This window comes from Natronoarchaeum philippinense, from assembly GCF_900215575.1.
GTDB lineage: Archaea > Halobacteriota > Halobacteria > Halobacteriales > Natronoarchaeaceae > Natronoarchaeum > Natronoarchaeum philippinense.
Genome location: NZ_OBEJ01000001.1, coordinates 609,912 through 721,006 on the forward strand (window position 1 = coordinate 609,912; position 111,095 = coordinate 721,006).

General features: G+C 66.8%; 110 protein-coding genes (1 of these 110 only partly in view). 59 read left to right on the forward strand and 51 right to left on the reverse strand.

The window, feature by feature from the left end; all coding sequences use genetic code 11:
- The first annotated feature begins 222 nt into the window (after positions 1–222).
- Positions 223–1,371, forward strand: a complete 1,149-nt coding sequence (gene sucC, locus CRO01_RS03120) for an ADP-forming succinate--CoA ligase subunit beta (RefSeq protein WP_097007645.1) — start codon at positions 223–225, stop codon at positions 1,369–1,371.
- Positions 1,368–2,237, forward strand: coding sequence for a succinate--CoA ligase subunit alpha (sucD, locus tag CRO01_RS03125; RefSeq protein WP_097007646.1), 870 nt, complete (start codon positions 1,368–1,370; stop codon positions 2,235–2,237). The genes sucC and sucD overlap by 4 nt, the downstream gene beginning before the upstream one ends.
- 21 nt (positions 2,238–2,258) lie before the next feature.
- Here the strand turns inward: sucD and CRO01_RS03130 are convergent, their stop codons facing one another.
- Positions 2,259–2,912, reverse strand: coding sequence for a dienelactone hydrolase family protein (locus CRO01_RS03130; RefSeq protein ID WP_097007647.1), 654 nt, complete (start codon positions 2,910–2,912; stop codon positions 2,259–2,261).
- A gap of 202 nt (positions 2,913–3,114) precedes the next feature.
- On the opposite strand from CRO01_RS03130, the gene CRO01_RS03135 reads away from it, so the two are divergent.
- Positions 3,115–3,333 (forward strand): hypothetical protein, encoded by a 219-nt coding sequence (locus CRO01_RS03135; protein WP_097007648.1) that lies wholly within the window; start codon positions 3,115–3,117, stop codon positions 3,331–3,333.
- A gap of 158 nt (positions 3,334–3,491) precedes the next feature.
- On the opposite strand, the gene CRO01_RS03140 is transcribed toward CRO01_RS03135, so the two are convergent.
- The 3 genes from CRO01_RS03140 to purD form a co-directional block, all read right to left on the reverse strand.
- The gene (locus CRO01_RS03140) at positions 3,492–4,058 is read right to left on the reverse strand and encodes an acyltransferase (protein WP_097007649.1); all 567 of its coding nucleotides are present in this window, start codon (positions 4,056–4,058) and stop codon (positions 3,492–3,494) included.
- Between the two features lie 64 nt (positions 4,059–4,122).
- Entirely contained in the window at positions 4,123–5,340 is a 1,218-nt protein-coding gene (locus CRO01_RS03145) for a GNAT family N-acetyltransferase (protein WP_179747381.1), read from the reverse strand.
- Between the two features lie 104 nt (positions 5,341–5,444).
- Positions 5,445–6,734: a phosphoribosylamine--glycine ligase gene (purD, locus tag CRO01_RS03150; RefSeq protein WP_097007651.1), complete on the reverse strand. Its 1,290-nt coding sequence runs from the start codon at positions 6,732–6,734 to the stop codon at positions 5,445–5,447.
- A 167-nt stretch (positions 6,735–6,901) separates the two neighbouring features.
- Between purD and thyA the strand changes: the two genes are divergently transcribed.
- From thyA to CRO01_RS03165, 3 genes are all read left to right on the forward strand, one after another.
- Positions 6,902–7,891, forward strand: a complete 990-nt coding sequence (thyA, locus tag CRO01_RS03155) for a thymidylate synthase (RefSeq protein WP_097007652.1) — start codon at positions 6,902–6,904, stop codon at positions 7,889–7,891.
- Positions 7,892–8,422, forward strand: a complete 531-nt coding sequence (locus CRO01_RS03160; RefSeq protein ID WP_097007653.1) for a dihydrofolate reductase — start codon at positions 7,892–7,894, stop codon at positions 8,420–8,422. It abuts the gene before it with no gap.
- A gap of 113 nt (positions 8,423–8,535) precedes the next feature.
- On the forward strand, positions 8,536–10,668 hold the full coding sequence (locus tag CRO01_RS03165; protein ID WP_097007654.1) for a thioredoxin domain-containing protein: 2,133 nt from the start codon (positions 8,536–8,538) through the stop codon (positions 10,666–10,668).
- Positions 10,669–10,689: 21 nt separating this feature from the next.
- Here the strand turns inward: CRO01_RS03165 and CRO01_RS03170 are convergent, their stop codons facing one another.
- Positions 10,690–11,856, reverse strand: a complete 1,167-nt coding sequence (locus tag CRO01_RS03170; protein WP_097007655.1) for an AI-2E family transporter — start codon at positions 11,854–11,856, stop codon at positions 10,690–10,692.
- A 112-nt stretch (positions 11,857–11,968) separates the two neighbouring features.
- On the opposite strand from CRO01_RS03170, the gene CRO01_RS03175 reads away from it, so the two are divergent.
- On the forward strand, positions 11,969–12,220 hold the full coding sequence (locus CRO01_RS03175) for an MTH865 family protein (protein ID WP_097007656.1): 252 nt from the start codon (positions 11,969–11,971) through the stop codon (positions 12,218–12,220).
- 75 nt (positions 12,221–12,295) lie between these two features.
- Positions 12,296–12,823 (forward strand): hypothetical protein, encoded by a 528-nt coding sequence (locus CRO01_RS03180; protein WP_097007657.1) that lies wholly within the window; start codon positions 12,296–12,298, stop codon positions 12,821–12,823.
- A gap of 27 nt (positions 12,824–12,850) precedes the next feature.
- Here the strand turns inward: CRO01_RS03180 and CRO01_RS03185 are convergent, their stop codons facing one another.
- Both CRO01_RS03185 and CRO01_RS03190 read right to left on the reverse strand, forming a co-directional pair.
- Positions 12,851–13,489, reverse strand: a complete 639-nt coding sequence (locus tag CRO01_RS03185) for a metalloprotease (RefSeq protein ID WP_097007658.1) — start codon at positions 13,487–13,489, stop codon at positions 12,851–12,853.
- Position 13,490: 1 nt separating this feature from the next.
- Complete coding sequence (locus CRO01_RS03190) at positions 13,491–15,260, reverse strand: TraB/GumN family protein (protein ID WP_097007659.1); 1,770 nt, start codon at positions 15,258–15,260, stop codon at positions 13,491–13,493.
- 143 nt (positions 15,261–15,403) lie between these two features.
- Here CRO01_RS03190 and CRO01_RS03195 point away from each other — a divergent pair, with 143 nt between their 5' ends.
- A complete protein-coding gene (locus tag CRO01_RS03195; RefSeq protein WP_097007660.1) occupies positions 15,404–15,850 on the forward strand; it encodes an acyl-CoA thioesterase in 447 nt (148 codons plus the stop codon).
- Positions 15,851–15,857: 7 nt separating this feature from the next.
- Here the strand turns inward: CRO01_RS03195 and CRO01_RS03200 are convergent, their stop codons facing one another.
- The 5 genes from CRO01_RS03200 to CRO01_RS03220 form a co-directional block, all read right to left on the reverse strand.
- Positions 15,858–16,082 carry a hypothetical protein gene (locus CRO01_RS03200; protein ID WP_097007661.1) on the reverse strand — a complete coding sequence of 75 codons (225 nt, stop codon included), beginning with the start codon at positions 16,080–16,082 and terminating at the stop codon, positions 15,858–15,860.
- A gap of 85 nt (positions 16,083–16,167) precedes the next feature.
- Positions 16,168–17,466 (reverse strand): WD40/YVTN/BNR-like repeat-containing protein, encoded by a 1,299-nt coding sequence (locus CRO01_RS03205; protein WP_097007662.1) that lies wholly within the window; start codon positions 17,464–17,466, stop codon positions 16,168–16,170.
- Positions 17,467–17,523: 57 nt separating this feature from the next.
- A complete protein-coding gene (locus CRO01_RS03210) occupies positions 17,524–18,531 on the reverse strand; it encodes a cytochrome d ubiquinol oxidase subunit II (RefSeq protein WP_097007663.1) in 1,008 nt (335 codons plus the stop codon).
- Entirely contained in the window at positions 18,524–19,936 is a 1,413-nt protein-coding gene (locus tag CRO01_RS03215) for a cytochrome ubiquinol oxidase subunit I (RefSeq protein ID WP_097008320.1), read from the reverse strand. Before CRO01_RS03215 ends, CRO01_RS03210 begins: the two co-directional genes overlap by 8 nt.
- 171 nt (positions 19,937–20,107) lie before the next feature.
- Positions 20,108–20,971, reverse strand: coding sequence for a 3-hydroxyacyl-CoA dehydrogenase family protein (locus tag CRO01_RS03220; RefSeq protein ID WP_097007664.1), 864 nt, complete (start codon positions 20,969–20,971; stop codon positions 20,108–20,110).
- Between the two features lie 142 nt (positions 20,972–21,113).
- On the opposite strand from CRO01_RS03220, the gene CRO01_RS16305 reads away from it, so the two are divergent.
- The 3 genes from CRO01_RS16305 (at position 21,114) to CRO01_RS03235 (ending at position 23,794) form a co-directional block, all read left to right on the forward strand.
- A complete protein-coding gene (locus CRO01_RS16305) occupies positions 21,114–21,968 on the forward strand; it encodes a DUF7409 domain-containing protein (protein WP_097007665.1) in 855 nt (284 codons plus the stop codon).
- A 162-nt stretch (positions 21,969–22,130) separates the two neighbouring features.
- A complete protein-coding gene (locus CRO01_RS03230) occupies positions 22,131–22,928 on the forward strand; it encodes a class I fructose-bisphosphate aldolase (RefSeq protein WP_097007666.1) in 798 nt (265 codons plus the stop codon).
- Positions 22,925–23,794, forward strand: a complete 870-nt coding sequence (locus CRO01_RS03235) for a class 1 fructose-bisphosphatase (RefSeq protein ID WP_245838493.1) — start codon at positions 22,925–22,927, stop codon at positions 23,792–23,794. The genes CRO01_RS03230 and CRO01_RS03235 overlap by 4 nt, the downstream gene beginning before the upstream one ends.
- Here the strand turns inward: CRO01_RS03235 and CRO01_RS03240 are convergent.
- The gene (locus tag CRO01_RS03240) at positions 23,791–24,636 is read right to left on the reverse strand and encodes an ABC transporter permease (RefSeq protein WP_143824893.1); all 846 of its coding nucleotides are present in this window, start codon (positions 24,634–24,636) and stop codon (positions 23,791–23,793) included. The two genes, CRO01_RS03235 and CRO01_RS03240, sit on opposite strands and share 4 nt — an antisense overlap.
- A 58-nt stretch (positions 24,637–24,694) precedes the next feature.
- Positions 24,695–25,645: an ABC transporter ATP-binding protein gene (locus CRO01_RS03245; protein ID WP_097007668.1), complete on the reverse strand. Its 951-nt coding sequence runs from the start codon at positions 25,643–25,645 to the stop codon at positions 24,695–24,697.
- A gap of 338 nt (positions 25,646–25,983) precedes the next feature.
- On the opposite strand from CRO01_RS03245, the gene CRO01_RS03250 reads away from it, so the two are divergent.
- The 5 genes from CRO01_RS03250 (at position 25,984) to CRO01_RS03270 (ending at position 31,435) form a co-directional block, all read left to right on the forward strand.
- Positions 25,984–26,220 carry an amphi-Trp domain-containing protein gene (locus tag CRO01_RS03250; RefSeq protein WP_097007669.1) on the forward strand — a complete coding sequence of 79 codons (237 nt, stop codon included), beginning with the start codon at positions 25,984–25,986 and terminating at the stop codon, positions 26,218–26,220.
- Between the two features lie 54 nt (positions 26,221–26,274).
- The gene (locus tag CRO01_RS03255) at positions 26,275–28,041 is read left to right on the forward strand and encodes an acyl-CoA carboxylase subunit beta (RefSeq protein WP_097007670.1); all 1,767 of its coding nucleotides are present in this window, start codon (positions 26,275–26,277) and stop codon (positions 28,039–28,041) included.
- A gap of 273 nt (positions 28,042–28,314) precedes the next feature.
- Complete coding sequence (locus CRO01_RS03260; protein ID WP_097007671.1) at positions 28,315–29,127, forward strand: SDR family NAD(P)-dependent oxidoreductase; 813 nt, start codon at positions 28,315–28,317, stop codon at positions 29,125–29,127.
- 296 nt (positions 29,128–29,423) lie between these two features.
- A complete protein-coding gene (locus tag CRO01_RS03265) occupies positions 29,424–29,891 on the forward strand; it encodes a PH domain-containing protein (RefSeq protein ID WP_097008322.1) in 468 nt (155 codons plus the stop codon).
- On the forward strand, positions 29,888–31,435 hold the full coding sequence (locus tag CRO01_RS03270) for a PH domain-containing protein (RefSeq protein ID WP_097007672.1): 1,548 nt from the start codon (positions 29,888–29,890) through the stop codon (positions 31,433–31,435). The genes CRO01_RS03265 and CRO01_RS03270 overlap by 4 nt, the downstream gene beginning before the upstream one ends.
- A 13-nt stretch (positions 31,436–31,448) precedes the next feature.
- On the opposite strand, the gene CRO01_RS16475 is transcribed toward CRO01_RS03270, so the two are convergent.
- The gene (locus tag CRO01_RS16475) at positions 31,449–31,604 is read right to left on the reverse strand and encodes a hypothetical protein (protein WP_179747383.1); all 156 of its coding nucleotides are present in this window, start codon (positions 31,602–31,604) and stop codon (positions 31,449–31,451) included.
- Between the two features lie 91 nt (positions 31,605–31,695).
- Between CRO01_RS16475 and CRO01_RS03275 the strand changes: the two genes are divergently transcribed.
- The 3 genes from CRO01_RS03275 to CRO01_RS03285 all read left to right on the forward strand — a co-directional run bounded on the left by CRO01_RS03275 (position 31,696) and on the right by CRO01_RS03285 (position 33,138).
- Positions 31,696–32,211: a DUF6789 family protein gene (locus CRO01_RS03275; RefSeq protein ID WP_097007673.1), complete on the forward strand. Its 516-nt coding sequence runs from the start codon at positions 31,696–31,698 to the stop codon at positions 32,209–32,211.
- 337 nt (positions 32,212–32,548) lie between these two features.
- Positions 32,549–32,788, forward strand: coding sequence for a hypothetical protein (locus CRO01_RS03280; protein WP_097007674.1), 240 nt, complete (start codon positions 32,549–32,551; stop codon positions 32,786–32,788).
- Positions 32,785–33,138: a type II toxin-antitoxin system PemK/MazF family toxin gene (locus tag CRO01_RS03285; RefSeq protein ID WP_097007675.1), complete on the forward strand. Its 354-nt coding sequence runs from the start codon at positions 32,785–32,787 to the stop codon at positions 33,136–33,138. Before CRO01_RS03280 ends, CRO01_RS03285 begins: the two co-directional genes overlap by 4 nt.
- A 154-nt stretch (positions 33,139–33,292) precedes the next feature.
- Here the strand turns inward: CRO01_RS03285 and CRO01_RS03290 are convergent, their stop codons facing one another.
- From CRO01_RS03290 to CRO01_RS03305, 4 genes are all read right to left on the reverse strand, one after another.
- Complete coding sequence (locus tag CRO01_RS03290) at positions 33,293–33,577, reverse strand: type II toxin-antitoxin system RelE family toxin (RefSeq protein ID WP_097007676.1); 285 nt, start codon at positions 33,575–33,577, stop codon at positions 33,293–33,295.
- Positions 33,570–33,854: a ribbon-helix-helix domain-containing protein gene (locus tag CRO01_RS03295; protein ID WP_097007677.1), complete on the reverse strand. Its 285-nt coding sequence runs from the start codon at positions 33,852–33,854 to the stop codon at positions 33,570–33,572. Before CRO01_RS03295 ends, CRO01_RS03290 begins: the two co-directional genes overlap by 8 nt.
- Positions 33,855–33,951: 97 nt before the next feature.
- Positions 33,952–34,257 (reverse strand): chorismate mutase, encoded by a 306-nt coding sequence (locus tag CRO01_RS03300; protein ID WP_097007678.1) that lies wholly within the window; start codon positions 34,255–34,257, stop codon positions 33,952–33,954.
- Entirely contained in the window at positions 34,215–35,069 is an 855-nt protein-coding gene (locus tag CRO01_RS03305) for a shikimate kinase (protein ID WP_097007679.1), read from the reverse strand. Before CRO01_RS03305 ends, CRO01_RS03300 begins: the two co-directional genes overlap by 43 nt.
- 150 nt (positions 35,070–35,219) lie before the next feature.
- Here CRO01_RS03305 and CRO01_RS03310 point away from each other — a divergent pair, with 150 nt between their 5' ends.
- Together CRO01_RS03310 and CRO01_RS03315 are read left to right on the forward strand one after the other, a co-directional pair.
- On the forward strand, positions 35,220–35,855 hold the full coding sequence (locus tag CRO01_RS03310; RefSeq protein ID WP_375097328.1) for a DUF5796 family protein: 636 nt from the start codon (positions 35,220–35,222) through the stop codon (positions 35,853–35,855).
- On the forward strand, positions 35,855–36,103 hold the full coding sequence (locus CRO01_RS03315) for a DUF7508 domain-containing protein (protein ID WP_097007680.1): 249 nt from the start codon (positions 35,855–35,857) through the stop codon (positions 36,101–36,103). The genes CRO01_RS03310 and CRO01_RS03315 overlap by 1 nt, the downstream gene beginning before the upstream one ends.
- A gap of 25 nt (positions 36,104–36,128) precedes the next feature.
- On the opposite strand, the gene CRO01_RS16985 is transcribed toward CRO01_RS03315, so the two are convergent.
- Positions 36,129–36,263: a DUF7128 family protein gene (locus CRO01_RS16985; protein WP_259370005.1), complete on the reverse strand. Its 135-nt coding sequence runs from the start codon at positions 36,261–36,263 to the stop codon at positions 36,129–36,131.
- 63 nt (positions 36,264–36,326) lie between these two features.
- A complete protein-coding gene (locus tag CRO01_RS03320) occupies positions 36,327–37,001 on the reverse strand; it encodes a helix-turn-helix domain-containing protein (RefSeq protein ID WP_099458949.1) in 675 nt (224 codons plus the stop codon).
- 104 nt (positions 37,002–37,105) lie between these two features.
- Between CRO01_RS03320 and CRO01_RS03325 the strand changes: the two genes are divergently transcribed.
- From CRO01_RS03325 to CRO01_RS03335, 3 genes are all read left to right on the forward strand, one after another.
- Entirely contained in the window at positions 37,106–38,779 is a 1,674-nt protein-coding gene (locus CRO01_RS03325) for an NADH-quinone oxidoreductase subunit D (protein WP_097007682.1), read from the forward strand.
- Positions 38,780–38,878: 99 nt separating this feature from the next.
- Complete coding sequence (locus CRO01_RS03330) at positions 38,879–39,373, forward strand: cupin domain-containing protein (RefSeq protein ID WP_097007683.1); 495 nt, start codon at positions 38,879–38,881, stop codon at positions 39,371–39,373.
- A gap of 79 nt (positions 39,374–39,452) precedes the next feature.
- A complete protein-coding gene (locus CRO01_RS03335; RefSeq protein WP_097007684.1) occupies positions 39,453–41,690 on the forward strand; it encodes an AAA family ATPase in 2,238 nt (745 codons plus the stop codon).
- Between the two features lie 6 nt (positions 41,691–41,696).
- Here CRO01_RS03335 and CRO01_RS03340 read toward each other — a convergent pair whose 3' ends face one another.
- Together CRO01_RS03340 and CRO01_RS03345 are read right to left on the reverse strand one after the other, a co-directional pair.
- A complete protein-coding gene (locus tag CRO01_RS03340) occupies positions 41,697–42,425 on the reverse strand; it encodes a protein sorting system archaetidylserine decarboxylase (protein ID WP_097007685.1) in 729 nt (242 codons plus the stop codon).
- Positions 42,426–42,465: 40 nt separating this feature from the next.
- Entirely contained in the window at positions 42,466–43,026 is a 561-nt protein-coding gene (locus CRO01_RS03345; protein ID WP_097007686.1) for a DUF2171 domain-containing protein, read from the reverse strand.
- A gap of 137 nt (positions 43,027–43,163) precedes the next feature.
- Between CRO01_RS03345 and CRO01_RS03350 the strand changes: the two genes are divergently transcribed.
- The 4 genes from CRO01_RS03350 to CRO01_RS03365 all read left to right on the forward strand — a co-directional run bounded on the left by CRO01_RS03350 (position 43,164) and on the right by CRO01_RS03365 (position 47,008).
- Positions 43,164–43,496 carry a DUF1450 domain-containing protein gene (locus tag CRO01_RS03350; protein WP_143824894.1) on the forward strand — a complete coding sequence of 111 codons (333 nt, stop codon included), beginning with the start codon at positions 43,164–43,166 and terminating at the stop codon, positions 43,494–43,496.
- Entirely contained in the window at positions 43,493–45,058 is a 1,566-nt protein-coding gene (locus tag CRO01_RS03355) for a sulfatase (protein WP_097007688.1), read from the forward strand. The genes CRO01_RS03350 and CRO01_RS03355 overlap by 4 nt, the downstream gene beginning before the upstream one ends.
- Before the next feature lie 163 nt (positions 45,059–45,221).
- Positions 45,222–46,676 (forward strand): sulfatase, encoded by a 1,455-nt coding sequence (locus CRO01_RS03360; protein WP_097007689.1) that lies wholly within the window; start codon positions 45,222–45,224, stop codon positions 46,674–46,676.
- 83 nt (positions 46,677–46,759) lie between these two features.
- Positions 46,760–47,008, forward strand: a complete 249-nt coding sequence (locus tag CRO01_RS03365) for a hypothetical protein (RefSeq protein WP_097007690.1) — start codon at positions 46,760–46,762, stop codon at positions 47,006–47,008.
- A gap of 140 nt (positions 47,009–47,148) precedes the next feature.
- Here the strand turns inward: CRO01_RS03365 and CRO01_RS03370 are convergent, their stop codons facing one another.
- Positions 47,149–50,130 (reverse strand): DEAD/DEAH box helicase, encoded by a 2,982-nt coding sequence (locus tag CRO01_RS03370; RefSeq protein WP_097007691.1) that lies wholly within the window; start codon positions 50,128–50,130, stop codon positions 47,149–47,151.
- A gap of 209 nt (positions 50,131–50,339) precedes the next feature.
- On the opposite strand from CRO01_RS03370, the gene CRO01_RS03375 reads away from it, so the two are divergent.
- Positions 50,340–51,056 (forward strand): CAP domain-containing protein, encoded by a 717-nt coding sequence (locus CRO01_RS03375; RefSeq protein ID WP_097007692.1) that lies wholly within the window; start codon positions 50,340–50,342, stop codon positions 51,054–51,056.
- A 3-nt stretch (positions 51,057–51,059) separates the two neighbouring features.
- On the opposite strand, the gene CRO01_RS16310 is transcribed toward CRO01_RS03375, so the two are convergent.
- From CRO01_RS16310 to CRO01_RS03400, 6 genes are all read right to left on the reverse strand, one after another.
- Positions 51,060–51,200: a rubrerythrin-like domain-containing protein gene (locus CRO01_RS16310; protein WP_143824896.1), complete on the reverse strand. Its 141-nt coding sequence runs from the start codon at positions 51,198–51,200 to the stop codon at positions 51,060–51,062.
- 99 nt (positions 51,201–51,299) lie between these two features.
- A complete protein-coding gene (locus CRO01_RS03380) occupies positions 51,300–52,049 on the reverse strand; it encodes a metallophosphoesterase (RefSeq protein ID WP_097007693.1) in 750 nt (249 codons plus the stop codon).
- A complete protein-coding gene (locus CRO01_RS03385) occupies positions 52,049–53,746 on the reverse strand; it encodes an RPA family protein (protein ID WP_097007694.1) in 1,698 nt (565 codons plus the stop codon). Before CRO01_RS03385 ends, CRO01_RS03380 begins: the two co-directional genes overlap by 1 nt.
- On the reverse strand, positions 53,743–55,017 hold the full coding sequence (locus tag CRO01_RS03390) for a Single-stranded DNA binding protein (RefSeq protein ID WP_097007695.1): 1,275 nt from the start codon (positions 55,015–55,017) through the stop codon (positions 53,743–53,745). The genes CRO01_RS03385 and CRO01_RS03390 overlap by 4 nt, the downstream gene beginning before the upstream one ends.
- 129 nt (positions 55,018–55,146) lie before the next feature.
- On the reverse strand, positions 55,147–56,700 hold the full coding sequence (locus CRO01_RS03395; RefSeq protein ID WP_143824897.1) for an alpha-amylase domain-containing protein: 1,554 nt from the start codon (positions 56,698–56,700) through the stop codon (positions 55,147–55,149).
- A 365-nt stretch (positions 56,701–57,065) separates the two neighbouring features.
- Positions 57,066–57,626, reverse strand: coding sequence for a thioredoxin family protein (locus CRO01_RS03400; protein ID WP_097007697.1), 561 nt, complete (start codon positions 57,624–57,626; stop codon positions 57,066–57,068).
- Positions 57,627–57,778: 152 nt separating this feature from the next.
- On the opposite strand from CRO01_RS03400, the gene CRO01_RS03405 reads away from it, so the two are divergent.
- The 8 genes from CRO01_RS03405 (at position 57,779) to CRO01_RS03440 (ending at position 66,280) form a co-directional block, all read left to right on the forward strand.
- Positions 57,779–58,927 carry an acyl-CoA dehydrogenase family protein gene (locus tag CRO01_RS03405; RefSeq protein WP_097007698.1) on the forward strand — a complete coding sequence of 383 codons (1,149 nt, stop codon included), beginning with the start codon at positions 57,779–57,781 and terminating at the stop codon, positions 58,925–58,927.
- A 124-nt stretch (positions 58,928–59,051) separates the two neighbouring features.
- Positions 59,052–59,486 (forward strand): ester cyclase, encoded by a 435-nt coding sequence (locus CRO01_RS03410; RefSeq protein WP_097007699.1) that lies wholly within the window; start codon positions 59,052–59,054, stop codon positions 59,484–59,486.
- Positions 59,487–59,711: 225 nt separating this feature from the next.
- On the forward strand, positions 59,712–60,485 hold the full coding sequence (locus CRO01_RS03415) for an ABC transporter ATP-binding protein (protein WP_097007700.1): 774 nt from the start codon (positions 59,712–59,714) through the stop codon (positions 60,483–60,485).
- Positions 60,475–61,737, forward strand: coding sequence for an ABC transporter permease (locus CRO01_RS03420; protein WP_097007701.1), 1,263 nt, complete (start codon positions 60,475–60,477; stop codon positions 61,735–61,737). The genes CRO01_RS03415 and CRO01_RS03420 overlap by 11 nt, the downstream gene beginning before the upstream one ends.
- Complete coding sequence (locus CRO01_RS03425) at positions 61,734–62,960, forward strand: ABC transporter permease (protein ID WP_097007702.1); 1,227 nt, start codon at positions 61,734–61,736, stop codon at positions 62,958–62,960. Before CRO01_RS03420 ends, CRO01_RS03425 begins: the two co-directional genes overlap by 4 nt.
- A gap of 64 nt (positions 62,961–63,024) precedes the next feature.
- Positions 63,025–64,071, forward strand: coding sequence for a diphthamide biosynthesis enzyme Dph2 (gene dph2, locus CRO01_RS03430; RefSeq protein ID WP_097007703.1), 1,047 nt, complete (start codon positions 63,025–63,027; stop codon positions 64,069–64,071).
- Positions 64,072–64,223: 152 nt separating this feature from the next.
- The gene (locus CRO01_RS03435) at positions 64,224–65,153 is read left to right on the forward strand and encodes a DUF7139 domain-containing protein (RefSeq protein WP_097007704.1); all 930 of its coding nucleotides are present in this window, start codon (positions 64,224–64,226) and stop codon (positions 65,151–65,153) included.
- A gap of 98 nt (positions 65,154–65,251) precedes the next feature.
- Positions 65,252–66,280 carry a cell division protein FtsA gene (locus tag CRO01_RS03440; RefSeq protein WP_097007705.1) on the forward strand — a complete coding sequence of 343 codons (1,029 nt, stop codon included), beginning with the start codon at positions 65,252–65,254 and terminating at the stop codon, positions 66,278–66,280.
- Between the two features lie 21 nt (positions 66,281–66,301).
- Here the strand turns inward: CRO01_RS03440 and CRO01_RS16480 are convergent, their stop codons facing one another.
- Entirely contained in the window at positions 66,302–66,469 is a 168-nt protein-coding gene (locus CRO01_RS16480) for a zf-TFIIB domain-containing protein (RefSeq protein WP_179747384.1), read from the reverse strand.
- 289 nt (positions 66,470–66,758) lie between these two features.
- Between CRO01_RS16480 and CRO01_RS03445 the strand changes: the two genes are divergently transcribed.
- Entirely contained in the window at positions 66,759–67,379 is a 621-nt protein-coding gene (locus CRO01_RS03445; RefSeq protein WP_097007706.1) for an METTL5 family protein, read from the forward strand.
- Positions 67,380–67,383: 4 nt separating this feature from the next.
- On the opposite strand, the gene CRO01_RS03450 is transcribed toward CRO01_RS03445, so the two are convergent.
- Both CRO01_RS03450 and CRO01_RS03455 read right to left on the reverse strand, forming a co-directional pair.
- Entirely contained in the window at positions 67,384–69,234 is a 1,851-nt protein-coding gene (locus CRO01_RS03450; RefSeq protein WP_179747385.1) for a rhomboid family intramembrane serine protease, read from the reverse strand.
- A 304-nt stretch (positions 69,235–69,538) separates the two neighbouring features.
- A complete protein-coding gene (locus CRO01_RS03455; protein WP_097007708.1) occupies positions 69,539–71,911 on the reverse strand; it encodes a DEAD/DEAH box helicase in 2,373 nt (790 codons plus the stop codon).
- Positions 71,912–72,030: 119 nt separating this feature from the next.
- On the opposite strand from CRO01_RS03455, the gene CRO01_RS03460 reads away from it, so the two are divergent.
- Positions 72,031–72,465 (forward strand): hypothetical protein, encoded by a 435-nt coding sequence (locus tag CRO01_RS03460; RefSeq protein WP_097007709.1) that lies wholly within the window; start codon positions 72,031–72,033, stop codon positions 72,463–72,465.
- A gap of 7 nt (positions 72,466–72,472) precedes the next feature.
- On the opposite strand, the gene CRO01_RS03465 is transcribed toward CRO01_RS03460, so the two are convergent.
- The gene (locus CRO01_RS03465) at positions 72,473–72,955 is read right to left on the reverse strand and encodes a GNAT family N-acetyltransferase (RefSeq protein WP_097007710.1); all 483 of its coding nucleotides are present in this window, start codon (positions 72,953–72,955) and stop codon (positions 72,473–72,475) included.
- Positions 72,956–73,246: 291 nt separating this feature from the next.
- Here CRO01_RS03465 and CRO01_RS03470 point away from each other — a divergent pair, with 291 nt between their 5' ends.
- From CRO01_RS03470 to CRO01_RS03480, 3 genes are all read left to right on the forward strand, one after another.
- A complete protein-coding gene (locus tag CRO01_RS03470; protein WP_097007711.1) occupies positions 73,247–73,657 on the forward strand; it encodes an archease in 411 nt (136 codons plus the stop codon).
- A gap of 121 nt (positions 73,658–73,778) precedes the next feature.
- Positions 73,779–74,873 (forward strand): DoxX family membrane protein, encoded by a 1,095-nt coding sequence (locus CRO01_RS03475; protein WP_097007712.1) that lies wholly within the window; start codon positions 73,779–73,781, stop codon positions 74,871–74,873.
- Positions 74,874–74,942: 69 nt separating this feature from the next.
- Positions 74,943–76,403 (forward strand): RtcB family protein, encoded by a 1,461-nt coding sequence (locus tag CRO01_RS03480; RefSeq protein WP_097007713.1) that lies wholly within the window; start codon positions 74,943–74,945, stop codon positions 76,401–76,403.
- Between the two features lie 292 nt (positions 76,404–76,695).
- On the opposite strand, the gene mce is transcribed toward CRO01_RS03480, so the two are convergent.
- Together mce and CRO01_RS03490 are read right to left on the reverse strand one after the other, a co-directional pair.
- Complete coding sequence (gene mce, locus CRO01_RS03485; RefSeq protein WP_097007714.1) at positions 76,696–77,079, reverse strand: methylmalonyl-CoA epimerase; 384 nt, start codon at positions 77,077–77,079, stop codon at positions 76,696–76,698.
- A 100-nt stretch (positions 77,080–77,179) separates the two neighbouring features.
- A complete protein-coding gene (locus tag CRO01_RS03490; protein WP_097007715.1) occupies positions 77,180–78,865 on the reverse strand; it encodes an acyl-CoA mutase large subunit family protein in 1,686 nt (561 codons plus the stop codon).
- Positions 78,866–78,981: 116 nt separating this feature from the next.
- Between CRO01_RS03490 and CRO01_RS03495 the strand changes: the two genes are divergently transcribed.
- On the forward strand, positions 78,982–79,221 hold the full coding sequence (locus tag CRO01_RS03495; protein WP_097007716.1) for a hypothetical protein: 240 nt from the start codon (positions 78,982–78,984) through the stop codon (positions 79,219–79,221).
- Positions 79,222–79,230: 9 nt separating this feature from the next.
- On the opposite strand, the gene CRO01_RS03500 is transcribed toward CRO01_RS03495, so the two are convergent.
- Entirely contained in the window at positions 79,231–79,812 is a 582-nt protein-coding gene (locus tag CRO01_RS03500; protein ID WP_097007717.1) for a GNAT family N-acetyltransferase, read from the reverse strand.
- 137 nt (positions 79,813–79,949) lie between these two features.
- On the opposite strand from CRO01_RS03500, the gene CRO01_RS03505 reads away from it, so the two are divergent.
- Complete coding sequence (locus tag CRO01_RS03505) at positions 79,950–81,956, forward strand: AMP-binding protein (protein ID WP_097007718.1); 2,007 nt, start codon at positions 79,950–79,952, stop codon at positions 81,954–81,956.
- Positions 81,957–82,005: 49 nt separating this feature from the next.
- Here CRO01_RS03505 and CRO01_RS03510 read toward each other — a convergent pair whose 3' ends face one another.
- The 4 genes from CRO01_RS03510 to CRO01_RS03525 all read right to left on the reverse strand — a co-directional run bounded on the left by CRO01_RS03510 (position 82,006) and on the right by CRO01_RS03525 (position 85,546).
- Positions 82,006–82,764, reverse strand: coding sequence for an AMP-binding protein (locus CRO01_RS03510; protein WP_097007719.1), 759 nt, complete (start codon positions 82,762–82,764; stop codon positions 82,006–82,008).
- Between the two features lie 92 nt (positions 82,765–82,856).
- Entirely contained in the window at positions 82,857–83,351 is a 495-nt protein-coding gene (locus CRO01_RS03515; RefSeq protein WP_143824898.1) for a DUF7504 family protein, read from the reverse strand.
- Positions 83,352–83,471: 120 nt separating this feature from the next.
- The gene (gene dnaJ, locus CRO01_RS03520; RefSeq protein ID WP_097007721.1) at positions 83,472–84,674 is read right to left on the reverse strand and encodes a molecular chaperone DnaJ; all 1,203 of its coding nucleotides are present in this window, start codon (positions 84,672–84,674) and stop codon (positions 83,472–83,474) included.
- A gap of 128 nt (positions 84,675–84,802) precedes the next feature.
- The gene (locus CRO01_RS03525) at positions 84,803–85,546 is read right to left on the reverse strand and encodes an NRDE family protein (protein WP_097007722.1); all 744 of its coding nucleotides are present in this window, start codon (positions 85,544–85,546) and stop codon (positions 84,803–84,805) included.
- A gap of 205 nt (positions 85,547–85,751) precedes the next feature.
- On the opposite strand from CRO01_RS03525, the gene CRO01_RS03530 reads away from it, so the two are divergent.
- Positions 85,752–86,228 carry an Lrp/AsnC family transcriptional regulator gene (locus CRO01_RS03530; protein WP_097007723.1) on the forward strand — a complete coding sequence of 159 codons (477 nt, stop codon included), beginning with the start codon at positions 85,752–85,754 and terminating at the stop codon, positions 86,226–86,228.
- Positions 86,221–86,502, forward strand: coding sequence for a HalOD1 output domain-containing protein (locus CRO01_RS03535; protein WP_097007724.1), 282 nt, complete (start codon positions 86,221–86,223; stop codon positions 86,500–86,502). Before CRO01_RS03530 ends, CRO01_RS03535 begins: the two co-directional genes overlap by 8 nt.
- A gap of 37 nt (positions 86,503–86,539) precedes the next feature.
- Here CRO01_RS03535 and CRO01_RS03540 read toward each other — a convergent pair whose 3' ends face one another.
- The 6 genes from CRO01_RS03540 to CRO01_RS03565 all read right to left on the reverse strand — a co-directional run bounded on the left by CRO01_RS03540 (position 86,540) and on the right by CRO01_RS03565 (position 92,623).
- Positions 86,540–88,117 carry a class I adenylate-forming enzyme family protein gene (locus CRO01_RS03540; protein ID WP_097007725.1) on the reverse strand — a complete coding sequence of 526 codons (1,578 nt, stop codon included), beginning with the start codon at positions 88,115–88,117 and terminating at the stop codon, positions 86,540–86,542.
- Positions 88,114–89,181: an o-succinylbenzoate synthase gene (gene menC, locus CRO01_RS03545; RefSeq protein WP_097007726.1), complete on the reverse strand. Its 1,068-nt coding sequence runs from the start codon at positions 89,179–89,181 to the stop codon at positions 88,114–88,116. The genes CRO01_RS03540 and menC overlap by 4 nt, the downstream gene beginning before the upstream one ends.
- Positions 89,181–90,116 carry a 1,4-dihydroxy-2-naphthoate polyprenyltransferase gene (locus CRO01_RS03550; RefSeq protein ID WP_097007727.1) on the reverse strand — a complete coding sequence of 312 codons (936 nt, stop codon included), beginning with the start codon at positions 90,114–90,116 and terminating at the stop codon, positions 89,181–89,183. The genes menC and CRO01_RS03550 overlap by 1 nt, the downstream gene beginning before the upstream one ends.
- A gap of 518 nt (positions 90,117–90,634) precedes the next feature.
- Positions 90,635–91,522 carry a 1,4-dihydroxy-2-naphthoyl-CoA synthase gene (locus CRO01_RS03555; protein WP_097007728.1) on the reverse strand — a complete coding sequence of 296 codons (888 nt, stop codon included), beginning with the start codon at positions 91,520–91,522 and terminating at the stop codon, positions 90,635–90,637.
- Between the two features lie 79 nt (positions 91,523–91,601).
- Positions 91,602–91,928 carry a DUF7344 domain-containing protein gene (locus CRO01_RS03560; protein WP_218839117.1) on the reverse strand — a complete coding sequence of 109 codons (327 nt, stop codon included), beginning with the start codon at positions 91,926–91,928 and terminating at the stop codon, positions 91,602–91,604.
- 194 nt (positions 91,929–92,122) lie between these two features.
- Positions 92,123–92,623, reverse strand: a complete 501-nt coding sequence (locus CRO01_RS03565; RefSeq protein WP_097007730.1) for an Lrp/AsnC family transcriptional regulator — start codon at positions 92,621–92,623, stop codon at positions 92,123–92,125.
- 182 nt (positions 92,624–92,805) lie between these two features.
- Here CRO01_RS03565 and CRO01_RS03570 point away from each other — a divergent pair, with 182 nt between their 5' ends.
- Positions 92,806–93,747, forward strand: coding sequence for a dihydrodipicolinate synthase family protein (locus CRO01_RS03570; protein WP_097007731.1), 942 nt, complete (start codon positions 92,806–92,808; stop codon positions 93,745–93,747).
- A 99-nt stretch (positions 93,748–93,846) separates the two neighbouring features.
- Positions 93,847–94,776, forward strand: a complete 930-nt coding sequence (locus CRO01_RS03575; protein WP_097007732.1) for a J domain-containing protein — start codon at positions 93,847–93,849, stop codon at positions 94,774–94,776.
- A gap of 33 nt (positions 94,777–94,809) precedes the next feature.
- Here the strand turns inward: CRO01_RS03575 and menD are convergent, their stop codons facing one another.
- Positions 94,810–96,660 (reverse strand): 2-succinyl-5-enolpyruvyl-6-hydroxy-3-cyclohexene-1-carboxylic-acid synthase, encoded by a 1,851-nt coding sequence (gene menD / locus CRO01_RS03580; protein WP_097007733.1) that lies wholly within the window; start codon positions 96,658–96,660, stop codon positions 94,810–94,812.
- A gap of 4 nt (positions 96,661–96,664) precedes the next feature.
- Positions 96,665–98,005 (reverse strand): isochorismate synthase, encoded by a 1,341-nt coding sequence (locus CRO01_RS03585; protein WP_097007734.1) that lies wholly within the window; start codon positions 98,003–98,005, stop codon positions 96,665–96,667.
- Positions 98,006–98,176: 171 nt separating this feature from the next.
- On the opposite strand from CRO01_RS03585, the gene CRO01_RS03590 reads away from it, so the two are divergent.
- From CRO01_RS03590 to CRO01_RS03635, 10 genes are all read left to right on the forward strand, one after another.
- A complete protein-coding gene (locus CRO01_RS03590) occupies positions 98,177–99,070 on the forward strand; it encodes a DUF4129 domain-containing protein (RefSeq protein WP_097007735.1) in 894 nt (297 codons plus the stop codon).
- On the forward strand, positions 99,067–99,624 hold the full coding sequence (locus tag CRO01_RS03595) for a DUF7269 family protein (RefSeq protein WP_097007736.1): 558 nt from the start codon (positions 99,067–99,069) through the stop codon (positions 99,622–99,624). The genes CRO01_RS03590 and CRO01_RS03595 overlap by 4 nt, the downstream gene beginning before the upstream one ends.
- Entirely contained in the window at positions 99,621–101,045 is a 1,425-nt protein-coding gene (locus CRO01_RS03600) for a DUF58 domain-containing protein (protein WP_245838495.1), read from the forward strand. The genes CRO01_RS03595 and CRO01_RS03600 overlap by 4 nt, the downstream gene beginning before the upstream one ends.
- Positions 101,042–101,566: a DUF7519 family protein gene (locus CRO01_RS03605; protein ID WP_143824899.1), complete on the forward strand. Its 525-nt coding sequence runs from the start codon at positions 101,042–101,044 to the stop codon at positions 101,564–101,566. Before CRO01_RS03600 ends, CRO01_RS03605 begins: the two co-directional genes overlap by 4 nt.
- A 446-nt stretch (positions 101,567–102,012) precedes the next feature.
- A complete protein-coding gene (locus CRO01_RS03610) occupies positions 102,013–104,085 on the forward strand; it encodes a PrkA family serine protein kinase (RefSeq protein WP_097007738.1) in 2,073 nt (690 codons plus the stop codon).
- On the forward strand, positions 104,085–106,364 hold the full coding sequence (locus CRO01_RS03615; RefSeq protein WP_097007739.1) for a PrkA family serine protein kinase: 2,280 nt from the start codon (positions 104,085–104,087) through the stop codon (positions 106,362–106,364). The genes CRO01_RS03610 and CRO01_RS03615 overlap by 1 nt, the downstream gene beginning before the upstream one ends.
- A gap of 1 nt (position 106,365) precedes the next feature.
- A complete protein-coding gene (locus tag CRO01_RS03620; protein WP_097007740.1) occupies positions 106,366–107,679 on the forward strand; it encodes a YeaH/YhbH family protein in 1,314 nt (437 codons plus the stop codon).
- 16 nt (positions 107,680–107,695) lie between these two features.
- On the forward strand, positions 107,696–109,714 hold the full coding sequence (locus CRO01_RS03625; protein WP_097007741.1) for a SpoVR family protein: 2,019 nt from the start codon (positions 107,696–107,698) through the stop codon (positions 109,712–109,714).
- A 56-nt stretch (positions 109,715–109,770) separates the two neighbouring features.
- A complete protein-coding gene (locus CRO01_RS03630; protein ID WP_097007742.1) occupies positions 109,771–110,172 on the forward strand; it encodes a secondary thiamine-phosphate synthase enzyme YjbQ in 402 nt (133 codons plus the stop codon).
- A complete protein-coding gene (locus CRO01_RS03635; RefSeq protein ID WP_097007743.1) occupies positions 110,169–110,537 on the forward strand; it encodes a hypothetical protein in 369 nt (122 codons plus the stop codon). Before CRO01_RS03630 ends, CRO01_RS03635 begins: the two co-directional genes overlap by 4 nt.
- Here the strand turns inward: CRO01_RS03635 and CRO01_RS03640 are convergent.
- Together CRO01_RS03640 and CRO01_RS16485 are read right to left on the reverse strand one after the other, a co-directional pair.
- Positions 110,488–110,862, reverse strand: a complete 375-nt coding sequence (locus CRO01_RS03640; RefSeq protein ID WP_245838496.1) for a DUF5658 family protein — start codon at positions 110,860–110,862, stop codon at positions 110,488–110,490. The two genes, CRO01_RS03635 and CRO01_RS03640, sit on opposite strands and share 50 nt — an antisense overlap.
- A 195-nt stretch (positions 110,863–111,057) precedes the next feature.
- Positions 111,058–111,095 carry the end of a glycerophosphodiester phosphodiesterase family protein gene (locus CRO01_RS16485; RefSeq protein WP_179747386.1) on the reverse strand. 124 nt of this gene lie beyond the right edge of the window, so only the last 38 of its 162 coding nucleotides appear in the window; the start codon falls outside the window, past its right edge — the gene reads right to left on this strand; it ends in the stop codon at positions 111,058–111,060.

Here is a 111,095-nt window from a genome sequence, read left to right on the forward strand (position 1 = left end):
GCGACGGCGGCGGGGTCCGAGACGGGACCTGCAGGCCGCTAACGAGGGTTGGCCGCCGTTTGCGTGCAGATGCCGACGGTGCCGCGTCGGGGTGTGGCAGTACAGCGTCGCATCGGGGCGCCAAGACAGCGCGTCGGACCGAGAGTAGCCGACCCACGGCAGCCGGTAGCAAGAGCCGAAATCGCTGGGCTTTAAGCGTGGCGGAACGGCTCGTATAACTGCATGAAACTTCACGAATATCAGGCGAAGCAGGTCTTCGCCGACGCCGGAATTCCGACGCCAGCGTCCCAGCTGGCCGAGAGCGTCGACGAAGTCGTTGCTGCCGCCGAGGAGATCGGCTACCCTGTCGCCGTCAAGGCGCAGGTGCAAGTCGGGGGGCGCGGCAAGGCCGGCGGGATCGAACTCGTCGAGAGCGAGGCCGAGGCCCGCGACGCCGCCGAGTCGATTCTGGGGATGGATCTCAAGGGGATCCACGTCGACCGCGTGCTCGTCGAGGAGGCCGTCGACTTCGTCAACGAGCTCTACGTCGGCATCACGATGGACCGCAACAAGGGCCAGCCCGTGGCGATGGTCTCGACCAAGGGCGGCGTCGACATCGAGGAGGTCGCCGAGGAGGATCCCGACGCGATCGTCCGCGAGCACGTCGACCCCGCCTTCGGGATGCAGCCCTATCAGGCACGACGCGCGGTCTTCGAGGCCGGCGTCGACCGCGAGGTCGCCATCGACGCGGCGTCGGTCCTGCGGACGCTGTACCAGCTCTGGGCTGACAGCGACGCCAGCGAGGCCGAGATCAACCCGCTGATGGTCACCAGCGACGACGAGGTCATCGCGGCCGACGCCGTGATGAACATCGACGAGGACGCGCTGTTCCGCCAGCCCGAACTCGCCGAGATGGAAGACGAGTCCGCGGGCGGCGACGAACTCGAACAGAAGGCCGACGAGTACGGCTTCGACTACGTCCGTCTCTCGGGCAACGTCGGCATCATCGGCAACGGCGCCGGCCTCGTGATGACGACGCTGGACCTCGTGGACCACTACGGCGGCGAACCCGCCAACTTCCTCGACGTGGGCGGCGGCGCGAAGGCCGAACGGATCGCCAACGCGCTGGACATGGTGTTCTCGGACGACAACGTCGACTCGGTCGTGTTCAACATCTTCGGCGGGATCACCCGCGGCGACGAGGTCGCCAAGGGGATCAACGAGGCCTTAGAGCAGTTCGACGAGATTCCCAAGCCCGTGACGGTTCGCCTCGCGGGCACCAACTGGGAGGAGGGCATGGAGATCCTCAACGAGGATCTCGTAACGGTCGAGCAGACGCTCGAAGACGCGGTACAGCGTGCCGTCGAGCACGCCGAGGAGGTGGAAGCATGAGTGTTCTCGTAGACGACGACACGCGCGTTATCGTGCAGGGTATCACCGGCGGGGAAGGCAAGTTCCACGCCGAACAGATGATGGAGTACGGCACCAACGTCGTCGGCGGCGCGGTGCCCGGCCGCGGCGGCCAAGAGGTCGCCGGCGTCCCGGTGTACGACACCGTCGACGAGGCCGCACGCGCCGAAGACGCCGACGCCTCCGTGATCTTCGTCCCGCCGGCGTTCGCCGGCGACGCCATCATGGAGTCGCTCGATTCCTCGCTCGATCTCGCCGTGGCGATCACCGAGGGCGTCCCGACACAGGACATGGCGCGGGTCAACAAGCGCCTCTCCGAGGTCGACACCAAACTGATCGGCCCGAACTGCCCCGGCATCATCACGCCCGGCGAGGCCAAGCTCGGCATCCTGCCCGGCAACATCTTCTCGTCGGGCAACGTCGGTCTCGTCTCCCGCTCGGGGACGCTGACCTACCAAGTCGTCGATAACCTCACCGACCGCGGGCTGGGCCAGTCGACCGCGATCGGTATCGGCGGCGACCCGATCATCGGGACGACGTTCATCGACGCCCTCGAAGAGTTCGAGAACGACCCCGACACCCACGCGGTCGCCATGTGCGGCGAGATCGGCGGCGAGGACGAGGAGAAGGCCGCCCGCTACATCGCCGAGAACATGGACACGCCGGTCGTCGGCTTCATCGCGGGCCGCACCGCGCCGCCGGGCAAGCGCATGGGCCACGCGGGCGCCATCGTCTCCGGGTCGGGGACGGGCACCGCCGAGTCGAAGATCTCGGCGCTCAACGACGCCGGCGTCGAGGTCGGCGACACGCCCGAGGAAGTCGCAGACGCCGTCGAAGACCTGCTGTAGGCCGTCAGCGACGCCGCTTTTTTATTCGTACTGCTCTCCAGAGAGGTGTCGCTGGAACCACTCGCCTGCGACAGTCGCAACTTCTTCGAGTTCGCCCGTTCCCTCGAAGAGATGACCTGCACCCGGCACGACGTGCAGATTCTTCTCGGCGTCGAGTCGGCCGAGCGCCTGTCGGTTGAGTGCCAGCACCTGTTGGTCGTCGCCCCCGACGATACACAGCGTCGGCGCGGTCACCGATGGCAGTTGGTCGGTGGCGAGATCGACGCGGCCGCCCCGGGAGACGACGGCGGCAATATCGTCACGACGCGCCGCCGCCCGCAGCGCCGCCGCGGCGCCGGTGCTCGATCCGAAGTAGCCGAGCCGCAGATCGACGGCGTCGTCGCGACCGCGCAGCCACTCAGTCGCGGCGTCCAGCCGCCGCGTCAGCAGGTCGATGTCGAAGCGACTCGCCCGGTGCAGATCCTCCTGCTCGGTCAGGAGATCGAACAGCAACGTTCCGAGCCCGCGCTCCCGGAGCGACTCGGCGACGAAGTTGTTTCGCGGACTGTGCCGACTGCTCCCGGCGCCGTGGGCGAACACGACCAGCCCCTCGGCCCCTTCCGGGATGATCAGTTCGCCCTCCAGTTCGATGTCGTCTGCCTGTACGGCGACGAGGTTCGAGTTGTCGTCGCTCACGTGAGATGGTGCCACGGGAGGGGACGTGAACGCTTTTCTCGGAATCCGACGCGTTGGACGCCCCGAACGCCGATTTATTCCAATTTTTTGGCCCAGAAAGAAAAGGTAGATTGGTGTGCGTATTACACAGCAGCTAATACAGCACGGCCAACCAGTGTGACTCGCACAAAATATTTATAGATTCTGTAACATATTCTGGGCTATGAAGCTCGCCGTGCTTGGTCTCGGCGTTTTCTTGATTGCTTTCGCCGTCTATACGATCAGCGACGCGATGAACCGAGTCCGACCGTGGGTCTCCGTACGAGAGTTGGAGCGCGACTCGACGGGTGTCGAGGAGAAACAGCAAATGCGGACGGTCATCTACGCTACTGCAGTCGGTCTGACCGGCATCATGTTCGTGCTGCTTGGACTGGGTCTCTGACGCCACCTCCTCAGTGCTCCACTAAATAACATTTGTTAGACAAATAAACTGTACGGCATCTTATCGCGGTCGGCTGATAAGCGTGCTCTCTCTATCGAAGCCCGCCAGCGGCGACGCTATCGTTCACGAGAACGTCCGATGGCGCCGCCCGATCGGCGTCACTCTCGGGAGCCGTCACCGCCGTCGAACGCCGTCGATCCGCCCTCCGAATCGGACATCGACCCGTTGCCGATCGGCGTCGCCGGGACGCCGGCGACCGTCTCGCCCGGCGGCACGTCCTCGACGACCAGCGAGTTCGCGGCGACTTGCGCGCCGGCGCCGATCTCGACGCCGGGAAGCACGATTGCGCCGGCGCCGATCATCGCGCGCTCGCCGACGACAACGTCGCCCAGCCGATACTCGTCCTGCAGGAACTCGTGGCACAGCAGCGTGGCGTCGTAGCCGATGATAGCGTGGTCCTCGACGGTGATCCGGTCGGGCCAGAACACATCGGGCGTCGATTCGAGTCCCCACGAGACGCCCTCGCCGACCGTGACCCCGATGCGGCGAAGCAACCAGCTTTTGAGCTTGAGGCTCGGCGAGATCCGGCAGATCACGATCACGACGTAGTTGAGCATCACTCGCAGCGGGTGGCGGGCATCGGGCCAGTGTCGCAGCGAGTTCAGCGGGCCGGCGGTCCCGTGGCGGGCGAGCCGTTCGTGGCGTGGGTCGTCGCTCACTGGCACACTGTTGGCGAACTCGACACATAAACCGGTCGGCGTTCGACGCCGCTGCCCAGAGTGGGGACGATCACGACGAGCAGTCCTGTTCGGCTAGCGGAAGCCGCCAGTCCCGGCGCTCGGGGAGATCACAGTTCCCGACAGTCCAGTCGGTCGGCTGGGTCAGCGAGAGGGGGCGCGCGACGACGGTGGTGAGCGATCCGAGCAGCGACAGCGGCGGTCGGTCGTCCCAGTAGAACCCGTGCTCTGAGAGTACCGCGTTCGGAAGCGTGTCGGCGCCGACAGTCACGATATCGGCGTCGTCGGCATCACCGATGACCGCCGAGAGGAGCGCCGAGAACGCGTTCGAGCGCGCTCGCTGGCCGACCAGCGGGAAGCCGTCGAGTACTTTCTTGGTTCGCAGGCCGTCGCCGCGCTCGTCGACGGTGACGAGCGCCGCCAGCAGGTCCCCTCCCCGATGTGCGGTGTACGTTCGAGCATCCCAGTTCGGGTTCGCGTAGCGCCAGTCGAGAAACGCCGTTGTTCGGGGCGTGTGGATGCGCTCGGGAACGGCCTCGCCGTACAGCGAAGCGAGCCGGCCGGCTGGGACGCCGTCGTGACGCCGAACGTCGATCGAGCCGTCGGTCGTCCGCACGGCGTCCCGGACGCGGTGGAACGCCGTCGCGCCGGCATCTGCGGCCGTGCTGGCGACAGCATCGAGATTTGCGGACGACGCCGAAAAGAAGCGTGAGGGGTTTTGAATCCGGTAGGCAGTCGCTACCGATCCGACCTCCACCCAGCCGAGCTTGAGGTAAGCGCCCTTTGCTTCCTCGTTCGGGAAGTTGAACACGAACGACGGTTCGCGGTCTCCGAAGTGCTCGAGCGCGCGCTCGGTCATCCGCGTCAAGAGTCCGTTCCGACGGTGGTCCGGGTGGACCATCGCGTCGGCAGGTTGGATCGCCAGCGTCGTCTCGTCGCCCGCTCGCATGCCAAAGGAGATGAACGGCTCGGCACCGACTAGCTCGCCCGCGCGCTCGGCGACGAACATCCGGGGCCGATCAGCGTAGGGGCCGCCGTATCGCCACGAGAACCACTCGTCGGTGCGTTGCTCGCCGAAGACTGCCTCGTACAGCTCGAAGAACTGCTCTTTGTCGTTCGGCCGATACGGGCGTACGACGTACCCGTCCCGCTCGGTTTCGGCCCGACCGGCGGCGTCGCCGACTGTCGAACGCCCGGTGCGAGCGCGCGCGTACTCGGACGCTGCGGCGGTCGGCTCGTCGCCGTTGCCCGGCGTAGTCGGTTTGCTCATCACTCGGGATTTTGCCGACATCCCGCTTAGTTATAGAGTATGTACTTGGAAAATAACTGGCAAATAACAGAACCGAAGCGGTGAGTATCCGCTCCCTAACCGCCCTATTCGCTCAGGCGCTCGACGTGGTCGATACGCTGCTGGACCAGTTCCGGCGTCCCGATGTCGTGGCGCACGCGCAGTCCTTCGGTGCCGGCGCGTTCGAGCGCATTCTCGGCGACTGCTTCGGCTTCGGTGATCGACTCCTCGACCCCGACGACGGCGTAGGATCGGGAGGTCGTCGTGTAGATGCCGTCGTCGCGGGCGTCGACGCTGGCGTAGTAGAGGATCGCGTCGCCGGCGTTATCTTCGTCGATGGTGACTTTCGCCCCGGCGTCGGGATCGGTCGGGTAGCCGTCGGGGACGGCGTACTTGCAGACGGTCGCTTGCTCGGCGAAGTCCAGTTCGGGCAGCGCCTCGCCATCGCGGGCCGCGACCAGCACGTCGAGGAAGTCAGTCTCCAGCACCGGCAGCGTGTTCATCGCCTCGGGATCGCCGAAGCGAGCGTTGAACTCGACGACCTTGATGCCGTCGGCGGTGAGCATGAACTGGCCGTAGAGCACGCCCTTGTACCCCTCCAGCGCGTCGACGACCTCGCGCATGATCGCCAGCGCCTCGGCGGAGTCGCCCTCGTCCATGAACGGCAGCTGGAAGGAGGCGTCAGTATAGCTGCCCATCCCGCCGGTGTTGGGGCCTTCGTCGCCCTCGTAGGCGCGCTTGTGGTCCTGCACGGCCGGCGTGATCCGCAGCGAGCCGTTGGCGACGAAGCCCTGAATCGTGAACTCTTCGCCGACCAGTCGCTCTTCGAGGACGATCCGATCGTACTCGGACTCGCGGATGTACTCCTTGCCTTCCTGGGCGGTGACCTGATCACCGATCACCTTCACGCCCTTGCCGCCGGTGAGGCCCGCGGGCTTGATGACGAGGTCGCCGTCGTACTCGTCGATGTACTCGCAGGCGGCCTCGCCGTCCTCGAACACCTCGAAGTCGGGACAGCCCGACACGTCGTGTTCAGCCATGAACTCCCGCTGGAACGACTTGTCCGTCTCGATGCGGGCCTGCTCGGCCTGCGGGCCGAACGCGTAGACGCCGGCGTCGTCGAGCGCGTCGGCGACGCCCGCGGCCAGCGGCGCTTCGGGGCCGACCACGGCCAGCGTCGCGTCGACGGATTCGGCGTACTCGACGACCGCTTCGGGATCGGTCGTGTCGAGCGTCTCGACGCCCTCGGCGATCTCGGCGATGCCGGGATTTCGGTTGCCAGCGCAGGCAAACAGCGTCGCGTCGGACTCGGCCAGTGCGCGCGCGATCGCGTGCTCGCGGCCGCCGCCGCCGACCAGCAGAACGGTCTCTGTCATACCCGGAACGGGTACGCACGGTAGTGTAAAGGTTGCTGTTTGCCGACTCTGTCCTGTACACGAACGTGATTCGTTTTCGGCGCCGGGACGCCGACGCGACCGCCCGGACCCGGCAGCGACGGCACAAATCGGTACGTCTTTGAGACTGTGACGGTTGCTACTCGCTCATGCAGGAGTATCTGGATCTCGTCGACTCCGTCCTCTCGGAGGGCACCTACAAGCCCAACCGGACGGGCGTCGACACCGTCTCGGCGTTCAGTCGCCACTACGAGGTCGACCTCCAAGAGGGGTTCCCGCTGCTGACGACCAAGCAGATGGACGGCTACCGGTGGAACTCGCTGATCCACGAGTTCCTCTGGTATCTCTCGGGCGAGGAACACATCCGGACGCTGCGCGAGGAGACCGGCATCTGGGACGCGTGGGCCGACGAGGAGGGACGACTCGACACCGCCTACGGCCGCTTCTGGCGACGGTTCCCCTACCCCGACGAGGGGCTCGACGGGGAGACGTGGCCCGACGACGACCACCGCTGGGTCAACGAGGACGAGCGGACGTTCGACCAGATCAAGTACGTGCTCGACACCTTGGAGGAGAACCCCCACTCCCGCCGGATGGTCGTCAACGCGTGGCATCCCGCGAACGCGACCGTCTCGACGCTCCCGCCGTGTCACTACACCTTCGTGTTTAACGTCCAAGGCGACCGGCTGAACGTGCATCTCACCCAGCGTTCGGGCGACATCGCGCTCGGCGTTCCCTTCAACATCGCCGCCTACTCGCTGCTGGCGACCGCGATCGCCCAGCGGACCGACTTCGAGGTCGGCAAGTTCGCCCACACCGTCGTCGACTCGCATATCTACTGCGGCAAGGGCGACCGGGGCGCGTGGTACGAGGAGAACCTCCCGGCGCTCCGTGAGCGCCTCGACGCCGTCGAGGCAGACGAGGAGTACCGCGACGTGAAGGCGTGGCTCGAAGCGACCGCGCCCGAGGGCGAGGGGTACGACCACGTTCCGGGCCTGCTCGAACAGCTCGCCCGCGACCCGCTCGACCGACCGGAGATCCACGTCGCCGACAAGCCCCTCGACGAGTTGGCGTACGAGGATATCGAACTGCGGGACTACGAATCGCATTCCGGAATCTCGTTCAAGGTGGCCGAATAGATGGAACTGGTCGTGATCGCAGCAGTCGCAGAAAACGGCGTCATCGGCGTCGACGGCGAGATGCCGTGGCACATCCCCGAGGATCTGGCCCACTTCAAGCGCGCGACGACCGAACATCCCGTGATCATGGGTCGGGTGACCTACGAGAGCATCATCGACGATCTCGGGGGGCCACTCCCTGACCGGCCGAACATTGTACTCAGCCGCAGCGGCGTCGACGCCCCCGAGGGCGTGGCCGTCGTCGAGAGTGCGGAGGCCGCGCTCGACGCCGCCGCCGAACGGATCGAAGCGGCGGACTCGGCGTCCGACGAGCCCGTCTTCGTGATCGGCGGCGCGACGGTGTACGAGCAGTTCCTCCCCGATGCCGACCGCCTGCTGCTGACTGAGATCCGCGAGCGCTACGACGGCGACACGTACTTTCCCGACTGGGACCGCCGGCTCTGGACCGAACTGGCCCGCGACGAGCGCGACGGCTTCGCGTTCGTCGAGTACGCAACCGAGGGCGACGTAGCGCCGGCGTTCGTGGAGTAGTCCGGTCGCGGCGGCCGCGCCGCGGCGTCGAGACGCCGCTGTGGGGGCGCCGTCGACGGCGTGGAACTTCCGATGAGGACGACCTTTTACCGCCGACAGTCCTACGTCGACCCATGAGCGACACCCCCACCGAACGCAACCGGCTCGACGAGGAGGAGAGCCCGTATCTCCGCCAGCACGCCGACAACCCCGTCAACTGGCAGCCGTGGGACGAGCAGGCCTTGGAGGCCGCCCGCGAGCGCGACGTGCCGATCTTCCTGTCGGTCGGCTACTCGGCGTGTCACTGGTGTCACGTCATGGAAGAGGAGAGCTTCGAGGACGAGGCCGTCGCCGAGCAGCTCAACGAGAACTTCGTCCCGATCAAGGTCGACCGCGAGGAGCGCCCGGATCTCGACTCGGTGTATCAGACGGTCTGCCAACTCGTCAGCGGCCGCGGCGGCTGGCCGCTTTCGGCGTGGCTGACGCCCGACGGGAAGCCGTTCTACATTGGCACCTACTTCCCTAAGGAGCCAAAGCGCGGCGCGCCCGGCTTCACGAACCTGCTGGACAACATCGCAAACTCGTGGGGCGAGGACCGCGAGGAGATGGAGAATCGCGCCGAACAGTGGACTCGTGCCGCCAAGGGCCAACTGGAGGAGACGCCGGACCAGCCCGGCGACCGCCCCGAGGAAAGCGCCCTGACCGACGCGGCCAGCACGGCCGTCAGGGCGGCCGACCGCGACCACGGTGGCTTTGGCTCCGACGGGCCGAAGTTTCCCCATCCCGCCCGCGTCGACCTCCTCCTGCGCGCCTACGACCGGACGGGCGACGACGCCTACCGCGAGGTCGCCGTCGAGACGCTCGACGCGATGGCCGACCGGGGGATGTACGACCACGTCGGCGGCGGGTTCCATCGCTACGCGACCGACCGCGAGTGGATCGTGCCCCACTTCGAGAAGATGCTGTACGACAACGCCGAACTCCCGCGAGCGTATCTGGCGGGCTATCAGGCCACCGGCGAAGACCGATACGCCCGCGTCGCCGAGGACACGTTCGAGTTCGTCGAGCGCGAACTGACCCACTCTGACGGCGTCGACGACCGAGAGCACGGTGGCTTCTACAGCACGCTCGACGCCCAAAGCGAGGGCGAGGAAGGGACGTTCTACGTCTGGACGCCGGAGGACGTGCGCGAAGCAGTCGACGACGAACTGGCCGAGTTGGCGATCGACCGCTTTGGCGTCACCGACTCGGGCAACTTCGAGGGATCGAACGTGCTCACGCTCGCCAGAAGCGTCGAGATGATCGCCGACGAGCACGACATCGCCGAAGACGAAGTGCGCGATCGGCTGGAGCGTGCCCGCCAACAGCTCGCCGACGCCCGCGAGGAGCGCGTCCGGCCGCGCCGCGACGAGAAGATCCTCGCCGGCTGGAACGGGCTGATGATCGCCGCACTCGCGGAGGGCGGGCTGGTGCTCGACGACCGGTGGACGGAACTGGCCGAGGACGCGCTGGCGTTCGTCCGCGAACAGCTCTGGGACGCCGACGCCGGGCAGCTATCGCGGCGATACAAAGACGGAGACGTTCGGATCGACGGCTACCTCGAGGACTACGCGTTCCTCGCCCGGGGCGCGTTCGCCCTCTACCAGACGACCGGCGAAGTCGACCATCTCGCGTTCGCGCTCGATCTGGCCCGCCAGATCGAACGGGAGTTCTGGGACGCCGAGGCTGGGACGATCTACTACACGCCGGCGAGCGGCGAGGAACTCGTCACCCGACCACAGGAACTGCGCGACCAGTCGACGCCGTCGAGTCTCGGCGTCGCCGTCGAGGTGTTGCTCTCGCTGGATCACTTCGTCGGCCACGACCGGTTCGCCGAGATCGCCGAGACGGTGCTCGGAACCCACGGCCAACGCACGACTTCCAGCCCGATGGAGTACACGTCGCTGGTGCTGTGTGCCGACCGACTCCACACCGGTTCGCTCGAACTGACTGCCGCCGGCGACGGGTTGCCGGCGTCGTGGCACGACCGCCTCGCCGAGACGTACCTTCCCGATCGACTGCTGGCGCCGCGTCCGGCGACCGACGACGAACTCGACGAGTGGCTCGACGAGTTGGATCTCGACGAGGCGCCGCCGATCTGGGCCGACCGCGAGCACGTCGACGGCGAGCCGACGCTGTACGCCTGTCGCTCCTTTACCTGTTCGCCGCCGGTCCACGGCATCGACGAGGCCCTAGAGTGGGCTGAAGATCTGGCGCCGGACGCCTGATCGGGGCCGCCGACCCCGCCATCACCCGGCCGAATCGGACACATCAGACAGGCCGTCGGCGTCGTCGCCGGAGCCCTCTGTCGGCGTCGAAGTCGCCGCCGGCGGCTCGTTAACTTCGCCGTCGGCGTCGTCCACGGAGGGCCCCGTCACAGTCTGTTCGGCTGGCGTCGTCCCGGCCTGTTCAGCCGGTTTCTCGATCAGTCGGTCGTACTCCTCGACGTAGGTCCTGACGGTCGCGGTGAAGACGCCGAGCACGACCGGGCCGACGAACAGGCCGACGAAGCCGAGCACGTAGACGCCGCCGAACACGCCGAGCAAGATCAGCCCGGGATTGAGGTTCGCGCGCCGGTCGATCACGATCGGACGGACGAAGTTGTCGACCGAACTCACCACGAGTAGGCCGTATGCCGCGAGCAACAGGCCGTCTGCGGTGGCCCCGATCGCAAGCAGGTACGCCGACGCCGCGCCCCAAACTGCGAACGCGCCGATCAGCGGTAGGAGGCCGAGAATGATCATCACGAACGTCCAGAACGCGACCTTCGGGATGCCGGCAACCCACAGGCCGACGCCGCCGACGAGTCCCTGAAAGACCGCGACGAGGATGTGGCCGATCACGACGCCCCACGTCGTCTGTTCGATCTGGTCGTACAACTCCTCGGAGACCGGCTCCGCAAGCGGCGAGTGCTCCATCGTCCACTCGACGAGATCGGGACCGTCCCGGAGCGCGTAGTAGACGAGGAAAAACAACAGGCCAAATCCCATCCCCGTGTGCATCGCCGTGGCGAACACGTCACCGACGCTCCCCGTCAGCAGGTCGATGCCGTCCTGCCCCGCCGATCGGAGGTGCGGTTCCAGCGCCACGTCGAGGCCGAACTGCTCGGCGAGCGACGCCTCGATCGCGGCGATCTGGAGGTCGATATTACCCCGCGCCAGCGAACGCATATCGCGGACGAGACGGATGCCGACGTACGCCAGCGGCACTACCACGACGAGAACCGACGACAGAATCAACAGGACCGCGGACGTACGGCCGCCGACGCGCGGCGTGAGGCGCCGATGAAGCGGCGAGAGCAGGTACGCGAGCACCGCCGCCCCGAGCACGAACTCGACGAACGGCAGGACGACGACGAACGCGACGATCGCAGAGGCGGCGATACAGGCGAGCAAGAACCCCTGCTGTCGAGTCATGACAGGTCGTTGTTCCGGCGGGGGTAAAAAGGTCGGTCTCGCGCGTGCGTGGTTCGGCGCCGCGGCCAACTACACGAAAGTTTAATATTTATCGCCACACGAGTGTTCCCACATGGCAGACAAAGCCGAACTCCGAGAACAGATGATCGACGCCTTCGAAGGTGCTGACTACCCGATCTCCAGCCCGATGGACCTCGTCCCCGCGCTGCCGAACGGTCCGGGAACCCGCTTCGAGTCCGGCGACTTCTCGATGACGGCGATGGAGCTCAACACCAAGCTCTCCGGCGGGGACTTCCCCTACGACTCGGCCGACGCCTTCGTCGACGACGTGCTCGACCAGCTCGAAGAGAACGACCACCTCTAAGCCGTCGCACCGCCGAGCGCCGTTCGGTCGATTTTCCCGCAAGCTTATTTATAGGTCCGATCCGCACAGTCGTGCATGCCCGAAATCGAGATCACGGACGCCCAACGCGAGTATCTAGAGCGCCTTCGATCTGACCTCGCCGAGGACGTCGAGTACGGCCACGTGCGCCCACGAGACGCGCTCCAGTTTCTCATCGACGCCCGAGAGGGAGAGGACGCAATCGCGGACGCCACAGCGGCGGCCGATAGCGCAGACGCCACTGAGTCCGGGGACGCCGACGAGGAGGACGCCGATAGCGAGGAAACTGCCGACGACGATGAGGCCAGCGACGCGGATGTCGATACTGAGGTGGCCGACGACGAGGCCGAAAGTGACGACGAAGCCGTCACCGAAGATGCCGAGGACGAGCCAAAGGAAGCCCCGGCGCCGACGCCGGGCGGCGGCGACCGGCTGAACGCGATGATGCAACTGCTCGACACCCACGACGACAAGTGGCGCGAGGGGTCGGGCGACGCGCGCTACGAGGTCGATCTCCCCGACGGCTCGACCGAGACCGCCAACACGAAAGACGACGTGCGCGCGCTGCTTTTCAAAAACTACTGAGTCCACCGGCCGTCGGCGTCGCCGCGTTCAGACCGGCAGCCAGCCCAGTCGCGTGATCGCAAGGTAGGCGGCGACGACCGACGGAACGAACACGGCGGCGAAGACGGCTTTGCTCCAGTCGAGCACGGTCTTCCCGTCGAGCGGGCCGAAGGGAATCATGTTGAACGCCGCCAGAAAGACGTTGATGAACACGCCGAATGCGCCGGCGCTGGCCAGAAAGTCCACCGGTGCGAACGCAAGCGGCAGGAAAATCGCCGCCAGCACCAGATTGGTCACCGGGCCGGCCAGCGCGATCAGGCCGTTCTCTCTGGGCGTGATCCGGCCGCGGTGGTAGACAGCACCCGGCGCGGCGAAGATGAACCCGACGAACGCGCCCATCAGCGCTAAAAATAGCATGCTGTAATCGGCCCGGAACGCCGCCTGCTGGCCGAACCGCACGGCGACGACCTTGTGCGCGAGTTCGTGTAGCATGAAGCCGACGCCGACTGTCAGGACACAGAGCACGACGACATCGACGAAGCCGGGTGCGAAGAAGGCGGCCGGTCCCGTCAGGAAGACGGCGAACGCGCCCGAGAGGACGATCCACGCGACAGCCAGATCGCGCAGTTCTCGTTGGCTAAAGGACAGCGAGCCGCGGCGGCGGCCGGCCGGACTGATGCCAGCCATCTCAGCGCACCGCCTCGACGATCAGTTCGGCGCTGTTGCGCGCGCCCGAGAGCAGTTCCGACGTGATGCCGCTGATGCCGCCGATCTCGGGTGCCATCGCCGGGACGACGACGGTCGCAAACAGGAAACTGGCGATGATGCTGCCGATGTTGGTCATGGCGACGACCATGATCAGCCGGAACAGCGGCACGTCGAACATCCGCTGGAGCAGGTCGGGCAGCGGGCTCTCGGTGTCGTCGAGAATCTCGTTGAGCCGCTGGATGTCGCTGACGTTGACCGGTCGCTGGCGCAGTTCGACGTAGCCGGCGAACCAGCCCGGCGCGAGCATCGGATTGATGCTCGTGAGCCACGCGACGGCGCCGCCGACGCCCGCGCTCAGCCAGCGCGCGCCGGCGAGACGAGCCATCCCGAACGCGAAGACGCCGTTGATCAGGAACCACGCGCCAAAGAGCTGCAACAGGAACGTGTCCTGTACGCCGGCCATCAGCAGGAGGAAGAAGAACGCGGCAAAGCCGAGCGTGAACAGGTAGCCGACGACTTTGCCGATCGAGAAGCGGCGTCCGGACGCCGTTCCGGAGATCGACTCGATGTCGGGAAGCTCCTCGGGCGCATCGAGGTAGCGCTCGATTCCGGCACGATGGCCGGCGCCGACGACGGCGACGACATCGTAGCCCTGCGAGCGCAGCGTGTCGAGTCGGCTGGCGATGAAGGCGTCACGCTCGTCGATCAACGCCTCGGCGCCGCCGGGGCTGAACCGGCGGAACTCCTCCATCATCGCCGAGACCACGTCGCCGTCGGTCAGCGACTCGATGTCGAACTCCTCGTCGAGTTCGTCGTCGACCTCCTCGACGCCGGTGCCGAGCACGAGGCCGGCGACGGCGCCGAGCGCAATGCCGACCAGCCCGCCGAGGGCAGCGCCCGAGAGGAGCCGAATCACCGTCTCGCCGACGGCCACGAACGACCCGGAACCGACGACGCCGGCCGGAAGCGGGTTGCCGAACGCGAGGGCGACGCCCGCTCCGGCGCCCGCGAGGACGCCGAGCAGCAGTCGAAACGAGAACCCGTCGATGGCGTCGCCGAGCGGTCCGGGCGGGCGTATCGACGGCAGGACGAACAGGCCGACGCCGAGGCCGAAGACGGCGCCGCCGACCAGCCCGCCGAGTAACTGCAAGGCGGCGGTGCTCGTGACGCCGAGCGTAAAGAGCCCGCCGAGTCCCAGCGCGGGCGCGAGGAACTGGCCAAACAGCGCGCCCAGCGCCATCCCGACGCCGGCGCCGCCGACGAGTCCGAGCGTCAGCGGGTCGGTGATACCGACGGCCAGCCCGCCGATGAGTTTGAACTTCTCGCCAAGCGTGAGGCGCGTCCAGAAGCGCTGCATCGTCACCTGAATGTCCCGGTCGACCAGCGCGACGCCCAGCCCGAGTTCCTCGGCCGTCTCGGTGGCGGCTTTCATGTCGGCGCCGGGTTCGATGTCGAAGCGATCTCCCATCCGCGACTGGACGTACGACAGCATCCAGTAGGCCAGAAACTGAAAGACGGTGTTGCCGCCCAGCAGGTCCTTCGCCTCGATGTCGGCGGCGGCCTCACCTTTCATCTGGCGATAACGGCCCTCGTCGAGTTCGACCGCGACGACATCGGGGCGGGACTCGCGGATCTCGTCTTCGACCCGCGCCGCGCTCTCGGCGGATACGTGGGCGGTGCCGACCACGGTCACGCTGCCCGGCGTGTCGGGATCGGCCGGCGCGCCGTCCGGCTCCGCAGGCTCGGTCATCTACGGCGTCGTACACGCGGCGGGGTTTTACGCTTGTCGAAGCCGAAGGTCGGCGTCGAAACGCGCCCCGATCGATCCGTCGAGAACGGTCCCGTCGACGGCGAGTCGGTGCAGTCTTTCCGCCCCGCGTCGAACGGGGCGCCATGACGAGGCTGAGAGAGACGCTCCTCGAAAACCGAACCATCGTCCAGCCGAACCACGCCAACATGCTCGACACCGCCCACGGGGGGAACGTGATGAAGTGGATGGACGAGGTCGGAGCGATGTCCGCGATGCGGTTTGCCGGGGAGACCTGCGTCACGGCGCGGATGAACCGCGTCGACTTCGAGAGCCCGGTCAGGGTCGGCGACACGGCGCTGATCGAGGCGTACGTCTACGCGGCGGGCACGTCCAGCGTCCGTGTCAGAGTCAAGACCTATCGAGAGAACCTGACGACCGGCGAGACACAGCCGACAGCCGACTCGTTTCTGGTGTACGTAGCCGTCGACGACGACTGGAACACGGTGTCGGTGCCGGAGCTACGCGTCGACTCGGATCGAGAAAGGAAGCTCCGCGACGAAGCTCTCGCCGGCGAAAACGGCGGCGACTGAGCCGCGGTCAGACGCTGTGTTCCGCGGCGCCGCCGCGGCGTCGATACCACCAGATCAGTCCCTGCGCGGCCACGCTGGCCGCGGTCGAACGGTACGCCAGCGCGGCCAGCCCGACGAACACTGCGCCGAGTTTGGTGTCGCCGCGACTGAACTCGCGGCCCGCCTGCGCGAGCGCCGACAGGGCGGTGAACGCGCGACTCTTCTTCGAGCCGAGGAGGCGTTTGAGGACCATACCGTCGATGGGACCCACAGAGTGAAAAGCTCGGGGGAGAAGGTGACAAGTACCGCGCTGCCGGAGTGGCGATCAATTCTCCGAACTACCGGCTAACGACGACGCCGTCCTCCCCGACGACGACCGCGCGCTCGCCCCGAACGTCGACGCCCTGGAACGCGTCGTCCTCGAACGTGTGGCGTTCCCAGTCGGCGTCCTGCGTCGATCGCTCGAACACGCCATCCTCGCCGCAGGCCACGGCGTCCTCCCCGTCCCGAGCGATCCCGGTCAGCTCGTCGTCGAAGAGCCGATCCGGCGTCCACGCCCGGCCGTTATAGCGGTGGACGACGCCGTCGTCGTCCGCGACGACGCAGTCGTCTCGGTCGGTCGCCGCTATATCCGTCGGTGTCCCGTCCGCACCGTCGAGTCCGACGGCGGCAAACGACTGCCCGGCGTCGGTCGTCTCGAAGACGCCGTCGTTCGTGTCACAGCAGTACGCCAGCGTGGTATCGACCAGTTCGACGCCGCTCAGACTCGACCCGCTCCCCGGCGTCACCGGCGACGCCCACGACGGGCCGTCGTCGCCGAACTCGCCACAGAGCACCTCGCCGGAGCCGTTGATCAGCAGGATCGTCTCCTCGCCCGCGGGCCCGCCGACGGCGACGCCAGACCAGTTGTCCGTGATGCCGTCGGGCGCCGTATAATCGACGTGCTGCCAGTCGTCGGCGTCGAGTCGCCCGAGCGCGCCGCTGTCGCCCGCGACCCAGACCGCGGCGCCATCGGCGGTGGCGTCGACGCCGACGAGGTCCTCGCCCTGCGCCGCGGGACCCTCCGCCAGCGCGACGGTCCACTCGCCGCCTCGCTCGGCGAGGACGACGCCGCCGTCGCCGACGGCACAGGCCCCGCCGTCGGTGAGTGCGGCGTCCCGAAGATCGAGATCCGTCGGGCCGTTCGTTCGTTTCCACTGACGATCTGGCTCGGCATCGCCGCGGTTCGGCTGGGCGTCTTCGCCGGCTCGCTGGTCGCCGTCGTGGATCGGTTGGGCGTCCTCGTCGGCACGGTCAGTGTCATTCTCGGCCGGTTCGACCGGCCGCGATCCCGCTTCGTCCGACCCTGATCCCGCCTCGATCTGATCGACGCGGCGCTCCGGCTCGCTCTCGTCGGTCGTTTGGCCCGCATCGCGCTGTCCCTCGACGATGTCGGCCGCGTCGCCGCCGTGGACGAGATACAGGACCACGGGCGGGACGAGATACGACGCCAGCGCGAGCGCGACGAACCAGCGATTGACGAACGTCAACAGTCCGAACGCGGTCAATCCCGCGGTTGCGACCGCGTGGACCCACGTCTTCGTGTAGCGACGAAAGAACGCGACGAACCCGTCTTCGGACGACTGCACGTCGCTCATGCTCTCCCATCGGGGCTGGACGGGGATAACCGCTGGCCACGGGCAGGATCGGGCGGTCTAGTAGCCGCCCTCAGCCTCCGATCCGTCGATCGGTCCCGCGAAGACGCCGTAGAGGAACTTGAAGTACCACAGCACGAGCAACAACACCGGCAGGCCGAGCACGGTGACGAGGTTGAGTGCGAGCGGCGACACCACGGCGGCCTCGACCGTGAGCCTGCTGGCCGGGTAGATCGTCGGATACAGCAACCGGGCGACGAGAGCGACCAGCAAGGCCGAGAGCCCCAGCGTGCTGGCGAACCAGAGCCGATGGCGGCCCAGCCGAGCGAGGGCGATGCCGCCGACGCCCAGCGCGACGCTCCCGAGCACGACCGCGACCGCCGACGGCGTCAGCAGGAGGCTCCGCACGCCGGAGGGGTCCGTCCAGAAGACGACGGCGAGGAGAGCGACGACGCCGCCGAGGTACGCGAGCGTCGACGCCGTCCCGTACCGGACCATGTCGGCAGCGAGCGAACCTCGCGTCTTCGCGGCGACGAAGGCCGCACCGCTGGCCAGCGAGAGCGCGACCAGCCCGATCCCGGTGAGGAGACCCGGGACGCTGAACGCGGGTATCCCGAAGATCCAACTCCCGACGAGCATCCCCAGCAGCAGCGGCGTGATGGTGCTCCCGAAGACGAACAGTCGATCGCAGATTTGTTGCCAGTGCTCGTCCTCGCGTTGTTCCCGGAGTTCGGGCGAGACGCCGCGGAACACGAGCCCCATCACGATGGCGATGGCGAGCAGGTAATGCTCGCTGAGCAGTCGCGAGTAGATCGGCGGGAACGCCGCGAGCAGCGTGGTCCCGAAGGCGACCAGCCACACCTCGTTGGCGTCCCAGACCGGACCGAAGGCCGCGAGCAGCGTCTCGCGGTCGTGCTCGTCACGGGTGGCATACAGCATCCCGATCCCGAAGTCGAACCCGTCGAGGGCGACGTACATCGCGAGCGTGAACATGACGACGCCGAACCAGATCGTCGGGAGCGACGGGACGAGGTACTGCTCGGCCGAGAGCAGTAGCGGGCTACTCATCGGAGCTCACCAGCGGAAGCTGTGGCCGAGTCGTGTCCGATTCCTCGCGCACGCCCATCCGAACTAGCTCACCTTCGATCAGCCACTTGAACGCGAAGCCGAAGGCGGTGAGCAAGACGATATAGAGCGCCACGAACGCCACGAGCGTCCCGGTCGCTTCGCCCGCCGTGAGCGTCGTCGAGACAGCGTCGTTCGTCTTGAGGACGCCCTGTATCACCCATGGCTGCCTCCCGATCTCGGTGACGTACCATCCAGTCAGGAGCGCTGCGAAACCCAACGGCGTCGCCAGTATCATCGCCCGCAAGTAGCGGTCGCTCTCGGACAACCGCCCCTTGCGCAGGAGATTGCCGCCCCAGAGCGCGAGCCCGATAAACAGGAACCCGAGCCCGACCATGAATCGGAACGACCAGAACACCAGTGCGACGGGAGGGTTGTCGTCGTACTCGTGTAAGCCGACCACCTCCTCGGAGAAGTCGCCGCCGCTCGCGAGGAACGATCCCATCGCCGGGAGGCTGATTGTCCAGAGGTTGTCGGTCCGCGGATCGGTCAGCGAGTCGACGCTCTTGGGGATGGCGATGAGGTGCAGATCCGCCTGTCCCGTGTCGTAGTGGGCCTCCATCGCTGCGAACTTCTGTTCTTGGGTGTCGGCGACGTGGCGTCCGTAGGCGTCGCCGTGGATCGCTTGCAGCGGCGCGGTGAGCAACAGGAGGACGACGGCGGCGCGCAACGCCGTGTTCCACGCCTCGGAGTTTCGCTTTCGCCAGACGAAGTACGCCGAGACGCCGGCGACCAGCAGCGTGACGGAGATCACCGAGGCGTTGATCATGTGGACGTACATCCACGGAAGCCGGGGCGTCAGGAAGGCGGCGACCGGATCGGTCAACTGGGCGATCTGCATTCCGTTGCGCTCGACGAGTTCGAAGCCCTGTGGCGTCTGCATCCAAGCGTTGACGACGAGAATCCAGAAGCCCGAGAGCCACGCGCCGACGCCGGTCAGAACCGACGACAGCACGAAGGTCCGATCGGAAACGCGCTCACGGCCGAACAGCAAGACGCCGAGGAAGACTGCTTCGAGGAAAAAGGCCATCTTGGCCTCGAACGCGAGCGGCCCGCCGATCATCTCGCCCGCCGCCTCGGCGAACACGGGGAAGTTCGTCCCGAACTGGAAACTCATCGGGATCCCGGTGACCGTCCCCATGACGAAGCCGATGCCGAAGAGTTTCACCCAGAACTCGCGGAGACGGGCGTACTGTGGATCGCCAGTCCTGACATCCTTCCACGTGAAGTATATGATGAAGGGAGCCAGCCCGATCGACAGCGAAGCGAACAGGATGTGGACGCTGATCGTCCAGCCGAACTGGACCCGACTCGCGAACTCCGCCGACAGGAGCGGAGCGGTCGGCATCGCCTCGAGTATCGTCGAAAGCAGTATTGTGAGCGCGTGGACCATATGGACACTCCTTCTAGGTACCGGATGAGTCCAGTGCGGCGATAAGCCTGAACGCGATTCTACGACCCTGAGAATGAGGGGTGTTTTTATGTACTGCCGTCGGTCAATCCCGGCAGGCGCGCCCCGTCAGTCATACTCGTAGAACCCCTGCCCGCTCTTCTTGCCGAGGTGGCCCGCGTCGACCTTCCGGCGAAGCAGGTAGGCGGGCCTGTACCGGTCACCAAGCTCCTCGGCGAGCGTCTCCGAGGCGTGGAGCACGACATCGAGCCCGACGTGGTCGGCCAGTTCGAGCGGCCCCATCGGGACGTTCGTCCCGAGGCGCATCCCCCGGTCGATGTCCTCCTTCGTGGCGACGCCCTCGTCGAACGCACGGATCCCCTCGTTGAGCCACGGCATCAGGATGCGGTTGGTGACGAAGCCGGGTTTGTCGTCGGCCTCCCACGTCTCCTTGTCCAGTTCGGCCGCGAAGTTGTGGGCCAGATCGACGGCGCCGGTGCCCGTCTGCTCACCCACCACGACCTCGACGCCGTCCATCACCGGCACCGGGTTCATGAAGTGCAGGCCGACGACGCGGCCGGGTGTCCCGGTTGCGGCCGCAATGCGGGTGATCGAGAGCGTGCTCGTGTTGGTTCCGAGCACGACATCGGCGTCGACCAGCGTATCCAACTCGGCGAACACGTCTTGTTTGATATCCATGTTCTCGACGACCGCTTCGACGATCAGGTCACAGCCGGCTAGGTCCGCGAGGTCGGTCGTCCCCACGATGCGCTCGCGAGCGCGTTCGGCATCGCTCTCGTTCAGCGCGTCGCGGGCGACGAGCCGGTCGAGGCTGTCGTCGATCGTGTCGAACCCGTCGTCGATGTAGGCCTGTTCGACATCTCGCATTACGACGTCGTAGCCCGCCGTTGCCGCCACCTGCGCGATGCCGCTGCCCATCGTGCCGGCGCCGACGACGCCGACGCGCGAGACGGAATCGAGTGTCCGAACCATACGTGACCGTGTGACGCGATCGCGATAAACGTTCGTTCCCGTTCGGTGGCGTCGCAAGCAAGCGTCGGGGGGCGACAACCGACCACTGGAGGAAAGTTTCAAGAACCCTGGGAGATATCGTACGATAACCCAGTGAGAGGCAGTGACAGGGAACGAAGGGACGGACGAGGAGTTACTTGATCTGCGATACGTCGGCCCAGCGACGGCGTCGACGCTGACCGACGAGTCGGTGTCGCCCGAAGACATCCGGAAGAAACGGATCTCCTACCAGACGCTCGTCGAGGCGGGCATCAACGCCGGCGTGGCGACGAAGATCCGCCGCTGGCACTCGCTGCCGTGGACGTACGACAGCGAGGATCACCATCTCGACCGTCGATCGAAGAACGTTCGCGGCCTCGAGGACGACGAGCGCGAGTGGGTCGCCGCCAGCAGCGACTGGCGCGAGGACGCCGCGGCGTCCGACGACACGGACGAGAACGCACGTACGGACGACGACTGGCAACGCGCTGGCGACACAGCGGCCGACGGTCAGGTCGGCGACGCGAGAACGGACGATGATTGGCAGCGGAACGACGAGACAGGAACGACCGACAGCGACGCGATGGCGGACCAAGAGGACGACCGCCCGGTGTTGACCGCGGGCGATTGGACGCCGACCGCCGGCAACCAACCCACAACCGAGGCTGATGATTCAGACGCCGATGCGCTCACGAGCGGTGACTGGTCGCCAGAGGAGGTCGGTGACACCGCAGAGACCGACGGCAGCGGTTCCACCGAAGCCAGAGAGTCGGCGTGGCGCCGCAAGTCGCGAGCCGATCCCGTCACCGACGTTCCTTCCCTCGACGACGACGTTGCAGCGACGCTTGTCGACGCCAGCGTGACGAGCGTGCGACGCCTCGCGACCGCCGATCCGGAACACGTCGGGAACGTGCTCGACCTGCCGACCGAGACCGTCCGAGAGTGGGTCGACGCCGCCGCGGCGCACCTCGACGAGTAGCCTTATCGAGGAGGGGATTAACTATAGTAGTAGTAATGCAGTATTTTCTGCTATAGTCACCTCAGAACCTTTCTAATACAATTTAAAGAGCCTTGAGACAGTAACAGAATATCTACTTTTGACCGTTACGTATTTATGGTAGATTACCGGATTTCGAAACAGATGCTCCCGCTGACCGACTCGGCACTGGCGCGCGACGGGAAGGTACTGATCCTTGCGATGGACCACGGGCTAGAGCACGGGCCAACGGACTTTGAGGCCGTCCCGGACACGCTCGAACCCGAAACCGTCTTTGAGGCCGCCACCCACGACGCCGTGACGGCGATGGCGGTGCAGAAAGGCGTCGCCGAAGCGTACTACCCCTCCTACGAGGACGACGTGGCGCTGCTGGCGAAGCTCAACGGTACGAGCAACCTCTGGATGGGCGAGCCGTACTCGCCCCAAAACTGGTCGGTCGAGTACGCTGCGGAACTGGGCGCCGACGCCATCGGGTACACGGTCTACCCCGGATCGAACCACGAGCCGCGAATGTTCGAGGAGTTCCGCGACGCCCAAGAGAACGCCCGCGACCACGACCTGCCGGTCGTGATGTGGTCGTACGCGCGGGGACAGGGACTTAAAAATGACACCAAAGACGAAGTGATCGCCTACGCAGCGCGCATCGGGCTGGAGTTGGGGGCAGACGTGGCGAAAGTCAAGTACCCCGGCAGCCGCGAGGCGATGGAGTGGGCCGTCGACGCCGCCGGCGACACCAAGGTCGTGATGAGCGGCGGGTCGAAGGTCGACGACTACCAGTTCCTGGAGAGCGTCGAATCCGTGATCGACGCCGGCGGCGCGGGGCTGGCCGTCGGACGCAACGTCTGGCAGCGCGAGAACCCCGGGCGCATCCTCGACGCGCTCGAACGAGTCATCTTCGAGGAAGAGAGCGCAGAGGCCGCACTTTCGGAGGTCGAATCGTGAGCGAGCAACTCGCCCCCACTGATGACGACATCGACCGCATCGTCGACGACGTGTTCGAAACCGTCGCCGACGCGACGCCGGAGCTTCGGCGCTCGATCCGCGGCCGCCGCGGGGAAACCGACGACGAGAATCCGAGCGGCGACCGACAACTGGAAGCCGACCAGCAGTTCGATCGCCTGCTCGTCGACCGACTCGGCCGACTCGACGGCGTCGGCACCTACGCCAGCGAGGAACGGGACGACCCGGTCGACTGCGGTGAGGGCGTGAGTCTGACGGTCGATCCGCTCGACGGGTCCTCGAACCTCAAGTCGAACAACCTCGTGGGCACCATCGTCGGCGTCTACGACGGCGAACTTCCCGCGTCGGGACGAAATCTGATCGGGGCTGGCTACGTCGTCTACGGCCCGACGACGACGATGGTACAGGCCCGGGGCGACGCCGCAGTGGAGTACGAGGTCGTCGACGGTGAGCGCCGGCCGCTTCGCCCGGTCGATCTCCCCGACGATCCGACGGTGTTCGGCTTCGGCGGCGGCGACGACGAGTGGGTGTCGGCGTTCGAGCGCTACGCCCAAGAGATCCGCTCGGAGCTAAAGCTCCGCTACGGCGGCGCGCTCGTCGGCGATGTGAACCAAGTACTGCGCTACGGCGGCGTGTTCGCCTACCCGACGCTGGAATCCCGCGAGGAGGGGAAACTCCGTCTGCAGTTCGAGGCGAACCCGATGGCCTACATCCTTCGCGCGGCCGGCGGCGCCGCGACTGATGGCGACCGGTCGATCCTCGACGTCTCTGCTGAGGAACTCCACCAGCGGACGCCGCTGTACGTCGGCAATAAAGAACTGCTCCGTCGGTTGCCCGACGAACTTTAGCTGATCGTCGCGCGCTGGAATCGGAGATAGCCGATCGCCAGTGGGACGGCGATCCACAGCAGGACGATGATGCCGCTAAACCAGTTTTGCAGGTAGATCGGCGCGTCGCTACCAGCCTGCAGCGAACTGAGCTGGTCGGCGAAGCCAAAGTCGAAGAACATGAACAGGAACTTCTGGAGCGCCGCTTTCGGCGTCACCGTCGAAAGGAACATGAACCACTCAGGCGGGCCGCCACTTATTCTGAGGTTGCCGTTCAGGAGGTAGTAGACACCGAGCGGAACCGCCGACCACAGGTATTCGAGGACGATGATCGTGCCCGCAGCGAGGCCCATCGCCTTCCCGCGAGAGTCGACGCTCGCCGAGATACTGACTGCGAGGGCGATGTACAGCACAGCGACCAGCAGCGTCAGCACGAGGAACTCGACGAACGAACCCGCAGGGAGTTCGCCGTACAGCGCGAACATCACCACGGCGCCGACGCCGAAGCCGAGCAGTGTCGGCACCGAGAGGACGCCGAGTCGACCCAAGAACTTCCCGACGACGACTTCGCCTCTGACGATCGGGAGCGAAAGCAGCATTCGGATGCTGCCCGTGTCGCGCTCGCCGACGATCGACATGTAGCCGACGATCATGGCGAGAATCGGAACCAGCACTAGCATCGGCGTGCTCATGAAGTTCAGCGCCGCCTCAATGCTCGTATCGCCGCCGAGCGCCTTCGGCGCGTAGGAGGCGATCCCGACGAACAGGATCATCAGCGCCGACAGCGCCCACAGCATCTTCGAGCGCGCGGCGTCCGCGAAGTCCTTTTTGGCAACGTCGATCCACGCGTTTGCTCCGCTCATGCGGACCACCCCGTTGTGAGCGTGAGGTTGTCGTGCGCGATCGAGCGTCCGACAGAACTCATGCGTCCACCTCCGCGGGTTCGGGGCCAGTGTCAGCACCGGACGACGTGTAGCTGGCGAACAGGTCGTCGAGGCTGGCCTGCTCGGTGGTGAAGTCGTCGACCGTGAGGCCGGCGTCTTCGATCGTCGAGAGGACCGAGGTCTTCGAGCTGCGATCAGAGAGACCGACGCGAATCGTCGATCCCTCGACTGTAACGCTCTCGACGGCATCGAGACTACCGAGTGCGGCCTCGACGCCGTCGGGTTGGTCGCCGACTTGAACCGTCAGTTGCGTGTCCGAGCCGACCTGATCGCGAAGCCCTTCGATCGAGTCTTCGACGACCATCTGGCCGTTGTTCATGATGCCGACGCGGTCACAGACCGCTTCGACCTGTCCGAGGATGTGACTGGAGAAGAACACGGTCGTCCCGCGCTCGTTCTCTTGGCGGACGATCTCCCGGAGTTCGCGCGCGCCGTTTGGATCGAGCCCGGAGGTAGGCTCGTCGAGGATCAGCAGTTCGGGATCGTTCACCAGCGCCATCGCAAGGCGGAGTCGCTGGCCCATCCCCTTCGAGAAGCCGCCGGCCTTGCGGTCGGCGGCGTCGGCGAGTCCGACGCGCTCTAACAACTCGTCGGGATCGGAGTTGGCATCTTTCACGTCGATCACAAACTCGACGTGCTTTCGCGCGGTCAGTCGATCGTACAGTCCGACATCGTCCGGCAGCACACCGACGCGCTGGTGGATTTCCTTGATCTCGGACTGAGCGTCGTGGCCCAGCACCGTAGCGCTCCCGCCGGTCGGCCGGATGTAGTCGAGGAGCATGTTGATCGTCGTCGACTTCCCGGCGCCGTTCGGGCCCAGAAAGCCGTAGATCTCACCCGAGCGGACGGTGAGATCGAGGCTGTCCACGGCGAGTACGTCGTCGAACTGCCGCGTCAGATTGTTGGTTTCGATTGCAGGGGGACTCATCGGTCGGAGCATCTTCGCCCACACATATAAAACAACCTACACTGGAGACATGGAAAGAAATATCAACGGCCAAAAGTAATAAATGCGGTCGGTCAGCCGCTGTCGAAAACAGCCACTACGCGTCAGTAGGCGCTGTATTACCAAGTCCGATCAGGTTATTGGACCGATCGGCGTGTCGCCACGCCGACCCAATCGGGGGATTGGGAGTACTTTGGAGAGAGGACGTCTCGGCAACGTGCAGTCGAGGACGGCCTGCAGTTCGGAGGCTGTCCCGACCAGTTTCTAACAGACCAGCTAGCGCCTGTATAACTATCCGTGACCGACTGACTGTGTCGCGTATGGCGGATCGAACGTCCTACACCGACACGATGACGCGGGATCAGATCGCCGATCAACTCCGAGAGCTCGCCGAGACCTTCGAATCGAGCGATCCGGCCGTACAAGTCGGCAACAAGTCGGTCTATCTGTCCCCACCGGATTCGATCAACTATCAGATCGACGTGGTCGAGCGCTCGTCGCTGCTGCGGGGAGACCACGAAACGATCCAGATCGAACTCGGATGGAAGCCGGAGTGACACGGTCGAACCACCGGCAAAACAACTTTAACACCACCCCGTGCACACGCTGACGTGAAAGTTCGCATCGGGGCGGACGCGACCGACGAGGAGGCCGCGGCCATCGCCACGGCGCTTTCGGAACACGTCGCAGAGTCCGTCGAGGTGTACGTCGGCGACGAATCGACGGCGACAGCGACGCGCGAATCCGACGAGCCGTCCGAGTCGACAGTCGGCGCCGAACCGGCGGCGGACGACGCCGAGCCCACGGAGCGCGAGCGCAGACTGCGCCGCGAGATCGAGGACATCGAAGCCGGCGGGCCAGAGAAGTACCGCGAGCGGCTCGACGAGCAGGGGAAACTATTCGTTCGGGACAGGCTTGGCCTGTGGTTTGGCGATGATGGCGTCCAGTTCGAGGACGGCAAGTTCGCCAACTTCGACGCGTGGCACGCCGACAGTCCGGATGTCGGGGAGTACGATCCCGACACGCGGCTTCCCGCAGACGGCCTGCTGACCGGGGCCGCCGACTTCGAAGGGCGATCGGTGCACTTCATGGCCAACGACTTCACCGTCAAGGCGGGGTCGATGGCCGAGCGCGGCGTCGAGAAGTTTCTCCGGATGCAACAGCGGGCGCTGAAGTCGGGCAAGCCGGTTCTCTACCTGATGGACTCTTCGGGCGGCCGGATCGACCAGCAGACGGGCTTTTTCGCCAACCGCGAGGGGATCGGCAAGTACTACTACAACCACTCGATGCTCTCGGGGCGAGTCCCCCAGATCTGCGTGTTGTACGGGCCCTGCATCGCTGGTGCGGCGTACACGCCGGTGTTCGCCGATTTCACCGTGATGATCGAGGGGATGAGCGCGATGGCGATCGCCAGCCCACGGATGGTCGAGATGGTCACCGGCGAGCAGATCGACCTCGACGATCTGGGCGGCCCGCGAGTCCACACCGAGGAGTCTGGCAGCGCAGATTTGGTCGCGGAGGACGAAGAGCACGCCCGCGAGTTGGTCGCTCAGTTGCTGTCGTATCTGCCCAACAACGCCGACGAGAAGCCGCTGAAGTCGGAGACCGTCGCTCCAGCAAAGCCGCCAGAGGGGCTCGACGCCGTCGTCCCCGAGCAGCCAAACGAGGGGTACGATATCGAGCGCGTGATCGAACGTGTCGTCGACGGCGACTCCTTTTTCGAGTTGCGGCCGGGCTACGGCGCCGAGATCGTCACCGGGTTCGCCCGGATCGACGGCCGGCCGGTCGGCATCGTCGCCAACCAGCCCGCCGAGCGCGCCGGGGCGATCTTCCCCGACGCCGCCGAGAAGGCCGCACAGTTCATCTGGACCGCCGACGCGTACAACGTCCCGCTGCTGTATCTCTGTGACACGCCGGGCTTTATGGCCGGCTCGCAGGTCGAGAAAGAGGGGATTCTCGAACAGGGCAAGCGGTTCATCTACGCCACCTCCTCGGCGACGGTTCCCCAACAGACCGTCGTCGTGCGCAAAGCCTACGGCGCCGGCATCTACGCGATGGGCGGGCCGGCCTACGACCCAGAGAGCGTGATCGGACTCCCGTCCGGCGAGATCGGGATTATGGGCCCCGAAGCGGCGATCAACGCCGTCTACGCCAACAAGCTGGCAGAGATCGACGACGAAGACGAACGCGCGAAGCGGGAAGCCGAACTCCGGGAGGAGTACCGCGAGGACATCGACGTGCACCGGATGGCCAGCGAGGTCGTGATCGACGAGATCGTTCCGCCGAGTGAGTTGCGGGCCGAACTGGCGGCCCGCTTTGCGTTCTACGAGGACGTGGAGAAGGAACTCCCCGACAAGAAACACGGGACGGTGCTCTGACCGTCGCCGCGGCATCCTGCGGCTGTGGCTGACGGGGTCCTCGAATTGTGGCGAACAGGCGGCTGCGGCGTCACGACGGCGAGCCGTGCAACCGTGTCACGACGCGGGTGCCGCACAACCGCCCAGTACCGCGTCGCGTCGGCGTCTCAGCGCACGTGGTGTCGTCGCCGCGCGTTCGGTGATAAACCTGTAGCGATTGGGAGGACGATTCGGCTGGATCGATTACCGTACCACGGGTTCAAAGTTTATTGTGCTCCGGCGTAACACAGCAGTATGCGACTCGATGACAAGACTGTGCTGATCACGGGATCGGGAACGGGTATCGGCGAGGCGACCGCGCTGCGCTGTGCCGAGGCCGGCGCGACCGTCGTTTCGACTGATGTCGACGCCGAAGCCGCCGCGGCGACCGCGGCGTCGATCCGCGACGCCGACGCCGATGAGCAAAGCTCATCGAACTCTCACTCGACTTCGTCTCGCGAGAACGGCGAGGCGACGAGTTACGAGCTGGACGTGACCGACGCTGATCGGTTCCACGCCGTCGTCGACGAGGTTGCCGACGAGCACGGGCTGGACGTGCTGGTCAACAACGCCGGCATCGGCCACCCGCCGTCGTCGGTCGAGGACACCGACGCGTCGGTGCGAGACTACGTCGTCGACGTGAACATAAACGGGACGTGGAACGGCTGTCACGCCGCCTTGCCGGTGATGAAGGAGCAGGGATCCGGTTCGATCATCAACATGGCATCTGTCGGCGGAATGGTCGGCTTTCCCTACCAGTCGGTGTACGCCCTGACGAAGGCGGCCGTGATCAACTTCACGCGGGCCGTCGCCGCGGAGGCTGGGCCAGCCGGCGTGCGCGCCAATGCCGTCTGTCCCGGATTCGTCGACACACAACTGACCGAGGCCTTTTTTGCGGGGCGCGAGGACCCCGAGGCAGCCCGCGAAGAGATGATTCAGCAGTACCCGCTCAGGCGGCTCGGTGAGTCAGAGGAAATCGCCGACTGCGTCGCCTTCCTCGCCAGCGACGCGGCGTCGTTCGTCACCGGGCACGCGCTGACCGCCGACGGCGGCTTTTCGAGCACCTGATCGGTGAGCTATCCGAGCGCATCGCGCCGACGCCGGGATATTTACGCGCGGCACTCTCACGACCCGACATGAGCGGAAACGAGCCCTCTGGGAGCGCTTCGGACGACGGGACGCCGCCGTCCGACGAGAGCGTGGCCGAGTCGTCGACGGACGGGACCGACGAACCGGCATCCGCGCAAGACGCCGAATCGGCAGCTGCGCAGGACGCCGACGCCGCGTCGGCGACGGCATCGAGCGCGCGCTCGACCGCACCCGACGGGCAGATTCCGGACGATGTCACGGCCGCCGATCTGACGATCGAACCCCGGTCGCTCCACCCCAACGTCCGGATCGTCTGGATACTACAGAGCCTCCTCTCGGCGGCGATTCTCGGCGTCATCGTCGGCGCGATCGGCGTCGCCGGATTCGATCTTGGCATCTGGGTCGGCGGGGTCGCGTTTCTCGTCGTCAGCGTCCTGACGGTCCTCCACGCGATCTTGCGCTACCGGATCTGGACGTACGAAGTACGGGAAGACGCGCTGTATCTCGAGCGCGGCGTCCTGACACGCGTGCGGACCGTGGTTCCATACGTTCGCATCCAGCACGTCGACGCCAGTCGCGGCCCCGTCGAGCGCGCGGTCGGGCTCGCGTCGTCGGTCGTCTACACCGCGGGGACGCGCGGCGCCGACGTGACGATCCCCGGACTGACGCCCGAGCGGGCCGACGACCTCCAAGAGCGCCTGAAGCAGTTGGCGATCCTCGCGGAGGGCGACGACGCCGTATGACGACGCTGCACCCGCTGTCGATCCCCTATCGGGCGGCCCAGCGCGTCTGGCAGTTCGTGGGCTTTTTCGTCGTCTTCGCGTTCTCGGGGACGCTCCTGTCGGGCGACGGGCTGCAGGCCGCGGGACTGCTGGGCCTTGTCGGGGCGATCCTCGTCGCCGTCGTCGTCTGGGAGGTGCTGTACTACCGGCGCTTCGAGTACGACTTGACCGAGACGACGTTCGATCTGCACTCCGGCGTCCTCTCGCGACGCGACCGGGAGATTCCCTACCGGCGCGTCCAGAACGTCTCGATCAGTCGGAACGTGGTCGAGCGCGTGCTCGGCCTCGCGGAGGTCACCGTCGAGACTGCCGGCGGAAGCTCAGCGGAAGCCGAACTCCGCTACGTCGGCGTCGAGGAGGCCAATCGGTTGCAGGACGAACTCGGCCGCCGAAAGCGACGGGCCGCCCGCGAAGACGGCCGGTCGTCGGCGTCGCGTGAGGACGCCGAAGGGCGGTCTGTCGAACGACCGAAGCGAACTCGACTGTTTGCGATCTCCGACCGCGAGTTAGTTGTGCTCGGCCTCGTATCGGTCGATCTGCGCCTGCTCCCGCTGGCGACGCTGTTGCTCCCGGTGTTCGGGTCGGCGGCCGCCCAAGAGCTGGCCGCCGGGCCGCTGTTCGTCGTCGCACCGCTGTCCGCGATCGGGCTCTACGCGGTGACTGCGCTGGCAAGTGGCGCCATCTCGGTGGCGAACTACTACGGGTTCGAGCTCGTTCAGACGGGCGACGAACTCAGATACGAGCGCGGCCTGCTCCAGCGCTACAGCGGGACGATCCCGCTGGGCAAAGTCCAGACGGTCTCGATGACCGAAAACGTCCTCCAGCGGCTCGTCGGCTACGCGTCGCTGTCGATCGAGACGGCGGGCTCCTCACCCGGACAGGCCGGCGGCTCGCAGTCGGCGGTACCGATCGCCAAGCGCGACCGAGTGCTCCAACTGGCCCAGTCGGTCGAGCCGTTCGGCGACCCGTCGTTCGAGCGCCCGCCAAAGCGCGCCCGGCTGCGCTACGTCGCGCGGTACAGCATCGTTCTCGCCGTGCTAGTCGGAGTAGCGTTCTTGGCAGATCGGGCGACGGCGACGACGCTGTACTGGTACGCGCTCTTGCTGGCCGTCCCCGCGATTCCCGTCGCGGCGCATCTGAAGTGGCGGAACCTCGGCTACGCACTCGAAGAGGACCACGTCGTGACCCGGGCTGGCTTCTGGAATCGGACGACGACCGTCGTTCCCTACTACCGGGTCCAGACGGTGCTCGACAGCCAGACGATCTTCCAGCGCCGTCGGCAGCTTGCGACAGTGACCATCGACACGGCCGGCTCGCGCAGCCTCACCGGACAGGACGCCCGCGCGGTCGACATCGACAGAACGCGCGCGGCCGAACTACGTGAGGATGTCGCCGAGCGGCTCCAGCGATCGCTGGCCGACCGAACGCCGGCACCCGATCGGCTGTTCGACGCCGAGCAGTCCTCCGACGGAACGGTCGGCGGGACGCCGTCACCCGGCGAGTAAGCTGACAGCGCTGCTACCGGCCCCACTGGTACATCCACCAACTGGCGCCGAGCAACAGTATCCCGGCCCCGAGCGCCGAAGTCGCCGGCTCTGGAATGATAAACAGCACGAAGCCGACGACGATCAGCACGCCCGGCTCGACCTGATCGAGGTAGCCTGAGGGGATCACACCGGTATCGACGGGCGACACGACTAAAGACGTTGGCGTGGCGGCGGACCCTCTTCGTTTATCGTTATACAGTGCAAATGTGTTACACAGTATGACGCCAGAACAGACAGACGCCGGTACGTACGCCGCCGATGACCGGTCGGCGAGCGCGCGAGAGCCGATTACGGTTCGCCTGATCGGCACGGCGATGCTGGCCGGGTTCGTTTCGATGGTGTCGATGCTACCCGTGCTCGTTGGGATTCCTGCCCTACTCGATCTGTTCAGTACCGATCCGATCGTCCGGTTCGCGTCGTTCGGGTCGTTTCTGGGACTGGAGCCGAGCCTAGCAGTCGGCGCCGCCATGTTCATTATTGGCGGCACGCTGTTTCTGCCGATCCAATTTCTCGTCGTCGGTGCGTACCTCCCGCCAGAAGAGCCCCGCTACGCCCGAGGCGTGACCTACGCCCTCATCTACTGGATCGCCTTCGTCATGGTGTTCCTGCCCGCGGCGGACGCGCTGGCAGTCGGCGTCTTTCTCGTCGTCTCGCTGCTCTATCACGTAGCCTACGGCTTCGCGCTGGGGTACCTGATCGACAGGTGGGCGGAGATTCCCCAACACGCCGTCTAACCGTCGCCGCTCGCTGAGTGCGTGACGGAAGCGGTGTGTTCCGTACGTTCAGCGGGATGCGCGCTGCTCGGCCTTGTTCAGGTCTCAAAGTGATGTCACAGAACCCGTCTACTTTGTCGCTGTTCGACTCCGTGGCGAGAATTCCGGTGGGAGGGTGGCAAGCAGATGAATGGAAGAGGCCCACGGCAGAAGCCGTGGGAGATCTTCAATTCCATTGCCTCCCACGGTGATACCGGCCACGCGTGGTTTCGGGAAATCCGTGGCCCGTTCACGGAAATACACTCTCTGTGGGTAATAGTGGGTAAGGCTTATCCAGAAGGTGGTCGTAATGAGTAGCATGACGAAAGTGGATGCTCGCGACCTGCGAACCAACGAGACCGACGACCGAGGTCGCATCTACCTCGGGACGGAGTACGCGAACAAGCGCGTGACTGTTGCCGTCGTCGAAGTCGAATCTGACCGACCTGACGAGGACGAATTAGCAGCCGCGTACCGCGAGGCTTCCGAGAGCGCCGACCATCTGGCTGAGGAGTGGAAGGACGCCTCTGATGAGGCGTGGAACGGACTCGATGAATGAGCGGTGATACCGAGGTTCGACGTGGCGATGTCGTAGTCGTTCGTCTCGACCCTGCCGAAGGTCATGAGATGAACAAGACTCGACCTGCAGTGGTCGTACAGAACGATATTGGAAATCGAAACTCCAGTACGACTATCGTTGCACCGGCGACAGGGACACATCGAGGCTACCCGTTCGAGGTGCTGGTCGAAGAGGATGGGTCACCGTTCGAGAAGGACTCCTCGATTCGCCTCGACCAGATTCGCGTCGTCTCTATCGAAGCCCGGATCCACTCGGTCGTCGGGAGTCTAAGCGAACCGACTATGACCGAGGTGGACGAAGCACTGAAACTGAGTCTCGGGGTGGATTGAGGTTCTGATTCCCGGTGCAGGGAGATGTACCGTCATTCCTCCGCCGAGAGACAATCTATGATGTGTGCTACCGCGACTCTCGCTGCTCGGCCTTGTTCAGGTCACAAACTGACGTTACAGATTCCGTCTATTTTCCGGCTCCTAAGACAGTTTCTCAGTCGTCGTCGGCTGTATACGCCCCTCCACGACGCTTAATTCGAGCGACGACCATTCGGTGCTCGTCACGGCGGAAAGTGACCGCAAGACGGAATTCGCCGATACGCACCTTACGTCGTGAGCTATTCTGGAGGGGTTCACCATAGTCTGGTGGGTCACGCCACGGAGAATCGATGATTTCGTCGAGTTTGTCGATGATGCGCTGCTGTTCGTTCGAATTAAGCGAGGTGAGGTCGTCCTGCGCTTTCGGTGCGAGTTCCCACGTCCACTCGCCGTCACTCATCCGTCCCGTCAGTGCCGAACCGTTCGCGTGCTTCTTGGGCACTCATCGTTCGTTGTTCGTGAACGTCCTCTTCGGCTTGGAGGAGTGCGACGAGTTCGTCGCGGTCGAACGTGGGATGTTCGATAGCATCGCGTAGGGTGTACCGAATAAATTCGCTTCGACTGTTGAAACCCCGCCCCTGCCACGTGTCTTCAATTTCGTCAAGAAACGACCGTGTGACTTTGAAGTTCACCGTGACGATTTCGTCGTCGCCGTTGTTTGTGGCCGCTTCGGACATACGTCTGTATTACGTCTGTGTTACTGTAGGTGTTTCGCCGTCCGAACGCTGAGGCTATTGAGAAACAGCAATAGACACGCGAAACCCGGGTTTCTTGCTACCGACTCTCCCGCTGCTCGGCCTTGTTCAACTCGATCAACAGTCGGAAAATCGCCTTGACGAGGTTGCGATCCACGTCGAACTGGTCGGCGTTCTCGCCGGCCCGCTCCATCACTGCCGCCTCCTGTGACTCGTCGGTCGTCGGCAGGCCCTGCTCCTCTTTGACCTGCGCGATCGTGTCGGCGACGTAGGTTCGTCGCGCGATCAACTCGACGATTCCCTGATCGATGTCCCGGATCTCCTCGCGGAGTTCCTCTAAGCTCATCTCGTCTGCGCGCCCGTGGATTGTGTCGTCGTTAGCCATGTGGTCCCACGCCTGTTGTCCCATCTCTCCTGTACTCCTTCGAGTGCTTTTCGGTCGCCCACCGCGACGACGCTCGGACCGGTGCCCGAGAGCGAGACGCCCGCGACCTCGGGCAGCGCCTCGACGGCCGGTGCTGTCGGGAAGTCGAGGGCGGCGCTGAAGGCGAAGCCGTTGACCGTCATGGCGAGCCCGTAGCGGCCGTCGAGCGCCAACTCGGCGACGAGGTCGGCGATCGGCGCGATCCGCTCGCAGCGCTCGACATCGGCGTCGGCGCTGAAGGCCTGCTCGGGCGGCGTGTAGACGAGCACGTCCCAGTCTACGGTGTCGCGGGCCAGCAGTTCGTCGTCGGTGTTGTCGGTGACGGTGACGCCGCCGAGCATCGACGCCGAGGCGTCGTCGAACGCGCCAGTCACCGTGACGCCAACGTCGCGGGCGGCCTCGACGCCGAGCAGACAGGCAGTCTCGCGGTCGACCTCGTCGGCGACGCCCAGCGCGTCCAGCGTCGCCAGCACGGTCGCGTTCGCCGCCGCGCTGGAGCTTTTGAGCCCCGAGGCCATCGGCACCTCGCTCTCGGTGCGCACGCTGCCGCCCTGCCCGTCGCCGTAGCGCTCTGTTGCGAGTTCCACGCAGCGCTCGATCAGACGCGTGTCCGCGTCCGGCGCGTCGTCGATCTCGCCGTCGACCCCGGCGGCGTCGGTCGACAGCGTCACCTCGGCGCTCGTGTAGGCGTCGATCGCAAACGCCGACCCCGTTCCGGTCGCCAGCGCGTTCAGTACGGTTCCCGCCGCAGGGGCTCTCGCCCGTCCGTTCATATCTCTTCACCCCCCTCCGAGGTACTTACCGCTGGCGGTCGGGGGGCCGAACGGTGGCGTCCTCGCGCGTCCGGTCGTCGGAGAACGCACCGCTTGTCCCCGTGCCGGGCGAACGCGTCGCTTTTCCCCATCCCGAACGAACCACCGGCCATGAGCGCGCGCAACACCGTCGCCCCCTCGACGATCGGGGTGGCGTTCTCCGAAGACGGAATCGCCGTCGAGTATCTCGACGGCCGGGAGGTGTTCTATCACGGCCCGCCGCGGAAGACCGACGGCGTCGTCCGGACGGCACCGGGCAAGCTCGTACAGATCCTCGTCACCGACCCCGACGGGACTGAAGGCGTGCTGACCTACGTCAACGACCGCAACACCCACGACGACATTCTGGAGACGACCGGCGTCGGTCGCGTCTTCGTCGAGCCCGGCGAGACCGAGGAGCTGTTCCCCGGCGTCACCGCGCGGGCCGAGGGCCACGCCATCGTCGTCGACGCCGACCCCGAGGTCGCTCGGGGCAGAGTGTTCGTGTTCGTCGAGGACGAACTGCAGGAGGAAGCCTACGAGATCGTCGCCTCTGCCGAGGACGACACAGCCAGCGACCAGCGCGACGCCGACGCGGAAGCGGGCGACGCTGACGCGGAAACGACGGACGACGCCGACGCCGCATCGAGCGGGGACGCAGCGGCGTCGAACGAGGAGACAGCGGCGTCGAGCCAGGCGGCTGGCGAGGAAGACGACGAACCGGCCGATGACGGTTGGATCGACACCGAGTACGTCGAGGACAGCTGATGCCCTTGGCAAAACAGTGGCGCGACCTCGACCGGTCGACCGTCGGCCGCGCGCCCGACCGGTACGGCGTCGTCGAGTTCGGCGACGCCGACGGCGAGGTGCTCGACATCGAGACGGGCGTGCTCCGGGACGCGGTGAAAAGTGCGCTGGCATACCGGGACGCGCCGAAGGTGCGCTGGGAAGCCACCCAGACTAGAGCACAGGCCGAGGAACTGGCCGACGAGCACCGCGATCGACTGGACGAATAAGTCGCTCGCGACGCAACGCTGCTCCTTACTGCAGATACGGCGGGTCTTCGGCGTCGCAGGCACCTTCGTGCTGGCGCGCGTCTGCGCGGTCGTCGAACAGCAGGCCGCACTCCTCGCACTCGAACCACGTGCGTTCGTCGCGCTCGGTGTGTGCTACCATGACAGTAGTTCGAGTCGCATCCCTCAAAGTCGTTACTCCGGCGCCACATGACGGCGCACGATCTCAGCGCGACGCCCCGGCGTCCGAGTTGGTGACGAGCCGACGCATCACCGACGATTCGGCCTTCCGGAGGTGTTCGGCGGCGGTGCTCGGCGCGCACGACAGCGTGTCGGCGACATCCTCGACAGACCCCGATCGGGGCGTCTCGTAGTACCCACACTCGATCGCGGCGCGAACGGCTTCGCGCTGGCGATCGGTCAGGTCAGTCGCGTGATCGAACGGCTGCGCGCTGTACTGGCCGACTTCGAGCACTTCCACGTCGATCGGCTCTGGCACCGCGTCGACGGCGTTTTGGACCGCCTCGGACGTGCCGACCAAGGTAAACTCGCCACAGCCGTCGACCCGATAGACGATCGGCGGCACGATGAGCAGTCCCTCGTGGTCGAGCGCCGTCGTGATCTGGCGCTCGCGCTCGGGGAGGTCCTCGCGGATGTAGAGATAAAACTCGCCGCCGGACGGCGCGACGTGATACGACTCGACGGAGTCGACAGCCGCCAGCGCGTCGACGTACTCGTCGGGGTCGCCCTCGACGCGAAAGATCGTCGAGATCGACCCGTCGACGCCGACGCTCCAATGTAACTGCCGTGAGGGGCCGTACTCGTCGCTCTCGACGACGAACTGGTGCATGGGATGCCGCTGCTCGGGCGGCAGCGCCAGCGCGAGTCGGAGATACTTCATAGCGACCCGAGAGGATGCACGTATAAAATACCCTCTCTCGTGAGGCAGTGAAACAAACACCGTCGGAGTCGTAGACTGACACATCGACTTCGCGTGATTTCCACATGTCTCTAGAGCACGACGCCGACGCCGCCGTACCGTCCGAGCGAGGAGTTGCCGACCGCGCCGAGGCGCTGCTGGGTGAGCGCGTTCTCGACCGGGAGCACCACGTCAACGCCGAGGGGATCGTTATTCGGCCCGACGAGGTCCAGAGCGTCCTCTCGACGCTGCGCGAGGAGGCCGGCTTCGACCATCTCGCCTGCGTGACCGCCCAGCAGTACGAGGACCGCTACGAGTCGATCTACCACCTGCGGAGCTACGACGACCCGACACGGGAACTCAGCGTCGTCGTGCCGACCAGCGCCGACGACCCCGTCAGCGAGAGCGCAGCGCCCGTGTTTACGACCGCCGACTGGCACGAGCGCGAGGCCTACGACCTCGTCGGGATCGAGTACGAGGACCACCCCGACCTGCGCCGCATTCTGCTGCCCGAGACGTGGCAGGGCCACCCGCTCCGAGAGGAGTTCAATCAGGAGCGCCCGCAGCTGGTCGCGTACCGCGAGAACGACAATCCCGTCGAGGCAAAGCGCAAAGCCAGCGAGAGCGACGGCACCGAGACGATGCTGCTCAACATCGGTCCGCACCACCCCGCGACCCACGGAGTGATGCATCTCGAAACGGTGCTCGACGGGGAGACGGTCGTCGATGTCGAGCCCGACATCGGCTACATCCACCGCTGCGAGGAGCAGATGTGCCAGCAGTGTACGTATCGCCACCAGATCATGCCCTACCCCGACCGCTGGGACTGGGGCGGCGCCGGGATGTGCAACGAGTGGGCCTACGCCCGCGTCGCGGAGGATCTGGCCGATCTGGACGTGCCCGAGTACGCGCAGGTGATCCGGACGATGTGTGCCGAGTTCAGCCGCATCCTCGGACACCTGCTGGCGACCGGCGCGTACGCGCTCGACGTCGTCGGCGACTTCACCGCGACGTTCATGTACTCGACGCGGGACCGCGAGGTCGTCCAGAAGATCGTCGAGGACCTGACCGGCCAGCGCCTGATGTTCAACTACTTCCGACTCGGCGGCGTCGCGTGGGACCTGCCCGAACCCCGCGAGGAGTTCTTCGAGCAGGTCCGGGAGTTCCTCAACGAACTCCCTCGCCGACTGGAGGAGTACCACGACTTGCTCTCGAACAACGAGTTCCTGCAGGCCAGAGCCGTCGACACCGGTGTGCTCGAACCCGAGGTCGCAAAGCAGTACGGCTGCACCGGCCCGGTCGCCCGCGGCTCGGGCATCGACTACGACCTCCGGCGGGACGACCCCTACGGCTACTACGAGGAACTGGACTGGAACGTCGTCGTCCGGGACGGCTGTGACAACTACTCCCGGCTGCTGGTCCGGATGGAGGAGATCGCCGAATCGGGCAAGATCATCGAGCAGTGTATCGACCTGCTCGAAGAGTGGCCCGAGGACGACCGCGAGATTCAGAGCAACGTCCCGCGGACGATCAAGCCCGATCCCGACACCGAGATTTACCGGGCCGTCGAGGCCGCCAAGGGTGAACTCGGTATCTACATCCGCGCCGACGGCACCGACAAACCCGCCCGGTTCAAGATCCGCGGCCCCTCCTTCTCGAATCTCCAGTCCCTGCCCGAGTTCGGTTCGGGCGGCTACGTCGCCGACCTGATCGCCTCGCTGGGGAGTCTGGACACGATCATGGGAGAAGTCGATCGGTAAGCTCACGACTTCCTCCGGCGGCGAACTCGATCGGTGAGCTCACGACTTCCTCCAGAACCCACCCCAGAAATTTTGATCGGGCACCGCGAGCGTGCAGGTATGCCGACCGTCAACGAGGACGATCTCGACTGGGAATCTCTGGAGCGCGGCGAGACGGCGTTCCGGCGCAAGCGACTGGCCGACGCCACTGACGCCGAGGAACTGGGCTGTAGCCTCTACGAACTCCCGGCGGGCAAGAAGTCGTGGCCGTACCACTACCACACCGGCAACGAGGAGGCAATCTACGTGCTCGCCGGCGAGGGCCAACTTCGTGGCGCCGACGAGCAAGTGGCTCTGGTGGCGGGCGATTACGCCGCGTTCCCGGCGGGCGAGGACGGCGCTCACAGGATCATCAACGATTCCGACGAGCCGCTCCGGTATCTGGCGTTCTCGACGATGAACGACCCCGACATCGGCGTCTACCCCGACTCCGAGAAGATCACGCTGTTCGGCGGGTCGCCACCGGGCGGGACTGGCGATCGTCCGCTCTCGGGATCGTACCGGCGCGAGGACGCCGTCGACTACTGGGAGGGCGAACTCGGCGACGAACAGTGACGGCGAAGCGTCCGAATCCCAGCACGAGTCAACGACGCGAGGGGAATGGTTCAAGGCCGCCGGGCGGCAAAACTGGGCCATGAGCGAGCAGAACGGCGACGGAATCACGCTGACGGTAAAAGGGGCCCAGAAGCGCGACGCTGGACGCGGCGTCGCGCGGCTCTCGGATCCCGCCCGAAACGAACTGGGCGTACTCAGCGGCGACACCGTCGTCATCGAGGGCGAGCGCGTCACCGCGACGAAGGTCTGGCCCGCGGGCGACGACGTGCCCGACGACGCCGTGCTGATCGACGCCGACACGCGGTCCAACGCGGGCGTCAGCATCGGTGACACCGTCTCGGTTCGTCACGGAACACTGGAGGAGGCAGTTTCGGTGACGCTGTCGCCGCCGGCGTCGCTGGCCAACGTCGACGAAGACCTGATCCAGCGCGTCGCGACGCGGACGCTCCACGACAGGCCCGTCAGCGAGGGCGAGCAGGTCCGGTTGGAGCAGATCGCCGACCAGCCGTTCAGCGTCGAGTCGACCACGCCCCACGAACCGGTGCGCGTGAGCAACCACACCGTCGTTCGCGTCGACGCCGACGCGGCGTCCGGCGATGCCGGCACGGCAACATCGAGCGACGGGTCGTTGGCAGACAGCGGCACTGCTGGGGGGCAATCGGCGGGTGACACTGCGGCGTCAGGCGGTGGATCGACCGGCGACGCCGACGAACCGGCGGTGACGCCGACCGGCGTCAGCTACGAGGACATCGGCGGTCTCGACGACGAGCTCGAACAGGTCCGCGAGATGATCGAACTCCCGCTGGATCAGCCCGATCTGTTCCGGCGGCTCGGCGTCGACCCGCCCAAGGGCGTCCTGCTCTATGGCCCGCCCGGCACCGGCAAGACGCTGATCGCCAAGGCCGTCGCCAACGAGGTCAACGCCCAGTTCATCAACGTCTCCGGCCCGGAGATCATGTCGAAGTACAAGGGCGAAAGCGAAGAGCGCATCCGAGAGATCTTCGAGACGGCAAGCGAGAACGCCCCGACGATCATCTTCTTCGACGAGATCGACTCGATCGCGGGCCAGCGCGACGACGCCGGCGACGTGGAAAACCGCGTCGTCGCCCAGTTGCTCTCGCTGATGGACGGGCTCGACTCCCGGGGCGACGTGATCGTGATCGGCGCGACCAACCGCGTCGACGCCATCGACCCCGCCCTGCGCCGGGGCGGCCGGTTCGACCGCGAGATCGAGATCGGCGTCCCCGGGGCCGAGGGGCGCCGCGAGATCTTTCAGGTCCACACCCGCGGGATGCCGCTCGCGGAGGACGTGTCCGTCGACACGCTGGCCGACCGGACCCACGGCTTCGTCGGCGCCGACGTGGACGCGCTGGTCTCGGAGGCGGCGATGCTGGCGCTCCGGCGGATCCGCGGCGAGGCCGACGACCTCGCCGAGGCCGACCTCGAAGTGACGAAAGCCGACTTCGACGCCGCGATGGCCGCGGTCGACCCCTCCGCGATGCGCGAGTTCGTCGCCGAGACGCCCGAGGTCGGCTACGACGACGTAGGCGGGCTCGACGACGCCAAGCAAACCCTGCGCGAGGCCGTCGAGTGGCCGCTGGCGTACGATCGGCTCTTCGCCGAGACAAACACCGCCCCGCCCAGCGGCGTCCTGCTGTACGGACCCCCGGGCACCGGGAAGACGCTGCTGGCGCGGGCACTGGCCGGCGAGAGCGACGTGAACTTCGTCCACGTCAACGGCCCCGAGCTGCTCGATCGGTACGTCGGCGAGTCCGAGAAGGCCGTCCGCGAGGTGTTCGAGCGCGCCCGCACGTCGGCGCCGTCGATCGTCTTCTTCGACGAGATCGACGCCATCGCCGCCAAGCGCGAGGACAGCCACGAGGTGACCGAGCGCGTCGTCTCCCAACTGCTGACCGAGCTCGACGGACTCGTCGAGAACCCGAACCTCGTCGTGCTCGCGGCGACGAACCGCAAGGACGCCATCGACCCCGCGCTGCTCCGACCCGGCCGGCTCGACACGCACGTCGAGGTTCCCCAGCCGGACGCCGACGGACGCCGCGCGATCGTCGAAGTCCACGGCCGCGGGAAGCCGTTCGCCGAGGATGTCGATCTCGACGCGCTCGCGGACGATCTGGAGGGGTACACCGGCGCCGACCTCGAAGCGATCGTCCGCGAGGCGTCGATGCTGGCGATCCGCGAGATGGCCGAGAAACTGGGTCCCGAAGAGGCTGACGAGCGCGCCGACGAGATCGAAATCACGGGCGAGCACTTCGAGCGGGCCGTCGAGAGCGTCGATCCTTCGCCGGGCGCGTACTGACGCCGGCTACTCGCGCTCGTCGACCATCCCGACACCGGTACGCTCGGCGGATTCGGTCTGACTATCGCCAAGATCGGTCCGGCCCTCGTCGGAAGCTTCGGCGTCGAACTGTTCGGCGGCATCGAACTCGTCGACCGGTCCGTCGCCGCCGCGGCGTGCGATTACGGTCTCGCCGGCGGTCACTTTCTCGCCGCGCTCGACGACGACGTCCTCGCGGTCGAACGTTGGCGGCAACAGCACGTCGGCCCGGCTTCCGAAAGAGATGTGGCCGATCCGGTCACCGCGCTCGACGGCGTCATCCGCTTCCAGATAGGGGTGGATGCGCCGGGCGAACGCCCCCGCGACCAGCGTGACCTCGTAATCCTCGAACGCGATCCGGACGCGCTCGTTGCGGTCGGACTCCTTGGCGAAGGCCGGACGATGCGCCCCGGGAACGTGCTCGACAGTTTCGACCGTCCCGCCCATCGGCGCGCGATTGACGTGGACGTCCCAGACGTTCATGAACACGCCGACGCGAACGCGGCCGTCCTCCTCGCGGAGCACCGAGACCTTGCCGTCGGCCGGCGCGGCGACGCCCGAGACCGGCGCTGTCCGCTCGGGGTCGCGGTAGAAGTACAGCACGGCGCCCGCGAGCGCGAGCAGGACGGCCGTCACTCCGGGGCTGAAGATCAGCGCCGGAAACGCGCCCAGCAGTGGGACCAGCGCGTACTTCCATGCCCCTGGTGCGAAATTCATACCCCGAACTTGCGCGGGCCGGCGCAAAGAGATTGTGGAGTCAGCGTCTTTCCTCCCGATCGTCGTCGCCCGCGTCGCGGAGTTCGTCGTCCGTCAGACCTTCTCGATCGTCCTCTTCTCTGTCCCGAAGTTCGTCGTCCGTAAGTCCCTCCCGGTCGTCGTCCGCGTCGCGGTCGTCACGGCTGGCTGGCTCGTCCCGGCGCTCGTCCGACTCCATCGGCCGGGCGCCGGTCTCGGCAGTATCGTGCGACGCCGCGTCGCCCTCGCGTCCGGTCTCGTCGTGCTCAGTCCGTTCGTCCTCGACCGTCCGTCCGCCACTTCCCATCCGGTCGTCGGACTGCTCGCCCGACCCCTCGGTCGTGTGGACGTGGACCGCCTCGTCGGTGATTCGGTCGATCTGGCTCCGGTCGATGCGGTAGGCGTCGTCGGTCTGCCCCCAACCCAGCACGGACTTGATCTGGTCGGTGATCGACGACTTTGCGTCGACGACGATGGTCTCGCCGCGCAGTTCCGAGACCTCGCCGATGTGTTCGCCGCTGGCGTCGATCACAGCCTTTCCCTCGTCGTCTGTTGTCGGTTGCGTGCGTGTGTCGTCGTTCATCGGTCTCCCCCCGTTCGAACGCCGAGACGGGCGGCAAAAAGCCCACGCGCCACGTATCGAGCTTACGGACAGGTCAGCGACCCGATATCGGCGTCTCGCGGCCGCCGTTTATTTTCCGGGCCGTGGAACTCGATCACATGACACCGACTGTCGAGTGCTGCCTTCGCAACCTCTCCCCGGCGTGTCGCGCCGCCGCCCGGCGGCGCGAAATCGACCTCTCGGTCGCCCCCTGCCGGGAGCGCTGTGACGCCTGCCGAGCGGGACCGTTCGTGCTCGTCGACGGCGACCTCCAGACGGGCGATGAGTTCGGTGCCCTGCTCGACGCCGCAATCGAGGCAGACGCCGCGGACGTATCGGCATCCCACGACGGCAGCGATGCCGCGGTCGCATCGGCGCCCAGCGGCCGCGACGACGCCGCAGTCGGGGCGGCGTCCCGCGACGATGCCGACCCTTCGGGGGCCGATCCGTGACGAACGTCCTTCTGCTGTCGATCGACAGCCTGCGGCGGGATTTCCTCGGCGCGTACGCGGACGAGCCGAGCTGTGTCGACTACGCCGTCGAGACGCCGAACCTCGACCGGTTCGCCGAACGCGCCGCCGTCTTCGACACCCACTACGCCGGGAGCCTGCCCTGCATGCCGGCACGGCGGGAGTGGCACACCGGCGTCAAGGAGTTCCTCTGGCGGTCGTGGGGACCGATCGAGCCCTACGACGACCACCTCGCTCGCGTCGCGCGCGACGACGGCGTCCTGACGCAGTTGCTCACCGACCACTTCCACTACTTCCAGCACGGCGCTCACGGCTACTACGAGGACTACACCGGGTTCGAGTTCCTCCGCGGCCACGAGTACGACGCGTGGCAGACCGCGCCCAAGCAGCCCGACGACCGCCTGCTCGACCAGACGCTCGACCGTGAGACCGACCCGACCGACGGCGTCGGCTACGTCAACCGGTCGGTGTACGCCCGGAACGCCGCCCGCCTCGGCGTCGAGGACGACGAGCGAAACGCCTTTGCGCCCCGACTGTTCTCGCGGACCGCGGAGTGGCTACGGGCAAACCGGGAGTGGGACCGGTGGTTCTGCTACGTCGACAGCTTCGACGTGCACGAGCCGTTTCACTGTCCGGAGCCGTACGCCTCGATGTACACCGACGAGGATCCCCGCGATCCGGAGCTGGACATCTGGCCGTACTACGGCCGCATCGACGAGGGTCAGAGCGCGCTCGCCGAGCGCCAGCTCGCGTTCGTCCGGTCGCAGTTCGCCGGCAAGGTGACGATGGCAGATCGGTGGTTCGGGCGCGTGCTCGACGCGCTCGACGACGCCGAGTTGTGGGACGACACCGCCGTGATCGTCACGAGCGACCACGGCTTCCTGCTGGGCGAGCACGGCTGGGTCGGCAAAAACGAAGCGCCGGTGTACGACGTGCTCGCCCGGACGCCGCTTTTGATCTGGCATCCAGAGGGCGCGCACAACGGCGATCGGATCGAGTCGCTGACCGCGGCGGTCGACCTCTACGCGACCGTGCTGGACCTGCTCGGGATCGACGAGAGCGCGGCCGACCGCGTCCACAGCCGGAGCCTCCACCTCCTGCTCGCGGGCGACGCCGACGCCGAGAATCTGCATTCCCACCGCGACCGCGCGCTGTACGGCTACTGGGGATCGGCGGTCAACGTCACCGACGGCGAGTACGCGTATCTCCAGCCCTGCGATCCCGCCGTTCCGAGCCGCTGCCACTCGACGACCATGATGAACGCCCGGGGGTTCCCCTTGCCGGCGACGCCGAAGCACGACGCCGAAGCCGGCGAGTTCGTCGCCCACGCCGACGGCCCCGTCTGGCGGTTCGAGGCCGACAGCTACGCGCAGCTCGACGGGCCGATGCTGTTCGACGTGACCGACGAGATTCCGAAGACGAACCTCGCCGAGGAACGCCCGGGCGAGTGCGATCGACTCCGCGACGAACTGGTCGCTGGCCTCGACGCGTTGAACGCGCCGGACCACCAGTACGCCCGGCTTACGTTGGAGCAGCCGCCGTGATTCGACGGACGCTCGCAGAGAGTCGAAAACCAATCGTCGGTACGCAAAACCGCAGGGCCACCAATCGGCCACAAGCCTCAGTATAGCTCACAGAACGGGCTATGAACTTACCTTTCGTCCAATAACGGCTTACAGGCGATCCGTCGTAGCGCACCTGTAACCTATGCGAGAAGCACCTAATATCGCCGTCGTCGTGATGGACACGGCCCGTGACCGCGACGTGACGGCTACGACCGCGCCGACGATCTCGACGCTGGGCGACGCCGGAACCCGGTTCACTCGTGCATTCTCCGCGGCGCCGTGGACGCTTCCCTCCCACGGATCACTGTTTACCGGGCTGTATCCCTCAAAGCACGGCGCTTACTCCGGCCACGAGTATCTCGGCGACGCCCACCCCACGCTCCCAGAACTGCTCGGCGAGGCCGGCTACGAGACGGTCGGCATCACGAACAACACGTGGGTGACGCCCGAGTCGGGGTTCGACGGGTTCGACACGCTGCGCAAAGCGTGGCAACTCCTCCCGGGAGAGGGGAACATGCTCTGGGAGATGGTACAAGTACAGGACGAGGAGAGTGCACAGGGAGTCTTCAGACGGGCGCTCTCCGGTAATCCCGTCCGAAATCTGATCAACGCAGCGTACGCCAAATATCTGTACGGCCGGCGCGACAGCGGCGCCGAGCGCACGACCGGCTGGATCGACGACTGGCTCGCCGGCCGGTCGGACGATCGGCCCTTCTTTCTCTTTGCCAACTACATCGAACCCCATCTGGAGTACGACCCGCCCAGAGAGTACGCCGAGCAGTTCCTCGACGACGAGGTCAGCTACTACGAGGCGGCCGCGCTCGAACAGGACCCGTGGGAGTATCTGGTCGGCAACGTCAACCACGCCCGCGAGGAGTTCGCGATACTCCGGGACCTCTATCAGGCAGAGATAGCTCACCTCGACGCCCAGATCGACCGGCTCCGCGAGGCGCTCATCGACGCCGGCGAGTGGGACGACACCATTCTCGTTGTCGTGGGCGACCACGGCGAGAACCTCGGCGACCACGGAATGATGGACCATCAGTACTGCCTGTACGACACGCTCTTGCACGTCCCGCTGGTCGTCCACGGTCCCGGCTTCGAGGACGGCGGCGAGGTCGACGACCTCGTAAGCCTCGTCGATCTCGCGCCGACCCTGTTGGACGCCGCTGGCGCCGAAGCGCCCGCCGCCCGCGAGGAGTTTCAGGGACGGTCGCTCCATCCGGACACCGGCGCCGAACCGCCCGAACAAGTGTACGCCGAGTACCTGCATCCACAGCCGACGATGGACGCCCTGAAGCGACAGGTGGGCGAACTGCCCGAGTACGTCTACCGGTTCGACCGCTCACTGCGTGCCGTCCGGACGCCCGAGTACAAGTTCGTTCGGGGGTCGGATGGCAACCGAGAGCTGTACCACGTCGCCGAGGATTCCGCCGAGCGATCGAGTCTGGTGAACGAGCGACCCGACATCGCGGCCGACCTCGAAGAGCGACTCGATTCGTGGCTCGACTCCTTCGAACACGCCGAGACGAGCGACGAAGTCGAAATCTCCGGCGCTCGACGGGACCAACTGGAAGAACTCGGCTACCTGCAGTGAGCGCCTCGAACCGTAGCCGTTAAGTCTAACTAATCGATTAGTAAGTTTCGGGGGGAGGAGAGGGAAGTGAGCCCCCACTGCTCATGAGTGACACCAAACAGCCCGGAACCAGTGCACGCAAGTGGACCGAAGACGGCCGCCTCTACCTGTGGGGCGGGACGATTTCCGCGATCATCTCGTGGGTTCTAATCCCCCTGTTCGGACTGTTCGCCGTCTTCTCGGGCTACAAACTGTACGGCGACGACGGGAGAACGGTCAGCCCACTCCTGATCGCTGGACTTGGTGCTATTGGGTTCGCCTCGTGGGTCGTCTACCTGTTCTCCCTGCTCTGACCACCGCGTCGTCAGTCGGCGACCGTCGCTCCGCGCCTCCGGGCGACGGCTCGCCGGCGTGTCGCCAACTAACCACATGATAAGTCGTCAGCGCCGCGTGTCGGCGCCGATACTCGGCGTCGCGGCTCGGCTGCGTCGGCTTAGTCCCAGAACGACTGAGTTCGCGCGTACTGGCGCTCCTGCTCGAGGATGTCCCGGTAGAACGCGTCCTCGTCCTCCCGAAGCTTGTTGATGATTCGAGCAGCGTTGTGCGGCCCGACGCCGCGAGCAGCCAGCGCGATCACGGCCCGCTTGCCGTGGCTCTGGACGAGGCTAGCGGCCCGATAGGCGCGCTCGACCATGTCTTCTTGTTCTTCGTCCCGGTCTTGGGAGCGAACCGCTTTGACGACCTCGTCGGCCCACGGGTTCAGCGCGGCGATCCGCGTCGATCCACACTCCGGACACTCTGGTTGGTCGCGCACTCGACGCACCGGCTTCGGCGTCTTCCAGTCGGTGCAGTGCAGACACAGTAGAATCACGCGGTCATTCTGAATACGCTCGCGGACCGTCTCGATGACGCTCGCGTCGGCGTTTTCGGGCGAGAGCAGCTCCTGCCCGGACGACCGCCCGCCGGCGCCGATCGGCGTATGGCCGCCGACGGTCTCGACGGCGAGGTCGCCTGACTGGATCGCGGTCAGCACCTCGCCGGCGGCGTCGACCGCCAGATCCTCGTGGAACACCTCGCGGACCGCTTCCTCGTAGACGGGCGTGTCCTCCAGCGCCGCGAGCAGTCGGTTCTGGGAGACGCTGGCCTCGCCCTGCCAGCGCTTGATGCGGCCGAACTGCTCGGCGACCTGCGCCAGCCGGAACTTCAATGCGTCGGAGTTTTTGAGGCTCAACTCGATGATCGCCCTGACGTGGTCGGGATCGGTTTCCTCTAGGACCTCGACAATCTCCGGCGTCGAGATGCTGGTGGGCACCTCCAGTTCGATCCGGTAGGGGTCGACCTCCAGCCCGACCGACGAGCCGCTGCGCTGGCCGAGCATCGAAGACAGCAACCGGCCCAGCGTCTCGTTGACCGTGTGGCCGAGACAGGCGTTGACGACGACGGACCGCCCCTGTCGTTCGATCAGGATGCGGTCGTCGGTCGGCAGGGCAGTTCCAGTCTCGACGTGACGCCGAACCTGCTCTAGGGCGTCGCTCGCGGTGCCCTCGTCGGTCGGGTAGCGGCCGGTGAACTCACCGGCAACGGCGGCGGCGTCGACCGCGGCCGCGTCGGCCGGCCCCTGTTCGAACTGCGGCCCGGCGACGCGACGCATCTCGCCGACCTCGCCGGCGACCGCCTTGGGGACCGGAATCTCTTGGCCGATCCACGAGGGAACCTCTCCCGCAGGGTCTTCGATCGGGGAGACTTTCACCTCGCTCTCCTCGTCGTCGATGGTCGTGATGCGCCACATCTCGCCGCGCTGGATGAACACCTCGCCGGGCTGGGCGAAGTTGACGACGAAGCGCTCGTCGAGAGTGCCGATCTGGCGCCCGCTGGCCACGTCGTGGACTTCGTAGGTCTCCTCGTCGGGGATCATCGAGAGGTTGGCGTAGACGTACTGCCACGTGCCGCCGGTCTTCTCGATCCGGTCGTACTCCTCTTCTAACCAGATCACCCGGTTGTTCGCCAGTTCGCGGACCACCTCGCGGAACGTCTCCTCGGGGAGATTCCGGAAGGGATACGCCGCGGTGACGATCTCGTAGGCGTTCCGGGCACCGATCTCCTCGTGACCCATCGCCAGCGCGACGATCTGGTTGGCGACGGCGTCGAGACTCCCCTCGTGGATCGGCGCGCGCTCGACCTCGCCCTCGGTCGCGCGGCGGGCGATCGCCAGCGCCTCGAACGTGTCGTCCGGTCGAGTCGTGAGAATCGTGCCACGAGACACCTGATCACTGCGGTGGCCCGCACGCCCGACACGCTGGAGGATGCGAGCGACCTGCCGCGGACTCGAATACTGGACGACGTGATCGACGTGGCCCACGTCGATGCCCAGTTCCATCGAGGAGGTACACAGCAGGGCGTCGATCTCGCCGGCCTTGAATCGGTCCTCGACGTCGATCCGGGCCTCCTTCGAGAGCGAGCCGTGGTGGACGCCGACCGAGACATCCGGCACAGGAGCGTCGATCGAACCGTCGGGAGCGATCGCCTTGAACCGCGATCCCAGCGCCTCGGCGGTCTGGCGCGTGTTGACGAAGATCAGCGTCGACTCGTTCTCGTCGACTATCTCGCCGATCGCCCGGACGTGGCTGGCGATCTCGGCCGAGGTCATCAGCTGTCCGGAAAGCTTCTCGTCGGCGTCGGTGATCTCGGGCTCCGTGACGGAGAGGTCGATCCGGCTTCCCACGTCGACTTCTCGAATCGCACACTCACGCCCGCCGGTGAGAAAGTCCGCGACTTCTTGTGGATCGCCGACCGTCGCCGAGAGGCCGATGCGCTGGAGCGGGCCGGCCACCTCACGCAGTCGCTCCAGCGCGATCGCAAGCTGGGCGCCGCGCTTCGACGCCGCGAGTTCGTGGACCTCGTCGATCACGACGTGGTCGATCGTCGCCAGCGCCTCGCGGAGCTTCGAGCCGGTGAACATCGCCTGCAGCGTCTCCGGCGTCGTGACGAGCACGTCCGGCGGATCCGATGCTTGCTTCTGGCGCTGGTAGTCGGTCGTATCGCCGTGGCGCACGTCGACGGAGACGTCCAACTGCTCGCCCCACCACTCCAGTCGCTCGCGCATGTCGCGGTTCAGCGCGCGCAGCGGCGTGATGTACAGCGCGGCGAAGCCGTCGTAGGGGTCGGCTTCGGCGTCCTCGCGAACCGTGGTGAGCGAGGGCTCGGAGGACGAACTGCGTCCTCCGGCGTCGTCACCGCCAGCGTCCGCCCTCCGCCGCTGGGCGATGGCGTCGAAGACGGGCAGCATCGCGGTCTCGGTCTTACCGGTGCCCGTCGGCGCGATCACCAGCGCGTTCTCGCCGGCGGCAAGCGGCGGGATCGCCCGGCGCTGTGGCTCGGTGGGCGTCTCGAAGCCCCGCTCGGAGAGCGCCGACCGCACGCTCGGCCCCAGCCGGGCGAACGCCGCCGGATCGGGCGCGAGGTCCCCGTCGGTCATCGAAGCCGCAGTAGGGGTGCGACGCGGTTAAGCCATTTGTTCGGGGCAGATCGGCGCCGCGAGCGCTGCACGACGCCGTTGGGGAGGATAGCGTCAGTCCCACCAGCGATCGGGTAACGACCCCATACTCAAGACCGGTTTCGTCGTACCGCGACTCGGGGGGTCGGGGGCGACAGCGGCCGCCGTCCGGCACCGACCACTGGGGAATCATGAGTTCCGACTCGACGCTCGTTCGATTGCTCACCGCGCCGGCGCGGATCGCCTACCGGCTGGTGTCGCTGCTCGTCGGCGTCCTGTTCGGACTGGTTCGGTTCGTCGTCGTCGCGGTCGGCGTCGCCATCGTGGCCGCGGTGGTGCTGCAGGCCGCCGGCGTCGCGCCGGGCGCCGTCGACCTGCCGGGGGTGCTGGGCGGGGCCGACACCGCTCCGGGCGATCCGAACGTTTCGGCCTACAGCGACGGCGACATCGAGATCGACAGCGACTCTGTCGAACGGCTGATCCACGAAGAAGTCAACGACCGACGGGCCGAGCGGGGACTCGACGCGCTGGAGTGGAACCCGACGGTGGCGTCGGTCGCACGCGCCCACAGCGAGGACATGGCCGATAGAGACTACTTCTCGCACACCAACCCCGACGGCGAGGGGCCGTTCGACCGCTACCGGGAGGTCAGTGCGGGCTGTCGTGCCTACGGCGAGAACATCGCGCTCTCGTGGGCCGGCCGCCCGGTCGAACGCGACAGCGGCGCCGTCGAGACCTACGAGACCGACGAGCAACTCGCTACGGCGCTGGTCGAGCAGTGGATGAACTCCTCGGGCCACCGCGAGAACATCCTGCGCGAGCGCTGGGAGAGCGGCGGGGTCGGCGTCTACGTCACCGCCGAGGGCAAAGTGCTGGCCACCCACAACTTCTGTCGCGGGTGGGTGTGAGCCTCACCACCGACCGACGGACAGGTTCTGCAGCGTCCCGCCGCAGTCGGGGCACTCGTCGCCGACCTCGTCGGTCGTCCGGGCTCGGCAGTCGGTACACTCGTAGTGCTTCTTCGTCGGCGTGTACGGGTCTGTAAACCCCATGTGAGAGAATCCCAATCATCGGCGCATATACTTTGCCCATAACCAGTCTAAACAGGGTAAGACTTCCTGAAATACTGGTCGAACGTCCAGATGAGGGCGCTATAGTTCGTCGTACGCTCCGAGCCGCGTGCCATCGAGCAGGTACGCCTGCCCGTCGGCCAGACCGTCCGGAAGGAACGGCGCCAGAAAGTCGTCGCCGGCGACGTTGACCCACGTTCCGCCGACGAGATCGTTGTACGCTGGAAACGCGATCAACTCGGGACCGGTCCACTCGACGCCGTCGAGTCGGTCCTCGAAACCGGCCGGGTCGAGGGGCCCCCGGAGCCAGACGCGCTCGACGCGACTGCCGCCGACCTCGTCTTCGAGGCGAACGCAGGGATGCTCGTGACCGATACAGACCGTTTCGGCGGCGAGCACGTCGGCGTCGGGCCACGTGTGGCCGTGCGCGAAGCCGACGTTGCCGATGCGAACGCCCGCCCCGTCTGTCACCTCGACGCCCTCGATCCACGACTCGATGTCGCCGTCGTGGTTGCCCTTGACGAGCGTGATCGGGAGCCGGTCGGGCAGCGATTCGAGGAGCACCTCGATCTCGCCGCGCTCGGCGCCGCCGGGGCCGCCGATCGAGTGCATGAAGTCGCCGAGCACGACCAGCCGGTCGGCGTCGGTCCGTTCGAGCAACTCCAGCACGCGCTCGCGGCGGTCCTCGGCGCGGCTCTCCAGATTGATGCCGCGCTCGGATCGCAGCGCAGCTTCGATGCCCGCGTGGACGTCTGCGATCACGAGCGCGCGCTCGGCGCCCAGATCGGCCGTCGCGGCCGGGGCGCCCGGAATCGGCTCGACGAGCGCCATCAGATCGGCTTGAGCGTGTCGTCAGTCGGCTCGTAGCAGCGTCCGCCCATCAGTGCCTCCTCGATGGCGTCCTCGACGTCGGGCTCGGTCATGCCGGTGTCGGCGATGACTTCGTCGATCAGGTCGCCGCGCTCGACGCCGTCGCCGTCGTCCATCTCGCGCATCGTCTCGACGACCACGTCGGTCAGCGACACGTCGTCCGGGATGGACGGTTCGGTGGGGCTATCGTCCTCAGCGTCGGCCCCCGAAGTCTCCGTTTCGGTCGTTTCGGCCTCGACAGCCTCCGCGCCGGCGTCGTCGTCCGTCTCCTCGGACGCGGCGTCCTCTGTGTCATCGTCGCTGACGTTTCCGTCGTCTGTGGCCGGCTCCGGCGTCTCGATGTCGGCCTCGCCGGGCTCGGCGACTTCGGTGCCGGTCGAGAACTCGGTGCCGTACTCCTCCTCGATCTCCTCGCGCTCCTCCTCGGAGAACTCGTACATATCGTCGCCGCCGACCGGCGTCTCGGCCGCCGGCTCGGCATCCGAGGTCTCAGCCTGCTCGTCGGCATCGTCACCGAGATTGCCGGGCTCGAAGTCGCCGAGTTGGCCGTCGTCGCCGGCGTCGGTCTCGTCGTCACCGGCGGCCGGTTCGGCGTCCTGTTCCTCCGCGGAGTCCGGTTCTGCTTCGGCCTCCGGTTCGCTCTCGGCGTCGGCGTCTTCCTCGATTTCGGCGTCAGCCGTCGCTTGTTCGGTAGTTGCAGTCGCCTCGGTCGTTTCCGGCGCCGTCTCGTCGACGCTGGTCTCGGCGGCGCTGGTCTCGTCAGGAACGGTCTCGGCGGCGTCGGCGTCCTGCTCTTCCGTGGATGCCGACGCGTCGTCTGCTGTCGCTGCCTCGGGGTCGGACGCCGACGCGTCCGCGGCGTCGCTGCCGGACGCCGACGCTCCCATCGCGCTCGCACCGGGAACGGCATCGGCGAGCGCCGCGAGATCGGCCGGGTCGACACTGCCATCGCCGTCGCCGGGACGCACCGACAGTTGAGAGACCTCCTCGCGCTCGTCGGCGACCACCTCGGCCGCTTCGACGGCGAGGTCCCGAACCGCAGCCAGGTACTCGGGCGTCGTCCCGTAGTGGTCGATTGCGAGGGCGACACCGCTTGCGAGGCCGGCGTCGACGCCGCCGTCACCGAGTCGTGCGGCCAGTTCGTCGCCGCGCTCGGGGTGCTCCAGCGCAGACGCCATCGTGGCGACGCGCTCGATGGTCTGCTCTGCGGTCTGGACGATCCAGCGGTCGCGCGTCTCGGCGTCGACCTCGTTGATGCTCTCGGGCCGGACCGACGTGTAGACGCGATCGGAGTCCTCGGGCTGGAAGGTTCGGGCCTTGCCGGTCACCGCGAGGAACGCCGGCGGGTCGGTGCGTTCGAGGAAGGCCATCTCGTCGGGCTGGTACTGCCCGGCGTAGACGACGAACGCGCCCGTCGGATCGACGATCCGGGCGCGCAGCACTTCCTCGTTGACTTGCTCGATCTCGGTGAGGACGCCGACCGCGAACAGCCGGTTCACGCGAGCGCCCGTCGGCGTCACGACGTAGTTCGGGGCGCGCTCCTCGTCGCTCTCGGAGTGTTCGAGCGATGCGTCGTCGTACTCCGCGGCGAACAGTCGGTAGGCGACCTCGCGGCGGCCCGCGCCGCTCTGGTCGTCGCCGTTCTCGTTCGCGCTCATACGTTCACCTCGCTGAGAAGATCGGCGGCCCGATCCGCGGGCTCGTCCGCGACCTCGTCGAAGCTACTGGCGTCTAAGTTCGCGCCGTACTCGTCGACCGAGAGATGCCCGCGAACGCGGTACTCGCGGCCGACGACGCGCTCGCGGATGGAATCCGCGACCACGGTTTGGTCCATCGCCTCGCGGGCCTGATCGCGGGCGTCCTCCAGATCGCCGCCGTACACCTGCTCGGTGAGTTCGTCGCCCAGCACCGCGGTGACGGTCCCGGTACCGTCGTCGAGGATTGCTTTGACGCGCAGGTCGTCCTCGCCGTCGACCTCGCCGTGGGTCCGACACTGGCCCTTCTGGATGACCCGACCGCACTCGGGACAGCGCTGGACCAGCCCCGACCCGTCGCGGATCGAGATGACGTGGCCGACCGTCTCGACGTCGTAGACGCCGCCAGCCTCGACGGCATCCCCGATCGACAGTCGGGTGCCGCGCTCGCTGACCGCGACCGGCTCGGAGAGCGATTCGACCGTCGAGAACTCCGAGACGTTGATCGATGGGACGCCGCGGTACTCCCGGACGTAGGTGTTCTCGACGCGGACCGACGCGCCCTCCTCGATTTCGGGATGTGGGTCCCAGTCGGTAAAGGGCAGTTTGGCGGTCTCGTCGGCGAGCACGCCACTGAGAATCTCGGTCTCGCCGTCGCGGCCGTCGATCGTCCGGCGCTCGACCTCGGCGACCCGAACCTCGGCGTCGACGCCGCGGTCGCCCGTCTCGATTTCGACGAGGTCGGCCTCGCCGCCGACATCGTAGGGCACGTCGAGGGTCTCCTCCTCGAAGGCGACGCTGGTGGACTCGCCGAGATTGAGTTCGGGACTGCCGTCCCACTCTCGAACGCCGGCGTTCCCGGCGGTGATCGTGTCGCCCGGCGAGAGGCCGAAGTCCTGCCAAGCGGTGTAGTCGATCGTCCCCGATTCGTCGGCCAGCACGCCCTCGTAGATCACCTGATCGGATCCCTGATAGCGGATCGAGCGCTTGCCGACGTTCAGCACGCGCGCGGTGACCGTGACGTTGCCGTCGGCGGTCGTGATCTCGTCGATGCTCTCTTTCGAGAGTGTGCTCCCGGAGTCGCCGCCGCCGTCGCCGTACTTCCGGCGAAGGCTCTGGACGGCCTCGTCGATCGGCACGCTGTACTCGACCAGATTCTCCAGGTCCTCTTTGACCTCCTCTTTGTCGACACCGAGGTCGGAGGCGAGCTCCTCGGCACGTTCGTCTACCGTCATCGTCCGTAGTTGGAGCGGCCCCACTAAAAAGGATTCGCGGGCCCAGACCCCGCGACCGGAAGCGCCGTCACGGCGCGGCGTCCCGGTGACTCGTCGACGGCGTCCTCGCATGGGACGCCGCAGTCGCCGCTATCCGGTGTAGCCGTCCTCCCAGCCGTTGTGGGTCGGCGAGAGATCGGCGTCGGAGTGGTTGCTGCCGGACTCCCAGACATCGCCGGTGCCGTCGGTCGGACCGCGACGCGTCTTCCACTCGAACGAGCCGGGGTCGTCGATCGTCACCTCCCAGACGCCGTTCTCGACGTAGGTCCCCTGAACGCCGCCGCCCCAGTTGGTCAGCTCGTCCGTGCTGCCCGTGAAGAACACCGACTCGCCGTACTCGGTCGGGGCCTGAATCTGGAGCGTGATCTGATTGGTGCCGCTTCCGCCGCCGGTGCCTTCGGGACACTCCGTGGAGTAGACGGCGTAGCCGACCGCCGGTGCCGACACCTGCACGTAGCCGTCGCTGTTGACTTGCGTGTCCGAGGAACTGCCGGTACAGTCGGTCAGGGTCGTGCCGGACGACTGGGTCGTCTGAACCCACTCGCTGCGTCGGCTGTTGCCGCGGTTGAGCACGACCAGCCCGTCCCCGCGCTCGAAGACGTACAGTTCGCTGTCGACGTACCGCGTCGTCGCCCCGCCCGAGAGGACGTTCCGGCGGAGCGACAGGAGCGTCGAGATCTCGTCGTCGCTGGCGCCGATTCGGTGGTTGTAGACGCGGGGGTACCCCTCGTAGGTGAGGATGTAGGCGTAGGCCAGTCGCTCGTACTCCGGCGGTGCGCTGTCGTGGTTGGAGACGAACGTCATCGCACTGAACGGGTCTTGGTTGACCAGTCCCGCACCCTCCAGCGCGTTCATGTCGCCACTGGAGTGGAACACGTCCTCTTTCATCGTGTAGAACAGCGCGTAGTCCGTCACGGACATTCCCGTGTCGGCGTACTGCTGGTTCATCGATGTCGATCCGTCCAGCACCTCGCCGACCTTGTAGAGGCCGAACTCGTCGGCCCACTGGTTGGCGTAGTTGCTGAAGAAGGACTCGGGCATGTGCTTTGCCGCGTCGAAGCGGACGCCGTCGACGCCCAGATTGGCGTACTTCTGGAGGTAGTTGTACAGCTCGCCGCGGACGTACGACGAGTCCTGATCGAGATCGCGCAGGCCGACGAGCCAACAGTTCTCGACGGAGTAGGGATCGCTGTAGTCGATGTCGCACTGGGGGTGGAAATCACGATTGCTGAACCGCGGGATGTCGTCGATCGACACCTGTCGGTCGAAGTAGTCGCCGCCGGCCGCGAGGTGGTTCATCACCGCGTCGGCGATCACGTCGAGACCCTGATTGTGGGCCTCGTCGACCATCGCCTGATACTCCGACTCCGTGCCGAACTCGCTGTCGAAGTTCGTGAAGTCGATGGGCTGGTAGCCGAGCGGAACGTCGTAGGTGAACTGATCGTTCTCCCGCTCGTATTTGTACACCCGGGAGAACTGTGCCGGTGGGACTTGTATGGCGTCGTAGCCGGCGTCGGCGACGGCGGCGAGGTTGTTCGTGATCGTACTCCAGTCGGTGTGATAGTACTGATAGACTGCGCTGTCCCCGATGTCGGCTGCCGCAGAACCGGTCAACGACGACCCCATCGCCGTGCCCGCTGCCAATGCGCCGAGTCCTTTTAGGACGCTTCGTCGGTTAACGTTGCTCCCGAGTGAATTGGGATCTTCTGTCACGGCCAAATTTCAGAAGTACCTCATAATAAATACCGTGGGTAATTGTTAATGAAGTATAGAATAACGAGCAAATATTCATGCGAATAACAAAGTCAACTGTGATGAAATTATACGTAACACCTCAATGCAGAATCGCGTGACGCCGTGCCGTCCGGGAGAACCAATTTTCGCTGATGACACGATGCGCGTCGATCGCTCCGTTTCGACGCCCGATCGGGAGCGTCGAGATCGCGGAGCAAATAGCGACGATCGAGGGGGGCAACGGTCCGGCGCGCGCTCAGAGAGCCGGCCCGTAATCAGTCAGTCCACTTGATCGAGCAGCCCTGCGACCGAAGCCACTCCTGATCGACCGGCTCGCCGGCCAGAATTGACTCGACGGCATCACGCACGTAGAACTCGGTCGGTTCGTCGTCGGGATTCAGTGCGTCGTCGAGACGCCCCTGATAGGCGAGGCGGAACTCGCCCTCTTCGCGGCGGAACAAGAACGGGTCTGGCGTACAGACCGCACCGTACTCGTGGGCAATGGACTGCTCCTCGTCGCGGAGGTAGGCGTCGTAGTCGATCCGGCCGTCGTCGACGAACTCCTGCATCGTCTCGAAGGAGTCGTCGGGGTAGGCCTCGGCGTCGTTGGGGTTGATGCCGACCACCGCGAGGTCGTCGTACGACGCCGCGAGATCGTTCAGGTGGTCGAACTTCGCTCGAGCGTACGGACAGTGATTGCAGGTAAACACAACCAGCAACGCCTCGGCGTCGTCGAACGAGGCCAGCGTGTGGGTTTCGCCGTCGACGCCGGGCAGTTCGAAGTCGGGCGCCGCGTCGCCGGCGTCCAGCGCCGGATCTGACTCTTTCAGGACCATGCGCGCCGATAGGAGAGGGAGAGAGTTGTCGGTTGCGGCTTCGGCGTCACCACCGAACGGCGCGACGCCGCGGTGCCGGCAGCCAAACAAATCGTTCGCACCGTGCTACGCGTTCCCGGACATATATTGGGATCGGGTCCCTGTTGCGGGGTATGGAACTGCTGGACGAAAGCGTCGTGCCTGAGCACGCCCACGAGGTCAAACGCGAAGCCCGCGAGTTCGCAGAGGAACATATCGCCCCCAACGCCGAGGAGTACTTCCGGAAAGGCGAGTACCCCCACGACATCCTCGAAGCCGGACAGGAGGCGGGACTTGTCGCGCAGGATCTGGGCGAGGATCTGGGCGGACGCGGCCTCTCGCTGACGGAGGTGCTGGCGATCGCAGAGGAGTTCTACCGCGCCGACGCCGGCATCGCCCTGACGCTCCAGCTCGCGAGCTTCGGCGCCGAGATCGTCGAGGAGTACGGCAACGAGGCACAGCGCGAGGAGTACCTGCGCCCCGTCGCCGAAGGCGACCAGATCACCGGGCTGGCGGTCTCGGAACCAGAGACCGGCAGCGACCTCGCCGGGATGTCGACCCGCGCCGAGAAAGACGGCGACGAGTACGTCCTCAACGGCGAGAAGTACTGGATCGGCAACGGCGTCGAGGGCGACTGGCTCACCGTCTACGCCCGGACCGGCGACGACGAGGAGAACCGCTACGGCAACCACTCGATGTTCATCGTCCCGACCGACACCGAGGGGTACGAGGCCGAACACATCCCCGAGAAGATGGGCTTCCGGGCGTCGAAGCAGGCCCACATCGTCTTCGACGACTGCCGGATCCCCGAGGAGAATCTGGTCGGCGCCGAGGGCGCGGGCTTCTGGATGCTCGCGGAGTTCTTCAACCACGGCCGCGTCGTCGTCTCGGGCCACGGGCTCGGGCTGGCCGCCGCAGCGATCGAAGAAGCGTGGGACTTCACCCACGGCCGCGAGGAGTTCGGCCGGTCGATCAGCGACTTTCAGGCCGTCCAGCACGGGCTGGCCGACATGCGACTGGAGTTCGAAAGCGCCCGCGCGCTGGCGTGGCGCGCCGCCAAGAAGGTCGAGCAGGGCGAGGATCCCGGCCTCTGGGCCGCGATGGCCAAGACCAAGACGACCGAGGTCGCCACCGACTGCGCCGAGCAGGGGATGCAGTTCCACGGCGGCCGCTCGGTGCTGACTGACCGTCGGATCGCCCGCGTGTACCGCGACGTTCGCGTCCCGGTGATCTACGAGGGCGCCAACGAGATCCAGCGTAACCTGATCTACCGGCAGTCCTAGATCGGACTGGCCGGACGGGTCGCTGACCTGTCCGTGTATCCCAGAGTGACGTTATTGCCGACCGCAGTCTACGTTCACACGGTGCTCACCAGACGCGGCTCTGTCCGAGCACCGGGGGAGAACTATGGCACAGAGAACGACAGACGACGTAGAACAGATCGCGCGGCAGTACCCCGAGAAGATTGCGACGGAGGGGGACTTCGATCTCCACGAGGAACTGCTCGCCGAGGACTACGTGGAACACGGCCCGTTCGGGGAAGATATCAGGGGTCAGGAGGCCGACGCCAAAGCGATGCGGGAGTTTCTGAACGCCTTCGAAGGGTTCGAGGCGACCGTCGAGGACGCCGTCACGCAAGGCGATACGGTCGCGATGCGAGTGACGCTTCGGGGGACCCACGAGGGACCGTTCCGCGGCATCGAGCCGACCGGGAACTCGATCGAAGTCCGGAACATGGTGTTCACGCGCGTCGAAGACGGGAAGATCGCGGAGCGCTGGCTCCAGCTCGACACGCTCGGCCTGATGGAGCAACTCGGCGCCGTCGAGCCGCTAGGAGAGTGACCGTCTCGCGCTGGGCCATCGGGTGTGCGACGACGGACGCCACCAAAATGCTGACGGCACGACCTGCGCCGTCGATCTATTTTGTATCCGGCGTCTGACCGGTGGTAAGCAGCGTCTAGCGCCTCGGCTGACCGCTCAGCACGCAGCCAGCCGTGTCGGAAAGAGAGGCTAAATCCGCGGTCGTTCGTATAAGCGCAGAGGTACAATGTGCGGCGTCGCCGTTCGATGACGCGTGAGGCCGTGAAAATACTCGATAGATCGGGGAGCGGCTCGTCGACGCCGTCGGCCGAGGACGAATCGTCACCGTTCGTCCGACTGGACAGTATCACCCACGAGTACGGCTCCAGTACCGGCCGGTTCGGGTCGGGAACCGATCGCGAGCCGACGGCGCTGCGAGACGTGTCGTTAGATGTTGAACCCGGCACGGTCGTGGGGGTGAAGGGACCGAGCGGCAGCGGTAAGTCGACGATCCTGCACGCGGTCGCCGGCCTACTGGTTCCGACCGCAGGGACCGTCGAGGTGCTCGGGACCGACCTCACCGAGCTATCGGACGCCGAGCGCGTCCGACTGCGCCGCGAGCACGTCGGCATCGTCTTCCAGCGCTTTCACCTCCTCCCGTCGCTGTCGGCGCGTGCGAACGTCGCGCTCCCGCTGGTACAGGCCGGCGTGGGGCGGTCGAAGCGTCGGCGTCGCGCCGAGGAGCTTCTCGAAGGGGTCGGACTCGGCGATCGCACCACACACCTCCCCGGGGAACTGAGCGGCGGCGAGCGCCAGCGCGTCGCCATCGCTCGGGCGCTCGTGACCGACCCGGACGTGATCGTCGCCGACGAGCCGACCGGCGAACTCGACACGGCGACCGGCGCCGCAGTGCTCCGCGTGCTGACCGCGCTGGGCGACGACCGGGCAGTGCTGGTCGCGTCCCACGACGACGCGACGCTCTCGATCGCCGACCGGGTCGTCGCGCTCAGGGACGGGGCGGTGGTCGACGATGGCCGATGACGGGGATCGGACGCGGCGAGCGCGCTGGAGAGGACTGCTCGGCGTCTCGGCCGCGCGGCTCTGGAAGCAGGCGACGGCGACCCGAACCGGACGAATCGCGGCGACGACCGCCGCCGTCGGGACGACGATCGCGGTCCTGTTGATCGTGACCGGAGTTGCGCTGTCACTGGCCGAGGCCGGCGTCGTGAGCAGCAGCGACGCCGACGTGCGGATCGTCCCGACCGAGGGAGAGACGCTCACGGGCGTCAGCGGCGTCGAGCCGGCGCGTCTCGGCGCGACGAACGAGCGCGCGCGTCAGCTGCAGTCAGCCGACGGTGTCGACCACGCATCGCCGGTGCTGGTCGAGCCCGTTCGGCTCGCTGAGACTGGCGGCAACGCCTCGGCGCTTGTCTTGCTCGTCGGCGTCGTTCCGGACGAAAACGGCCGTTCGGTCGCCGGGCTGTCGACCGCCGCGCTCGAACCGGGCGATCCTCACTACGCGAACGGGAGCTACGACGGCCAGCGGCGGTCGCAGATCGTCCTTTCGGAGACTGCGGCCGAGCGGGTCGGTGCCACAGCGGGTGACTCGGTCGCCGTGGGAGGCAACCGGACCGAGGCCGACGCGGCGGCGCTCTCGGTCGCTGCAGTCGAGTCGTCCTCGGGCAACGAGGGCGACGCCGACGTGCCGGTCGCGCTGATCCACCTGAGCGAACTGCAGTCGCTCTCGGGCGCCGATACGGGCGAACTCGCCGATCGGGTGCTCGTGTGGGGCGACGCCGACGCCGCCGCGTCGGCCGCCAGCGAGGCGTATCCGAACGCGACCGTCGAGACGCCCGGCGGCGCCGACCCGACGGCCCTGTTCGACGACGGCCTCGCCGTCGCCACCAGCCTCGTCGCGCTCGTCGTCGGCGTGACGATCTGCGCGGCGTTCGTGGCGACGACGATGGGCATCGCCGTCAACGAGGATCGCCGGCTGTTGGCCGTGCTCGCAGCGATCGGGTTTTCGACACCGAGTCGACTCGTAATCGTCGGCGTCTCGACGCTCGTGACGACGCTGGTCGGCGCCATCTTCGGCATCGTCGGTGGGGCTGCCGGCATCGTCGCGGTCGACGCCGTCGCCGGTGCGACCGTCGCCTCTAGGAGCGTCGCCGCGTTCCACCCCGTGATGATTCCCTACGCACTCGCCGCCGCGCTGCTTTCGGGGGTGATCGCGGCGCCGTACCCGCTCGTCGTGGCGGCGCGAACGTCGGTCCTCGACGAGGTGGGACGGTGAGACTGCTCGCCTCGCTCGTCCGGCTGCGGGCAGTCGCCGGCCTCGCGCTCGCACAGCTTCGCCGGGCGCCCGGGCGGACCGTCCTCACGATCGGCGCCGTCGCGCTGGCGGTGCTGTCGGTGACGCTGCTCGCCAGCCTCGGCGTCGGCGTCGTCGAGATCGGCGAGCGGGGCCTCGATCAAGCCGATCGGGACATCTGGGTGTCGAACGAGCCCGTCGATCCAGCCGCGAGCGGGACCGGCAACTCGATCGTCGACGCCCACGCAGTCGCGGCGTCCCTGCAGGCCCGCGAGGACATCCGGACTGCCTCACCGGTAGCGATGCACGGGCTGTTCGTCGGGACGAACCGGTCAGATCTGCGGCGCGTCCCGGCCGTCGGCGTCCAGCGAACGCACGCCGGGTTCGACTTCGAGCGCGGCGGGGGGTTCGCCCTCAACCGATCGGACTACGCCGACGCGTCGGCTGGCGAGCCCGCGCGGGCGGAGATCGTTCTCGATCCTCGCACGGCCGAGGCGCTGGGCGTCGGCGTCGGCGACACCGTCCGCGTCGGCGGGAGCCGAGCGACGACCCAGCCGTTCACCGTCGTCGGAATCGCCTCGCACTACTCGCAGTATCTGAGCGCGCCGGCCGCGACCGTCCCGGTCGTCGATCTGCAGACGCTGACCGGGACGTTCGGTACCGACCGAGCGACGTTCGTCATGGCCGACACGACCGCGGGCGCGTCGCCGGCGGCGGTGCGCGACGCGGTCGCCGACGAGTACCCCGCTTACGATGTTCGAACGGGCGACCAGCAGGTCGAGAAGTTGCTCCGAGAGCGGCCACTCGTGCTCGCAAGCGGGGCGACGCTGATCGGCTTCGCCGTGCTCGGCGGCGCCGTCCTGACGATCAACCTGTTCGCGCTCGTGGCTTACCAGCAGCGCGACGAACTCGCGGCGCTGCGCGCGATCGGGCTTTCGAGGGGTGTGCTCGCCGGGACGATCGGCACACAGGGGATCGTCATCGGCGTCCTCGGCGGGATCGTCGGCGTCGCCGCGACGCGTCCGATCGCCGCCGGGCTGAACCGCCTCGCTCGGCGCGTCGTCGGCTTCGAGACGCTGCTCCGGCCGTCGGTCGAGATCTACGCCGCCGGGATCGCGCTGGCCGTCGGCCTCGGCGCCGTCGTCGCGCTGCTGACCGGGTGGCAGGCGGGGCGGTACGCCCGCGTCGAGCAGTTGCTCACGTGACCGGGCTTTCGCGTCCGATCCCGGAACGTGCGTGTTATACGTCGCGGGTCGCTACAATGGTGCAATGAGCGAGCAGACGTACAGCGAGGGCGATCTCAGGAACACGGGGATGTCGCTCAAGCACGATCGGGAGTGGGACTACGAACTCGACCGCATCGTCTCGGCGGTCGAGGAGCGCGACGCGGAGAAGGTCGGACTGCAGTTCCCCGAGGGGCTCAAGCGCCGCGGGCCGAAGGTGGCCGACGACCTGCGCGAACTCGTCGACGACGACGTGACGATCATGCTGTCGGGCCAGCCGTGTTACGGCGCCTGCGATCTGGACACGTTCCTGATGCGCCGCACCGACGTGTTCGTCCACTTCGGGCACAGCCCGATGAAGGAATCGGAGAAGATCATCTACGTCCCGCTGTTCTCGAACGTCGACGTGCTGCCGATCATGGAGGAAGCCGAAGAGGAACTGGCCGATCCCGACGAGGACCCCGAAGTCGGTCTCGTGACGACGGCCCAGCACATGAACCGGTTCGACGACATGGCCGACTGGCTCGAAGACCGGGGCTACGAGGTCCAGACCCGCCGGGGCGACGAGCGACTCACCCACGAGGGACAGGTGCTGGGCTGTAACTACGCCTCCGCGGACGTGCCGGCCGATCAGGTGCTGTACGTCGGCGGCGGGAAGTTCCACCCCCTCGGGCTGGCGATGGAACACCCCGACAAGAAGGTCGTCATCGGCGACCCCGTCAACAACGTCGTGACGATCGCCGATACGGAGAAGTTCCTCAAGCAACGGTATGCCACGGTCCACAAGGCGATGGACGCCGAGACGTGGGGCGTCATCTTCTGTACGAAGATCGGACAGGGCCGGATGGATCAGGCCGAGAAGATTCTCGACGAGAACGACAACGCCTACCTCATCACGATGGACGAGGTGACGCCGGATCGGCTGCGCAACTTCGGCTTCGACGCCTTCGTTAACACCGGCTGTCCGCGGATCACGACCGACGACGGCCCGCAGTTCCACAAGCCGCTGCTGACGCCCGGCGAGTACGAGATCGCGGTCGGCAACAAGCCGCTGGACGAGTTGAGCTTCGACACGTTCCACGGCACCTGGTAGCGCTCGCACCGCTGGCGTTATTTGCTTCTCGGCGTCGGTCGACACTGCACTCGACCACACCGCCGTCTCCGTCTCCGCTGCATCTATCCGAAAGGTAAGCGAGGAAATAATTAGGGGAACAGTCATGAGTATGGGGTAAGTAATCGGCCTCAATGACAGACGACGAGACGGGAGACCTTCCCGACAACAAACTGTTCGAGCTCTACGAACAGTATCTCGGCGAACCGGACGCGGAGACGGACGTCTATCTCGGCTTCGGACTGTTCTTCGTCGGCATCGCCTTCGCGGTAATCGCGCTCGGGTTGTTCGCTTGGTCCGGCGCCTTCGTGTACGGTACCGACGGCTTCTGGTCCCGGCGGGCGCCCGCCTTTGCGCTCGGGATGCTGTCAGTTCCGACGCTGTTGTTGAGCCTCGTCGTACTCCTGCCCGTTGAACGGCGCGCGACGGTGAGCGGGCTGGGCGGCTGGACGATCACGCTGCTTTCGGTCGTCGCGTTCTGGCAGGTGTACCCGAGCAACTGGAACGTCGCGGGAGCGACCGACTACAGCATTCAGGTGACGGCAGTGTACGCGGTCGGGATGACCGTCCTCACTGCATCGACGGGCGCCGCGCTGATCGCCCACCAACTCGCCCGCGCTCGTCCCGGTCCGGCCGATATCGAACCGGTCGACGACGAGGACGAGGAGGAGACGACCTACACGACCGAGGAGATCGAAGCGGACATCGAGAACGCCATGGAGGGCGTCGACCTCTCGTGGGGCGGCGTCGAGAAACACGAGTCCAAGCGACTGGAGTTCTCGACCGACACCGAGTTCGAGGCCGCAAGCGTCGACGGCGAGGCGACGACGACCCGCGAGTCCGGCGGCGTCGACGCGCAGGTCAGCGGACTCCGCCAACTCAAGGGCGGCGAGAAGAAGACCCAGACCTCCGAGTCGACCGTCGATGACCAGACGAACAAGCTCAAAGAACTGCGCGAACAGCGCCGCAAGGAAGAGGCGGCAGACGACGGCGACGACGGGCTCGCCGGCTCGATCGGTGGCTCGGGGCTCCTCCAACGGCTTCGGAGCGCCCTCGGGCGATAATCCTGCCCGATACTCCTAATTTGCTTATATTTTGTAGCCAGTAAGTTCTGTAAGTTTTTCACATAGTTTTATTGTACGTGGGACAGGTTGTTCCGGATATGGCGAAAGGCCTAGACGTCGGTACTATGAACATCCTGTCGGCACAGCAGGATGGGAACGACACGGTATTTGTCCAGCAGCGTAACTCCTTCGTCGAGATTGACTACTCCGATATGGCAGAGCAGATGCTCTCCCGGAGCGAAGTCCTCCACATCCGCAAGGACGACAAGGTGTACGTCGTCGGTGACGACGCACTGAACTTTGCGAACATCTTCAACCGCGAGACGCGCCGTCCGATGCAACACGGTATCCTCTCGTCGGACGAGAAGTCCGCGATCCCGATGATGAAACTCATCATCGAGCAGGTCGTCGGCGAGCCCGATCACCCCGGCGAGAAGCTGTATTTCTCCTCGCCAGCAGACCCGATCGACTCGGATCTCTCGACGCTGTATCACCAGAAGACGCTGGAATCCTTTATCGACGACATGGGCTACGACGCCGAGCCCATCAACGAGGGGATGTCCGTCATCTACAGCGAACTCGCGGACAACGACTTCACCGGGCTGGGCATCAGCTTCGGCGCCGGCATGACGAACGTCTGTCTGGCGTACTACGCGGTGCCGGTCATGAAGTTCTCGGTCGCCCGCGGCGGCGACTGGGTCGACGAGCAGGCCGCCCAAGCGACGGGCACGCCGGTCGACAAAGTCACCTCCATCAAGGAAGACGACTTCGAGCTCGACTTCGAGACCGACGTTGGCGGGGTCGAGGGCGCGCTGTCGATCTACTACGAGAACCTGCTCGACTACGTCATCGAGCGCATCGTCAAGGAAGTCGACGACGAGGACGTCGAGGAGGGCCTCGACGTGCCGGTCGTCGTCACGGGCGGCACCTCCAGTCCCGACGGGTTCGAGGCGCTGTTCCGCGACCACCTGCAGGACGCCAACATTCCGTTCTCGATCAGCGGCGTCAGCCACGCCAACGAGCCGCTGTACAGCGTCGCACGCGGTGGGCTCGTCGCGGCACGCTCGGACGAGGAAGAGCAGGCAGCAAGCGGCGGCGCGGAAGCCGAAGCCGCAGCCGACGAGTAATCGGTCGATCGACGAGGAGTCCTACGCTTCTTTGAACCGATCGAGCGCGTCCTGCCAAGATTCTATCTCGACCGGTTCGCTCTCGTGATTCACGGCGACGCCGACGAAGCCACAGGTCTCACAGCCGTTCGTCTGATGACCTCTGAACGAGTACGTCCGGAGCGGGTCCGAGCAGCGCGGACAGTTCATGACTACGCCATCACCTGCCGTTCCCTTAATTATTCTGTGCGCGGCCGTTGCCCGCTCTATTGCCACTGATGTGGCCGCTCGCACCATTGTTCTTCGAACATCTCTCGAATAAATATAACCCAAAGTTATCCAAAACTGTTTTGTATTCTCATCATGTATGGCTCGCCAGCATGACTGTGATATCCGCGCCGGCCAGCCGCGAGTCCCTCCGACGCCGGAGCGCGTCACGCACAGCCCCGTCGACAGCACTGCGGCGGCCCGAGAACGGCGTCGCCAGCAACCGACACCGATGAGTACGAAACGTCAACTGGTCCAGCAACTGGCGGTCGTCGCGGGGTTCGAGAGCCCGACTGCCGAACTCGAACAGTACCCGACGCCGCCCGAACTGGCGGCCCACCTGATCCACGTCGCGGACCTACAGGACGACATCGAAGATCAAACGGTCGTGGATCTCGGCACCGGGACAGGAATGCTCGCGCTCGGCGCCGCACTCCGAGGGCCTCGGCGCGTCGTCGGCGTCGACGTGGACCGAGGCGCGTTGACGACCGCCAGAGAGAACGAGCGCCGGGTCGGAACGACGGCCGAGATCGGCTGGGTACAGGCCGACGCCACCCGCGCGCCGCTGTCAGTCGACGACGCGACCGTGGTAATGAACCCGCCCTTCGGCGCGCAGGACGGCAACGAACACGCCGATCGAGCCTTTCTGGAGACGGCCCGCGACGTGGCGTCGGTCTCGTACTCGATCCACAACGAGGGGAGCAAGGAGTTCGTCGAGGCGTTCGCCGACGACGAGGGTGGCGAGGTCACCCACGCGTTCCGCGCCGAACTCGATCTCGACCGGCAGTTCGAGTTCCACGAGGACGAGCGCCGGACTGTCGACGCAGAAGCGTTCCGCATCGAGTGGGAGTGACAAGTCAGCGATACTGCTCGTGACGGGCGACGGCGACGCTCGTCCCGCCGCGCTCGGCGACCACCACTGCCCGGCCGTCGCGCCGCTCGGTCGAGAACAGCAGGCGACCCACACTTTCTGTCTCGCCGACTTCGGGGAGCGCCGTGCGACCGAGCGACTCGTTTCCGCGCTCGACGCCGAGATAGAACTCGCCGTCGTCCGGGACGACCGTAACGGTCCGCCCGTCGATCGACGGCGTCGCGGTCTGGGGCGCCGAGTCGAACGCGTGCTGTGTGGGAGTGTCCTCAGCATCAAGCCACACCTGATAGGCGGTGCCGTTGCCGACGGCCGTCCACCCTTCTCGCCTCACCACGACCGACTCGCTCCAGCCGACGCCGCCGAGTCGAAGCCTGACGGCGCCGGAGTAGGCCAGTTGCTGTGGCGACACCTGCCGCGCCCAGATGTGTCTGTCCTCGTTGATGACGATCACCCCGCTGGTGTTGATCTGGGTCGTCTCACCGAACGCCGAGATGTCGATCGCAGAGACCATTCTGTTGGGAACCTCCTCGCCGTAGGCGATCGTGTAGTCCTCGACTGTGACGGTCTCGCCCTCGGGAACGGCGTCGTCGCCGACGGTGACGAGATTGGGAACGACTGCCGGACCGGCCAGCAGCGCGACGCCGAGTAGGACGGCAGTGATGGCAACGTGGCGGCGGGTGATACCACCGAACGCCCACCGGCCGGACCCGGCTATCCTCACGACCACCGTGTACAGTATTCTGAGTGCGACGGTTATCACGACAGCCACGCTGGCGCTGCCGACGAACGGCGGACCGAGGCCCAGATACGCGACGAGCGCCAGACCGACGATGAGTGCGAGCGACAGTGCCGTCTGCAAAGGCGAAAGCGGATCGATCAGCGACCGCTCGCCGGAGATCAGCGGCCGCTCGGACGCCACCGCCGCCAGCGTGACCAGCAGCGCGAGCAACAGTACGAGCGCGACGCCGACGCCGCGGTACAGCACGTACGTCCCGCCGCCGCGGAACCAGTAGACGGCCCACAGCCCCTGAACGACGGCGAAGACGAGCGCGGCCAGCCAGACGCGCGCGGCGCTCGGTCGCCCCTCGCGGCGGTACAGCACTGCCAGTCCGAGCACCAGTCCGAGGAAGAGCCCGAGCGCGTGGCCCTGAATTGCGATGCCGGCCCACGAGGGCGCCGACGGCGGGCTCGCCGACACCGTCGCGGTGACGATGGGATCGACCAGCGAGGAAACGACCGTCGAGATGACGCTGGAAACCAACAACGCGACGATGGTCGCAACGGGGTAGTGAACCAGTGCGAACCCGGCGAAGGCGAACACGACGCCCGAGAAGCCGATGACGGGGCCGAGCGCGAACAAGCTGGTGAGCAGACCGACACCCAGCACCGCAGCCGGAAACAGGACGAACGCTCTGAGCCACGGGTTCGTCCGCCACGAGGCGAACGATTGGCTCCCGCGCTCTTGGGGGAGATGGCCCCACGCGTACTCGACGATCGGTGCGAGCACGATCGTCGCCTGCAGGTTGCCCCGCAGGTGTCCGGGACCGGCGTGGGCGAAGCCCGAAGTCAGCCAGCCGGTCGGGTAGAGATACGACCACGACCGGAACGGGATCGTCACCGGATCGGTCCAGTGCCAGTACCCTCTCTGGACGAACAGGTACACCGCGAGCACGAACAGGACCGAGACGATCGTCCCCCACGGGACGCCGAGCAGGAGTCGAGACCGGAGGCGGCGTCCCCACGCGCCGCCCGGCCGGTCGGCGCGGATGATCGCAACCGCCGACAGCGCGATCAGCACGACGACTGCGGCCACGAGCCCGGCCGACAGCAGATTCATACCGGAGTAAGGGAGCGTGGCGTTGAAAGAAGTTGCGAGGGAGACGACGGTATGATCCCGATGTGTATCTCCCGGGGATCTTACTACCACCCATGTCGGCTGGTCGAACATGCGTCGCGGGTGGGACTGAAAGGGGCCGCCGCGCTCGATCCGGTGAGACGAAGCAAGCACCGCAACGGAGTGAGGAGCACAGCGAGTCGCAACCGGTCGAACGTGGCGGGGGCTTTCGCGGTGTGAGTCGTCGTGGATCGAAGTCCTGCAGAGCGATGAACAATCGAACTGATGGCTGCTTGACGTGAGCTGACTAGGGATCCAACAATTGATCGACCAGTTCGTGCGCCAGCCCCTTCGAGAGCGGCTCGTTCGCGTTCCCGCAGTGTGGCGACTGGACGCAGCTCGGACAGCCGTTCTCGCAGGAACACTCCGCGAGCAGGTCGCGGGTACGGTCGAGCATCTCGGGCAGGCGCTCGTACCCCTCGCGGGTGAGGCCGACGCCGCCGGGGTAGCCGTCGTAGACGAAGATCGTGCTCTCGCCGGTGTGGGGATGGCGCGGCGTCGACAGGCCGCCGATGTCGCGCCGGTCACAGAGCACTTCGAGCGGGAACAGGGAGATGAGCGCGTGCTCGGCGGCGTGGATCGCCCCTTCGAAGCTCTCCCCGTCGCTCGCCCTCGCCCGGAGATCGGCCTGCATCTCGTCGGGCTGGGTGAAATACAGCGCGCGCGTCCGGAGCGTCGTCTCGGGCAGGTCGAGCGTCTCGCGGGCGATCGGCTCGCCGCGTTTGGGATCGCGTCGCTCGAAGCCGGTGATCTGTTTTCGCATCGTCACCTCGGCGAACTTCACGGTCACGTCCTCGCGGTCGGGAAGCCGGCGTTCGTCGAGGTCACGCTCGACGGTGATCGTCTTGTCGTGGAGGACGCGCGTGTGGTAGTCCGCCCACGTCGGGGATAGCTCCGCGAGATCTCGGTCCAGATCGAGTTCGGTCACCTCGTAGCGCTGGCCTTGGTGGTGGTAGATCGCGCCCGGATGGGCGTCACGCAGGGCGTCGCCGAAGGGGAGGCTGGCGATGGCATCACCCGACCGGGCGTCGAGCAGTTGGATCTCGCGGTCGTCGATCGAGCGCAGACTCATCTCGTGCTGTGGACTGCCGTCGATGTCAGCCGTCCAGCGCACGCCCTTGTCCGTCGTCCGGCGTTCGAGGTCGCCGACCGATTCGAGGTCCGCGACGACATCCGGAAACTGGGCGCCGAAGTGGCGCTCGTCGTCGGCCGAGAGCCAGTTCTCGCGGGCCGCCGCGAGGACGTGGGGCGGGACGAGCTGGTCGTTCTCGGGGTTGGCGACGGCGCGCTCGGGGTCGCCGGCGAACAGCTCGTCGGGATTGCGCATCACGTACTGGTCGAGTTGATCTTCGCCGGCGACGAGCGCGACGAGGCTCGGGTCAGTGCCGCGGCCGGCGCGCCCGGCCTGCTGCCACGTCGCCATCTTCGTCCCGGGATAGCCGTCCAGAATCACGGCGTCGAGGCCGCCGATGTCGACGCCGAGTTCCAGCGCGTTCGTGCTCCAGACGCCTCGAATATCGCCGTCGTGGAGCCCGGTTTCGATCTCGTCGCGGCGCTCGCGCCTGAGCGCGGCCTGATACGCCGTGACGCCGGCGGCCTCGTCAGCGAAACCGCGCTCTCGAAGCTCGTCGGCGCTGTCGCTGGCGTACTGTTCTGCGGTCTGGCGCGCCCGGGTGAACACGACAGTCTGGTAGCCCCGGCTCACCAGATCGACGAACAGGCGTTTGGCTTCGACGTGGTTCGAACGGCGTCGACCGGAGCCCTGATCGTCGCGCTCGTACTCGGGCGGGTTCCACAGCAGCCAGTTGGTCGGGCCGGACGCCGACGCGTCCTCGTCGACGACCGCAAACGAGTCAGCCGGCTGGCCGGTCACCGTCCCAGCGTGCTCGGCGGGGTTGTCGATGGTCGCCGAGCAACAGACGAACTGCGGGGCACCGGCGGACTTCGTCCGCCTCGCCGACGAGCGTGGCTCGCCGCTGGCGTCGAAGCGCTCGCAGAGCCGTGACAGGCGGCGCAGCACGAGCGCGACCTGACTGCCGAACACGCCGCGGTACTCGTGGACCTCGTCGATGACGACAGTCTCCAGACGCTGGAAGAACCAGTCCCACAGCCGGTGGCCGTGGGGCAGGATGCCGTAGTGGAGCATGTCCGGCGTCGTGAGCAGGACGGTCGGCTGGCGGTCCCTGACGCGTTCTTTCTCGGTCTTCGAGAGCCGACCGGTGTACCGATCCACGGTGACGCCGCTGGCGAACCCGAGATCGCCGGCGAGGTCGGCGAGCGTCTCGGCCTGATCGTTGATCAGCGCGACCTGCGGGGCAATGTAGAGGGTGGTCGCCCGGCGGTCCAAGGCACGCTCGAACGCCGGGACGGTGTACGCGAGGCTCTTGCCGCTGGCTGTCGGCGTCGCCAGCACGGCGTTGTCGCCGTCGCGGATGCGCTCGATCGCTTCAGCCTGATGGGCGTACGCAGACTCGATGCCGCGGTCGGCCAGCGCACCGGCCAGTCGGTCCTCGACATCGAGCTCTGCGAGGTCGGCGTCGCCGCCCGGAACGGTGCGTCGCGCTGCGATCTGGCCGTCGTAGTACGGACGTCCGCGCAGCCACTCGATCGTCTCGTCCACGAGCGTTCTATCGGCTCCCCGGTAGTAACGATGTCGGCGAGGGCCGAGAGCCGAGTGAGCCCCTTTTCCCTTCCGAAGATTCCGATAAATTCAACTCGAACTATATTGGTTGATATATCATGTCCGCGCTCGACCTGTTCATGAAACTGCTCGGCGAGCCGTCCCGTGACGATCTCGATCGGTCCGACACGGAGGCGGTGCAGTTCGACGAGCGCGCCAACCACACGCAGAACCGCCGGCGCGCGGTCGGCGGCAAGCTGTTCGTGACTGATCGACGCGTCGTCTTCGTTCCCCATACCTTCGACGACGTGCTGGGCGGCGCCCACGTCGACGTACCGCTCGATGCGGTCGAGACTGTTACGACTGAACCGGCCGACCGCTCGCCCGGGGCGATCGTCCGACAGCCGCTCGATACGCTGTTCGGCGGGAGCCTACGAACCCGCCTCCGTATCGAAACGGCAGACGGAGACGCAGAGCTATTCCTCGTCGACGACATCGAGAACGCAATCGACGTGATCGACGGCGCCCGCGACGACCGCGTGGCCGAGCCCTAATCAGCCTCTACCGCCGGCGGACCAGATCACTGAGCTTGCTCGCCAGCCCGGCGTCGTCACCGAGTTTGAGGTAGTAGGCGTCGCCGCCGTCCTCGTAGTAGGTGTCGATGCGGCGCTTGATCTCGAACCCGAGCGACTCGTAGAACTGCAAAGCGTTGTCGTTGGTCGCCCGAGCGTGACAGGTGACCGAATCGTGCTCGTCGGCCACGGTGGCGACGAGCCGTTTGCCAAAGCCCTCGCCGCGGTAGGCCGGATCGACCGCGAGAAACAGGATGTACCCGTCGCGGCGCACCGCCGCGAAGCCGGCGAGGTTGTCGTCGGCGTCGACGAGCAGGTGGACCGTCGAGCGGCGGTAGGCGTCCGCGAAGAAGCCGTGGCGCTGTTTGAGTACGCCCTCGGCGCCGCGGATCGTCTCTTTGAGTTCCCAGGCATCGTCCAGCCGCTCGTCGCTGCCCGGGCCGACGACGCGCGTTTCGACGTTGACGCTCACTGCTGATACGTAGTAACGACGCGAATATAATTCCACCGGCAAACTCGTTTCACTCGTTTGCCGAGCCTCGCGTCACTTCGTTCCGCGAGACACCGGCAAGCTCACCGTGTTCGCTTGCCAAGCGCTGCGTCGCTTCGCTCGGCAACACACCGGCGGGCTCGCTTCACTCGCCCGCCGAGCACTACCTCGCTTCGCTCGGTAGTACACCGACGAACTCTCCGCTCGCCCCGCCGTCGCGAGCGCCGCGACGAACCGACCCATTGACGGTTGCCACCGTCGTCGTCCCGAGTAGTGAGCTACGAGTTGCGCGAACACACGGCCGATGTCGCCATCGAAGCCGAAGGGCCGTCGTTCGACGCCGTCGTCGGGGCCGTCGCCGACGGGTTGGCGGCCGCGATGTGCGACGACGTGCCCGCGGAGGGCGAGCGCTTCGACGTGCGCGTCGACGCCGAAAGTCGGGAGGCACTGCTCTTTGATTACCTCGACGAACTGATCTACGAGCGCGACGTGCGCGGCGTCCTGCCGGTCGACAACGACGTGGAAGTGACGGAACGGGACGACGAGTTCAGTCTGGCAGGCTCGGCCCGCGGCGTTCCGCTGTCGGCGGTGTCGGCCCGCGAGATCAAGGCCGTCACCTACTCCGAGATGGAGGTCGCGGAAACGGCCGACGGCTGGCGCGCGTACGTCGTCTTCGACGTTTGAGCGTCGGCGTCGAACGAACCGCGCGAGCGTCGGCGTCGAGCCGCGGTGAATCGGGCGCTCGATCCGCGGACGCCGTCCCGAAGCGGGCGACGTTTTAGTGTCGGTCCCGTACCGACACGACATGGACAGAGGTGCTACGAGAACTGCGGGACGTGCGCTCGCGGCGATGACGGCGCTGTTGGTGCTTGTCCAGCCGGCGGCGGCCCACGTCAGGTACGTCTCGGACGACGACGGCGGACCGACGGGGCTGGCCCTGCTCGCCGACGTGCTCGCCGACCCGCTGAACGCCGCCTTGCTCGGTGGCGGCGCCGTGACGACGCTGGCTGTCGCGCTGGCGTACCTCCGATTCCGGCCCGCCCGGACGGACCTGGCGGTGCTCCGGGAGACGCTGCTCGGGTACCGCGATCTGGTGCCGTGGATGTTGCGACTCGCGCTCGGGCTTCCCCTCGTGGGCGCCGGCTTCGCGGGCTACTACTTCAGCCCGGAGGTGGCGTGGTCGATGCGCGTCTTTCAGGTCGCCCTCGGCTTTTTCCTGCTGTTCGGGCTGGCGACGCGGGCCGTCGCTGGCGTCGGGTTGCTCGCCTATCTCGTCGCCCTGCCGTTCGCGCCCGACCTGCTGCTGGCGTTCGAGTACGTCCCGGGCTTCATCGCTATCGTGCTGGTCGGGAGCGGCCGCCCCAGCGCCGATCACATGCTCAAGCAGGTCGCCGGGACGCCGGGGACGATCTACGGCCGGTTCGACCCGGTTTACGGCCTCGCTGACTGGTTCGACGGAGTGGTCGAGCCGTACAAGCGCTACGCGCCGACGGTCGTTCGGGCCGGACTGGGAATCGCCTTCGCGTACCTCGGTATCGTCGAGAAGCTGCTCGCGCCCGGCACGGGGCTGGCGGTCGTCGAGAAGTACAACCTCACGGCCGTCGTCCCGGTCGATCCCGGCCTCTGGGTGATCGGCGCCGGCCTGACCGAACTCGCGCTCGGCGTCGCGCTGCTGCTCGGCGTCTTCACGCGCGGCGGCGCCGCCGTCGCCTTCGTGATGTTCACGCTGACGCTCTTTGGCCTGCCCGACGACCCGGTGCTGGCCCACGTCACACTCTACGGGATGGTGTCGATGCTCTTTATTACGGGTAGCGGCCCGCTCGCGGTCGACAACTGGCTGCGCGAGACCTCGCGGGACGCCCGGACGAGCGAGGGCGAGGCGGCGGTGGCAGACGACTGAGGCGATCTGGAGCCACTTACCACGCCGTCGATAGTAACCTATTCCGGTGCCGCGGGCGGACGTAGACGTATGACAACCTACGACGCCGACGGCATCACCCTGCAGAAGGTGCGGGACTACGTCTGGGAGATCCCACAGGAGGGCGAGATGCGCGCGCCGGCGCGCGTGCTCGCCAGCGAGCAGTTGCTCGACGAGATTTCCGACGACAAGACGCTCCAGCAGTTGAAGAACGCGACCCACCTCCCCGGGATCACGAAGCACGCGATCTGCATGCCCGACGGCCATCAGGGCTACGGCTTCCCGGTCGGGGGCGTCGGTGCGCTCGACGCCGAAGACGGCTGTATATCGCCGGGAGCGGTCGGCTACGACATCAACTGCGGCGTCAGGATGATGACGACGAACCTGTCCTACGAGGACGTTCAGGGCAAAGAGGAAGAACTCGTCGAGGCGCTCTTCGCCAACGTTCCCTCGGGGCTGGGCGGCGGCGGCATCGTCGAGAGCGGCGTCGACACGGTGAACGAAGTCCTCGAACGGGGCGTCGAGTGGGCCGTCGAAGAGGGCTACGGCGTCGAGGACGACCTCCGTGCCTGCGAGGACGAGGGGCGGCGTCCCGACGCCGATCCGTCCGCGATCAGCCAGAAGGCCAAGGACCGCGGGAAAAATCAGTTGGGAAGCCTCGGCAGCGGGAACCACTTCCTCGAAGTCCAGCGCGTCACCGACGTGTTCCGCGAGGGCGTCGCCGACGAGTTCGAGCTGGAGGAAGACCAGATCGTCGTCCTGATCCACTGCGGGAGCAGAGGGCTTGGCCACCAGACCTGCAACGACTACCTCCGGAAGATCGAGAAAACCCACTCGGGCCTGCTGAATCAGCTCCCCGACAAGGAACTCGCCGCGGCGCCCGCCGGCTCGCAACTCGCCGAGGAGTACTACGGCGCGATGTGCGCGGCGATCAACTTCGCGTGGGTCAATCGCCAGCTCATCATGCACCGAACGCGCCGGGTGTTCGAGAAGGTGTTCGACCGGACGTGGGAGCAGATGGAGATGCACCTGCTGTACGACGTGGCCCACAACATCGCCAAAAAGGAACAACACACCGTCGACGGCGATGACAAGACGCTGTACGTCCACCGCAAGGGCGCGACGCGGGCGTTCCCCGCCGGCCACCCCGAAGTTCCGGCCGCGTATCGGGATGTCGGCCAGCCGATCATCATCCCCGGCAGCATGGGCGCCGGCAGCTACGTCCTCCGGGGCGGCGAGCACTCGATGGAAGAGACGTTCGGCTCGACGGCCCACGGCGCCGGCCGGCTGATGAGCCGCACGCAGGCCAAAAACGAATACTGGGGCGGCGACGTGCAGGACGACCTCGAAGAACAGGAACAGATCTACGTGAAGGCACAGAGCGGCGCAACGGTGGCTGAAGAGGCTCCCGGCGTCTACAAAGATGTCGACGAAGTGGTGCGGGTTTCGGACGCGCTGGGCATCGGCGACAAGGTCGCCCGGACGTTCCCCGTCTGTAATATCAAAGGGTAATCAGCCCACCCGGCGCGCGTGAGCGACGCGCGCGAGGGCTCTCGCGCCCCTCCGTGGGCGCGAAACCGGCTGGGGAGGATGAGGCGGCGGCCCGTCTTGGTGGACTGAAAGGGCGAGGTGCGGTCGGCGGCTCTCGGCTGGCCCTATCCGAGCGCAGCGAGGATATCCGGGCGAGAGCCGCCGAGCGGACCGAGGGCTTTGGTGATGTTGTTCTTCGAGCCAGTCGGTGCCGTTCCTGAGTGTGGTCCGAGCGCTTTCGTAGTCGTGCTCTCCGAGCCAGCAATCCAATCCCCTAGTGCTCCACGAACTCCACGAGCACGCCCCCGGTGTCGTTGGGATGCAAGAAGGCAACCTCGTGACCCCATGCGCCCGCCCGCGGCTCCTCGTCGATCAGGTCGATCCCCATTTCGCGCGCAGTCTCTAACGCGGCCTCGATGTCGTCGGTCGCCACCGCGAGATGGTGCACGCCCGGACCGTGCTTGTCGAGAAAGCGCGCGACAGTGGCGTGTTTGACCGGTTCGAGCAACTCGAAGTAGCCGTCGCCAAGATCCAGAAACGCCACCCGAAGCCCGTCCAGTTCTTCTTCGTGAGCGACCGGCGCGTCGAACAGTTCGCCGTACAGCTCCGCGGCGGCGTCGAGATCGTTCGTTGCGATGCCGGCGTGGTCGAAGTGCATACGCGAGCTAACACCGGGCAGACAGTTGAACGTTTACCAGCCACCGCGCAGCACGGCGGCCAATCAGCGACTTCAGACCGCACCACCCGGCCTGCGTCCCTCAGACCGCGCCACCGCCCTTGTACTCGCCGAACTCGTCGCGCAGGACGTTACAGATCTCGCCGACCGTCGCGTAGGCTTTGACGGCCTCGATCAGCGGTGGCATCAGATTCTGGTCGCTCGCTGCGGCGTCCCGGACGGCCGCCAGCCGCTCCTCGACCAGTTCGTCGTCGCGCTCCTCGCGCACCGACTCCAGTCGCTCGACCTGCCGGCGCTCGTCTTCTTCGGTGACTTCCTCTAAGTCCATCGCTTGGTCTTCTTCCTCGATCTCGAACTCGTTGACGCCGACGATGATCCGGTCGCCGGACTCGACTTCCTGCTGGCGGTCGTAGGCCACGTCTTGGATCTGGCGCTGGACCCACTGTTGGTCGATCGCGCGAAGCATGCCGCCGCGGTCGTCGACCTCGTCGATGATGTCGAACGCCTCCGATTCGAGGTCGTCGGTGAGCGACTCGACGTAGTAGCTCCCGCCCAGCGGGTCGATCGTGTCGGCGGCGCCCGATTCGTGGGCCAGAATCTGCTGGGTCCTAAGAGCGGTGCGGACCGACTCCTCGGTCGGCAGCGCGAGCGCCTCGTCTTTCCCGTTCGTGTGCAAACTCTGCGTTCCCCCGAGCACCGCCGCGAGCGCCTGATAGGCGACCCGGACGACGTTGTTCTCGATCTGCTGGGCGGTCAGCGTCGAGCCGGCAGTCTGGGTGTGGAACTTGAGCTGCTTCGATTTGGGATCCTCGGCGTCGAAGCGCTCCGCCATGATTTTCGCCCACATCCGGCGGGCAGCGCGGAACTTGGACACCTCCTCCAAGATGTTGTTGTAGGAGGCGAAAAAGAACGATAGCTGCGGTGCGAACTCGTCGACGTCGAGTCCGGCGTCGATCGCCGCCTCGACGTACTCGATGCCGTTTGCGAGGGTAAATGCGATCTCTTGGGCGGCCGTCGCGCCGGCCTCGCGGACGTGATAGCCCGAGATGGAGATGGTGTTGAACTTGGGCGTCTCGGCGGCACAGAACTCGAACACGTCGGTGATGATCCGCATCGACTGCTCGGGCGGGTAGATGTACGTGTTCCGGGCGATATACTCCTTGAGCACGTCGTTTTGAATCGTCCCGCGCAGCTCCTCGCGGTCGACGCCCTGTTTGTCGCCGAGCGCGATGTACATCGCCAGCAACACCGAGGCTGGCGCGTTGATCGTCATGCTCGTCGACACGTCCGAGAGCGTGATGCCGTCGAAGACGGTCTCGAAGTCCCGCAGCGAGTCGATGGCGACGCCGGACTTACCGACCTCGCCGCTGGCCATCGGGTCGTCCGAGTCGTAGCCCATCTGCGTCGGCAGGTCGAAGGCCATCGAGAGCCCGGTCTGGCCCTGATCGAGCAGGTACCGGAATCGCTCGTTGGTCTCCTCGGCGGTGCCCATCCCGGCGTACTGGCGCATCGTCCAGAGCCGGCCGCGATAGCCCGTCGGGTAGACGCCGCGGGTGTACGGCTCCTCGCCGGGGAAGCCGAGGTCGTCGTCGTAATCCAGATCGGCCACGTCGTCCGGCGTGTACAGCCGATCGACCGGTTGGCCGCCCGTGTCGGTCCGGAACTGCTCCTCGCGCTCTCCGAACCGGTCCAGTGTGGGGTCGACCTGCTCGGACTCCCACTCGGCTTTCTTCGAGCGGATTTCCTCCAAGTCGTCCGAATCGAACATTGTTTATCACGAGGAATGGGTCCGGCTTAAGGATTGGCGAACCGAGCCCCGTTGCGAGACGGCTCGCTCGTATTCGACCGGTTCGTTTTTGACCGCAGCGCGCTCACCTACGAACGATGGACGCCCCACTCCCCGACCTCGACGACGGCGAGGACGCGCCGGGAACGAGCCGTCTGCGCGCGACGCTTGCGATCCTTCCGTTTCTCCTGCTCGGCCTGATCAGCGTCGCGCTCGTGTTGCAGTGGGGCCTCAAGCCGCTGTGGGTGTTCGTGATGTTGCCGCCGATCCTCTTTATCAGCGTGATCGGCTGGATCGCGTTCAAGTACGGCATCGGCGAGGAGCCAGAGGCCGGGTGAGCGACGGCGCTACCGACCGGTGTCGTACTTGTAGGTCGCCGTTTCGGAGTCGATACCGAAATCTTCCGGCATCTCGTCGGGCGCTTCTTCGACCGCCTCTTCGGCGGCGTATTTGAACCGCTCGCGCAGTCGGTCGGGCATCTCGAACTCGTCGACATCGACGACGACCGGCGTCGCCTCGGGGGCCGACCGGTCGCGCTTGGCGTCGAGTCGCTCTTGTAGCTTCTCGGGCAACTCCTCCGCGGAGATGCTCCGGAAGCCAAACTGCGCGAGATACGTCGGCTCGTCGGTGAGGCTGTAGACGCGCTCGAACCCTTGATCGCGGGCCTGTTCGAGCAGCCGTTCGAGCACGTGGGCGCCGACGCCCTGCTCTCGCCAGCCCGTCAGGACGCCGATGCTGGTCAGTTCGCAGAGCTCGCCGTCGTCGCTCTTGTGGATGCGGATACGACCGAAGCCGGCTTTCGTCCCGGACTGCTCGTCGATGGCGATCACGTAGTCGCGCGACCGGAACGAGGTCGCGTCGAGGCCCATCTCCTCGATGTGGTCCAGCAGCCAGACCTCCTCGCGGTTTTTCGCGTCCCGGACGTACATAGGTACCAGTACTCGCTCCCCGCCAAAGACGTTACCGCCGCCGGTGGTCGTTCGTGGCAGTCGCTGCCACAGGTCTGTCCGGTCTGGTCGCCGGCGCGAAACTTCTTAATCGTTCGTGCAAAATTCGCACGTACGCCATGCCATCTCTCAGTGACGTCGACGAGGTCGTCCACGAGACCTCCCGCGAGTTCGTGGAATCGACGAACGTCTACGAGTTCATGCGCGAGTACGGCATCGACGACTACGACGAGTTGATCGCCCGGACGACCGGCGACGTGGAGGGAGAGCCCGCGTCGGGCATCGACTGGTTCTGGGACGAGATGGTCGACTACCTCGACATCGAGTTCGACGAGGAGTACGCCGACGTTCGAGACGACGCCGACGGCCCGCAGTTCACCGACTGGTATCCCGGCGGGCGGCTCAACGCCGCCCACAACGTCGTCGACCGGCACGCCGACGACGCCGACGCGCGGGACGACACCGCCGTGCTCTGGGAGGGAGAGGACGGCGAGGTCCGGGAGATCACGTTCGAGGGCCTCGCCGCCGAGACCAATCGCGTGGCCAACGCGCTGGAGGCCCGCGGCATCGAGACGGGCGACACCGTCGGTATCTACATGCCGATGGTGCCCGCGGTCGTCCCGATCCTCTACGGTTGTCTGAAGGTGGGCGCGATCGCCGTGCCGATCTTCTCGGGCTTCGGCGTCGACGCCGTGGCGACCCGGCTCGACGACGCCGAGTGTTCGGTGCTGTTCACGGCGGACGGCTTCTACCGCCGGGGCGATCCCGTCTTCCTCAAAGACACCGCCGACGAGGCGATCGAGCAAGCGGGCCACGTCGAGCACACGATCGTGTACGATCGGTTGGGTGCCGGAGATCCCGATACTGCCGCCGACATCCCGTGGCACGACGAGCGCGACCGGTGGTGGGCAGACGCCGTCGACCGCCAGCCCGACACCTACGAGACCAAATCGCTCCCGAGCGATCAGGAGTCGATGCTGCTGTACTCCTCGGGGACGACCGGCAAGCCCAAAGGGATCGTCCACACCCACGCCGGCGCGCTCGTGCAGGCCGCCAAGGAGATCTACTTCGGCTTCGATCACAAACCGGACGATCGCTTCTTCTGGGTGTCGGACATCGGCTGGATGATGGGCCCGTGGACGCTGCTGGGCAACCACGCCTTCGGCGGCACCGTCGTGCTCTACGAGGGTGCGCCGGACTACCCCGAGCCCGACCGCTTTTGGGAGCTGATCGACCGCCACGACGTGACGACTTTCGGCGTCTCGCCGACGGCGATCCGGGCGCTGCGGGAACGCGGCGACGACTGGCTCGACGGCCACGACCTCTCCAGTCTTCGCCTGCTCGGGTCGACCGGCGAGCCGTGGGATCCCGAATCGTGGCGCTGGTTCTACGAGCGCGTCGGCGACGGAGAGTGCCCGATCATCAACATCTCCGGGGGGACCGAGATCATGGGCTGTTTCCTGATGCCGATGCCGATCCAGTCGCTCAAGCCCTGCACGCTCGGCGGGCCGGGGCTGGGGATGGCCGTCGACGTGGTCGATTCGGCGGGCGAGTCCGTCGCGGAGTCGGGCGAACGCGGCTTTCTGATCGCTCGGGACTCCTGCCCGTCGATGACCAAGTCGCTGTGGAGCGGCGACGAGCGCTACCTCGACGAGTACTGGTCGAGTTGGGACGACCTCTGGGACCACGGCGACTGGGCGCAGGTCGACGACGACGGGTTCTGGTTCCTCCACGGCCGGGCCGACGACGCGATCAACGTCGCCGGGCGCAAAGTCGGCCCGGCCGAGGTCGAGGGCGCGCTGATCGACCACGACGCCGTCAACCGGGCGGCAGCCGTCGGCGTCCCCGACGAGACGACCGGGCAGGCCGTCGTCGCCTACGTCGTGCTCGAACCGGACGCCGACGCGACCGAGGATCGGCGGGTCGAACTGCGAGAGCACGTCGGCGCCGAACTGGGCAAGCCGTTCATGCCCCGAGAAGTGCTGTTCGTCGACGAGTTCCCCAAAACCCAGAGCGGGAAGATCATCCGGCGGGCGATCGCCGCGGCCTACGCCGGCGAGGATCCCGGCGACCTATCGAGCATCGAGAACCCCGAGGCGCTGGAGGCGATCCGGTCGGCCGACTGAACGCCGAGACGTTCAGGGGCGGTCCGGCATGGCGTCTTGACGCCGCTGCTCAGACCGTCACGTCGTCGAGCGTGATCGTTCGTGATTCCGGCGCGGCGCCTCGCTCGGTCGTCGGAACGACGGCAACGTCGCCGCTCGCAGACGCCGCGGCGTCCGTGGCGCCGGTTCGATCTTCGGCAGCCGGGAACAGTACAGTTCCACCGGCGACGAGCGGCGCCAACGCGCCCGCAACGACGGTTCGTGGATCCGCGAGCGATGCCCGCACCGCGACCGCGTCGTCGGCGTCGAGATCGAACGCCGAGATCACGTCGGCCGCGGCGTCGAGAAGGTCCGCGTGGGAGTAGATGCGCTCGCCGTCGTCGAGCGCCGGCGTCGACGGATCGCGCTCGACGGGCGGAAAGGACGGGTTCTCGCTCCAGACTTCCTCCTCGAAGTAGCGCGTCGCTGGGTCCTCAGGATCGTCGCCGTAGCCGACGCGCTGGCCGCCGGCCGGCAGTTCGTACCGGTCGACGGCGTCGGAGCGGGCGACGACCGCACGTCCATCGAACTCGGTGGGAGGGGCAAAGCGCGTTCGACCGCCCAGCAGGGCGGTGCCGAAGAAGGTCAGCAGCGATTGGGGTAGCGGGTCGGCCGCGACGCCGACTGCGACGCCGTCGCCGACGCCGAGGTGCCGGAGGAAGTTCCCCGTCTTCCAAGCGGTCGTACAGAAACGGTGGTAGGTGTACGTGCGCTCCGGCTCACCGGCCGCCCTGACCGCGAGGTCCTGCGAGCGCCGGTCGCGCGCGACAACATCGTCGAGACTCTCCATAGGCGGTGTTTGGACGCCGTCGGCAAAAGAACGAAGATTCTCGGCTGCGAGTATCACGCACCGCTGATCCCCCTCTCACCGACGAGACGGCGTCACGGCGAGAGTTCGCCGATCACTCGGCGGTCCCGGTCGGACTCCAGCCGGACGCGCTCGTCGAACAGTTCGTCGATTGTCTCGACGGTGATCGGATCGACTGCATCCCCGAGGGTACACACGAACAGCCCGCCAGCAGCGGCGACGCGCCAGCGGGTCAGGTGGAGGAACCGAAACAACGAGAACGGGCACACCGACGCCTCGGCCGCGATCGGGTCGGCATCGACGAGCACGTCCGACCGCGATTGGGCACTCACGAGATCCGATACCGCGATGCCCAGCTCCGAGAGCGGCGTCACGCCGCCGCCCGTCGGTGTTGCGACCCTGAGATCGGTCGCTGTGAGCGTCGCTTCGAGGTCGCCGTCGACCCCCGGGACGACGACGGCCTCGTCGGTCAGCAACTCGGCTGCGCGGTCGAACCGCTCGGGCGCCGGTCCGGTCACGAGAACGCTTCCGGAGCGAGCGCCGACGGCGTCGGACTCGTTGTCGGTCATGTCGCGTGTTCCCTCGTCAACCGCCACGAGTAAGTTGCCCATAGTTACTGGCCAGTTACTTGCGGAGTAGGCACCGTTTACCGGCCATCAACAGCGGGATTGACCCCCGGAAGGGGTGCGTCAGAACGAGTTTTTGATCTTCTCGAAGAAGCCGGTCTCCACGTCGATCTCCTCGCCGCCGGCTTCCGCGAACTGTTCGAGCGCTTCGCGTTGCTCCTCGTTGAGCGAGTCGGGCGTAACGATCTGTATCTGCACGTAGAGATCGCCCTGCCCGCGCCCGCGGAGCCGCGGCATCCCCTTGTTCTCCAAGCGGAACGTCTCGCCGCTCTGGGTGCCCGCGGGAATGTCCATCTCGACGGGACCGTCCAGCGTCGGCACCTCGATGGTGTCGCCGAACGTCGCCTGCGGGAACGAGATGGGCTCGTGGTGCTGGAGGTCGTCGCCGTCGCGCTCGAAGTCGTCGTGATCGGCGACCGACACCTCGATCAGTAGATCGCCGTTCTGGCGGCGCGTGTCGCCGGGCGCGCCTTCATACTCCATCCGGAGCGTCTGGCCGTCCTGAATTCCGGCGGGGATGTCGACGGTCAGCGTCGAGGTCTGGGTGACCTGCCCGTCGCCGCCGCAGTCGCCACAGGTCTCGTCGTATAGTTCGCCGTCGCCCTCGCAACGCCGACAGGTCTGGGTCTGTTGCATCCGGCCCAGCGGCGTCTGCTGGACCTGCGTGACCTGCCCGCGACCCTCGCACTCGGGGCAGGTTCGACTGTCGGCGTCCGGCGGGTGGCCGGCGCCGTCGCAGGTCTCGCAGTTCTCCGGCCGGCGCACCGTCACCTGCTTCTGAGCGCCCTCGTAGGCCTCCTCGAGGTCGATCTCCAGCGACGTTCGGAGGTCGGCGCCGCGGCCGGAGTCGCCGCGGCCGCCACCGCCGCCGCCGAAGATCTGGTCGAAGATGTCGCCCATACCGCCCCCACCTCCGCCGCCACCGAACGGGCCGCCAGCACCGCCGGCGCCGCCGAAGGGACCCCCTGCACCCCCCGCGCCGCCGAAGGGGCCACCGGCGCCGCCCCCGCCGCGGTCGCCGTCGAAGCCGCCGTGCTTGTCGGCCTGCTCGAAGCGCTCGTGGCCCAACCGGTCGTAGGCATTGCGCTTTTCTTCGTCGGTCAGCACTTCCTTTGCCTTCTGGGCTTTCTTGAACTTCTGTTCGGCGTCGGGATCGTCGCTCACGTCGGGGTGGTACTCGCTGGCTTTCTCCCGATAAGCCTGCTTGATCTCGTCCTCGGACGCGTCCCGACTCACGCCGAGTATGTCGTAGAAGTCCTCGCTCATTCGTTATCCCGTCGTAGACGGTTGGGACACTTGAAAAGAACGGCTTGGCCGGAGCGTGCGAACGCGGGCCGTTCATCGGCGTCCCGGTGTCGGCGAAAACCGCAAGGAGTCAGCACGATGACCGGCCATCAGCCGAGGTCGAGTGCCACGTCCTCGTAGTCGGTTTCGCAGGGCGGACCGTCGGCGAACCGATACGTCGCACCCGAGTCCCCGAGCGCGATCAGCGAGGACGAGCGCGTGCCAAAGCCGTCGCCGTGGACGCAGACGCCGTACGTGTGGTCGGCAAGCGCGTCGGCGGCCCGGCCGGTCCACGCGGTCGCCGTCTCGCCCGGTTCGACCGCGAGCGCCTCGCGGAGCCACGCCGCGCTCTCGGCCTGTCGCTCGCCGGCGTCCGGGCGGGTTTGCGGGATCGAGAACTGCCCGTCGGCGCCGACGTTGACGACGACGTGGACGCCGGGATCGAGCTGCCGAAAATCGAGACTTCCCGACCACTCGTAGTAGAGCGCGGCCGCGGCGTCGGCGATCACGAGGTTGAATCCCTCGTACTCGCGCGCGCGGAGTTCGGCCTCGACGAACCGGCCCGCGGCTTCCGCGGTTGGACGCCGAAGCGCGTCGCGGACCAGCAGACCGCGGGAGCGCTCGCCGGCGAGGTCGGCGTCGTTCCACCGGTTCGTGATCGCCACCAGCAGGCCGTGCTCGTTGTAGCCGATCCACGTTCCTCCGGCGTCGGCGTCCCGCGGCGCGACGACGCGCGGATCGCGGTCGATCACGGCCGGCGGCTCCGAGGGCCGGCTATCGGCCTCGTCGCGGTTCGCGGCGACGGCGACCGGCGTCTCGGGGAACACCTGCCAAGCGAGGGTCAGCGTACACACGGCTACTCGTACGCCGGCGGCGAGAATAAGCGTACTGTCGCTGTCAGAAGATATATTAATTTCACAACTACATAAACCATTTAAATAGATTCTGCACCCGTACTTGCGATGTTAGCAACCTATAATCTCATTTTTATAAAAACTTCACCGTTTGGCGAGAATATTACGAAAGCATAATTGGTGGGTACGATAGAGGCTTCCAGATATGGAACTCGACGAAGTCGACGAGGGGATTCTCTATCTTCTACAGCAGGACGCGCGACACCTGACGACGACGGAGATGGCTGAACGGGTCGGCGTCTCGGCGAGCACCGTCAGAAACCGGATCGAGCGGCTCGAATCTGAAGGCGTCGTTCGCGGCTACCGTCCTGATATCGATTACGACAAGGCGGGCTATCAGCTACACGTTCTGTTCATCTGCCGGGCGGAGAGCGCCGAACGCGACCGACTCGCCTCCGAGACCCACACGATCAGCGGCGTCGTCCAGACTCGAGAGGTGCTCAACGGCAGCGATAACCTCCAAGTCGAGGCCGTCGGCACCGACACCGACGACATCGCCAGAATCAGCGACGAGCTCGGCGCGCTCGGACTCGACGTGGTCAACTCGAAAATTCTCAAGAGCACTCGCGTCCAGCCGTTCGATCACTTCGGCGAAGAAATCGAGAGAGGCGACGATGAGTGATACCGAAGGGAGTGGCCCTCACCGATTCACGTTCGATCCCGACGAACGGGCGAGCACGGCCGTCACCGAGGCCGTCGCCGACGTGCTGGAGCGCGACCAGCGCGACCTTCCCCCGCTGTACGAGTCGGTCGACGGCGACAGTCTCGACTCGATCGTCAGCTCCGAGGAGCCACTACCATCCAGACATCCCGTCATCGTCTCGTTTCGCTACGCCGGCTGCGATCTGACGGTGACGAGCCACGGGCGGATCGTCGTCGCCGTCGTCGAGGAGTAGACCGTAGTCGTCGCGATCCCCGCTATCCGCTGTCGTCTCAGTCGTCGCTTTTCTCGTCTAACAACGCTCGGGCCGCCTCTCGGTCGACGGTCCCCGAAGCCGTCCGGGGGAGTTCGTCGGCGAACGCGACCGTTCGAGGGAGTTTGTACCCCGCCAGCCGCTCGCGGCAGTGCTCGCGGACGGCCTCGGCGCCGAGCGTCGCTGCAGCCCCGCCGTCGGCGTCGTCCGCGGGGACGACGATGGCGCCGACACGCTCGCCCCACTCGGGGTCGTCGACGCCGAGGACGGCGGCATCGCCGATAGCTGGGTGCTCCCGGAGCGCCGCGACGACCTCGCCGGGGTCGACGTTCTCGCCGCCGGTGACGATTCGGTCGTCACGGCGGTTAAGCACCCACAGGCGTCCCCCCTCGTCGCGGTAGCCGACATCGCCGGTGAGGAGTCCATAGGGACCGAACGACGCCTCGGTCGCCGCGGCGTCGCCGTAGTAGCCCGGCGTCACGGTCGGCCCGTCGACGACGAGCTCGCCGCGTTCGCCCGCTTGCACCGGGTCGCCGGCTTCGTCAACGACCGTCACGCGCGTTCCGACCAGCGGGCGGCCGACGGTTCCCTCGTGCTCGAACGCCTCGCTCGGAGTGGCGGTCGCCACCTGCGAGGCCGTCTCGGTCATCCCGAACGTCGGATGCACCGGTATCTCGCGGCGCTGGCACGCTTCGATCAGTTCGGCGTCGGCCGGTGCGCCGCCCAGCAGGACGAAGCGAAGCGAATCGGGAAGCGTCGCGGGCGAATCGACGATCCGGCGGAGCATCGTCGGCACCAACGAGACGCCCGTAGCCTCGTGCTCGCGGGCGACGGCCGGCGTGCGCTCGGCGTCGAACTCCGACTGGAGGACGACGGTGGTGCCGTACAGCGTCGAGCGAAGGACGGGCGCCAGTCCGCCCATGTGATACATCGGGAGACAGCAGAGCCACCGATCGTCGGGCAAGACGCCGAGGCGAAACGCCGACGCGACGGCGCTGGCGAGCAGGTTCCCCGCGGTCAGCGGGACGACTTTCGGCTCGCCGGTCGTCCCCGAGGTCGAGAGGAGAACGCGCACGTCGGCGGGCGAGCGCTCGACCGACGGGAGCGGCCGGCCGTCGCCGTCGTTGTCGTCCTCGTCGCTGCCGTCGCTGTCCTCGCCGCTGTCGTGGAAGCCGTCGGCGTCGATCGAGACGACGGCCGGCGGCTCCTCAGCTATCTCGGCTGCGGCGCCCGCGCTCGATTCGGCGTCGGCGTCGCACAAAATCGTCGTCACGTCGGCCTTCTCGCAGGCTCGTGCGAGTTCCTCGGACGTATGCCGGACGTTCAGCGGGACGAGCACGGCGCCGAGTCGATCGACGGCGTGGACGATCAGCACGAACGGAAGTCCGGTGTCGAGCAGCGTCCCGACGTGGTCGCCGGGGCCGACACCCCGGGCCGCGAGCGATCGGGCGACGGCATCCGTCGCGGCGTCGAGGTCGGCGTAGGACCAGCGGGCGGTCTCGCCCGCATCGGTCGCGTCGGCGTCGATCACGGCGAGCGCGTCGGGCGACGCCGCTGTGCGGGCCGCGAGCCAGTCCGACTGGGGCCAGTTCGTCATCGTCTGTTCTCTCCGTCGACAGTGTGTTCCCACGGTCCGCGCGTCCCGAGCCCGTCGCCCTGTGGAACTACGGCGTCGCCTTCCGTGATCGGCGCTGGATCGGGGGCGAGGTCGTCGGCGAGGCGCTCGGCCGTCGCCAGCCCGCAGGGGTCGACGCCGGGGATCGACGCCGCGAAGTGGACTGCGCCGGTCCGCGCCACGACGGCGTCGACGGTGGTCGTCACGACCGGCGCGACGCCCTCGCGCCGGGCGCGGATCGCTATTCGGCGCGCCCGGTCGAGGCCGCCCAGAACCATCGGCTTGAGGACGACGACATCGGCCGCGCCGGCGTCGAGCACGTCGTCGATCGAGGCTGTCCGCAGCGACTCGTCGAGCGCGACGCCGACGCCGGCCGACTGCTGTCGGAGGTCGGCGTGCCCTTCCAGATCGTCGATGGCGAGCGGCTGTTCGACGTACTCGACGCCGCTGTCGGCGAACGCTCGGAGCGCCTCGCCGGCCTGCTCGCGGTCCCACGAGCCGTTGGCGTCCGCGCGCAGCGCGATGCCGCGCGGAAGCGCCTCGCGGACCGTCTCGACGCGCTCGACGGCTTCCTCGACGGTTCCGGCGCCGACCTTGAGCTTGAGACACTGAAAGCCCTGCTCGACGGCTCCTCGGGCGGCCGCTGCGGCGTCGTCGGGCGATCCGACGCCGATCGTCGCGTTGACCGGGACGCGCTCGACCCGGCCGACCGAGCCGAGATAGCGATAGAGCGGGACGCCGTCCTGCCGTGCCCGGAGGTCCGCGAGCGCGAGGTGGACGGCGTGTCGCGCCGCCGGCGATTCGTCGACGGCGTCGAGCGCGGCGGCCGGGTCACCGTCGTCGAGATAGGTAGTGGCGGCCGCCAGCCGCTCGCGGCACGTCGCTGGCGATTCTGTCCAGCCGGGGAGCGGCGTCGCCTCGCCGACGCCGACGGCGCCGTCCTCGGCAATTCGAAGGGCGATGCCCTCGCGCTGCTCGATCGTCCCCGAGGCCGTCTCTAAGGGCGCGGCGAGGTCGAGCGCGAACTCGCGGCGCTCGGCGTCCATCAGACGACCACCCCGACGGCGAACAGCGCCGAGAAGGCGGCGAGGAGCTGCCCCGTGCGCTCTAACGCGGGGTTGAGCGCGTCGCCGTCCGTGCGCGTGCAGACGGTCCGGGCGACCGGGATCGCAAGCGGGAGCGTGAGCAGCGGCAGCAAGACGCCGGGACCGAACGCGTTCCGGGCCGCCCACAGGTAGATCGGGACGGCGTAGGCCAGCGCCAGCAGGCCGACGTACTCGACGCGGCTCCACCGGTAGCCGATGATGACGGCCAGCGTGTACTTGCCCGCCTCGCGGTCGGTTTCGAGGTCGCGGACGTTGTTGACGACGATGATGTTCGTCGAGATGGCTGCGACGGGGAGGCTAGCGATGACGGCGACGGCGGGGATCGTTCCCGCCGGAATCGTCGTGGTGAGCGGCTCGGCGAGGACGGCCGCGGCCTGCACGTACACCGTCCCGACGACGGCGACGACGCCGAAGAACACGAACACGAACAGGTCGCCAAGCCCGTGCGAGCCGAGAGGATAGGGGCCACCCGCGTAGGCGTAGCCGCTGGCGACGCTCAGCAGACCGATCACGAGGATCGGCACGCCGCCGACGTAGACGAGGTAGGTGCCGACGAGGATCGCCAGTCCGAACGTCGCGGCCATGGCGAGTTTGACCTGCTCGGCCGGGATCAGCCCCGACTGGGTGACCCGAGTGAAGCCCTCGCGGCTCTCGTCGTCGACGCCCTTGACGGCGTCGTAGTAGTCGTTCGCAAAGTTCGTCCCGATCTGAATTAGGAGCGCGCCGACCAGCGCCGCAAGCGCCGGAAGCGGCGCGAACACGCCCTCGTGGACCGCGATCGCCGCGCCGACGACGACCGGCGCCGCGCCCGCGGGCAACGTCTGGGGTCGGGTGGCCATCAGCCACGCCCGGCCCCGACTCACGTCGGTACTCATTGGCTCGAAATCGGGACCGGTCGCGTGTTAAGGTTGGCATCTCGCATCGATCGTCGCTTCTAGGAATGATCCCGACAGCTACCGGCGAGAACGCCTCGAAAGCCCTCGCCCTTTCAGTCCGCCAAGATCGCGTTGCGCGGGTCGCTAAGGGCAACCACGCGCAGCCCTACCCTTTCTCCCCCGGCGCGCAGCTTCGGTGGCGCGCGCTGTCGAGCCTTCATGGCGAGACAGCGTCGCGCGAGGGACGACCGAAGGAGCGTGCGACTGAGGGAGTCGGTTGGGGAGGATGTGGTTACGGTTGGGTGGGAATGAAAGGGGCCGCCGTGGTCGAGCGGTCCGACGACGCAAGCACTGGACTGAGCGAGCACCGCGAGCGAATGAAGCGCACAGCGAGTCAGACCGCTCGACCACGGCGGGGGCTTTCAGGACGTTGAGGACAGCAACGACTGTTCCAGGGTGTGCGGCGGGCTAACAGCGCACTGGAATCCCCGAGACAGCGTCGACACGAACAGCTCGAATCAGTACTTCCAGGGGAACTCGTCGAAGTCGGGCTCTCGCCCCTCGTTGAACGCGTCGCGGCCCTCTTGGGCTTCGTCGGTCATGTAGCCCAGTCGCGTCGCCTCGCCGGCGAACACTTGCTGACCGACCAGCCCGTCCGAATCCAGATTAAAGGCGTACTTGAGCATCCGCATCGCCGTCGGGCTCTTGGCGTTGATGCGCTCGCCCCACTCCAAGGCCCGCTCCTCTAACTCCTCGTGGGGCACGGCTTCGTTGACCATCCCCATGTCGGCGGCCTCCTCGGCGCTGTAGGTCTTCCCGAGGAAGAACACCTCGCGGGCTTTCTTCTGACCGATCTGTCTGGCGAGATAGGCCGAGCCGAAGCCGGCGTCGAAACTACCCACGTCGGGGTCGGTCTGGAGGAACTTCGCGTGCTCCTCGCTGGCGATGGTCAGATCGCAGACGACGTGGAGGCTGTGGCCGCCGCCGACCGCCCAGCCCGGCACCACGGCGACGACGACCTTGGGGATGTGCCGGATCAGGCGCTGGACTTCGAGGATGTGCAGGCGCCCGTGCTCGCTGGCGCGGTCCTCGTCGCCCTCGTACTCGTAGCCGTCGGCGCCGCGAATGCCCTGATCGCCGCCCGAGGAAAAGGCCCAGCCGCCGTCCTCCGGCGAGGGGCCGTTGCCCGTCAGTAGTACGCAGCCCACGTCGGTCTGGCGCTTGGCGTGATCGAGCGCGTCGTACAGTTCGTCGACCGTCTTCGGGCGGAACGCGTTGCGTTTCGCCGGCCGGTCGAACGCGATCCGGACGGTGTGGCCCAACGCGGAGCGGTGGTAGGTAACGTCGTCGAAGTCGAACGTCTCGATCGGCTCCCAGCGCTCGGGGTCGAAGATTTCCGAGACCATTTTCGCGTGACTCGGTCCGGTACGGGCAAATAGGTTGCCGTCCGGAATCGAACAGGCAACTCGTGGCTGGCGGACGCAGTCAGTGGACCACTTCGAGGAGCGGCCGAACCTCCTCGAACTGCGGTCCCGTGGTGATCTCATTCGTGTCTTTGTCCCACTCGATGAAGCCGTAATCGACGAGTAGCGGAAGATGCAGGTGGTACATCTCCATCCGCAATTGCTGCTCGGCATCGGGCAGATCTGACCGCACGCTCGGTGGGGGGTTGGTCGCCACGTACTGTGGATTGCTTTCGAGAAGGTCCAGCAGGAGCGTTCTCCTGTGCTCGTTTGCGAGTGCTTCGAAGGCGTTGTCGTTCATGATCTTGATGAGGGGCGACCATCGGTCGCACCGGATTCCGGCAGTCACATCGTCAATGGTGATAGTAGCGGGTCCGGAATAACGCTGTTGTGAACGCTTCCAGTTAGGTTCCGCTTGCCCCAGTGTGAGCGGCGATATCTGTGATTTCCCGAACGAGACAGTCTGGATTCAGTGATACTACGGCAGTATACTGTGGAAAACAGAGGTTCGGCGGCGTTTCGTCTGTCGAACGTTCGTCGTCCTCACTCGTGCTCGGTGTCGCGCGCGTCCATCTCTTCGGTCCCTTGCAGGAAGAAGTGGTTGAACGGCTGCACGTGACGCCGCCGCATCATCTCGGAACTTTCGATCTTGACGCCGATGTCGTGGACTGCGTCGGTGATCCGGGTGATGTCTTTCGTGCTCGTTCCAACGACATCGACGTGGATATTCCGTCGCCCGGTCAGCATTTCTCGAACGTCGATCACGCCCTGAATGCCGCGGATCTGCGCCGAGTAGTCCTGCAGTTCACTGGGCGGTGCGGAAATCACGAACGTGATCTGCAGCGGGAGATTGGCCGCTTCGTAGTCGATCTCCGGGTGATAGCCTCTGATTATGCCGTCGGCTTCGAGTTTGTCGATGCGATTGCGAATCGTACTGGCCGATACCCCGACCTTGTCAGCCATCTCTTCTGCCGTTGTCTCGCGAGCGTTCTGCTGTAGCAAGTAGAGGATGCTCCGGTCGACATCGTCTAGCTCGCGTCCCATGGTGGCAAATACGGAAGAACGCTACTAACCCGTTTGCCACGAGTCGACACTGGACCGTTCCACGCTGTTCGGCGACGCCGGTCGTCGAACTGCCGGCAGCCAAACGATTACGCGGTGGGCGCCTGTACGTCCACGCGAATCATGCACGGGAATCGCAGGACGCCGCCGACGGGTGAGCGATCATGACCGCGAACGAACGAGGGTCGGACGCTCCGAACCCGGACGATCCGCTGGGACTGCACGGCATCGTGCCGCCGACGATCACCGCGTTCGACGAGGACGGCGCGCTCGACGAAGCCGCCACGGCCGCCCACGCCCGGTTCGTCGTCGACCGGGGCGTCCACGGCGTGTTTCCGCTGGGGACGACCGGCGAGTTCCCGCTGTTGACCGCCGAAGAGCGCGACCGAGTCGTCGAGGTCGTCGTCGAGGAGGTCGGCGACGAGGTGCCCGTGCTGGCGGGCGTCGGCGCCGAGGGAACGCGGGAGGCGATCGAGCGGGCGCAGGCAGCCGAGGAAGCGGGCGCGGACGGGCTGGTCGTCGTCGACCCGTACTACTTCCCGATCGGCGAGGACGGGCTGGTCGAGCACGTCCGCCGAATCGCCGACGCCACCGAGAGCCCGATCTACGCGTACACGTTCCCCGACAGATCGGGCAACGACCTGACCGTCGACGCGCTCTCGCGGCTCGCCGAGATCGACGGCTTTGCGGGGATCAAAGACACCAGCCGCGACGTTGGCCGGATGCAGGTCGCCCTCGACGCCCACCCCGAGCTGACGTACCTGATCGGCGTCGACCGGCTGGCCTACACCGGGCTGTCGCTCGGCTGTGCGGGTGCAGTGGTGGCCGTCGCAAACGCCTTCCCGGAGGTCGCCGTCGAACTGTACGAGGCCGTCAGGGCGGGCGACGACGAGCGCGCCCGCGAGCTACAGTCGGACCTCTCTGCGGTACAGGCGGCCATCGAGCAGGGCCCGTTCCTCGCCGGCGTTAAGGCCATGCTCGATCTGCGCGGGTTCGATGTCGGTCCGCTGCGGAGCCCGCTCCAGTCGTTCGACGACGACCAGCGCGAGCAACTACGCGAGACGCTCGTGGACCTGTACGACGAGGAGAGACTGTCCGTCGAGTGAGACGCAGAGATCGCTGCGGCGTCGTCGACCCCGAGAACCACCCCACCGAACGGTTTTTGTCGCGGTGCGACATATCGCCTGAAAGACAATCGCCCAGCGATGACCGACACGTTCTACGACGTCCTCGGCGTGCCCGAGACGGCCGACCAAGACGAGATCCAGTCGGCCTACCGGGAGAAGGTCAAAAAGTACCACCCGGACGTTAGCGACCGCGACGACGCCGCAGAACGGTTCAAAGCGGTCACGCGCGCCGAGGAGGTGCTGGGCGATGCGACCGAGCGCGCCCGGTACGACCGACTGGGCCACGACGCCTACGTGCGCCACCTCGACGGCGCCAACGCCGGGACGAGCGAGCAGTCGCCGTGGACGAACACGGGCGGAGATGGTAGTTCCGCCTCGACCGGCGACGCTGGCGGGTCGGCGTTCGGCGGTTCGGCATCGGCGTCCGGCACATCGGCGTCCGGCACATCGGCGTCGGCACGAGAGCGTGCTCGGGCGGCCACGGGCGCAGAGGACGGTGGAGGAGCGAGTCAGCATCGAAAACAGCGGCGTCGGCGCCGGGCCAACAAGCGACGCGCGGATTCCTCGTGGACGCCGGAGGACGCCGACACCCAGCGCGAGGACAGCGAGGCATCGAGCGCCGAGAGCGACGGGGGATACACCGTCCACGACTGGGAACCCGTCGGCACGTCGTTCATCGGCGAGCGGCCCGGGCTGACGCGCAACGAGTTCGTCCAGATCACGATTCTCGGCCTCCTGTACCCCGTGTTGCTCTACAGCGCGGTGACGCCGGCGTTCCCGCTGGCGGTCAACGGCGTCGTCGCGGCGCTGACGCTGCTCTTGATCGGCTATCTCATCACGCGCCCGCTGGTCGCGGGCACGGTTTTCGGCGTCTGGAGCATGTTCGCGCCGGTTGCGATCGTTCAGTTGGGCGTCGAGTTGCTCTCGGTGCCGGCGATGACGGTGATACTCGGCTGCTGGATCCCGCTCGGGTACTCGATCACCGTCGCGTTCGTCCTGCGGTGGTAGGACGCCGCGGCGTCGCAGTCGGCGCTGGCGATCTCACTGCCCGAGGCGCTCGCAGACGGCGTCGTGGATCGCCTCGCGGGTGCGGTGGCTCGCCTCGCCGTCGATCCGGAACTCGATGACTTGGGCGCCGTCGGCGTCCAGCGAGGCGTCGTAGGCGTCGCGGAACGCTGGCAGCGTCTCGACGCGCGCGAAGTCCAGCCCGTACAGATCGCCGGTCGGCGCGAAATCGATCCCGTGGGGCGTCTTGAACTGCTCGGTGAAGGGGGGGTCGAAGTCCTCGATCGGGAGCAGGTGGAAGATGCCGCCGCCGTCGTTGTTGATGAGAACGACCGTGGCGTCGACGCCACAGCGCGCGACCGCCAGCAGCCCGTTCATGTCGTGATAGAAGGCGAGGTCGCCGGTGACGAGCACCAGCGGGTCGTCGGTCGCGCTGCCGGCGCCGAGCGCCGTGCTCTCGATGCCGTCGATGCCGCTGGCGCCGCGGTTTCCGAGCACCGAGAGGGCGGCGTCCCGGGGGCGGCCGAACCGGTCGAGATCCCGGACCGGCATGCTGTTGGAAACGAATACGGTCGCCGGATCGGGCGCGCGTTCGACAGCGTCGGCGACAACGGCGCCCTCGTACAGATCGTCCGCACCCAGTTCGTCGACCGCACGCCAGTACTCGCGTTCGGCGTCGAGCCACCGGTCGCGCCAGTCGCCCGCTGACTGCGCCGCGGCGTCCGCGCCGGACAGCCGATCCGCCAGCGCTCGGACTGTTCGGTCGGGGTCGGCCGCGACGAGATCGGTCGCGGTGAACGTCGCGTCGCGCCACTCGCCGGCGGGATCGACGAGGAACTGGCGGGCGTCGGCGTCGGCCAGATAGTTCCGAAGCGGCTTCGAGGTCGGCGAGGCGCCAAAGCGAACGACGACATCCGGATCGGGCCAGCCGCCCACGACCCGGTCGTCGAGGTAGCCGTCGTAGCCGCCGAGCACCGGCGCCGTGTCGACGTGCGGCCCGAATCGGAGTCCCGAAAGCGGGTCGGCGAGCACCGGCGCATTCGTCGCGGTAGCGAGCCGGGAAACGGCGTCCGCATCGACGCCGGGGGACGCCGTGGCATCCGAAGCGTCTGCGGCGGCAGTGTCGGCAGCGGTCGCGCCATCGACGGCGGCCGTCGACGGATCCGCCGGCCCGGCGACGATCAGCGCGCGCTCGGCGTCCGCGAGAGCCCCGGTCAGCCGATCCAGCGCGGCGTCGTCGAGCGTCGGCCGCCCGCCGGTCGTCCGGACGAACGGGCCGTCTCGGCCCTCGGCGCCCAGTGGCTCGCGCTCGGGTAGGTCGTCGGGCACGTCGCCGGACACCTCGACCGGCTCCAGCGGCTTCCGGAACGGGACGTTGAGATGCACTGGCCCGGCGGGGACGCCGGTCGACTCGGCGAGCGCGCGGGCGGCGTCGGTTCGCAGGCGCCGGAGCTTCCGGCCCGTCGGTTCGGGCTCGGGAAGGTCGCGGAACCAGCGCACGGCGTCGCCGTAGAGCTTCTCCTGATCGATCGTCTGGTTGGCGCCGCTGTCTCTGAGTTCGGGCGGGCGGTCGGCCGTCAACAGCACCATCGGCACTCTGGCCTGACTGGCCTCGATCACGGCGGGGTGGAAGTTCGCCGCCGCGGTGCCCGAGGTGCAGATCAGCGGTGTCGGCTCGCCGGTCCGCCGGGCTCGGCCGAGCGCGAAGTACGCCGCCGAGCGCTCGTCGAAGTGCGAGAAGACGGTCAGGTCGGGGTGAGCGTCGGCGGCGACGGTCAGCGGCGTCGACCGGCTCCCCGGCGCGACACACACCGCCTCGACGCCGCCGGCGACCAGTTCGTCGAGCAGCGTCTCGGCCCACAGGGTGTTACGGTTCGGTGCCGTCATGCGATCACTCCAAGGAGTCGAGCATCGGGCCGTACTTTAGCTGGACCTCGTCCCACTCGCGGTCGGGGTCGCTGTCGGCGACGATGCCGGCGCCCGCAAAGAGCGTCGCCCGATCCTCGCGGGCGACCGCCGAGCGGATGCCGACGGCGAAGGCGCCGTTGCCCGCGGCGTCGAACCAGCCGACGGGGGCGGCGTACCAGCCACGGTCGAACGTCTCGGTCTCCTTGATCGTCTCCCAGGCGGCGTCGGGCGGGAACCCGCCGACCGCGGGCGTCGGGTGGAGGGCCTCGACCAGCGAGAGCACGTGCTCTACGTCGTCGAGTTCGGCCGTGATCGGCGTCTGGAGGTGCTGGACGGTCGGGAGCGTTCGAATCGTGCGCTGGCCCGTCCGGATCGACCCCGCGAAGGGTTCGAGCTGTTCGCGGACGGCCTCGGCGACCAGTTCGTGTTCGTGGATGTCCTTCTCGCTGTCGAGCAGTTCGTTCGCCAGCCACTCGTCTTCCTCGGGCGTGTCGCCGCGGCCCGTCGAGCCCGCCAGCGCCTCGGTCTCGACGGTGCGGCCGGACAGCGAGACGAGGCGCTCGGGCGTCGCGCCGAAGAAGTTCGCGCCCTCGTCGGGCTGGACGAGAAACCGGTAGCAGTCCGGGTAGGATCGGTCGAGACGAGCGAGCAGGTCCGGGATCGACAGCGGGGCGTCGAGATCGACCGACAGCGCCTGAGCGAGCACGACTTTGCGCAGGTCGCCCCGTTCGATCCGGTCGACGGCGGCCCGGACCTGGCGTCGCCACTCCGTTCGAGAGGTCGTGCGCTCGCGGGACGCGACGCCGGGCGGAGCGCCCGGGCGGCCGTCGGCAGTCGCGGCCGAAATCTCGGCCGCCACGTCGTCGAGACGCCGCTCGACCGCGGCGTCGTCCGGCGGATCGACAGCGTTGACGGTCAGCCAGACGCCGTCGTCGCTCCACGTGATCTGCACTTGGGGGAGGACGAAGCGGGCGCCGGCAAAGCCCTTCCACGGGCCGGCCGGTTCGTGCTCGTCGTGAAAGGCAAAGCCCCCGAACAGCCGCGGGCGGCCGACGACGCGTTCGGCGTCGCCGTCGAGGTGGGAGAACAGCCGTTCGGCCGCCTCTCGTACCGCGTCGAAGCGGTCCGGCCCGTCGGCGTCGATCGTCGCCGCCGCGCCCCAGCCGGCGACTGTGGGGCCGTCCGGCGGCGTCCAGAGCTCTCGGGGCGGCTCGAAGGCGTCGAGAACTGCCCGGCGCGAGAGATCGTCGAGTTCGCGGCGCCGAGTCACGAGCGGTCCGTCGATCGGATCTCGCCGACCGTCCCCGCTGCGCAGCGATTCCATCGCACGACACTCGGGAGGCCGGGCTATTTAGCCTGTCCCTCTGGTCGTCGGCGCACCGCTGGCCCGACTCGTGCATGTGATCCGCTACCGATACGCTTTTTTCAGGATCGAACAAACGAATCGCCAATCGACAGCCCGGCTACGGCCGGGCCTCGCGCACTCTCTCCACAGATGCAATCGAACTCTTTGGGCCCCGCGCTCGTCGCGGGTCTGTGTATCGCCGCGCTCGGCCTCGGCGCCGCGACGCTTTCGAGCGCCGTGGTCGTCCCGTCGAACCCGGCCGCCGTCCCCGGCGGATCGATCGACCTGCCGTGGCCAACGTCAGCGAGCTACGCCGCTATGGCCGTTCTCACAGGCCTACTGGTGCTCGCCGTCTACACGTTCGACGGCCGCGGAATCAGCGACAAGCGACAGTTCGTCAGGGCGATCCCCGTGCTCGTCGTGATCGTCGCCCTGATCATCGTCGTGAACCACGTCTGGCTGACCTCGCTCCAGCCACCATCCGGCTTCGATATCTCGGCAGCCAACGGCTCCTCGGGCGGCAGCGGCGGGGGCGGCGCCGCGTCGAACAACTCGTCGGGCGACTCGGGCGGTCCCGTCGGTGACGGCAACCTCTTTGCGACAGCCGGACTGGTCGCGGCGCTGTTGATCGGGCTGCTGGCGGTCGCCGGCGCCGAGTACATCCCCGATGGAGACGACGACCAGCAGAGCCGCCGGGAGTCAGCGGCCGACGCTGACGATGCGGACGCCGCGGCGATCGGCGAGGCGGCGGGCCGCGCGGCCGACCGGATCGAGGCGACCGACGACGGCTTCGAGAACGAGGTGTACCGCGCGTGGCGCGAGATGGCCGACGGCGTCGACGTCGGGAGCCCCCGGACGAGCACGCCAGCCGAGTTTGCCGCCGCGGCGGCCGACGCCGGTCTCGACCCCGACCGCGTCGAAGAGCTCACCGACCTGTTCGAGGCGGTTCGCTACGGCGACCGCGCCGTCACCGAAGAGCGCGAGCGCCGAGCCGTCGAGGCGCTCCGTGGCATCGAGCGCGAACAAGGAGGTGACGAGCAGTGAGCGCCGCCGGACGCGTGCTCGTCGCGGTCGGCACCGTCACTGCCGTCCTCGGGCTGGCGCTGCTCGTCGAGCCGGGACTCGCCAGCGAAGTGTTTGCCGACCAGTTCTACGTCAGTCTCGTCGGCGTGCTGGCGGTCCTGCAGGGCGGACGCTACGCCCGCGACGCGTGGCGCTCGCCGGTCGTCGGCGCCGAGACGGGCGATCCCGAACTCGTCGAGGGCGTTCCGACGCCGGGCGACGGCTTCGACGCGGCGCTCGATTCGGCGTCCGATGTCCACACGATCGACGGGCGCAGCGAGATCAGAGAGCGCCTCGGCGGGATTGCCAGCGTCGTTCTCGAACGGCGCCGGGACTGCTCGCCCGAACAGGCACGCGAGCAACTCGCCGCCGGCGACTGGACCGACGATCCGCTGGCGGCGGCGTTTTTCAGCGACAACGCCGACATCCCGCTCTCGATTCGCCTGCGAATCCGAGTGAGCTCGAAGTCGCCGTTCGGCGTTCGAGCCGAACACGCCGCCGACGAACTCGAACGGATCTGGAGGGCCGAGTCGTGACCGCCGCCGAGCAGACAGTCGACGCCGATGCGACGGCCCGCGACTCGGCGCCGACCGAGGATGCCGACGGCGCTGACACAGCCGACGCCGAGAGTGCGTTCGACGACGCCGACGCAGCCGCTGTGTCCGCAGACCGGATCGTCGCCGCCGAGGACCGCTACACAGGCCGGTGGAACGGCGTCGCCGCGGCGGCGCTGCTGGCGGTCGGCGTCGGCGCGATCGCCCAATCGCCGGCGGCGTTTCTCCTCGGCGTCTTCGGCGTCGCCTACGCCGCCTACGCGCGGATGGCCGAGCCGCCGGCGGTCGATCTCCGAGTCGAACGCGAGTTCGGCACCGACCGCCCCGACCCGGGCGAAGCGGTCGACGTGACCGTCCGGATCACCAACGAGGGCGCGTCGATTCCCGATCTGCGCGTGGTCGATGGCGTCCCCGACCAGATTCACGTCGTCGAGGGGACGCCCCGGCTCGCCGCCGATCTGGGGGCCGGCGAGACCGTCGAGCTACAGTACGCGGTGGGCGCCGAGCGTGGCCGGCACGAGTTCGACCACCTTCGGGCGATCGCTCGTGGGTACAGCGGCGCCGTCGAGCGCGACGCCGACGTGCAGTCAGCGACCGACGACGAGCTGTACTGCACGCCCGGCGAGCTGCCGCCGTCGACGAACCTCTCCTTGCAGTCGCTGACGACGCCCTACGCCGGCCGGGTCGAGACCGACATCGGCGGCGACGGCGCCGAGTTCTACGCGACCCGCGAGTACCAGCGGGGCGACCCGCTCTCCCGGGTCGACTGGAACCGGAAAGCACGGACCGGCGAGCTCTCGACCATCGAGTTCCGCGAGGAGCGAGCCGCCTCCGTCGTACTGCTGATCGACGTGCGCGTCGAGTCGTGGCTCCGGCCGGACGCCGCCTCACCGAGCGCCGTCGAGCGCTCGGTCGAGGGCGCGATGCAGGTGTTTTCCTCGCTGATCGAGGGCGGCGACCGCGTCGGCGTCGCGGTGCTGGGCGCGACCGATCCGTGGCTGCCACCGGGGAGCGGCGAGGACCACCGCGCCGCTGCTCGCAGGCTGTTCGTCGAGCATCCGCTGTTGACGCCCGAATCGGCCGATGACCTGATCGAGCGGCCGATCAGCGTCGACTCGCTCCGCAAGCAGCTGCCGAGTCACTCGCAGGTGATCCTGTTCTCGCCGCTGTGCGACGACGGCGCCGTCGAGCAGGCGACGCTGCTGGAAGCCGCCGGCCACCGCGTCACCGCGGTCAGCCCCGATCCGACGGCGACGGCCACGGCCGGCCAGTCCGTCGCGCACGTCGAGCGTGAGCTCCGGCTCTCGGAGCTTCGTCGCACCGGTGCCCGCGTCGTAGACTGGCGTTGGGAGGAGCCGCTGGCAGCCGCTATCTCGCGGGCCGGCGAGAGGTGGTCGGCGTGACCGACGGCGTCGAGCGGGGGCCGACCCGGACGAGCACGCGCGTCGCACTCGCGGCCGGCGTCGGGTGCGTACTTGCGCTCGCCACCGGGTCGCTCGCGTCGCTCGTACTGGGTGTGCCGGCACTCGGTACGCTCGCGGTCGGCATGCGACGAGTGGACCGGCGGGGCATCGACGCCGGGGCGTTCGGGCTGTTCGCCGCGGCGCTGCTGGCGGCGGTCACGGGCGCGCCGACCGCGTCGACGCTGATCGGCGCCGGACTGGCCATCCTCGCGTGGGACGCCGGCGGCAACGCCCTCGAACTCGGCCGGCAGGTCGGTCGGGACGCCGCGACCCGCGAGGCTGAGATCGCACATCTTTCGGGGACCGTCGGCGTCGCCGCCGGTGCTGGCGGGCTCGGCTACGGCTTCTACACCGCTGGTAGCGGCGGCCGGCCGGTCGCCGCGCTGGTGCTGTTGAGCTTCGCCGCGGTGTTGCTGGCCTCGGCGCTGCGGCTCCGACCACTCGCTCGCGGCGACAACTGAGGCTGACGCGCATACCCAGTATGACGCCCCCGCCCCCGTTGTTTATAAACTGTCGAGACGAACATTCCCGTAGCGGGGCACCGTCACCGCCTCGATCGGACGGATACCGATAGCCTTTATAACCCAAAGTATACTGGTAAATAGGGTTTGGGGATACGCTTATACGTCTTCACTCCCGTACATAGTATACGTCCGGTGGCCGCCCACCGGTCCCCGCACCCGAGCCCGTTCGCGTCGTATCGTGTCGTCGTTCGCCGCCGAAGCCGTCGTCTCGCGTAGAGGTTTGGGGAACGACACCACATGACAAGAACTGTCGACGCTTCCCGTCGCGCCGCCGCGCGTTCGCCGCCGATACAGCGCCCCGAGCGGCCGCGCTGGTCGCACCTCGACACCCGTGCGGCGAGTCTAGTGGCGATCGTCGGTGGTACACGGCCGCCAGTGATACAATGTCAGGAGACACAGAAACCCTCGACGAACTGAGCCAAGAGTACAGGCAGTCGATGCCCGAGGACCTCCGGGAGACCAAGTCCTTCGAGTGGTATCTCGACGCGGTCTACGACGACCCGAAGATAGCCCGCAACGCCCACCAGCGCGTGGCGGACATGTTCGACTACTACGGCACCGAGTACGACGAAGAGACCGGTGTCGTCGAGTACCTACTGGCCTCGGAGGACCCGCTCGGAGACGGCGAAAACCGGTTTTTCGGCCGGGTAGTCCACGAGTCGATCCACGAGTTCGTCAACAAGGTCAAAAGCGGCGCCCGACGGCTCGGTCCGGAGCGCCGCATCAAGCTCCTGCTCGGCCCAGTCGGTTCGGGTAAGTCTCACTTCGACAAACAGGTCCGACGCTACTTCGAGGACTACACGCTACGCGATGCGGGGCGGATGTACACGTTCCGGTGGACGAACCTCTGTGACGTGATCGACGATCAGGACCCTGCCGACGACACGGTCCGGTCGCCGATGAATCAGGACCCGCTCGTGTTGCTCCCCCAAGAGCAGCGCGACTCGGTGATCGACGGGATCAACGAACGGCTCGACGCGCCCTATACGATCCGCAACGAGCAGGCCCTCGATCCCGAGAGCGAGTTCTACATGGACCGGCTGCTCGCCCACTACGAGGACGACCTCAAGGCGGTGCTGGCCAACCACGTCGAGATCGTCCGCCTGACCGCCGACGAGAACAAACGGCAGGCCCTAGAGACGTTCGAGCCCAAAGACAAGAAGAATCAGGACGAGACCGAGCTCACCGGCGACGTGAACTACAGCAAGATCGCCGTCTACGGCGAGTCCGACCCGCGTGCGTTCGACTACTCGGGGGCGTTCTGCAACGCCAACCGCGGCGTGTTCTCCGGCGAGGAGCTACTCAAACTCCAGCGGGAGTTCCTCTACGACTTCCTGCACGCCACCCAAGAGCAGACGATCAAGCCCAAATCCAACCCGCGGATCGACATCGACCAAGTGATCGTCGGGCGGACGAACATGCCCGAGTACAAGGACAAGAAGGGCGACGAGAAGATGGAGGCGTTCAACGACCGCACCAAGCGGATCGACTTCCCCTACGTCCTTTCCTACGAGCACGAGGCCGACATCTACGACAAGATGCTCACGAACGCCGACGTGCCCGACATCCACGTCGAGCCCCACACCTTGGAGATGGCCGGCCTCTTCGGCGTCCTCACGCGGATCGAGGAACCCGACACCGAACTCGTCGACCTGCTCCAGAAGGCCAAAGCCTACAACGGCGAGGTCGACGAGGGCGACGATGTCGACGTGAAAAAGCTCCGCGACGAAGCCGAAGCCACCGCCGAGATCGGCGAGGGGATGGACGGCGTCTCGCCCCGGTTCATCGGCGACGAGATCGCCGAGGCGATCATGGACTCGAAGCACCGCTCGCGGGGCTTTCTCTCGCCGCTGACGGTGTTCAACTTCTTCGAGGAGAACCTCGAACACCACGGCTCGATCCCCGAGGACAACTTCGATCGGTACTACCGCTACCTCGAAACCGTCCGCGAGGAGTACCGCGAGCGGGCCATCGAGGACGTGCGCCACGCGCTGGCCTACGACGTCGACGAGATCCGGCGCCAAGGCGAGAAGTACATGGACCACGTGATGGCCTACATCGACGACGACACCGTCGAGGACGAGCTCACGGGCCGCGAACAGGAGCCCGACGAGACGTTCCTGCGCTCGGTCGAAGAGAAGCTAGAGATCCCCGAGGACCGCAAAGACGACTTCCGCCAGGAGGTCTCGAATTGGGTCTCCCGGCGCGCACGCGAGGGCGAGGCCTTCGATCCCCAAGACAACGAGCGGCTTCGCCGCGCCCTCGAACGGAAGCTCTGGGAGGACAAGAAGCACAACATCAACTTCTCCGCGCTGGTCAGCGCCAACGAGTTCGACGACGACGAGCGCAACCAGTGGATCGACGCGCTGATCGAACAGGGCTACAGCGAGGACGGCGCGCGGGAGGTGCTAGAGTTCGCCGGCGCCGAAGTCGCCAAGTCCGAGCTGGAGGAATAATGAGCCGAGGCGACGAGTACGTCAGAGCGGCCGACCGAGCGCTCGAAGGCGCCTACGAGGAGCCGATGAGCTTGGAGGCGTACGTCGACACCGTCTTCGAGAGTCCGAACATCGCGTCTCACGCCAGCAAGTACCTGCTGGAGGCGATCGAGGCCGCGGGCACTCGACCGGTCGTCGAGGACGGCGAGGACAAGGAGCGCTATCGCTTCTTCGACGACCCGCACAACGGCGGCGAGCACGCGATCTTGGGCAACACCGAGGTGCTCAACGCCTTCGTCGACGACCTGCGAACGATCGCGGCCGAGCGCGGGAAAGGCGAGAAGATCATCTGGTTCGACGGGCCGACCGCGACCGGCAAATCCGAACTCAAGCGGTGTCTGATCAACGGTCTCCGGGAGTACTCCAAGACCCCGGAGGGACGCCGCTACACGGTCGAGTGGAACGTCGAGGGCGCGGTCGAAACCCGCGGGCTCAGCTACGGCGGCGATGGCGTCCCCGACGAGGACGCGTGGTACGAAAGCCCGGTGCAGGCCCACCCGCTCAGCGTCTTCCCCGAGGACATCCGGGAGGACCTGCTGGCCGAGCTGAACGCCGCGAGCGAGGACCACATCGACCTCCACGTCGACCAGCGCCTCGACCCGTTCTCGCGGGAGGCCTACGAGTATCTCGAAGAGCAGTACCGGCGCAACGGCGCCGAAGAGCTGTTCTCGACGATCACCGACCCGAAACACCTGCGCGTGAAAAACTACGTCGTCGATGTCGGTCAGGGGATCGGCGTGCTCCACTCCGAGGACGAGGGCCACCCCAAGCAGCGGCTCGTCGGCTCGTGGATGCAGGGGATGCTACAGGAACTCGACTCTCGCGGGCGCAAGAACCCGCAGGCGTTCAGTTACGACGGCGTCCTCTCGCAGGGCAACGGGCTTCTGACGATCGTCGAGGACGCCGCCCAGCACGCCGACCTGCTCCAGAAACTGCTGAACGTGCCCGACGAGGGTACCGTCAAGCTCGACAAGGGGATCGGGATGGACGTGGACACGCAACTGCTCATCATCTCGAACCCCGATCTCGACGCCCAACTCAATCAGCACGCCGACCGCAACGGCACCGATCCGCTGAAGGCGCTCAAGCGTCGACTCGACAAGCACGAGTTTACATACCTCACCAACTACTCGCTGGAGGCCGAGCTGATCCGGCGGGAGCTGACCAACGAGACCGAGGTGTGGGAGTCGACCGAGTACGACGAGATCGAGGCGAAGCTCCGCGAGCCGGTGACGGTGACGGTCCGCGACGCCGACGGCGAACTCACCGAGCGCGAACTGGCGCCCCACGCCGTCGAGGCCGCCGCGATGTACGCCGTCGTCACGCGGCTGGACGACGGCGACCTGCCGGCCGGCGTCGATCTGGTCGACAAGGCGGTGCTGTTCGATCGAGGCTACCTGCAGGACGGCGACGAGCGCATCGAGAAAGACGACTTCGAGTTCGTTGGCGCGACCGACGGCGAACACGGCATCCCCGTGACCTACACGCGCGACGAGTTGGCGAGTCTGCTCCAGACCGAGCGCGACCGCCACCACGCCGACCTGCCCGTCGAGGACGTCGTGATGCCCCGCGACGTGCTCAACTCGATGGCCGAGAATCTGAACGACGCGCCGGTGTTCTCGGCCGGCGAGCGCACCGAGTTCGAGAACCGCGTCGTCCCGGTGAAAAATCACGTGTTCAAACAGCAAGAGGAGGACGTGCTCGACGCGATGCTACGTGACAAGCGCGTCGACGCCGACACCGTCGAGGAGTACGTCCGGCACGTCTACGCGTGGGCGACCGACGAGCAGATCACTAACGACCGCGGCGAGCGCGTCGAGCCCGACCCGCTGAAGATGAAGGTGTTCGAGGTCGAGCACATGGGTCGGTTCGCCGAGGAGAGCTATCAGGGCGACGAGCCCGGCCCCGGCGTCCGGGAGTTCCGCACCGAGAAGATCATCACCGCGCTGAACCGCCACGCGTGGGAGCACCGCGACGAGGACTTCTCGGTGGCCGACGTGGACCTGACGGATATCCCGATCATCCGGTCGCTGCTCGAAAGCTACGACTGGGAAGATGTCGCGCGTATCCACGAGGACTTCGACCCGCGCCAGTGGGACGACCCGCCGGCCGACACCGAGACCGCGACCGTGAAAGCACAGACGATCGCAAACATGACGGACCTGTTCGACTACAGCGAGGCCGCGGCCGAACTGACGAGCCGCCACGTCGTCGGGCAGGTCGCCTACAAGTGGGATTAGCATGGGACTGCAAGACGACCTCGAACGATTCCGTGAAGTCGGGGAACAGCGCCGTGAGGATCTGGCCGAGTTCATCCAGTACGGCGACCTCGGCCAGAGCGGGAAAGACGACGTTCGGATCCCGATCAAGATCGTCGATCTCCCCGAGTTCGAGTACGACCGACGCGATCAGGGCGGCGTCGGGCAGGGCGACGCCGATGTCGGAGACCCCGTCGGCCAGCCACAGCCACAGCCGGGCGACGGCGACGAGGAGGGCGAGCCCGGCGAGGAGAGCGCCGACCACGAGTACTACGAGATGGACCCCGAAGAGTTCGCCGAGGAACTCGACGAGCGACTCGGGCTCGACCTCGATCCGAAGGGCAAGCGCGTAATCGAGGAGAAGGAAGGTCCGTTCACCGACCTGACCCGGAGCGGTCCCGACTCGACGCTCGACTTCGAGCGCATGTTCAAGGAGGGCCTCAAGCGCAAGCTCGCCATGGACTTCGACGAGGAGTTCCTCCGGGAGGTGCTCAAAATCGACGGCTGGGGCCCCGACCGAACGTTCGAGTGGGCGCGCGGCGAGAACATCCCCGTCTCGAAGGCGTGGATCGAGGACGCCTACTCCGAGATTTCCGACGGCGAGCGGACGACGTGGTCGAGCCTCGACGAACTGGAGGAAACGATCGACCGCGAGCCGATCCAGCAGAAGATCCGCCGCGAAGGCATCAAGCAGGTGCCGTTCCGCCGGGAGGACGAGCGGTATCGCCACCCCGAGATCATCGAGGAGCGCGAGAAGAACGTCGTCGTGTTCAACATCCGCGACGTGTCGGGGTCGATGCGTCAGAAGAAGCGCGAGCTCGTCGAGCGGGTGTTCACGCCGCTCGACTGGTATCTGCAGGGCAAGTACGACAACGCCGAGTTCGTCTACATCGCCCACGACGCCGAAGCGTGGGAGGTCGAACGCGACGAGTTCTTCGGCATCCGGTCGGGCGGCGGGACGAAGATCTCGGCCGCCTACGAACTCGCCGCCGACCTCGCCGAGGAGTACCCGTGGAGCGAGTGGAACCGGTACGTGTTCGCCGCGGGTGACAGCGAAAATTCCTCGAACGACACCGAACAGCGCGTCGTCCCGCTGATGGAGCAGATTCCCGCGAACCTCCACGCCTACGTGGAGACCCAGCCGAGCGGCAACGCGATCAACGCGACCCACGCCGAGGAGGTCGAGAGCCACTTCGGCGACGCCGACGACGTGGCCGTGGCCTACGTCGCAAGCGAGGACGACGTGACCGACGCCATCTACGAAATTCTCAGCACAGAGGAGGAAGCAGAACAGTGAGCACAGAGGCAACACCATGAGTTTCGACCGCTACGAAGCCAGACGCGAGGCATCGAAGCTGCAAGAGCCCGTCGACGAGGCGCGGCTGCTGGCCGAAAAGCTCGGGCTGTCGCCGTATCCGGTCAACTACTGGATCGTCGACTACGACGAGATGAACGAGCTGATCGCCTACGGCGGGTTCCAGCACCGGTACCCCCACTGGCGCTGGGGGATGCAGTACGACCGCCAGCAAAAGCAGGGCCAGTACGGCGGCGGAAAGGCCTTCGAGATCGTCAACAACGACAACCCCTCGCACGCGTTCTTGCAGGAGTCGAACGATCTGGCCGACCAGAAGGCGGTGATCACCCACGTCGAGGCCCACGCCGACTTCTTCGCCAACAACGAGTGGTTCGGCCTGTTCACCGACGCGCGGGGCGACGACGCCGTCGACGCCGCCGCGATGCTCGAACGCCACGGCCGGTCGATCCGCGAGTACATGTCCGACCCCGATGTCGATCGGGCGGCCGTCGAGCGCTGGATCGACAACGTGCTCACGCTCGAAGACACGATCGACCAGCACCAGCCCTTTTCGGCGTCGCATCTGGTCGGCGATGGGCCGGCCGACGGCGAGGAGCGCGACGACGACCTCGCGGAAAAGCTCTCGGAACTGGATCTGAGCGACGAAGTCCTCGAAGAGGTGTTCGACGAGGAGTGGCTCGACGCACAGGAGGGCGACGGCGAGACGGCGTCGTTCCCCGAGACGCCCGAGAAGGACGTGATCGCCTTCCTCCGCGAGCACGGCAAGCAGTACGACGCCGAGGCCGGGAAGGCAACCGAGTTCGAGCCGTGGCAGCGCGACATCTTGGAGATGCTTCGCGCGGAATCGTACTACTTCGCCGCCCAGAAGATGACGAAGGTGATGAACGAGGGATGGGCGGCCTACTGGGAGTCGATGATGATGGGCGAGGAGGCCTTCGCGGGTGCCGACGAGTTCCTCAGCTACGCCGACCATCAGGCGCGCGTACTGGGGTCGCCCGGGCTGAACCCCTACAAGCTCGGCAAGGAGCTCTGGGAGTACGTCGAGAACACGACCAACCGGCGGGAAGTGTTCGACAAGCTGCTGCGCGTCGAGGGAATCTCGTGGCGCAACGTCGCCGACACGGTCGACTTCGACGCCGTGCTGGAGCAGCTAGAGCCACCGACCGCGCTCGATTCGATCACGAGCGACTCGCTCGACGCCGTCGCCGAACTCCCCGACGAGTACGTCGACCGCAATGCGTTAGACCGGGCGCGCGAGCGCGAGATCGACGTGGATCGGTACCCTTGGAAGGTGCTGACCTACGAGGGGCTGGCGCGGCGTCACTACTCGCTGACCAAGCGCCAAAATCGTGGCTTCCTCAAGCGCGTCAGCCAGTCCGAACTCGAACGGATCGGCCGATACCTGTTCGACGACGCGATCTACGACTCGGTCGAAGAAGCGCTGGCGGATGTCGATCACGCGGCGGGCTGGGATCGGATGCGCGGAATCCGCGAGAGTCACAACGACGTGACGTTCCTCGACGAGTTCCTCACGCAGGAGTTCGTCGACGAGAACGAGTACTTCACCTACGAGTACTCTCAGGCCGCCGGCCAGAACCGCGTCGCCAGCACGGACTACGAGGACGTCAAAAAGAAGCTCCTCCTCCAGTTCACCAACTTCGGGAAGCCGACGATCGTCGTGCAGGACGGCAACTACAACAACCGCAACGAGCTGTTGCTGGCCCACCGGTACAACGGCGTCATGCTCGACATCGAGCAGGCAAAGCGGACGCTCGAACGCGTCTTCGACCTGTGGGGGCGCCCGGTCAACCTGCTGACGATCGTCAAGACCGTCGACGAGCACGACATCGAGGTCGCAAAGCGTCGGAACCGCGAACCGGATCCCGACGAGCAGGGCTTGCTGATCCGGTACGACGGCGCCTCCTTCGAGGAGCGCGACATCCCGTGGGAGGAAGTCGAGGACATCGCCGCCAGCGACATCGACTACGACACCAAGCCCGACGACTGGCTGGCCTGAGCCGCGGCGCCGTCGGTCCCGGTGACCATTTTTACTCGCGGGTCGAGACGACGCCTATGGCGAGTTCGACGACGTTCTCCGTCCGGACCGGCGACCGTACCGACACCGTCGACGTGACCGACCGCGTCGCAGCCGCGGTACCAGACTCCACCGAAACCGGCGTCTGTACCGTGTTCGTCCGCCACACCACGGCGGGCATCTGCATCAACGAGAACGAGTCGCGGCTTCGCGCCGACACCGAGGACTTTCTGCGCGATCTGGTCCCCGACGAGGGCCACCGCCACGATCAACTCGACGGCAACGCGGATTCACACCTGCGTGCGACGTTGATCGGCGCGAGCGAGTCGGTTCCGATCGAGGACGGAGACCTCGCGCTCGGGCGCTGGCAGTCCGTCTTGCTGCTGGAGTTCGACGGCCCGCGGACGCGGGAAGTGACGGTGACCGTCGTCGGCGAGTGAGCGGCGGCGTCCGGCGGCGACGGGCGCTGCGGGACAGCGGGCGGCTGGACGCCGCCGTGTCGCCGGTCGTGGACGCCGATCGGTCACCGAACGAGGACGCTGTCCGAGCAGCGAACGAGGACGCCGCCGTTCCATCGGACGATGACGCCGCGGCGTCGTCGCGCGAAGCCGGCAACGACTTGGGCGCGATCAGTCGCTGCAGCGTGTCGCTGCCGACGGTCGAAAGCACCAGCGGGACGCTGCGGGCGTCGACGGCGAGCCAGCCGAGCAACAAGAGCGCGCCGGCTGCCAAGAGCGCGCGATCGCGGGTCGGCGTCACGACGCCACCGAGAGGATCACCGACGCGTTCCAGCCGACGACGGTGACGCCGATCAGACAGAGGCCGGCCGGCACCGCGGCGGCGTACGGCGACGGGAGCCGCCACGCGACGAGCGCGAACGCCGCCATCGTCGCTGCCTTCCAGAGGCTCAGCACCACGACGACGGCGAGAAAGCCCGGCGACAGTTCGATCAGCGCTGCCGGAATCGGGTTGCTCTCGGTCGCACCCAGTTGGAGGCCGACCAGCGTCGAGGCGAGGTCGCCGACGCCGTAGACTGCGACCGCCAGCACCCACAGCGAGCCGGCGCTAGCGAGTCGGCGGGGAAGCGCGGAGGCGGTGGCGCCGAGGAAGGCATCGCTACCCGTCGCCACGGCGATCACCCCGAACGTGACGGCTGGGCGTCCCTGCGCGGTCGGCGTCGGCAGTGAGCACTGGAAGCATAGGTTCGCGCGACCCCACGACGGTCGCTACGTGCGGCTCACGGCCGAGCCCCTGATTGCTATACTTGCGCTACCGTTCGAAGGCGGCGGTTACCGCCGCCAGCGACCGGGAACTCCGCTTTAGGACTACCCCGACCCGAACGGGACGGCGCCGCTGCGGTCGG

What these genes read in the sequence shown, in the direction of transcription:
- CRO01_RS03205 (WP_097007662.1), bottom strand. Translation starts at nt 17,466, where the DNA reads ATGAGCGACGTGCAGTCGTCCGAAGACGGGTTCGTCGCGTTCTTTCGT.
- purD (WP_097007651.1), bottom strand. Translation starts at nt 6,734, where the DNA reads ATGACAGAGACCGTTCTGCTGGTCGGCGGCGGCGGCCGCGAGCACGCG.
- CRO01_RS03200 (WP_097007661.1), bottom strand. Translation starts at nt 16,082, where the DNA reads ATGGTCCTCAAACGCCTCCTCGGCTCGAAGAAGAGTCGCGCGTTCACC.
- CRO01_RS16310 (WP_143824896.1), bottom strand. Translation starts at nt 51,200, where the DNA reads ATGGGGTTTACAGACCCGTACACGCCGACGAAGAAGCACTACGAGTGT.
- CRO01_RS03500 (WP_097007717.1), bottom strand. Translation starts at nt 79,812, where the DNA reads ATGTACGTCCGGGACGCGAAAAACCGCGAGGAGGTCTGGCTGCTGGAC.
- CRO01_RS03475 (WP_097007712.1), top strand. Translation starts at nt 73,779, where the DNA reads ATGGACAGAGGTGCTACGAGAACTGCGGGACGTGCGCTCGCGGCGATG.
- CRO01_RS03620 (WP_097007740.1), top strand. Translation starts at nt 106,366, where the DNA reads ATGGGACTGCAAGACGACCTCGAACGATTCCGTGAAGTCGGGGAACAG.
- CRO01_RS03175 (WP_097007656.1), top strand. Translation starts at nt 11,969, where the DNA reads ATGGCAGACAAAGCCGAACTCCGAGAACAGATGATCGACGCCTTCGAA.
- dph2 (WP_097007703.1), top strand. Translation starts at nt 63,025, where the DNA reads ATGAGCGAGCAGACGTACAGCGAGGGCGATCTCAGGAACACGGGGATG.
- CRO01_RS03490 (WP_097007715.1), bottom strand. Translation starts at nt 78,865, where the DNA reads ATGTTCGATTCGGACGACTTGGAGGAAATCCGCTCGAAGAAAGCCGAG.
- CRO01_RS03185 (WP_097007658.1), bottom strand. Translation starts at nt 13,489, where the DNA reads ATGGCTGGCATCAGTCCGGCCGGCCGCCGCCGCGGCTCGCTGTCCTTT.
- CRO01_RS03220 (WP_097007664.1), bottom strand. Translation starts at nt 20,971, where the DNA reads ATGGTTCGGACACTCGATTCCGTCTCGCGCGTCGGCGTCGTCGGCGCC.
- CRO01_RS03375 (WP_097007692.1), top strand. Translation starts at nt 50,340, where the DNA reads ATGAGTTCCGACTCGACGCTCGTTCGATTGCTCACCGCGCCGGCGCGG.
- CRO01_RS16480 (WP_179747384.1), bottom strand. Translation starts at nt 66,469, where the DNA reads ATGAACTGTCCGCGCTGCTCGGACCCGCTCCGGACGTACTCGTTCAGA.
- sucD (WP_097007646.1), top strand. Translation starts at nt 1,368, where the DNA reads ATGAGTGTTCTCGTAGACGACGACACGCGCGTTATCGTGCAGGGTATC.
- CRO01_RS03160 (WP_097007653.1), top strand. Translation starts at nt 7,892, where the DNA reads ATGGAACTGGTCGTGATCGCAGCAGTCGCAGAAAACGGCGTCATCGGC.
- CRO01_RS03400 (WP_097007697.1), bottom strand. Translation starts at nt 57,626, where the DNA reads ATGGTCCTGAAAGAGTCAGATCCGGCGCTGGACGCCGGCGACGCGGCG.
- mce (WP_097007714.1), bottom strand. Translation starts at nt 77,079, where the DNA reads ATGCACTTCGACCACGCCGGCATCGCAACGAACGATCTCGACGCCGCC.
- CRO01_RS03305 (WP_097007679.1), bottom strand. Translation starts at nt 35,069, where the DNA reads ATGAACGGACGGGCGAGAGCCCCTGCGGCGGGAACCGTACTGAACGCG.
- CRO01_RS03295 (WP_097007677.1), bottom strand. Translation starts at nt 33,854, where the DNA reads ATGTCCGAAGCGGCCACAAACAACGGCGACGACGAAATCGTCACGGTG.
- CRO01_RS03345 (WP_097007686.1), bottom strand. Translation starts at nt 43,026, where the DNA reads ATGAACGACGACACACGCACGCAACCGACAACAGACGACGAGGGAAAG.
- CRO01_RS03570 (WP_097007731.1), top strand. Translation starts at nt 92,806, where the DNA reads ATGACCGCGAACGAACGAGGGTCGGACGCTCCGAACCCGGACGATCCG.
- CRO01_RS03510 (WP_097007719.1), bottom strand. Translation starts at nt 82,764, where the DNA reads ATGGAGAGTCTCGACGATGTTGTCGCGCGCGACCGGCGCTCGCAGGAC.
- CRO01_RS03360 (WP_097007689.1), top strand. Translation starts at nt 45,222, where the DNA reads ATGCGAGAAGCACCTAATATCGCCGTCGTCGTGATGGACACGGCCCGT.
- CRO01_RS03555 (WP_097007728.1), bottom strand. Translation starts at nt 91,522, where the DNA reads ATGGTCTCGGAAATCTTCGACCCCGAGCGCTGGGAGCCGATCGAGACG.
- CRO01_RS03285 (WP_097007675.1), top strand. Translation starts at nt 32,785, where the DNA reads ATGAGCGGTGATACCGAGGTTCGACGTGGCGATGTCGTAGTCGTTCGT.
- CRO01_RS03240 (WP_143824893.1), bottom strand. Translation starts at nt 24,636, where the DNA reads ATGAGCGGAGCAAACGCGTGGATCGACGTTGCCAAAAAGGACTTCGCG.
- CRO01_RS03460 (WP_097007709.1), top strand. Translation starts at nt 72,031, where the DNA reads ATGTCCGCGCTCGACCTGTTCATGAAACTGCTCGGCGAGCCGTCCCGT.
- CRO01_RS03380 (WP_097007693.1), bottom strand. Translation starts at nt 52,049, where the DNA reads ATGGCGCTCGTCGAGCCGATTCCGGGCGCCCCGGCCGCGACGGCCGAT.
- CRO01_RS03610 (WP_097007738.1), top strand. Translation starts at nt 102,013, where the DNA reads ATGTCAGGAGACACAGAAACCCTCGACGAACTGAGCCAAGAGTACAGG.
- CRO01_RS03365 (WP_097007690.1), top strand. Translation starts at nt 46,760, where the DNA reads ATGAGTGACACCAAACAGCCCGGAACCAGTGCACGCAAGTGGACCGAA.
- CRO01_RS03495 (WP_097007716.1), top strand. Translation starts at nt 78,982, where the DNA reads ATGGACGCCCCACTCCCCGACCTCGACGACGGCGAGGACGCGCCGGGA.
- CRO01_RS03435 (WP_097007704.1), top strand. Translation starts at nt 64,224, where the DNA reads ATGACAGACGACGAGACGGGAGACCTTCCCGACAACAAACTGTTCGAG.
- sucC (WP_097007645.1), top strand. Translation starts at nt 223, where the DNA reads ATGAAACTTCACGAATATCAGGCGAAGCAGGTCTTCGCCGACGCCGGA.
- CRO01_RS03145 (WP_179747381.1), bottom strand. Translation starts at nt 5,340, where the DNA reads ATGAGCAAACCGACTACGCCGGGCAACGGCGACGAGCCGACCGCCGCA.
- CRO01_RS03625 (WP_097007741.1), top strand. Translation starts at nt 107,696, where the DNA reads ATGAGTTTCGACCGCTACGAAGCCAGACGCGAGGCATCGAAGCTGCAA.
- CRO01_RS03320 (WP_099458949.1), bottom strand. Translation starts at nt 37,001, where the DNA reads ATGAAGTATCTCCGACTCGCGCTGGCGCTGCCGCCCGAGCAGCGGCAT.
- CRO01_RS03385 (WP_097007694.1), bottom strand. Translation starts at nt 53,746, where the DNA reads ATGAGCGCGAACGAGAACGGCGACGACCAGAGCGGCGCGGGCCGCCGC.
- CRO01_RS03550 (WP_097007727.1), bottom strand. Translation starts at nt 90,116, where the DNA reads ATGAGTACCGACGTGAGTCGGGGCCGGGCGTGGCTGATGGCCACCCGA.
- CRO01_RS03540 (WP_097007725.1), bottom strand. Translation starts at nt 88,117, where the DNA reads ATGACGAACTGGCCCCAGTCGGACTGGCTCGCGGCCCGCACAGCGGCG.
- CRO01_RS03590 (WP_097007735.1), top strand. Translation starts at nt 98,177, where the DNA reads ATGCAATCGAACTCTTTGGGCCCCGCGCTCGTCGCGGGTCTGTGTATC.
- CRO01_RS03330 (WP_097007683.1), top strand. Translation starts at nt 38,879, where the DNA reads ATGCCGACCGTCAACGAGGACGATCTCGACTGGGAATCTCTGGAGCGC.
- CRO01_RS03195 (WP_097007660.1), top strand. Translation starts at nt 15,404, where the DNA reads ATGACGAGGCTGAGAGAGACGCTCCTCGAAAACCGAACCATCGTCCAG.
- CRO01_RS03325 (WP_097007682.1), top strand. Translation starts at nt 37,106, where the DNA reads ATGTCTCTAGAGCACGACGCCGACGCCGCCGTACCGTCCGAGCGAGGA.
- CRO01_RS03405 (WP_097007698.1), top strand. Translation starts at nt 57,779, where the DNA reads ATGGAACTGCTGGACGAAAGCGTCGTGCCTGAGCACGCCCACGAGGTC.
- CRO01_RS03350 (WP_143824894.1), top strand. Translation starts at nt 43,164, where the DNA reads ATGACACCGACTGTCGAGTGCTGCCTTCGCAACCTCTCCCCGGCGTGT.
- thyA (WP_097007652.1), top strand. Translation starts at nt 6,902, where the DNA reads ATGCAGGAGTATCTGGATCTCGTCGACTCCGTCCTCTCGGAGGGCACC.
- CRO01_RS03630 (WP_097007742.1), top strand. Translation starts at nt 109,771, where the DNA reads ATGGCGAGTTCGACGACGTTCTCCGTCCGGACCGGCGACCGTACCGAC.
- CRO01_RS03480 (WP_097007713.1), top strand. Translation starts at nt 74,943, where the DNA reads ATGACAACCTACGACGCCGACGGCATCACCCTGCAGAAGGTGCGGGAC.
- CRO01_RS03215 (WP_097008320.1), bottom strand. Translation starts at nt 19,936, where the DNA reads ATGCCGACCGCTCCGCTCCTGTCGGCGGAGTTCGCGAGTCGGGTCCAG.
- dnaJ (WP_097007721.1), bottom strand. Translation starts at nt 84,674, where the DNA reads ATGAGCGAGGACTTCTACGACATACTCGGCGTGAGTCGGGACGCGTCC.
- CRO01_RS03505 (WP_097007718.1), top strand. Translation starts at nt 79,950, where the DNA reads ATGCCATCTCTCAGTGACGTCGACGAGGTCGTCCACGAGACCTCCCGC.
- CRO01_RS03300 (WP_097007678.1), bottom strand. Translation starts at nt 34,257, where the DNA reads ATGGCTAACGACGACACAATCCACGGGCGCGCAGACGAGATGAGCTTA.
- CRO01_RS03440 (WP_097007705.1), top strand. Translation starts at nt 65,252, where the DNA reads ATGGCGAAAGGCCTAGACGTCGGTACTATGAACATCCTGTCGGCACAG.
- CRO01_RS03210 (WP_097007663.1), bottom strand. Translation starts at nt 18,531, where the DNA reads ATGAGTAGCCCGCTACTGCTCTCGGCCGAGCAGTACCTCGTCCCGTCG.
- CRO01_RS16985 (WP_259370005.1), bottom strand. Translation starts at nt 36,263, where the DNA reads ATGGTAGCACACACCGAGCGCGACGAACGCACGTGGTTCGAGTGCGAG.
- CRO01_RS03340 (WP_097007685.1), bottom strand. Translation starts at nt 42,425, where the DNA reads ATGAATTTCGCACCAGGGGCATGGAAGTACGCGCTGGTCCCACTGCTG.
- CRO01_RS03575 (WP_097007732.1), top strand. Translation starts at nt 93,847, where the DNA reads ATGACCGACACGTTCTACGACGTCCTCGGCGTGCCCGAGACGGCCGAC.
- CRO01_RS03245 (WP_097007668.1), bottom strand. Translation starts at nt 25,645, where the DNA reads ATGAGTCCCCCTGCAATCGAAACCAACAATCTGACGCGGCAGTTCGAC.
- CRO01_RS03275 (WP_097007673.1), top strand. Translation starts at nt 31,696, where the DNA reads ATGACGCCAGAACAGACAGACGCCGGTACGTACGCCGCCGATGACCGG.
- CRO01_RS03170 (WP_097007655.1), bottom strand. Translation starts at nt 11,856, where the DNA reads ATGACTCGACAGCAGGGGTTCTTGCTCGCCTGTATCGCCGCCTCTGCG.
- CRO01_RS03250 (WP_097007669.1), top strand. Translation starts at nt 25,984, where the DNA reads ATGGCGGATCGAACGTCCTACACCGACACGATGACGCGGGATCAGATC.
- CRO01_RS03280 (WP_097007674.1), top strand. Translation starts at nt 32,549, where the DNA reads ATGACGAAAGTGGATGCTCGCGACCTGCGAACCAACGAGACCGACGAC.
- CRO01_RS03530 (WP_097007723.1), top strand. Translation starts at nt 85,752, where the DNA reads ATGGAACTCGACGAAGTCGACGAGGGGATTCTCTATCTTCTACAGCAG.
- menC (WP_097007726.1), bottom strand. Translation starts at nt 89,181, where the DNA reads ATGGACGCCGAGCGCCGCGAGTTCGCGCTCGACCTCGCCGCGCCCTTA.
- CRO01_RS03450 (WP_179747385.1), bottom strand. Translation starts at nt 69,234, where the DNA reads ATGAATCTGCTGTCGGCCGGGCTCGTGGCCGCAGTCGTCGTGCTGATC.
- CRO01_RS03585 (WP_097007734.1), bottom strand. Translation starts at nt 98,005, where the DNA reads ATGGAATCGCTGCGCAGCGGGGACGGTCGGCGAGATCCGATCGACGGA.
- CRO01_RS03290 (WP_097007676.1), bottom strand. Translation starts at nt 33,577, where the DNA reads ATGAGTGACGGCGAGTGGACGTGGGAACTCGCACCGAAAGCGCAGGAC.
- CRO01_RS03420 (WP_097007701.1), top strand. Translation starts at nt 60,475, where the DNA reads ATGGCCGATGACGGGGATCGGACGCGGCGAGCGCGCTGGAGAGGACTG.
- CRO01_RS03370 (WP_097007691.1), bottom strand. Translation starts at nt 50,130, where the DNA reads ATGACCGACGGGGACCTCGCGCCCGATCCGGCGGCGTTCGCCCGGCTG.
- CRO01_RS03315 (WP_097007680.1), top strand. Translation starts at nt 35,855, where the DNA reads ATGCCCTTGGCAAAACAGTGGCGCGACCTCGACCGGTCGACCGTCGGC.
- CRO01_RS03165 (WP_097007654.1), top strand. Translation starts at nt 8,536, where the DNA reads ATGAGCGACACCCCCACCGAACGCAACCGGCTCGACGAGGAGGAGAGC.
- CRO01_RS03565 (WP_097007730.1), bottom strand. Translation starts at nt 92,623, where the DNA reads ATGGGACGCGAGCTAGACGATGTCGACCGGAGCATCCTCTACTTGCTA.
- CRO01_RS03535 (WP_097007724.1), top strand. Translation starts at nt 86,221, where the DNA reads ATGAGTGATACCGAAGGGAGTGGCCCTCACCGATTCACGTTCGATCCC.
- CRO01_RS03410 (WP_097007699.1), top strand. Translation starts at nt 59,052, where the DNA reads ATGGCACAGAGAACGACAGACGACGTAGAACAGATCGCGCGGCAGTAC.
- CRO01_RS03515 (WP_143824898.1), bottom strand. Translation starts at nt 83,351, where the DNA reads ATGACCGACAACGAGTCCGACGCCGTCGGCGCTCGCTCCGGAAGCGTT.
- CRO01_RS03335 (WP_097007684.1), top strand. Translation starts at nt 39,453, where the DNA reads ATGAGCGAGCAGAACGGCGACGGAATCACGCTGACGGTAAAAGGGGCC.
- CRO01_RS03615 (WP_097007739.1), top strand. Translation starts at nt 104,085, where the DNA reads ATGAGCCGAGGCGACGAGTACGTCAGAGCGGCCGACCGAGCGCTCGAA.
- CRO01_RS03270 (WP_097007672.1), top strand. Translation starts at nt 29,888, where the DNA reads ATGACGACGCTGCACCCGCTGTCGATCCCCTATCGGGCGGCCCAGCGC.
- CRO01_RS03415 (WP_097007700.1), top strand. Translation starts at nt 59,712, where the DNA reads ATGACGCGTGAGGCCGTGAAAATACTCGATAGATCGGGGAGCGGCTCG.
- menD (WP_097007733.1), bottom strand. Translation starts at nt 96,660, where the DNA reads ATGACGGCACCGAACCGTAACACCCTGTGGGCCGAGACGCTGCTCGAC.
- CRO01_RS03135 (WP_097007648.1), top strand. Translation starts at nt 3,115, where the DNA reads ATGAAGCTCGCCGTGCTTGGTCTCGGCGTTTTCTTGATTGCTTTCGCC.
- CRO01_RS03260 (WP_097007671.1), top strand. Translation starts at nt 28,315, where the DNA reads ATGCGACTCGATGACAAGACTGTGCTGATCACGGGATCGGGAACGGGT.
- CRO01_RS03230 (WP_097007666.1), top strand. Translation starts at nt 22,131, where the DNA reads ATGCTCCCGCTGACCGACTCGGCACTGGCGCGCGACGGGAAGGTACTG.
- CRO01_RS03180 (WP_097007657.1), top strand. Translation starts at nt 12,296, where the DNA reads ATGCCCGAAATCGAGATCACGGACGCCCAACGCGAGTATCTAGAGCGC.
- CRO01_RS03190 (WP_097007659.1), bottom strand. Translation starts at nt 15,260, where the DNA reads ATGACCGAGCCTGCGGAGCCGGACGGCGCGCCGGCCGATCCCGACACG.
- CRO01_RS03390 (WP_097007695.1), bottom strand. Translation starts at nt 55,017, where the DNA reads ATGACGGTAGACGAACGTGCCGAGGAGCTCGCCTCCGACCTCGGTGTC.
- CRO01_RS03445 (WP_097007706.1), top strand. Translation starts at nt 66,759, where the DNA reads ATGAGTACGAAACGTCAACTGGTCCAGCAACTGGCGGTCGTCGCGGGG.
- CRO01_RS03310 (WP_375097328.1), top strand. Translation starts at nt 35,220, where the DNA reads ATGAGCGCGCGCAACACCGTCGCCCCCTCGACGATCGGGGTGGCGTTC.